This is a genomic window from Photobacterium satsumensis (genome assembly GCF_050336935.1).
Lineage (GTDB): Bacteria > Pseudomonadota > Gammaproteobacteria > Enterobacterales > Vibrionaceae > Photobacterium > Photobacterium satsumensis.
This window is the reverse complement of sequence record NZ_JAKJSK010000022.1, coordinates 1-81,492: the sequence shown is the minus strand read 5'-3', so window position 1 is coordinate 81,492 and position 81,492 is coordinate 1. Positions and strand designations below refer to the sequence as shown.

79 protein-coding genes, 1 rRNA gene and 1 riboswitch are annotated in these 81,492 nt (G+C 51.8%); of the genes, 46 read left to right on the top strand and 34 right to left on the bottom strand.

What is annotated here, in order from left to right; translation table 11 throughout:
* The 6 genes from L4D79_RS28635 to L4D79_RS28610 form a co-directional block, all read right to left on the bottom strand.
* Positions 1 to 158: ribosomal RNA gene (locus L4D79_RS28635) — 16S ribosomal RNA — on the bottom strand; the annotation flags it as partial.
* A 344-nt stretch (positions 159 to 502) separates the two neighbouring features.
* Positions 503 to 1,027 carry a menaquinone-dependent protoporphyrinogen IX dehydrogenase gene (gene hemG / locus L4D79_RS28630; protein WP_428657048.1) on the bottom strand — a complete coding sequence of 175 codons (525 nt, stop codon included), beginning with the start codon at positions 1,025 to 1,027 and terminating at the stop codon, positions 503 to 505.
* An 11-nt stretch (positions 1,028 to 1,038) separates the two neighbouring features.
* Entirely contained in the window at positions 1,039 to 2,496 is a 1,458-nt protein-coding gene (locus tag L4D79_RS28625; protein WP_428657046.1) for a TrkH family potassium uptake protein, read from the bottom strand.
* A 42-nt stretch (positions 2,497 to 2,538) separates the two neighbouring features.
* The gene (locus tag L4D79_RS28620; RefSeq protein WP_428657044.1) at positions 2,539 to 3,162 is read right to left on the bottom strand and encodes a YigZ family protein; all 624 of its coding nucleotides are present in this window, start codon (positions 3,160 to 3,162) and stop codon (positions 2,539 to 2,541) included.
* Between the two features lie 139 nt (positions 3,163 to 3,301).
* The gene (locus L4D79_RS28615) at positions 3,302 to 3,802 is read right to left on the bottom strand and encodes a hypothetical protein (RefSeq protein ID WP_428657042.1); all 501 of its coding nucleotides are present in this window, start codon (positions 3,800 to 3,802) and stop codon (positions 3,302 to 3,304) included.
* Positions 3,803 to 3,805: 3 nt separating this feature from the next.
* The gene (locus tag L4D79_RS28610; RefSeq protein ID WP_428657039.1) at positions 3,806 to 5,689 is read right to left on the bottom strand and encodes a S8 family serine peptidase; all 1,884 of its coding nucleotides are present in this window, start codon (positions 5,687 to 5,689) and stop codon (positions 3,806 to 3,808) included.
* Between the two features lie 340 nt (positions 5,690 to 6,029).
* Here L4D79_RS28610 and fadB point away from each other — a divergent pair, with 340 nt between their 5' ends.
* The 3 genes from fadB (at position 6,030) to acuI (ending at position 10,530) form a co-directional block, all read left to right on the top strand.
* Positions 6,030 to 8,192: a fatty acid oxidation complex subunit alpha FadB gene (gene fadB, locus L4D79_RS28605; RefSeq protein ID WP_428657037.1), complete on the top strand. Its 2,163-nt coding sequence runs from the start codon at positions 6,030 to 6,032 to the stop codon at positions 8,190 to 8,192.
* 27 nt (positions 8,193 to 8,219) lie between these two features.
* Positions 8,220 to 9,386: an acetyl-CoA C-acyltransferase FadA gene (fadA, locus tag L4D79_RS28600; RefSeq protein WP_428657034.1), complete on the top strand. Its 1,167-nt coding sequence runs from the start codon at positions 8,220 to 8,222 to the stop codon at positions 9,384 to 9,386.
* Between the two features lie 163 nt (positions 9,387 to 9,549).
* Positions 9,550 to 10,530, top strand: coding sequence for an acrylyl-CoA reductase (NADPH) (gene acuI, locus L4D79_RS28595; RefSeq protein ID WP_428657031.1), 981 nt, complete (start codon positions 9,550 to 9,552; stop codon positions 10,528 to 10,530).
* An 82-nt stretch (positions 10,531 to 10,612) separates the two neighbouring features.
* Here the strand turns inward: acuI and L4D79_RS28590 are convergent, their stop codons facing one another.
* Together L4D79_RS28590 and L4D79_RS28585 are read right to left on the bottom strand one after the other, a co-directional pair.
* Complete coding sequence (locus tag L4D79_RS28590) at positions 10,613 to 11,554, bottom strand: LysR family transcriptional regulator (RefSeq protein ID WP_428657029.1); 942 nt, start codon at positions 11,552 to 11,554, stop codon at positions 10,613 to 10,615.
* 116 nt (positions 11,555 to 11,670) lie between these two features.
* Positions 11,671 to 11,853, bottom strand: a complete 183-nt coding sequence (locus L4D79_RS28585; protein ID WP_428657026.1) for a hypothetical protein — start codon at positions 11,851 to 11,853, stop codon at positions 11,671 to 11,673.
* Between the two features lie 139 nt (positions 11,854 to 11,992).
* Here L4D79_RS28585 and tusA point away from each other — a divergent pair, with 139 nt between their 5' ends.
* Positions 11,993 to 12,241 (top strand): sulfurtransferase TusA, encoded by a 249-nt coding sequence (gene tusA / locus L4D79_RS28580; protein WP_107351542.1) that lies wholly within the window; start codon positions 11,993 to 11,995, stop codon positions 12,239 to 12,241.
* Between the two features lie 62 nt (positions 12,242 to 12,303).
* Here tusA and L4D79_RS28575 read toward each other — a convergent pair whose 3' ends face one another.
* The 3 genes from L4D79_RS28575 to L4D79_RS28565 form a co-directional block, all read right to left on the bottom strand.
* The gene (locus L4D79_RS28575; protein ID WP_428657022.1) at positions 12,304 to 12,564 is read right to left on the bottom strand and encodes a hypothetical protein; all 261 of its coding nucleotides are present in this window, start codon (positions 12,562 to 12,564) and stop codon (positions 12,304 to 12,306) included.
* 175 nt (positions 12,565 to 12,739) lie between these two features.
* Positions 12,740 to 13,297, bottom strand: a complete 558-nt coding sequence (locus L4D79_RS28570; RefSeq protein WP_428657019.1) for a TMEM165/GDT1 family protein — start codon at positions 13,295 to 13,297, stop codon at positions 12,740 to 12,742.
* A 93-nt stretch (positions 13,298 to 13,390) separates the two neighbouring features.
* Positions 13,391 to 13,494: riboswitch (yybP-ykoY riboswitch) on the bottom strand.
* An 89-nt stretch (positions 13,495 to 13,583) separates the two neighbouring features.
* Positions 13,584 to 14,273 (bottom strand): YiaD family glycine zipper/OmpA-like lipoprotein, encoded by a 690-nt coding sequence (locus L4D79_RS28565; protein WP_428657016.1) that lies wholly within the window; start codon positions 14,271 to 14,273, stop codon positions 13,584 to 13,586.
* Between the two features lie 285 nt (positions 14,274 to 14,558).
* Here L4D79_RS28565 and glyQ point away from each other — a divergent pair, with 285 nt between their 5' ends.
* From glyQ to L4D79_RS28550, 3 genes are all read left to right on the top strand, one after another.
* Entirely contained in the window at positions 14,559 to 15,470 is a 912-nt protein-coding gene (gene glyQ / locus L4D79_RS28560) for a glycine--tRNA ligase subunit alpha (protein WP_107351538.1), read from the top strand.
* A gap of 9 nt (positions 15,471 to 15,479) precedes the next feature.
* Positions 15,480 to 17,549, top strand: a complete 2,070-nt coding sequence (glyS, locus tag L4D79_RS28555) for a glycine--tRNA ligase subunit beta (protein ID WP_428657014.1) — start codon at positions 15,480 to 15,482, stop codon at positions 17,547 to 17,549.
* Between the two features lie 430 nt (positions 17,550 to 17,979).
* Positions 17,980 to 19,230: a valine--pyruvate transaminase gene (locus L4D79_RS28550; protein WP_428657011.1), complete on the top strand. Its 1,251-nt coding sequence runs from the start codon at positions 17,980 to 17,982 to the stop codon at positions 19,228 to 19,230.
* 439 nt (positions 19,231 to 19,669) lie between these two features.
* Here the strand turns inward: L4D79_RS28550 and ibpA are convergent, their stop codons facing one another.
* The 5 genes from ibpA to dnaA form a co-directional block, all read right to left on the bottom strand.
* Positions 19,670 to 20,110, bottom strand: coding sequence for a small heat shock chaperone IbpA (gene ibpA / locus L4D79_RS28545; protein WP_428657009.1), 441 nt, complete (start codon positions 20,108 to 20,110; stop codon positions 19,670 to 19,672).
* A gap of 391 nt (positions 20,111 to 20,501) precedes the next feature.
* Complete coding sequence (gene gyrB, locus L4D79_RS28540; RefSeq protein WP_428657006.1) at positions 20,502 to 22,916, bottom strand: DNA topoisomerase (ATP-hydrolyzing) subunit B; 2,415 nt, start codon at positions 22,914 to 22,916, stop codon at positions 20,502 to 20,504.
* A 19-nt stretch (positions 22,917 to 22,935) separates the two neighbouring features.
* The gene (gene recF, locus L4D79_RS28535) at positions 22,936 to 24,015 is read right to left on the bottom strand and encodes a DNA replication/repair protein RecF (RefSeq protein ID WP_428657003.1); all 1,080 of its coding nucleotides are present in this window, start codon (positions 24,013 to 24,015) and stop codon (positions 22,936 to 22,938) included.
* Positions 24,016 to 24,019: 4 nt separating this feature from the next.
* Positions 24,020 to 25,120, bottom strand: a complete 1,101-nt coding sequence (gene dnaN, locus L4D79_RS28530) for a DNA polymerase III subunit beta (RefSeq protein ID WP_428657000.1) — start codon at positions 25,118 to 25,120, stop codon at positions 24,020 to 24,022.
* Position 25,121: 1 nt separating this feature from the next.
* On the bottom strand, positions 25,122 to 26,549 hold the full coding sequence (dnaA, locus tag L4D79_RS28525) for a chromosomal replication initiator protein DnaA (protein ID WP_428656997.1): 1,428 nt from the start codon (positions 26,547 to 26,549) through the stop codon (positions 25,122 to 25,124).
* Between the two features lie 307 nt (positions 26,550 to 26,856).
* Here dnaA and L4D79_RS28520 point away from each other — a divergent pair, with 307 nt between their 5' ends.
* The 27 genes from L4D79_RS28520 (at position 26,857) to L4D79_RS28390 (ending at position 51,223) form a co-directional block, all read left to right on the top strand.
* A complete protein-coding gene (locus tag L4D79_RS28520) occupies positions 26,857 to 27,612 on the top strand; it encodes an amino acid ABC transporter substrate-binding protein (protein WP_428656995.1) in 756 nt (251 codons plus the stop codon).
* A gap of 86 nt (positions 27,613 to 27,698) precedes the next feature.
* Positions 27,699 to 28,370: an amino acid ABC transporter permease gene (locus tag L4D79_RS28515; RefSeq protein WP_428656993.1), complete on the top strand. Its 672-nt coding sequence runs from the start codon at positions 27,699 to 27,701 to the stop codon at positions 28,368 to 28,370.
* Entirely contained in the window at positions 28,367 to 29,104 is a 738-nt protein-coding gene (locus L4D79_RS28510) for an amino acid ABC transporter ATP-binding protein (RefSeq protein ID WP_428656991.1), read from the top strand. The genes L4D79_RS28515 and L4D79_RS28510 overlap by 4 nt, the downstream gene beginning before the upstream one ends.
* A 185-nt stretch (positions 29,105 to 29,289) precedes the next feature.
* Positions 29,290 to 29,424, top strand: a complete 135-nt coding sequence (gene rpmH / locus L4D79_RS28505) for a 50S ribosomal protein L34 (protein ID WP_006233350.1) — start codon at positions 29,290 to 29,292, stop codon at positions 29,422 to 29,424.
* A 13-nt stretch (positions 29,425 to 29,437) separates the two neighbouring features.
* Entirely contained in the window at positions 29,438 to 29,794 is a 357-nt protein-coding gene (rnpA, locus tag L4D79_RS28500; RefSeq protein ID WP_428656988.1) for a ribonuclease P protein component, read from the top strand.
* Entirely contained in the window at positions 29,761 to 30,018 is a 258-nt protein-coding gene (yidD, locus tag L4D79_RS28495; RefSeq protein WP_107351526.1) for a membrane protein insertion efficiency factor YidD, read from the top strand. The genes rnpA and yidD overlap by 34 nt, the downstream gene beginning before the upstream one ends.
* A 2-nt stretch (positions 30,019 to 30,020) precedes the next feature.
* Positions 30,021 to 31,628 carry a membrane protein insertase YidC gene (gene yidC / locus L4D79_RS28490; RefSeq protein WP_428656985.1) on the top strand — a complete coding sequence of 536 codons (1,608 nt, stop codon included), beginning with the start codon at positions 30,021 to 30,023 and terminating at the stop codon, positions 31,626 to 31,628.
* A 136-nt stretch (positions 31,629 to 31,764) separates the two neighbouring features.
* Positions 31,765 to 33,132: a tRNA uridine-5-carboxymethylaminomethyl(34) synthesis GTPase MnmE gene (gene mnmE, locus L4D79_RS28485; protein WP_428656982.1), complete on the top strand. Its 1,368-nt coding sequence runs from the start codon at positions 31,765 to 31,767 to the stop codon at positions 33,130 to 33,132.
* 173 nt (positions 33,133 to 33,305) lie between these two features.
* Positions 33,306 to 33,749, top strand: a complete 444-nt coding sequence (mioC, locus tag L4D79_RS28480; RefSeq protein WP_428656979.1) for an FMN-binding protein MioC — start codon at positions 33,306 to 33,308, stop codon at positions 33,747 to 33,749.
* Between the two features lie 433 nt (positions 33,750 to 34,182).
* Complete coding sequence (mnmG, locus tag L4D79_RS28475; protein WP_428656977.1) at positions 34,183 to 36,072, top strand: tRNA uridine-5-carboxymethylaminomethyl(34) synthesis enzyme MnmG; 1,890 nt, start codon at positions 34,183 to 34,185, stop codon at positions 36,070 to 36,072.
* A gap of 9 nt (positions 36,073 to 36,081) precedes the next feature.
* Positions 36,082 to 36,702 carry a 16S rRNA (guanine(527)-N(7))-methyltransferase RsmG gene (gene rsmG / locus L4D79_RS28470; protein WP_428656974.1) on the top strand — a complete coding sequence of 207 codons (621 nt, stop codon included), beginning with the start codon at positions 36,082 to 36,084 and terminating at the stop codon, positions 36,700 to 36,702.
* A gap of 16 nt (positions 36,703 to 36,718) precedes the next feature.
* Positions 36,719 to 37,513 (top strand): ParA family protein, encoded by a 795-nt coding sequence (locus L4D79_RS28465; RefSeq protein ID WP_428656971.1) that lies wholly within the window; start codon positions 36,719 to 36,721, stop codon positions 37,511 to 37,513.
* 15 nt (positions 37,514 to 37,528) lie between these two features.
* The gene (locus L4D79_RS28460) at positions 37,529 to 38,416 is read left to right on the top strand and encodes a ParB/RepB/Spo0J family partition protein (RefSeq protein ID WP_428656968.1); all 888 of its coding nucleotides are present in this window, start codon (positions 37,529 to 37,531) and stop codon (positions 38,414 to 38,416) included.
* Between the two features lie 178 nt (positions 38,417 to 38,594).
* Positions 38,595 to 38,984 carry a F0F1 ATP synthase subunit I gene (locus L4D79_RS28455; RefSeq protein WP_428656965.1) on the top strand — a complete coding sequence of 130 codons (390 nt, stop codon included), beginning with the start codon at positions 38,595 to 38,597 and terminating at the stop codon, positions 38,982 to 38,984.
* Between the two features lie 8 nt (positions 38,985 to 38,992).
* A complete protein-coding gene (gene atpB / locus L4D79_RS28450) occupies positions 38,993 to 39,778 on the top strand; it encodes a F0F1 ATP synthase subunit A (protein ID WP_039468196.1) in 786 nt (261 codons plus the stop codon).
* Between the two features lie 67 nt (positions 39,779 to 39,845).
* A complete protein-coding gene (atpE, locus tag L4D79_RS28445) occupies positions 39,846 to 40,103 on the top strand; it encodes a F0F1 ATP synthase subunit C (protein WP_005302247.1) in 258 nt (85 codons plus the stop codon).
* Positions 40,104 to 40,152: 49 nt separating this feature from the next.
* Positions 40,153 to 40,623, top strand: coding sequence for a F0F1 ATP synthase subunit B (atpF, locus tag L4D79_RS28440; protein WP_428656961.1), 471 nt, complete (start codon positions 40,153 to 40,155; stop codon positions 40,621 to 40,623).
* A 16-nt stretch (positions 40,624 to 40,639) separates the two neighbouring features.
* Complete coding sequence (atpH, locus tag L4D79_RS28435) at positions 40,640 to 41,173, top strand: F0F1 ATP synthase subunit delta (protein WP_428656959.1); 534 nt, start codon at positions 40,640 to 40,642, stop codon at positions 41,171 to 41,173.
* A 16-nt stretch (positions 41,174 to 41,189) separates the two neighbouring features.
* Complete coding sequence (atpA, locus tag L4D79_RS28430) at positions 41,190 to 42,731, top strand: F0F1 ATP synthase subunit alpha (protein ID WP_428656956.1); 1,542 nt, start codon at positions 41,190 to 41,192, stop codon at positions 42,729 to 42,731.
* Between the two features lie 44 nt (positions 42,732 to 42,775).
* A complete protein-coding gene (atpG, locus tag L4D79_RS28425; RefSeq protein ID WP_428656954.1) occupies positions 42,776 to 43,642 on the top strand; it encodes a F0F1 ATP synthase subunit gamma in 867 nt (288 codons plus the stop codon).
* Between the two features lie 32 nt (positions 43,643 to 43,674).
* On the top strand, positions 43,675 to 45,081 hold the full coding sequence (atpD, locus tag L4D79_RS28420; protein ID WP_428656951.1) for a F0F1 ATP synthase subunit beta: 1,407 nt from the start codon (positions 43,675 to 43,677) through the stop codon (positions 45,079 to 45,081).
* 17 nt (positions 45,082 to 45,098) lie between these two features.
* Complete coding sequence (locus L4D79_RS28415) at positions 45,099 to 45,521, top strand: F0F1 ATP synthase subunit epsilon (protein WP_428656949.1); 423 nt, start codon at positions 45,099 to 45,101, stop codon at positions 45,519 to 45,521.
* 203 nt (positions 45,522 to 45,724) lie between these two features.
* Positions 45,725 to 47,083 (top strand): bifunctional UDP-N-acetylglucosamine diphosphorylase/glucosamine-1-phosphate N-acetyltransferase GlmU, encoded by a 1,359-nt coding sequence (glmU, locus tag L4D79_RS28410; protein WP_428656946.1) that lies wholly within the window; start codon positions 45,725 to 45,727, stop codon positions 47,081 to 47,083.
* Positions 47,084 to 47,278: 195 nt separating this feature from the next.
* Positions 47,279 to 48,046 (top strand): DeoR/GlpR family DNA-binding transcription regulator, encoded by a 768-nt coding sequence (locus tag L4D79_RS28405; protein WP_428656943.1) that lies wholly within the window; start codon positions 47,279 to 47,281, stop codon positions 48,044 to 48,046.
* Positions 48,047 to 48,064: 18 nt separating this feature from the next.
* On the top strand, positions 48,065 to 49,897 hold the full coding sequence (gene glmS / locus L4D79_RS28400; protein ID WP_428656940.1) for a glutamine--fructose-6-phosphate transaminase (isomerizing): 1,833 nt from the start codon (positions 48,065 to 48,067) through the stop codon (positions 49,895 to 49,897).
* A 311-nt stretch (positions 49,898 to 50,208) separates the two neighbouring features.
* Positions 50,209 to 50,589, top strand: coding sequence for a helix-turn-helix transcriptional regulator (locus L4D79_RS28395; protein ID WP_255042829.1), 381 nt, complete (start codon positions 50,209 to 50,211; stop codon positions 50,587 to 50,589).
* A 229-nt stretch (positions 50,590 to 50,818) separates the two neighbouring features.
* Entirely contained in the window at positions 50,819 to 51,223 is a 405-nt protein-coding gene (locus L4D79_RS28390) for a helix-turn-helix transcriptional regulator (protein ID WP_428656937.1), read from the top strand.
* A gap of 27 nt (positions 51,224 to 51,250) precedes the next feature.
* On the opposite strand, the gene ilvA is transcribed toward L4D79_RS28390, so the two are convergent.
* The 5 genes from ilvA to ilvG form a co-directional block, all read right to left on the bottom strand.
* Complete coding sequence (ilvA, locus tag L4D79_RS28385) at positions 51,251 to 52,804, bottom strand: threonine ammonia-lyase, biosynthetic (RefSeq protein ID WP_428657050.1); 1,554 nt, start codon at positions 52,802 to 52,804, stop codon at positions 51,251 to 51,253.
* Between the two features lie 6 nt (positions 52,805 to 52,810).
* On the bottom strand, positions 52,811 to 54,652 hold the full coding sequence (gene ilvD, locus L4D79_RS28380) for a dihydroxy-acid dehydratase (protein WP_428656935.1): 1,842 nt from the start codon (positions 54,650 to 54,652) through the stop codon (positions 52,811 to 52,813).
* A gap of 66 nt (positions 54,653 to 54,718) precedes the next feature.
* On the bottom strand, positions 54,719 to 55,654 hold the full coding sequence (ilvE, locus tag L4D79_RS28375) for a branched-chain-amino-acid transaminase (RefSeq protein ID WP_428656932.1): 936 nt from the start codon (positions 55,652 to 55,654) through the stop codon (positions 54,719 to 54,721).
* A 20-nt stretch (positions 55,655 to 55,674) separates the two neighbouring features.
* Positions 55,675 to 55,923: an acetolactate synthase 2 small subunit gene (gene ilvM / locus L4D79_RS28370; RefSeq protein ID WP_428656930.1), complete on the bottom strand. Its 249-nt coding sequence runs from the start codon at positions 55,921 to 55,923 to the stop codon at positions 55,675 to 55,677.
* Positions 55,923 to 57,569, bottom strand: a complete 1,647-nt coding sequence (gene ilvG / locus L4D79_RS28365) for an acetolactate synthase 2 catalytic subunit (RefSeq protein WP_428656927.1) — start codon at positions 57,567 to 57,569, stop codon at positions 55,923 to 55,925. The genes ilvM and ilvG overlap by 1 nt, the downstream gene beginning before the upstream one ends.
* A gap of 415 nt (positions 57,570 to 57,984) precedes the next feature.
* On the opposite strand from ilvG, the gene L4D79_RS28360 reads away from it, so the two are divergent.
* On the top strand, positions 57,985 to 59,514 hold the full coding sequence (locus L4D79_RS28360) for a YifB family Mg chelatase-like AAA ATPase (protein WP_428656924.1): 1,530 nt from the start codon (positions 57,985 to 57,987) through the stop codon (positions 59,512 to 59,514).
* 85 nt (positions 59,515 to 59,599) lie between these two features.
* Here the strand turns inward: L4D79_RS28360 and L4D79_RS28355 are convergent, their stop codons facing one another.
* The 5 genes from L4D79_RS28355 to L4D79_RS28335 all read right to left on the bottom strand — a co-directional run bounded on the left by L4D79_RS28355 (position 59,600) and on the right by L4D79_RS28335 (position 63,665).
* Entirely contained in the window at positions 59,600 to 60,202 is a 603-nt protein-coding gene (locus L4D79_RS28355) for a DsbA family protein (protein ID WP_428656921.1), read from the bottom strand.
* 72 nt (positions 60,203 to 60,274) lie between these two features.
* On the bottom strand, positions 60,275 to 61,267 hold the full coding sequence (locus L4D79_RS28350; protein WP_428656919.1) for a serine/threonine protein kinase: 993 nt from the start codon (positions 61,265 to 61,267) through the stop codon (positions 60,275 to 60,277).
* A 109-nt stretch (positions 61,268 to 61,376) separates the two neighbouring features.
* On the bottom strand, positions 61,377 to 62,801 hold the full coding sequence (ccoG, locus tag L4D79_RS28345) for a cytochrome c oxidase accessory protein CcoG (RefSeq protein WP_428656917.1): 1,425 nt from the start codon (positions 62,799 to 62,801) through the stop codon (positions 61,377 to 61,379).
* 275 nt (positions 62,802 to 63,076) lie between these two features.
* Positions 63,077 to 63,343, bottom strand: coding sequence for a YihD family protein (locus tag L4D79_RS28340; protein ID WP_428656914.1), 267 nt, complete (start codon positions 63,341 to 63,343; stop codon positions 63,077 to 63,079).
* Positions 63,344 to 63,485: 142 nt separating this feature from the next.
* Positions 63,486 to 63,665: a hypothetical protein gene (locus L4D79_RS28335; protein ID WP_428656911.1), complete on the bottom strand. Its 180-nt coding sequence runs from the start codon at positions 63,663 to 63,665 to the stop codon at positions 63,486 to 63,488.
* A 345-nt stretch (positions 63,666 to 64,010) separates the two neighbouring features.
* Between L4D79_RS28335 and L4D79_RS28330 the strand changes: the two genes are divergently transcribed.
* From L4D79_RS28330 to trhA, 3 genes are all read left to right on the top strand, one after another.
* Complete coding sequence (locus L4D79_RS28330; protein WP_428656908.1) at positions 64,011 to 64,688, top strand: FadR/GntR family transcriptional regulator; 678 nt, start codon at positions 64,011 to 64,013, stop codon at positions 64,686 to 64,688.
* A gap of 163 nt (positions 64,689 to 64,851) precedes the next feature.
* The gene (locus L4D79_RS28325) at positions 64,852 to 65,640 is read left to right on the top strand and encodes a sporulation protein (protein ID WP_428656905.1); all 789 of its coding nucleotides are present in this window, start codon (positions 64,852 to 64,854) and stop codon (positions 65,638 to 65,640) included.
* Between the two features lie 135 nt (positions 65,641 to 65,775).
* A complete protein-coding gene (gene trhA, locus L4D79_RS28320) occupies positions 65,776 to 66,435 on the top strand; it encodes a PAQR family membrane homeostasis protein TrhA (protein ID WP_428656903.1) in 660 nt (219 codons plus the stop codon).
* 85 nt (positions 66,436 to 66,520) lie between these two features.
* Here trhA and L4D79_RS28315 read toward each other — a convergent pair whose 3' ends face one another.
* The 5 genes from L4D79_RS28315 to def form a co-directional block, all read right to left on the bottom strand.
* A complete protein-coding gene (locus tag L4D79_RS28315) occupies positions 66,521 to 67,966 on the bottom strand; it encodes a TrkH family potassium uptake protein (protein WP_428656900.1) in 1,446 nt (481 codons plus the stop codon).
* 8 nt (positions 67,967 to 67,974) lie between these two features.
* Positions 67,975 to 69,351 carry a Trk system potassium transporter TrkA gene (gene trkA / locus L4D79_RS28310; RefSeq protein ID WP_428656897.1) on the bottom strand — a complete coding sequence of 459 codons (1,377 nt, stop codon included), beginning with the start codon at positions 69,349 to 69,351 and terminating at the stop codon, positions 67,975 to 67,977.
* Between the two features lie 188 nt (positions 69,352 to 69,539).
* Positions 69,540 to 70,820, bottom strand: a complete 1,281-nt coding sequence (gene rsmB / locus L4D79_RS28305; RefSeq protein ID WP_428656895.1) for a 16S rRNA (cytosine(967)-C(5))-methyltransferase RsmB — start codon at positions 70,818 to 70,820, stop codon at positions 69,540 to 69,542.
* A gap of 97 nt (positions 70,821 to 70,917) precedes the next feature.
* Complete coding sequence (gene fmt, locus L4D79_RS28300; RefSeq protein ID WP_428656892.1) at positions 70,918 to 71,862, bottom strand: methionyl-tRNA formyltransferase; 945 nt, start codon at positions 71,860 to 71,862, stop codon at positions 70,918 to 70,920.
* A 29-nt stretch (positions 71,863 to 71,891) separates the two neighbouring features.
* On the bottom strand, positions 71,892 to 72,413 hold the full coding sequence (gene def / locus L4D79_RS28295; protein WP_428656890.1) for a peptide deformylase: 522 nt from the start codon (positions 72,411 to 72,413) through the stop codon (positions 71,892 to 71,894).
* A gap of 262 nt (positions 72,414 to 72,675) precedes the next feature.
* On the opposite strand from def, the gene L4D79_RS28290 reads away from it, so the two are divergent.
* The 4 genes from L4D79_RS28290 to L4D79_RS28275 are packed head-to-tail and all read left to right on the top strand — an operon-like array spanning position 72,676 to position 75,959.
* Positions 72,676 to 73,782, top strand: a complete 1,107-nt coding sequence (locus L4D79_RS28290) for a LysM peptidoglycan-binding domain-containing protein (protein ID WP_428656887.1) — start codon at positions 72,676 to 72,678, stop codon at positions 73,780 to 73,782.
* An 8-nt stretch (positions 73,783 to 73,790) separates the two neighbouring features.
* Positions 73,791 to 74,885 carry a DNA-processing protein DprA gene (gene dprA, locus L4D79_RS28285; protein ID WP_428656885.1) on the top strand — a complete coding sequence of 365 codons (1,095 nt, stop codon included), beginning with the start codon at positions 73,791 to 73,793 and terminating at the stop codon, positions 74,883 to 74,885.
* A gap of 2 nt (positions 74,886 to 74,887) precedes the next feature.
* Positions 74,888 to 75,361: a DUF494 family protein gene (locus L4D79_RS28280; protein ID WP_428656882.1), complete on the top strand. Its 474-nt coding sequence runs from the start codon at positions 74,888 to 74,890 to the stop codon at positions 75,359 to 75,361.
* A 40-nt stretch (positions 75,362 to 75,401) separates the two neighbouring features.
* A complete protein-coding gene (locus L4D79_RS28275; protein WP_428656879.1) occupies positions 75,402 to 75,959 on the top strand; it encodes a DNA topoisomerase family protein in 558 nt (185 codons plus the stop codon).
* A gap of 77 nt (positions 75,960 to 76,036) precedes the next feature.
* On the opposite strand, the gene L4D79_RS28270 is transcribed toward L4D79_RS28275, so the two are convergent.
* Both L4D79_RS28270 and purE read right to left on the bottom strand, forming a co-directional pair.
* Positions 76,037 to 77,152: a 5-(carboxyamino)imidazole ribonucleotide synthase gene (locus L4D79_RS28270; protein ID WP_428656876.1), complete on the bottom strand. Its 1,116-nt coding sequence runs from the start codon at positions 77,150 to 77,152 to the stop codon at positions 76,037 to 76,039.
* The gene (gene purE, locus L4D79_RS28265; protein WP_428656874.1) at positions 77,152 to 77,640 is read right to left on the bottom strand and encodes a 5-(carboxyamino)imidazole ribonucleotide mutase; all 489 of its coding nucleotides are present in this window, start codon (positions 77,638 to 77,640) and stop codon (positions 77,152 to 77,154) included. Before purE ends, L4D79_RS28270 begins: the two co-directional genes overlap by 1 nt.
* A 199-nt stretch (positions 77,641 to 77,839) precedes the next feature.
* Between purE and tsaC the strand changes: the two genes are divergently transcribed.
* From tsaC to L4D79_RS28245, 4 genes are all read left to right on the top strand, one after another.
* A complete protein-coding gene (gene tsaC / locus L4D79_RS28260) occupies positions 77,840 to 78,397 on the top strand; it encodes an L-threonylcarbamoyladenylate synthase type 1 TsaC (RefSeq protein WP_428656871.1) in 558 nt (185 codons plus the stop codon).
* A gap of 10 nt (positions 78,398 to 78,407) precedes the next feature.
* Positions 78,408 to 79,313, top strand: coding sequence for an oxygen-dependent coproporphyrinogen oxidase (hemF, locus tag L4D79_RS28255; RefSeq protein ID WP_428656868.1), 906 nt, complete (start codon positions 78,408 to 78,410; stop codon positions 79,311 to 79,313).
* A gap of 96 nt (positions 79,314 to 79,409) precedes the next feature.
* Positions 79,410 to 80,231: a shikimate dehydrogenase gene (gene aroE / locus L4D79_RS28250; protein WP_428656865.1), complete on the top strand. Its 822-nt coding sequence runs from the start codon at positions 79,410 to 79,412 to the stop codon at positions 80,229 to 80,231.
* Between the two features lie 8 nt (positions 80,232 to 80,239).
* Positions 80,240 to 80,503: a DUF1488 family protein gene (locus L4D79_RS28245; protein ID WP_428656862.1), complete on the top strand. Its 264-nt coding sequence runs from the start codon at positions 80,240 to 80,242 to the stop codon at positions 80,501 to 80,503.
* Positions 80,504 to 80,505: 2 nt separating this feature from the next.
* Here L4D79_RS28245 and L4D79_RS28240 read toward each other — a convergent pair whose 3' ends face one another.
* Entirely contained in the window at positions 80,506 to 81,045 is a 540-nt protein-coding gene (locus L4D79_RS28240) for a gamma carbonic anhydrase family protein (protein WP_428656859.1), read from the bottom strand.
* Between the last annotated feature and the right edge of the window lie 447 nt (positions 81,046 to 81,492).

The window sequence follows — 81,492 nt, the reverse complement described above, 5'->3', positions numbered from 1 at the left end:
CCCCCACATCAGGGCATATTCCCAGGCATTACTCACCCGTCCGCCGCTCGCCGCCCAACAAATCCCCCGAAGGGTCAATGTTGTCGCTGCCGCTCGACTTGCATGTGTTAGGCCTGCCGCCAGCGTTCAATCTGAGCCATGATCAAACTCTTCAATTAAAGTTTTGGCTCAATGAAATACTGTTAAATCATTACCGAAGTAATGATTGAATTGACTGTGCCAACTTACTTTTACTACCGAAGCAGTAAACTTAAATTGTATTGGTCACTCAGTTTCATTGATAATTCTTTTGTTGACTATCATTTCACGAGTGCCCACACAGATTGCATGGTCAAATTGTTAAAGAACAATACTGATTGGTTAGCGGCTTAAGTTGCCGTGCTCCGTGTCAGTGAGGTCGCATTATAGAGAGTTCGATCACATTGGCAAGGGGCTTTTTTAAAAAAAACAACCAAACCAGACAGTTCGAACAAAAAACAGGCAAAGCCGTCAAAAAGACAGCTTAAAACGTCTTAAAACGGTCTGCAAACGCCTCTACTTTTTGCCAATCGGTATATTCGACCTCTTTACTGGTATCGGTTTCCCCACCGGTAATACGCATAATGAGCTGAATCATTACCCGATCAAACCAGGAATAACGTGGATAACGCAGTGCACCAGCGAAAACAGCTTGTAATTCAGGTTGCCAAGGCGAGCGCTTTAGGAACGTCTTCATATATACACTTGTCTCTGGTGTATTCTTTCCTTCTTTGCGTGCCGTAAGGTTCACACAGAAAAAACCTACTTTTGCTTGCTTTAAAGCAAGAAGGTTTTTTTCTATAAATTGATATAACTTTTTATTCAAATGCCCATAGCGAATCGAGGCGCCAATCAGCACCCGACTATAATCAGAAAAGTTGACCGATGTTGCGTTATTGAGGTCAATCAAATCACAAACACAGTCTTCACCGAGTGTATCTTCTATATGTCGTAATATTTTGACGGTCTGCCCATCACTGCTGGAGTGAAGCAATAATACCTTTTCCATACATACCTCTATTAATTACGCCAAAACGTTGGAGTAAATAAAACCAATAACGTAAAGACTTCTAAACGACCAAAAAGCATCGAGATTACGAGTACCCATTTGGCAGGATCATTAATCTCACCAAAATGCACGGCGACTTCCCCAAGACCAGGGCCAAGGTTATTCAACGTAGCGGCCACCGCGGAGAAGGCGGTAAGCTCATCGAGACCGGTAGCAATCAATGCCAGCATACAGATCACAAACACTAGAGCATACGCTGAGAAGAACCCCCATACCGCATCGACCACACGTTGCGGCAAGGCTTTATTGCCCACTTTAATAGTATAAATAGCCCGCGGGTGAACCAAGCGCTTGAGCTCCCTGACACCTTGCAGTAACAACAAGAACATCCGGATCACTTTAATTCCTCCCCCAGTTGAACCGGCACAGCCGCCAACAAAAGAGGAAAATAGCAATAAGACAGGCAGAAACAGTGGCCATTCCGAAAACCCAGTGGTGGTAAAGCCAGCCGTGGTTGATATTGAGACAGTTTGGAACAGTGCCTGATCAAACGCATCATGATACGAGGTATAGGAGTGATGCTTGAGCAACATACCAAAGCAGATCAGAAACAAGATCAATTGTGATGCGAAAAAGGCCCGAAATTCTGGGTCTCGCCAATAAGTGCGTAGATGAATGCCGCCATTAGCAAATGCGGCAAAGTGCAATGAGAAATTACAGGCCGATATCAGCAGGAATACCACAGTAATCATGTTTATCGTTGGGCTATTGAAATACCCCATGCTGGCATCATGAGTTGAAAAGCCCCCTATCGCCACCGTCGAGAAGCTATGGGCTATTGCATCAAACGCCGTCATACCCGCCAACCAAAAGGCCAGCGCGCAACTGATGGTCAAGGCCAGATAAATGTACCAAAGCGCCTTGGCGGTCTCGGCAATACGCGGGGTCATCTTGCTGTCTTTGACCGGACCTGGGATTTCAGCCCGGTACAGCTGCATCCCACCGATACCCAGAACAGGCAAAATGGCAACGGCCAAGACGATGATCCCCATGCCACCGAACCATTGCAGCATCTGGCGGTAAAACAAAATGGCCTTGGGGAGATAATCAAGCCCGACAATCACCGTAGCACCGGTCGTCGTCAGTGCCGAAAAAGATTCAAAAAAGGAATCAGTAACAGATAAGTCAGGCGTTTTGGCCAAAATGAAGGGAACTGCACCGGCACTGCCGATAACGGTCCAGAACAGCACCACAATAAGGAAGCCATCCCTCGCTTTGAGTTCCCTACGGTAATGTCGGTTAGGCACCCACAACAATGCACCACCGGCAAAAAGAAGAAAGAAAGTCACGACAAACGGCAGACCCGCACCGTCGCGATAGATAAATGCCACCAACGCTGGCGCCAGCATGGTGACACTGAACAAAGCGAGCAGTAGCCCGACAATCCTGATAATGGAACGAAATTGCATTGCCTATTAGGCTCTCATCTATATATGGAAAAAGTTACAGAGCTACTCTGAACGGTCGACCGCACTCACCTGCCCGCCACTGCGGCTGAAGAGTGTCGTACTGAATGCCTCGACCTGACGGCGATCCAATTCAATCACCAGCGTGATCCGCTGACTATAGTCAGCCTCGACCTGACGGCCCGCAAATTCCGAGACCAATGACTCCACCAGCGATACCTGATTATACTCGCAGCTGATCAGCAGTTCCGAAGTTATTAACTTTTCTTTGGTTTGCAGCACAGTTAAGGCTTGTTGGACACCACCACCATAGGCTTTGACCAAGCCACCCGTGCCCAGCTTGATACCACCGGAGTAGCGGGTAACCACAGCAGTGATCTCACCTACGCCCGATCCTGCCAGTTGAGCGAGGATAGGTTTACCGGCTGTTCCCGATGGCTCACCATCATCACTGAATCCCCACTTCATCGAGTCTTCAGGCCGCCCTGCGACAAAAGCCCAGCAATTATGTCTAGCATCATGGTGCTTGTCTTTGATGTGTTGGACGAATGCCTTGGCTGCCTCCACATTTGGGGTATGTGCCAAATAGGTAATAAAACGGCTTTTTTTAATTTCTTCTTCGAAGGTCGCACTGCTTGCCGGGATCAGGTAAGGCTCACTGACGGTCATATCCTGCCGTATTTCTCTGTTATAGGTGGAATAGATCAGGATACCACAACCCCAGTAGTTGCTGTAATTTGTCCGCCGAATGGTATACAGAAAAAAGGGAGGCGACGGCCTCCCCCTTTAACAACTACGACCACCGCGGCTACTGGGGAATATTCAGTCCGTTCACCAGCTCCAAAGACACTTTGTCGACTTGGCTATCGTTTTCCAGTGATTCAAGCAGTAGCAACAACTCCCGTTGCTGCTGAGACTTAAATAAAGCAACATTTTGCCCAACGAAGACAACCTCCAGCTGATGGGCGTTGGCAACTTGCTGAGCGGTGACTCCCGGTGCAAGCTGTGCCAAGAATCCACCACTGACAGATACCGGCCCAACCTTTGAATCTGAAGACAGCAGCTGGTCACCAGCAAACACACCAGTGGTAATCGACATCATCGGAAGCGGAACGGCTTTTGCGGTTTTGGCTGTTGGAGCCTGCGACAGCTTAGTATAGGACTGGCCAGAGATGGTCACCTCACCGGCAGATAGCCACTGCGCTTGAGCCGATAATAGCGGTAACGGTTCACCAGCATTTACAGATAAAGCACTCATACCCAGTACCAGCGACGCAGCGTAAGGGGCAAAGGTAAATAATGATTTCATGGCTTATCCTCCCTGATGACCAAAGAATCGGATATCCCAAGACTTGATCACACCGTCCTGGGTGTTATTGGGCATATCGATCGGGAAAATATTCTGCGAATCGAAATACGCAAGCCAGCGGCTGGTCTCTTGGTTAGTATCCCTCACAACCAGCTGCCACTGGCCTTGGGCATTTTCACCATAGAACTGGTGTGATAACAGCAATTGCTGGTTAAAACCGATAACGGTGCTATCCAGAGATTGGCCGACAAGCCCGCTTCGTGGTGACAGAACCACACTTCGGGTTCCAGCAGGCGAGATCAGCTCCACCGCCAGATCATTCATCCGCTGGTGATCAAGGTCGAGGGTAATTTGTACGCTTTCCACGACCAGAGATGCAGGGTAAGCCATCTCACTTGATGCCCCTTCGAGACTGGCATCAGGTATCGATGTATTCGCGTCAGTGGTCCTCCACTCGGTCACTTGAAGCGGAGGAAGCGGTTGTTGATATTGCAACGCCATCATCACAGCATCATCAATATTAACCCGGCCAAAGCCATAGAAGTTATGGAAATCATGCCCCGCAGCATTGGTCTGCCAGCCAGGAATCGCTTGGTAATTCGCAATATCCCCCGACGACTGGGTAAAGGCTAGCGGTACCCCTACATGGTCAGGATCGGTTTTTGTCGCCGTCGAGGCCAAAATATGTCTGACATCACGCCAGTTAAGCGCCGGGTTAGCCGACATCAGCAAGGCCACCGCCCCAGATGTATTGGGCGCTGCAGCCGAGGTCCCATTCATAGTGCCCCGAAAATCACAGTTAGGATCCAACTCAGTCCCACCATGGAGCGCATTCTGGGTATAGGCCACAGAATTACGGCCAGCATCACAGCCCGTTAGATCCGTGGTCACCATGGCTGGCGATGCTGTGCCGTATTCCCCACCCGGTGCCGAGACAAACACACTGGCCCCGACAGTACTGTAGGACGACAGACCACCGTCAGCATTAAGGGCTGACACAACCGTATTCCAGTAACTGGACTTGGTTGGTGTCAGGTTACTGTCTTGCATTGGCAAGCCTTCATTGGCCGGCCCTTGTCGGTCTGCATCAAAAAAGTCACCGGGCAGTACATAGGCTGCGCCGATGTCCGTCCCCAACCAGCCGTAGAAATATTGGTAACTGTTACCCGCAGACTTAACGAAAATACTGCCTCGCTTTTGATTCGAGTTACGGGTTACATGCTCGTACACCTGCTCTTCCAACGCCAGCTTGGTGTCGTTCGCCAAATCATAGGGGATAGGGAATACCGGCGAGTAACCATAGCTCTGGTTGAATACCCGAACATCTTCAGTATTTGGCGCTGCCCCATGCGACATCAACCACCCTTCAACCGTCTGGCTCTTCAACCAATTGAAGCCTTTGAGCCCGGCGCGGGGAGCAACGCCCCGTCCCCCCAACCCGTTCCAGCCAACAGCCGCCGTCAACCCCGCGACAGAGGTACCATGGGTATCAGTCTGGTTCTCCGGTGTCGGATCGCTATCATTGTTCACCAAATCCCAGGAGCCTGGCCGGATATTGGCCGCCAGATCAGGGTGGGCAATCTCTAACCCATCATCAATGATGGAGACATTGACACCTACACCGTGGATCCCCAACAAATGCGTAAGCCAAAGGTTCATGTCTTGGCCCGGGGTTCCAGCCGTTTGCGAAAAGCCAGTCTGGCCGGTATTGCGCATATGCCACTGGTGGACAAACAAGGGATCACCGGGCGGTAAATCCGGAACCCAGCTCCAGTCCACTCCGGGTGTGGCCACAGGCTCTGGCTTTATCATCATAACCGCGTGCCCACTGGCCGGCAGCAATGCCGCTGCCAACGCCGCAGACACGAGAGTGAGTTTATTCTTCATATCTATCGATCCTTCGATGGAATAATGTCCGCAGCACTGTGCTGCGGATACCCCATATACGATCGGTAAACTGCTCAACACCACAAATTAATAACAAAATGAAAAAAGGTTTAGATGCATTTCCCAAAACCATCATCCATTTGAAATTCAGAATAAAAAACCTTTATCCACCCACACATTCCTGATCTATGGATCCTATCCCGAACCACAAAAGTTAAACAAATGTTTAAAGTAGGTATTGTAATAGTTGCACAACAGGTTCAGACTATTATTTAACCTACTGACAGGTCAAACCAGTTAAATCAAATTCGGCACAGACCGGAACTCATGGAGATAGAAGATGATTTACCAAGGTGAAACCCTATCCGCTCGCTATCTGGAAGATGGCATCGCCGAGCTCAACCTCAATGCTCCCGGCGCAATTAACAAGTTCGATCTCAAAACCCTTGAAAGCTTCAATGAAGCCCTTAATGCGCTCTACCACCAGAGCGATCTCAAGGGCCTCTTGATCACCTCAAGCAAAGAGGCATTTGTCGTTGGGGCTGACATCACTGAATTTCTTGGCTTATTTACCAAGCCTGCCGAGGAATTGTCACAGTGGGTCGCCCATGCCAACGACATCTTCAATAAATTGGAAGACTTACCGGTTCCGACCCTGTCAGCCGTCAATGGCCACGCCTTAGGCGGAGGGTGTGAATGTATTCTGGCCACCGATCTGCGTTTGGCCGATAGCAAGGCCCGCATCGGTCTGCCGGAAACCAAACTGGGAATCATGCCAGGCTTTGGTGGTACCGTCCGCCTGCCCCGCCTGATCGGTGCTGACTCCGCCATGGAAATCATCACAGCCGGCAAAGACAAGAAAGCCCTCGATGCCCTCAAGCTCGGCCTTGTCGATGGTGTTGTTGAACCAGATCTATTGCATTCAGCCGCACTGGCGATGCTAAAAGACGCGATTGCCGGCAAACTGGATTGGCAATCGCGCCGGACACAGAAAAAAGCGCCACTGGCCCTTAACAAAATCGAATCGACCATGAGCTTTACCATGGCCAAAGGAATGGTTGCCCAAATAGCCGGCCCCCATTACCCGGCGCCAATGGCAGCAGTAAAAACCATCGAGGAAGCAGCAAGGTGCCAGCGAGACGAGGCGTTGGTCATTGAGAACAAGCATTTTGTCACTTTGGCGAAGACCGATGTCGCCAAATCACTGGTTGGGATCTTCCTCAACGACCAGTACATCAAAGGGCAGGCGAAACAGGCGGCCAAAGCCGGAGAGCCCACCAGCAAGGCCATGGTGCTCGGTGCTGGGATCATGGGCGGTGGCATTGCCTATCAGTCGGCGCTTAAGGGCGTACCGGTACTGATGAAAGACATCAACGATGCGTCCCTCGATCTTGGTATGGGGGAAGCCGCCAAGTTGCTGAACAAGCAGCTCGAACGTGGGCGACTTGATGGCCTTGGCATGGCAAAGGTCCTTAGCGCGATCACCCCAAGCCTTCACTACGCTGGCGCCGAAGAGACCGATGTGGTGGTTGAAGCCGTGGTCGAGAATCCAAAAATCAAAGCGGCAGTACTCAGCGAAGTGGAAAGCTTGGTCGGTAAAAATACCGTGATCACGTCTAACACCTCGACTATCCCTATCAACCTGCTGGCCAAGTCGCTCAAGCACCCAGAAAAATTCTGCGGTATGCACTTCTTCAACCCGGTCCATCGCATGCCACTGGTTGAGATCATCCGTGGCGAGCATACCTCTGATGAAACCATCAATCGGGTCGTCGCCTATGCCGCCAAGATGGGTAAATCCCCAATTGTAGTCAACGACTGCCCGGGGTTCTTCGTCAACCGTGTGCTGTTCCCTTATTTTGCTGGCTTTAGCTTGCTGCTACGTGACGGAGCCGACTTCCAGCAAATCGACAAGGTGATGGAAAAACAATTTGGCTGGCCAATGGGCCCAGCCTACCTATTGGATGTGGTCGGTATTGATACTGCGCACCATGCCCAGGCCGTGATGGCGGAAGGCTTCCCAGAACGAATGGGCAAAGACTACAAAGATGGCGTCGATGTGATGTTTGAAAATGGCCGCTATGGTCAGAAGAGCGGCCAAGGCTTCTATGCCTACACCACTGATCGCAAAGGTAAGCCAAAGAAAACTGCCGATCCGGATGTGGCCCAGTTGCTTGCGCCAGTCTCGAGTAATGCCAGCCAATATGATGCCGAGTCAATCATTGCCCGGATGATGATACCAATGATCAACGAGGTAGTCCGTTGCCTAGAGGAAGGGATCATTGCCAGCCCAGCCGAAGCCGATATGGCCTTGGTGTACGGCTTAGGCTTCCCTCCATTCCGTGGCGGTGTATTCCGTTACCTCGACACCCTTGGCCTGGACAGCTACGTCCAGCTGGCAGATAGCTATGCTCACCTTGGCGCTGTTTACGAAGTACCGGCAGGGCTGCGTGAGAAAGCTGCCCAAGGTGGCCGCTACTACCCTGTACCGAGCAACGCGTGATCATGGCTTAAGGATGAGGAATTGAAAATGAATAACGTTGTAATCGTTGATTGTATCCGTACCCCAATGGGGCGCTCAAAAGGCGGTGCCTACCGCCATGTCCGCGCAGAAGACCTGTCAGCCCACCTTATGAAAGGCCTGCTGGCCCGCAACCCGCAAGTAGACCCAAGCAGCATTGAAGATATCTACTGGGGCTGTGTCCAGCAGACATTGGAGCAAGGTTTCAATATTGGCCGTAATGCCGCCCTGCTGGCCGGGATCCCCCACACCGTGGGTGCTACAACCGTCAACCGCCTGTGTGGCTCCTCCATGCAGGCACTGCATGATGCGACCCGCGCGATCATGGTTGGCGATGCTGATACCTGTATCATCGGTGGCGTCGAACATATGGGTCACGTCCCAATGAACCACGGGGTCGACTTCCATCCCGGTTTGTCAAAATCTGTCGCCAAGGCCGCAGGAATGATGGGGCTTACAGCAGAAATGCTGGGGCGAATGCACGGTATCAACAGGGAAATGCAGGATGCCTTTGCAGCCCGCTCCCACCAGCGGGCCCATGCTGCCACCATAGAAGGCCGGTTTGCCAGTGAAATCCTCCCGACCGAAGGTCATGATGCCGATGGTCGCCTGACACTATTGAGCCAGGACGAGGTGATCCGCCCGGATACTACAGCCGAGTCCCTTGCCACACTGCGCCCAGTATTCGATCCAGCCAACGGCACCGTTACCGCCGGCTCCTCTTCGGCGTTATCCGATGGGGCGTCAGCCATGCTGGTGATGAGCGAAGACAAAGCCAAGGCGCTAGGACTTACCATCCGCGCCCGGGTCAAAGCCATGGCGATTGCCGGCTGCGATCCTTCAATCATGGGATATGGACCGGTTCCGGCCAGCCAAAAAGCACTCAAGCGCGCAGGATTAACAATTGGTGATATTGGCATGGTCGAGCTCAATGAGGCCTTTGCCGCCCAGTCTTTGCCATGTGCCAAAGACCTCGGGCTGTTGGATGTTGTTGAAGAGAAGGTCAACCTCAATGGTGGCGCCATCGCTCTCGGCCACCCGCTTGGTTGTTCCGGTGCTCGTATCTCAACGACCCTCATCAACCTGATGGAGCATCAAGATGTCCAGTTTGGTCTCGCGACCATGTGTATCGGCTTAGGCCAGGGGATCGCTACCGTCTTCGAACGGGTTGAGTAAGTTCCTGTTATCATTAACAAGCCCGCACTTGCGGGCTTTTTTTGATCTAGACCTATTATGCGTAATAAACATAGATTAAATGATTAACTTTCATTTTATTCATAATTATTTCAGGTCTACACTCATAGCCAATTAAGACGCTTGTATAATTTGGAGCATCCCAATGTTTAAGGCACTAGTTCTAAACCAAGAAGAGAAAAAAACCATCGCAGCGATCGAGCAGCTGGACGACAGCCATCTTCCTGAAGGCGATGTTCTTATTGATGTCGATTACTCTTCCCTGAACTACAAAGACGGCTTGGCCATCACAGGTAAAGGAAAGATCATCCGTAACTTCCCTATGGTACCGGGTATCGACCTTGCCGGTACTGTCGTCAGCTCTGAAGATGCACGCTACCAAACCGGTGACAAAGTGGTGCTGACCGGCTGGGGTGTGGGTGAAAACCATTGGGGCGGTATGGCTCAACGCGCTCGCCTGAAAGCAGATTGGCTGGTTCCCCTGCCAACTGGTCTTGATAGCAAGAAAGCAATGATGGTGGGTACGGCTGGCTTCACCGCCATGCTATGTGTACAGGCGTTACTTGATGCGGATGTCAAACCAGACGCCGGCGAAATTGTGGTAACCGGTGCCAGCGGTGGTGTTGGCTCTGTCGCAGTTACCCTTCTTTCGCAACTGGGCTACAAAGTGGCGGCAGTGACTGGCCGCGTTGAGCAAAATGGTCCGCTACTAGAGAAACTCGGTGCGAGCCGCATCATTGACCGTACGGAATTCGAAGAGCCTGCACGTCCACTTGAAAAACAAGTTTGGGCTGGTGCTGTTGATACAGTCGGTAGTAAGGTATTGGCGAAAGTGCTGGCACAGATGGATTACAACAGCGCCGTTGCTGCTTGTGGCCTGGCAGGCGGTTTTGATTTGCCAACCACGGTTATGCCGTTCATCCTGCGTAATGTCCGCCTACAGGGTGTTGACTCGGTAATGTGCCCGACGGAGAAGCGTATCGCAGCATGGGAAAAACTGGTTGAGTTACTACCTGAGAGCTTCTACCAGCAAGCCTGTACCGAAGTAGAACTCGACGAGGCGCCTAGGTATGCAGATGATATTACCAACGGTCAAGTAACCGGCCGTGTTGTAATCAAGCTGTAAGTTCAGCGGCCACGATATCGCAAGCAAAAGCCGGGATCACTCCCGGCTTTTTTGTGTCTGTTTTTTGTCTGTATTTATTATCTCAGCCCAACCCCATGTCATCAATTCGCTTGGCGATCAGGCGGCTACACTCTTCTTTGACGATCGCCCGCAACCACTCCTGGGCTGGCGAATGCTCGCAGCGGGGATGCCAGATCATCGAATAATCAAACGGCGTAAAGGCAAATGGCAAAGGTTTCACCGCCAAGTCATAGCGCTCAGCAACCAGATAGGCCAAGTCGGCCGGTACGGTAATGATCAGCGGCATGGTATCGACAATCGCCAGCGCTGCCTCAAGGTGATACGCCCTCAATACCATTTTGCGCTTGGGCTGGCCCACCAAGGCTTGCTCTATCAAGGCCTTCACCCCATCACTTATTGCAATCATTGCATGGGGGTGAGCGAGGTAATCCGTTAAGCTCATGTCCTTATCGGCCAATGGATGATGTTTCGAGAGCAGACACAATACGCCGACCCGGCCAAGTATTTCGCTACGCAGCGGTTCAACGGGTCCGGTCGGCCGGCAAATAGCCAAGTCCGCGCCTTCATAAGTCAGCTGATCTGCTAACCTGTCATGTTGCAGCGGCAGGAATTCGAACGACACTTCCGGCGCTTCCTGGTAAATCCGCGGCAAGGCAAACGGCAAAATAGTCTGCATTGCGTAGTCCGTTGTCGCGATCGTAAACGTTTGATCGCAACAACGCGGATCAAACTCAACCGGGGAAAGTAGCTGCCGCAGTGACTCCAGCGGCTCACCCAACGCCCGATCAAACTCCAATGCCTTTTCCGTCGGGATCAAATGCTGGCCTTGGCGGGTAAATAGCGGATCACCCAGTAAATCACGCAACCGCCCCAGCACCCGGCTCATTGCCGATTGACTGAGGTTCAAACGGCTCGCGGCCTTGCTGACACTGCTTTCTTCTATCAGTACCCGCAACGCCACCAACAAATTCAAATCACGGCGATAGATGTCTTCTAATTCCACAATGCGCTACCTTGGGAGGAAAGTCTGTTAAACATTCTATCGTGCAGATAAAAAAAATCCCGCTATAAAAGCGGGGAAGCCCAAGAAAACTGGGGGAGTGTAGTAGATGTGCAATGTTAGCGTTCTTCTTCCTCGAGCTCAGGAGAATTGGTGAGTTCGAGCCAAAGTCCTAGCGCGGCGGCAATCAAACCACCCAGCGCAATAAAACTGGTGTTATTGGGCGCACGTAGCATCAGTGAGCAAAATGTAATGAAGCACAGTACGCTGTAAATAGTCAGGCGATCCATCTGAGTCAACATAGTTCCTCCTAATCCTTCAGAAGATAAACGTTAATGACTTGTTAAATAAGTTACACGTTTTATTTTGATTTGCCAACCCTTATTGATTAATTCTTGTCCATAAGTATGATCACAGTCTTCAACAGAAGATGTAGATGCTATGACCGCTATTTTTGACAATCCCACCCACAGTTTGGAAGCAGAAGGACTGCGCTGCCCAGAGCCTGTGATGATGGTGCGTAAAACCGTAAGGAAAATGGCCGAAGGCGATACCCTGCTCGTCACTGCCGATGACCCTTCAACAACTAGGGATATTCCCAGTTTTTGCCGATTCATGGATCACACCCTGATCGCAGCCGAAACTGACAACCTGCCTTACCGTTACTTGATCAGAAAAGGCACCAACTGACCCCCATTAAAAAAGGCAGCTCAATGAGCTGCCTTTTTGCTATTCAGAGACCTGCCCACGAGCTAGTCATCATCGCGGTAAGCATCACGCAACTGACGATTGGCCTTGTCGAGCTCATGGCGTAGATCGCGGATCTCCTTTTTCATCGGCAACACGTAGCGCAATCGCACCAAGGCATCCACCGACAGATAAGTCGTCACAATAGCCCCGACCACCATAGGTACCCACATATCGGTCAGCACCATACCAAGAATATTCAGCGCCAACGCAAAGTTGAATAACCAGAATTGACTCTGGGGTGATATTGCAAGAAAACGGTTCATAACCCCCTCCTGTACAGCGACAACCGTCCATAAGTTCTGGTTTCAACATATCACGCTAAACTTCCCGGCTCTGCTGCCACGCTCACACTTTAAACCCTTGTTATCAAAGAGTCATAACGGCTTGTGAATAAAGCTATAGAACCCGTCAGTTTCACGTGAAACACGCATTCAGCCGTTACATGCCAAACGCAGCAGCCAGTGCCAAACCGAAGAACAAGGATGCCGTAATTTTACGGATCAGACCCAACGGCATGCGCTCTGCAGACAGTTTACCGATCAACACCACCGGTACATTCGCCAGCAACATACCTATGGTCGTTCCCAGTACAACCCACACCAGGGCATCGCTGTATTTGGCCCCCAGCATGGTGGTCGCCACCTGTGTCTTGTCACCAATTTCAGCAATAAAGAACGCAATAAAGCTGGCCACGAACGGGCCACGGTTCGACACTGCTTCGTCGTCATCCAACTTATCGGGGATCAGAATCCAACCGGCCATGGCGACAAAGCTCACCACCAAGACCCACTTGAGCACTTCAGGGGTTAGATAATCCGCCACTACAACACCAAGCCAGGCGGCCAAGGCATGATTGGCAATGGTGGCAAAGAAGATCGCTAGAATGATGGGAATAGGTTTACGGTAGCGACTGGCCAGCAGCAATGACAACAATTGGGTTTTATCACCAATTTCCGCCAGGGCAACAGAAGTTATAGAGATAGCTAAAACACTCACGACATGCTCTTTGGGGCGAGGAAAATAACAAAAAACCACAGGTAAACGCGCACGCCCCACCCCGGTTCATGCTGGTTTACCGATGGTCTCGCCAAACTCACTAGTAGGATAAACGTGAGTCACAAACGCCATGAAGATTTTGCTTCAATTATGTTGACGTTTGTCTTGTCAGGACAAGAGGCTACTCCCCAAAGGTGCGGCAATTCTACACACTGCCCCCCGCGATCGCAAGGTACAAAAAAGGAGCCGCATGGGCTCCTTTTAACCAACAAGGTGTCTGGTTGAATTACCCTTGCGGCGATAGGACGATTTCGACACGGCGGTTCTGTGCACGGCCCTGCTCATTATCGTTTGACGCAATCGGGTGGGACTCACCCATCCCCTTGGTCACAATGCGGTTGTTGGCAACACCACCGCGTAATAGCTCATTACTGACTTCGCTGGCACGCACTTGCGACAGACGTAGGTTATAAGAAGCCGCACCGGTGCTATCGGTAAAACCGTACACATTCAGCATGGTTTCATCATATTCTTTGGCAACGAGCGCAACATTGGAGAGCGCCTTCTTGGCCTGACCACTGAGCGCGGTGTCATCAAAACCAAAGGTGATGGTGTTCGGCATATTGAGAATAATATTGTCGCCATCACGGGTCACACTGATCCCAGTAGATTGCAGTTGCTTCCGCAACTCAGCTTCCTGCACATCCATGTAGTAACCGATCCCTCCACCCAGTGCAGCACCAGAAGCCGCACCGATCAAGGCACCCTTTCCGCGGTCGCTCTTGCTAGAAGAGGCCACGCCGATCGCCGCGCCTGCAACAGCACCAATGAGAGAACCACTGGTCGCTTTCGCTGTTTGCTCTTCACCGGTATACGGGTTAGTCGTTGAACACCCAGTCGCCACCACAGCAGTTGCCGTGGCAAACACCAGGTTACGCATCCACTTGCTAGACTTAGCGCGATTAGTCAAATCCATATTGTTTACCTTTAGTCTTCTCGGCTATGTGCCGATGTAATTGTGTGCAACTTCTTTGTAGCTCAAAGCTATTTCATTGGCGCCAGCATTGTATCTGTCTGCCAGCAGCAGATATCAGAACAATGTCAAAAATCCGTTTGCCCTATCAAATCAGGCCTATTAATTTAAGCAAATTAAACAAAGATGACCAAAAAATATGCACTAGCCCTACTCGCTTAAGGGCTGCCGAGGTATACTGGATAGTTACTAAAAATCTCTCAATCCATTAATCACGCGAAGCTGACAATGCAGAAATACGATATTAAAACCTTTCAGGGCATGATCCTCGCGCTGCAGGATTACTGGGGCCAACAAGGTTGTACTATTGTGCAACCTCTGGACATGGAAGTAGGTGCAGGTACCTCTCACCCAATGACATGTCTTCGTGCTCTGGGTCCAGAACCAATTGCAGCGGCGTATGTACAGCCATCTCGCCGTCCTACCGACGGTCGTTACGGCGAAAACCCAAACCGCCTTCAGCACTACTACCAGTTCCAGGTGATCATCAAGCCATCGCCGGACAACATCCAGGAGCTATACCTAGGCTCGCTGGAAGCGCTGGGCATCGACACCAAAGTTCACGATATCCGCTTTGTAGAAGATAACTGGGAAAACCCAACATTGGGTGCCTGGGGTCTTGGCTGGGAAGTGTGGCTGAACGGAATGGAAGTAACTCAATTTACTTACTTCCAGCAAGTTGGTGGCCTTGAGTGTAAGCCTGTTACCGGTGAGATCACTTACGGTATCGAGCGTTTGGCGATGTACATCCAGGGCGTTGACTCTGTGTACGATTTGGTTTGGACCGACGGCCCGCTAGGTAAAGTAACCTACGGTGACATCTTCCACCAGAACGAGGTGGAACAGTCTACATACAACTTCGAACATGCTGATGTCGACTTCCTATTCACCTTCTTCGATCAATGCGAAAAAGAGTGTAAGGAGCTGCTTGAGCTTGAAACGCCACTGTCGCTTCCAGCGTACGAGCGAATCCTGAAAGCCGGCCATGCCTTCAACTTACTTGATGCGCGTAAAGCCATTTCGGTTACCGAACGCCAGCGCTACATCCTGCGAATCCGTAACCTGACTAAGCAGGTTGCAGAAGCTTACTACGCATCTCGTGAAGCCCTAGGTTTCCCTATGTGTAAAACAAACAAGTAAGGATACGGCATGAGCGATAAGAATTTCCTGATTGAACTTGGTACTGAAGAGCTACCACCAAAGGCCCTGCGTACCCTTGCCGAAGCGTTTGCTGACAATTTCGAAGCTGAGCTTTCAGCTGCAGCTCTAGCCCATCAGGGCGTAAAATGGTTTGCAGCCCCTCGCCGTCTGGCACTGAAAGTGACGGCACTTGCTGAAGGCCAGCCTGATAAAGTCGTAGAAAAGCGCGGCCCTGCTGTTGCTGCCGCTTTTGACGCCGAAGGTAATCCAACCAAAGCAGCCCAAGGCTGGGCTCGTGGTAACGGGATCAGCGTTGAACAGGCTGAACGTCTGAAAACCGACAAGGGCGAATGGCTGCTATACAAACAAGAAGTCAAAGGCAAACCTGCACAAGAACTGCTTTGTGAACTTGCAGCTTCAGCACTATCCAAGCTACCTATTCCCAAGCCAATGCGCTGGGGTGACAAAGAAACCCAGTTCATCCGTCCGGTAAAAACACTCACCATGCTATTGGGTGAAGATCTGATCCCTGGCACGATTCTGGGTGTTGAGTCTGCACGCGTAATCCGCGGTCACCGCTTTATGGGTGAAGCAGAGTTTACTATCGACAATGCTGACCAATACCCAGCTCTTCTTGAAGAGCGTGGTATGGTGATGGCTGATTACGAAGCACGTAAAGCAATCATTCTAGCTGGCGCCAAGCAAGCAGCAGCAGAAGTCGGTGGTATTGCAGATCTTGAAGACGAACTGGTTGAAGAGGTCACGTCCCTCGTTGAATGGCCTGTAGTACTGACTGCATCGTTCGAAGAAGACTTCCTAAACGTACCTTCTGAAGCGCTTGTTTACACCATGAAAGGTGACCAGAAGTACTTCCCGGTTTACGATGCTGAAGGCAACCTCGTTCCTAAGTTCATCTTCGTGTCGAACATCATCTCGAAAGATCCGAGCCAGATCATCAGCGGTAACGAAAAAGTGGTTCGTCCTCGCCTGGCGGATGCGGAGTTCTTCTTCAACACGGACCGTAAGCGTCCGTTGATCGAACGCCTGTCTGAACTTGACGGTGTATTGTTCCAGAAGCAACTTGGCTCACTGCGTGACAAGACAGACCGCATTACCGCACTGGCTGGTTACATTGCCCAGCAAATCGGCGGTGATGTCGAGCATGCCGAACGTGCAGGCCTACTGTCCAAGTGTGACTTGATGACCTCTATGGTATTCGAGTTTACCGACACCCAGGGTGTGATGGGCATGCACTATGCACGCCACGACGGTGAAGCTGAAGAAGTGGCTGTTGCACTAAATGAACAGTACATGCCTCGCTTTGCGGGTGACGACCTACCAAGCAGCGATGTATCCGCAGCCGTTGCAATGGCTGATAAGCTAGATACCCTAGTCGGTATCTTCGGAATCGGTCAGGCGCCAAAAGGTAGTGACCCGTTCGCCCTTCGTCGTGCCGCATTGGGTATCCTGCGTATCATCGTAGAGAAAGGTTACAACCTTGACCTTGTGAACCTGATTGGCAAAGCGCGTGAACTACTGGCTGACAAGCTAACCAACCACAACGTTGAAGCAGAAGTTATCGACTTCATGCTTGGCCGTTTCCGTGCTTGGTACCAAGACGAAGGCCACAGTGTTGATGTTATCCAAGCAGTACTGGCACGCCGCCCAACCCTGCCAGCTGACTTCGACAAGCGTGTTAAGGCCGTGAGCCACTTCCGCTCGCTAGATGCCGCAGAATCACTGGCAGCAGCAAACAAGCGTGTCGGTAATATCTTGGCGAAATTCGACGGTGAGCTTTCGGCAGAAATCAACCGTGACCTATTGGTTGAAGATGCAGAAAAAGCATTGGCTGAAAACGTGGAAACCATGCTGGCTTCCCTATCTCCAGTCTTCGCGAACGGCGATTACCAACAGGCACTGTCTGAACTAGCCACCCTACGTGAAGCCGTTGATGCCTTCTTCGATAACGTTATGGTTATGGCTGATGATGAGCAGTTGAAGGTGAACCGTCTAACGATGCTTAACCTGCTTCGTAACGAGTTCCTAAAAGTTGCTGATATCTCGCTACTGCAAAAGTAATAGCGTATTCGCCAGCAACGACATTGAAGCCCCAGTTTATACTGGGGTTTTTTTTGCCTGTCATTCAAGTGCCCCTCCGCCGCCCTTCACGTTATCCTCTACGCCGCGTGGGTATCACCACACCTTTCCACTGCTGCCCATTCGCTGTTTCACGTGAAACATTCACCAAAAAACATAGCGCCAAACGAAAAGTTGTCTGTTTCACGTGGAACAGTGAGGCGATCACGTATCCCTTCTAACTCCCACTACACTTTATAAGTTAATTGGAACCGCAGCGAAAATAAGGGCAACACTCTGGTAGGAAAATCAGGTAGTACAAAGGGTTTAACAAACGGCTTTGTTAAGGTATGTTGACGAACAGCACAACATAAACCATAACCATAACCATATCGAATAAGATAAACACAGCACACCGAGGTCAGACGTAAAGATGGAGTTTTCTACATTTGGTGACAAGTTCGCCCGCTACTCAGGTATCACCCAGCTAATGGATGATTTGAACGACGGATTACGCAACCCTGATGCCATCATGCTCGGCGGTGGTAACCCAGCCCAGATCCCTGAAATGGTAGAGTACTTCAACCAGCTCTGCAGCCAGATGGCCACCACAGGAGAGCTTACCCAGGCGTTGACCAATTACGACGGCCCACAAGGCAAGAATGTCTTCATCAACGCCCTTGCCAAGTTACTTAGCTCACGCTACGGCTGGGATATCAGCGCCAAAAATATTGCCCTGACTAACGGAAGCCAAAGTGCCTTCTTCAACCTGTTTAACCTACTGGCAGGTAAATTCAAAAACGGCAGGAAGAAGAAAATCCTATTGCCACTGGCACCAGAATACATCGGTTATGGTGACTCCGGCCTAAGTGACGATATGTTTATTTCGTACAAACCGGAAATCAGCCTACTTGATAACGGCCTGTTCAAGTACCATGTTGACTTCAACCATTTGGTGGTCGATGACAGCATTGGGGCTATCTGTGCCTCACGCCCAACAAATCCGACCGGCAACGTCCTGACCGATGAAGAAATCCAGCACCTTGATCAGCTCGCTCGCGAGCATGCTATCCCACTGATCATCGATAACGCCTATGGCATGCCATTTCCAGATATCATTTTTGAAGATGTTACCCCTCTTTGGAATGACAACACGATCTTGTGCATGAGCCTGTCCAAACTCGGGTTGCCCGGTGTGCGTTGTGGCATCGTGGTCGCCAAGGAAGAAATTGCCACGGCCATTGCTAATATGAACGGGGTGCTAAGCCTGGCGCCAGGCAGCGTTGGCCCTGCCCTTGGCTACAAGATGATTGAACAAAACGATTTGATGCGTTTGAGCGAAGACGTCATAAAGCCGTTCTACCTGCGTAAATCAAAGCATGCCGTGGAAATGCTACAACAGGCCATTACTGATCCAAGATTCAGGATCCACAAACCCGAAGGCGCTATGTTCCTGTGGCTGTGGTTCAAGGATTTGCCGATCAGTACCCTGGAGTTATACCGTCGCCTAAAAGCACGCGGTGTGCTCATTGTTCCCGGCGAGTACTTCTTCATCGGTCTGGATGAAGACTGGCAGCACGGCCACGAATGTCTGCGCATGAACTACGTCCAGGAAGATGACGTAATGCGAAGGGGTATCGAGATCATTGCCGAGGAAGTGGAAAAGGCTTACCAACACCAATAATTGGCTTAGCCTCACCCTACACCCTATTAGTAACGCTCACACAAAACAGGCTACTGAAGGTAGCCTGTTTCGTTTATCCAACCGTCATCAACAGGCGAGATCTCAGCTCAGCTATCAACCCTTACCCCGTTCGAACAGGTCCTCGCTCGCATTACAGCACGCCAACTAAAATCCACCAGCTTAAAAAATACGGCAGCTGGAGCTTAGGGCCAGCACCGATGCAGTAACCTTGGTTACTATGGCGATATATAATAGTGAGATAACAGCCCGACATCCCAAACGAGGTTTCACGTGAAACAGGCAACCAGGCGGGCTGGCTTTACTGGAAAACGTAGACGCCTCAATGCTAAGGCAACTGAACATAGGCAAAAGATACAAAAAAGGCCAGCACTCTGGCTGACCTTTCACACCTCTATCGGTTAATCAGGAGCAATCCTAATCACTCGCCTTCTAGCAGGCGACTACCGTTAATCGCAATCTTACGTGGCTTCTGCTCTTCAGGGATCTCACGCTCGAGATCAATATGAAGCAGACCATTTTCCATTTCGGCTCCCACCACTTTTACGTAGTCGGCCAATTGGAATTTACGCTCGAAGTCACGCTCAGCAATACCTTGGTATAGGTATTGGCGTTCAGTCTCGCCACTGGTTTCGCGAGTACCACGGACAATCAGTTTGTTTTGCTGCTGGGTGATATCCAGGTGCTCATCGGCGAAGCCGGCCACTGCCATAGTAATGCGGTAATGGTTCTCGTCTTGTTGCTCTATGTTATACGGAGGGTAGCCAGCATTGGCATTAGAAGCTGATTTTTCCATCTGGTTGAACAGACGATCAAAGCCGATAGCAGAACGGTATAGAGGAGTGAAATCTAGGTTTCGCATAGTGTTTATCCTTCTTTAGAAGCAATAGAATTAACGAATAATTGTTGAAGTGACTTTCCTACTGCGGACAAGCCGGTTGCAGGCCCAACCTGTGGCACCTTGCGCTTCACTAATAGATATAGGGGCGACAAAATGTCATTCCAACCCCTTTAACAAAAAAAATTTCCTTCCCTATGCCACTTCCCATATCTTGGCCCGCTCTCCTACTCCGCTCTCCTACTCCGCTCTCCTACTCCGCTCTCCTACTCCGCTCGCCTTATCCTCCCCGCTTACCTTAGGTTCACGAGGAGTCGCAGCCATGACGCAATAACATCACGATCAAGGATCCAAAAAAAACGCCGCACGAATGTGCGGCGTTTTCAGTCTTGACTGAGCACGTGGATATTAAAAATTAGATATCCAGGTTTGCATTCAGCGCGTTAGCTTCAATGAAGTTACGACGCGGTTCAACGTGATCACCCATCAAGGTGGTAAACAATTCATCGGCTGCAACAGCATCGTTGATATTTACCTGCATCATGCGACGGGTTTCTGGATCCATCGTTGTTTCCCACAACTGCTCTGGGTTCATCTCACCCAAACCTTTGTATCGCTGTAGAGAAAGGCCACGGCGTGACTCTTTGATCAACCAATCCAGTGCTTCTTTGAAGCTGGTAACCGGCTGCTTGCGTTCTCCGCGCTGCACATAGGCAGAATCTTCCAACAGCTCAAACAACGCTTCAGATAGATCCGCTAGCTTGCCGTACTCTTTCGAGTTAAGCAGATCTGCACTTAGCAGGTATTCATGTTCAACACCGTGGGTACGGACAATGACTTTCGGTAGCCATAGACCGTTTTCCTCATCATGCACAACCTCGAAGCTGTACTGGCTCTCACCAGACTGCTTAGCATTCAGTGCCACAACCAGCGCGTTCACCCAACCTTCCACATCACTTTCAGTGCTTAGTTTGTCGGCAGACAAACGTGGCTGGTAGATAAATTCATTCAGCAATAGTGTCGGGTAACGGCGGCTCATGCGCTCCACCAGCTTGGTCGCGCCATTGAACTGCTTAACCAGCGTTTCCAGTGCTTCACCCGAAATTGCAGGCGCACCTTCAGAGGTAAACAATGCAGCATTATCCAGTGCCAAGGCAACCTGGTACTGACCCATGTCCTCGTCATCCTGGATGTACTGCTCTTGTTTGCCCTTCTTCACTTTGTACAGTGGTGGCTGAGCAATATAGATATGACCACGCTCGATAAGCTCTGGCATTTGACGGTAGAAGAATGTCAGCAGTAGCGTACGGATGTGGGAACCATCGACATCGGCATCGGTCATGATGATGATGTTGTGGTAACGCAGTTTGTCCGGGTTGTATTCGTCACGGCCGATACCACAGCCCATTGCCGTGATAAGCGTTGCCACTTCCTGAGAAGACAGCATCTTGTCAAAGCGTGCTTTCTCAACGTTCAGGATCTTACCCTTCAACGGCAAGATAGCCTGGTTCTTACGGTTACGACCCTGCTTGGCACTACCGCCTGCAGAGTCACCCTCCACTATGTAAAGTTCAGAGAGGGCTGGATCTTTTTCCTGACAATCGGCTAGCTTACCCGGTAGGCCGGCAAGATCTAACGCGCCTTTACGGCGAGTCATTTCACGCGCTTTACGCGCCGCTTCACGGGCACGAGAAGCATCGATAATCTTAGAACAAACGGTCTTGGCATCCGATGGGTTTTCCAGAAGGAATTCACTCAGCTTCTCACCCATGGTTGATTCAACCGCTGGCTTAACTTCACTCGATACCAGCTTATCTTTAGTCTGGCTCGAGAATTTAGGATCCGGCACTTTCACCGATACAACCGCCGTCAGACCTTCACGAGCATCATCACCCGACGTCGCTGTCTTGGCCTTCTTCGAATAGCCTTCTTTATCCATGAAGTTATTCAGAGTACGGGTCAACGCACCACGGAAACCAGCCAGGTGGGTACCACCATCACGCTGCGGGATGTTGTTGGTGAAACAGTAAATATTTTCCTGGAAGCCATCGTTCCACTGCATTGCCACTTCTACCCCGATACCGTCTTCACGGGTAAAATCGAAGTGGAAGACTTTCGGGTGGATAGGCGTTTTGTTGCGGTTCAAGTGCTCAACGAAAGCACGAATACCACCTTCATACATGAAGTGATCTTGCTTGTCTTCTTCACGCTCGTCGATCAATCGGATAGACACACCGGAGTTCAGGAACGACAGCTCACGTAGACGCTTGGCCAGAATTTCATAGTGGAATTCGATGTTAGTGAAAGTTTCAGCACTCGGCCAGAAACGGATGCGGGTACCGGTTTTATCGGTATCAGCAATCACACCCAGAGGCGCTTCAGGCTCGCCATGACGGTAAATCTGCTGGTGTACAGAGCCACCGCGGTTAATCGTCAGTTCCACTTTTTCAGACAGGGCGTTCACCACTGACACACCTACCCCGTGCAGACCACCGGATACCTTGTAGGAGTTGTCATCGAACTTACCGCCAGCGTGAAGTACCGTCATGATAACTTCCGCTGCCGACACGCCTTCTTCAGGGTGCAATTCAGTCGGGATACCACGACCATCATCACTCACAGACACAGAGCCATCTTCATGGATAGTGACAATGATATCTTCACAGTGGCCAGCAAGAGCTTCATCGATAGAGTTATCGACTACCTCAAATACCATGTGGTGCAAGCCTGTACCGTCATCGGTATCGCCAATATACATCCCTGGGCGCTTACGTACCGCATCAAGGCCCTTAAGTACCTTGATACTTGATGAATCGTAGTTGTTGGACATTGAGTTACTCTCGCTTAAATTATCCTGCGGTTATTTTACCGTGTTCCACATGAAACATCTTACCATTTTCATCATGCATTTCCGATATTTGGTCAATGCTGATAGCACTGATAAAGACTTGCGCCCCGGTCTCTTTCAACCGCTGCGCCAACAGTGCCCGACGATGGCTATCCAGCTCGGAAGCAAAATCATCAATTAAATATATACATTGCTTACCCGTAGCTTCGGTCAGGTGCAATCCTTGCGCTAGGCGCAAAGCACACATCATCAGCTTTAGCTGACCACGGGAAAGTACATCTTCTACTGGGGTGCCGGCCACCTTTACCCGCAAATCCGCTTTGTGCGGTCCGCTGGCAGTGTAGCCCAGCTGGCTATCCCGTTCGAAATTACGCTGAAGTAGCTCAGCATAGGGGGTGTCTTTTTCCCAACCCCGGTAGTACCCGAGTTGGATATCAAATTCCGGCAAAAAGATTTCGCAGATCTCTTTGGCTTTTCGCTTTACGGCCTCGAGATAGTCGTGGCGCCATTGCGAAATCTGTTCAGCCAACACACTGAGCTCCTGATCCCAGTAGCTCAATTCACGATAATGCCGAGCGGTTTTGAGCAAGGCATTACGTTGTTTGGTTAACCGTTTTACCCGCATCCAAGCATGGTAGAACTGCGGTTCCACGTGAAACACGCCCCAATCAATAAAGGCGCGGCGGAACTTCGGTCCCCCAATCAATAAGTCAAAGCCTTCAGGCGTGATCAATTGCAAAGGCAGCAGTTGGGCCAATTGGGCTAACTTTTGGCTCCCTTCACCACCAATTTTTAGCTCGGTGGTGCCATCACGCTTCTTGTTGATACCAACAGGTAGTTCGATAGCTGAAGAGGATTGCAACCGGCCATGGACAAACAGCTGTTGCTGCTCATGGCGGATCACCCTGCCCGTCAGGTGGCTGCGGAACGAACGGCCATGGCCAAGGTAATGGATCGCTTCCAAAACACTGGTCTTGCCGCTGCCATTGGCCCCGACAAGAAAATTGAAGCCTGGCGACAACAATAAGTCACAGGCTTCAATGTTTCGAAAATCTTTAACGATCAGGCGTGTTAGCGACATGACCCTACAGCCTAATTGGCATCACCACGTACATGGCTTCGCCGTTGGCACTGTCTTCCAGCAAGGCACTGGCATTGGCGTCGGTCAGCGACCAGCGTACTTGTTCGCACTTAAGAGTGTTAAGCACATCAAGCACATAGCTGACGTTGAAACCAATTTCGAGTGCTTCACCTTGGTAGTCAACATCCAAAAACTCTTCGGCTTCTTCCTGTTCAGGGTTATTGGCAGTAATGCGCATCTCACCCGGAGAAAGGTTCACTCTCACGCCACGGAACTTTTCATTTGACAAGATAGCGGCACGGGAGAAAGCCTTGCGCAATTCGTCACAGCTCGCTTCGACTACCTTGTTGCTGTTCTGTGGCATCACGCGGCGGTAATCAGGGAAGCGACCATCAACCAGCTTGGACGTGAAGATATAATTATTCACTTCGGCACGGATATTGGAATGACCAATTTGCAGGCGGATCTCTTCGTCAGGGCTATCGAGCAGGCGCATCAGTTCCATCACCCCTTTACGCGGGACAATGATCTGCTTGGCTGGAAGCTCATCATGGGTCGCGACCGCACAGACCGCCATCCGGTGGCCGTCGGTGGCAACCGAACGCAGTTGCTGGCCATCGGTTTCAAACAGCATACCGTTCAGATAGTAGCGGACATCCTGATGGGCCATCGAAAACTGGGTGCTGTCGATAAGTTGGCGCATCTGCCCCTGGGGCAGCGTAATTTCGACTTCACTCTGCCAATCTTCGATGTTAGGAAAATCTGCCGCAGGCAGTACTGATAGCGTATAGCGGCTACGACCAGAGCGAATGATGGCACGATCACCTTCAAGGGAGACCGCAATATTGGCACTGTCTGGCAGGCCACGGCAAATATCAAGGAACTTGCGCGATGGGACCGTGACAGCCCCTTCTTCAACGTCACCTTCCAGCGCCAACTTGGCAATCATCTCTACTTCAAGGTCAGTACCTGTCATCGACAGGCAACCCTGCTCTACGACCAACAGAATATTGCCGAGGATCGGCAATGAAGGGCGGCTACCCAATGCACCAGAGACCTGCTGCAGGGGTTTTAATAGCTGTTCGCGTGCAACTGTAAATTTCATATTAAGATGACAATGTTCTTATGAGGTTAGAATAATCTTCTTTGATGTCATGGCTTTCCTCACGCAACTGCTCAATCTTGCGGCAGGCGTGCAGCACCGTTGTATGATCCCGGCCACCAAAAGCATCACCGATCTCCGGCAAGCTGTGGTTGGTCAACTCTTTGGCCAGAGCCATCGCCATCTGGCGCGGACGGGCCACCGAGCGGGAGCGGCGCTTGGATAGCATATCAGCCATCTTAATCTTATAGTACTCAGCCACGGTCTTTTGAATATTATCGATCGTGACCAGTTTTTCCTGCAAGGCCAGCAAATCTCGCAGCGCCTCACGGACAAAATCAATCGTGATGGCACGGCCGGTAAAGTTGGCATTGGCGATCACCCGGTTCAGGGCCCCTTCCAACTCACGGACATTGGAGCGCAGACGTTTGGCAATGAAGAACGCTACTTCATCAGCCAAACGGATATTGTGATCCTCAGCCTTCTTCATCAGGATTGCGACGCGGGTTTCCAGCTCCGGCGGCTCGATAGCCACCGTCAGGCCCCAGCCAAATCGCGATTTGAGGCGATCCTCCACCCCATTGATCTCACGCGGGTAACGGTCAGACGTCAGGATGATCTGCTGGTTGCCTTCTAGTAGCGCATTAAAGGTGTGGAAGAATTCTTCCTGCGAGCGCTCCTTGTTGGCAAAGAACTGGATATCATCGATCAGCAGTGCGTCGACGCTGCGGTAGTAGCGCTTGAACTCTTCGATGGCATTGTTCTGCAACGCCTTGACCATATCCTGGACAAAACGCTCGGAGTGCATGTACACCACTTTGGCATTGGGCTTGCGATCGGCAATGGCATTGCCAACGGCATGCAGCAAGTGGGTTTTACCCAAACCGGTTCCACCATAGAGAAACAGCGGGTTGTACGCTGCCCCCGGGTTATCGGCCACCTGACGACAAGCTGCCAGGCCTAGCTGGTTCGATTTACCCTCAACAAAGTTGTTGAAATTGTGCTTAGGGTTCACGTTGGAGCGGTAGCCTGACTGCGACTCGGGCTGCACTGGCGACGGCGCAGGCTCCCAGGTACGCGAAGGTGTATCGTCGACAACAGGCGGTGCTGGCGTCGCGACAACCGTGGCCGGAACCGGTGTCAGGGTCGGTGGAGGTGAAACGCGCTGTGGCGACGGCGCGACAACGCGCCGGCTACCCACCTCAAATCGCAGGATCGGCACGTCGTTACCGCAGAACTCATTGAGCAGGCGGTTGATGTTGTTGAGGTACTTATCGCGGACCCAATCCAGCACAAAGCGGTTGGGCGCAAACAAGGTCAACGTATTGTCGCTCAACTCGGCTTGAAGCGGTCGAACCCACATACTGAATTCTGTTGCAGGGAGTTCCTCTTGAAGGCGTTGAAGGCACTGCAACCAAAGCGAAGATGACAAGCTCGACTCCACACTGAATAACTAAACACTAAAAGGGATGCAATTTTATACCCGCTGGCTCAGGATCGCCAGCAAAGAGATCGCAGATCAAGTGAATAAGATCTGACTTATTCACATGGATCGCACAATTATACTCGCGATCACCACAATTTTACCCCTGCTTACCCACAAATCCATAAACAACGCCCATTTATCTCTCTTACGAAAAGTTATTTAAAATAACTCCAAGTTATTTAAAGAAACCTATTATTAACAGATAGGATAATTCCTACAGAACATCATCACAGCAACCTGAGGAGTAAACAGGATGAAAAGCTGGGTAACAACTTCATTGACTGCCATCGCCCTAACGTTATCGGTTAGCCACACAGCGATGGCTGCCACCGATGTAAAAGTAGGAATGTCAGGACGCTATTTCCCTTTTACCTTTGTTAAGCAAGATCAGCTACAAGGCTTTGAGGTCGATCTGTGGAACGAGATCGGCAAACGCAATGACTACAGCGTCGAATTTGTTACCGCTAACTTCTCCGGTTTGTTCGGTTTGCTGGAAACAGGTCGAATCGACACGATCTCCAACCAGATCACCATGACCGATGAGCGCAAGGCCAAGTACCTGTTCTCGCACCCTTACGTGGTCGATGGAGCACAATTGGTCGTGCGCAAGGGCAATGACACCATCGCTGGCACGGCCGATCTGTCCGGCAAGACTGTCGGGGTTAACCTGGGCTCAAACTACGAGCAACTCTTGCGCAAACTGGATACCGAGGGCACCATCAACATCAAGACCTACGATACCGGTATCGAGCACGATGTGGCCCTTGGCCGTACCGATGCCTTCGTAATGGACCGCCTGTCGTCGCTTGAGCTGATCAAAAAAGCCAACCTGCCACTGGAATTGGCCGGTGAACCGTTCGAAATCATCGAGAATGCCTGGCCGTTCGTGCAAGGCGACAAAGGCGAAAAGCTGCGTGACGAGGTCAATATTGCCCTCGAAGCGATGCGCAAAGACGGCACCCTGGCCGAGATTTCCATCAAGTGGTTTGATGCCGACATCACCCACTAAAAACACCTGCTATTCTTCATAACAAAAGGCTCACCCTCGGGTGGGTCTTTGTCGCTGAAAAACCACAGTAAAAAAGAAGACACCATATGGGTTTTGATTTTGACTACATGCTCTCCCTCATGCCGACCTTGTTCAAATACCTCGGCACAACAATGGGAATGGCACTCTGGGGCTTAGTGTTCGCCCTGATCATCGCATTGGTACTGGCATTGCTACGCACTTACCGCATTCCAGTACTCGATCAGCTCAGCCAGCTCTATATCAGCTTTTTCCGCGGTACACCGTTGCTGGTACAGCTCTTCCTGCTCTACTACGGTCTGCCGCAAGTGATGCCAGTCTTTGTGGGTCTCGATGCCTTTACCGCCGCCGTCATCGGCCTGAGCCTGCATTTTGCCGCTTACATGGCCGAGAGTATCCGTGCAGCCATCCTAGGTATCGACCGCAGCCAACGCGAAGCCAGCCTGTCAATTGGCATGACCGAACTACAGGCCATGCGCCGGATCATCCTGCCACAGGCCACGCGTGTCGCCCTGCCATCGCTAATGAACTATTTCATCGACATGATCAAATCAACTTCGCTGGCTTTCACCCTTGGGGTGGCTGAAATCATGGCTATGGCCCAAATGGAGGCCTCTTCCAGCTTCAAGTTCTTCGAGGCATTCCTTGCCGTTGCCCTTATCTACTGGGGTATCGTTCTAGTCTTGACCCGGATACAAAACTGGGCAGAAGCCAAACTCAACAGGGCTTATACACGATGATTAAGATTGAAAACCTGACCAAGCGCTTTGGCGATGCGACAATTTTTTCTGGGCTCGATTTAACCATCAGCAAAGGTGAAATCGTGGTGGTGATCGGCCCATCGGGCACCGGAAAATCAACCCTGCTGCGCTGTGTCAATTTCCTTGAAACCGCCGATGAAGGACATCTGACCTTGGGCGATGTCTCGGTCGACAGCCAACAGGCCGGCCAAAAAGAGGTACTGGCACTGCGTCGCAAGACCGGTTTTGTCTTCCAGAATTACGCCCTATTTGCTCACCTGACAGCACGACAAAATATCGCAGAAGGCCTTATCACCGTTAAGGGCTGGAACAAAGAGGAAGCCCACCAGAAGGCCCAGCAGATCCTTGACGACATCGGCCTTGGCGACAAGGGCGATCATTACCCTGCCGCCCTGTCTGGCGGCCAGCAGCAACGGGTCGGTATCGGTCGTGCAATGGCGCTCGAAGCCGAGCTGCTGCTGTTTGACGAGCCGACATCGGCACTGGATCCCGAGTGGGTCGGTGAGGTATTGAGCCTGATGCAGAAACTGGCCACCCGGCACCAGACCATGCTGGTGGTCACTCACGAAATGCAATTTGCCCGCGAAGTGGCCGATCGGGTGATCTTTATGGCCGATGGCGGCTTTGTCGAACAAGGCACTCCGGATCAGATCTTCGGGAACCCGCAAGATCCGAGGCTGAAGAAGTTCCTGAGCCAAGTTGGGATCCGTTAAGGATCCTTGCACTCTGGCAAATAGGAAGTATAATTCAGCGCCCGTAGTTCTCTGCGGGCATAATTATTGACTATTTAAGAGTCAGTGATTACAATTCCGCCTCTTTGATTAGAGGCAACGACTGAAAACAGTCGCTAAACTCTAACCAAACTTAAAAACTGATCAGTTAATTTAAGGTAAAACCCATGAAACGCACTTTTCAACCATCAGTTCTAAAGCGCAAGCGTAGCCACGGTTTCCGTGCACGCATGGCTACTAAGAACGGTCGCGCAACAATCAACGCTCGTCGCGCTAAAGGCCGTAAGCGTCTTTCTAAGTAATCATCAGATTATTTTGAGTAAGAACGCTTTCTCTCGGGAGTTACGTCTGTTAACTCCCGAACATTACAAAAAAGTCTTCCAGCAAGCTCATCGTGCTGGCTCTCCCCACTTAACTATTCTTGCCCGCAATAACAACCTTGACCATCCGCGTCTTGGCTTGGCTGTCCCGAAGAAACAGATCAAAACTGCCGTTGGCCGTAACAAATTCAAACGTATTGTGCGCGAGAGTTTCCGCCTGAAGCAACACGATCTGCCAGCTAAGGATTTTGTCGTTATCGCCAAGAAGAGTGCCAGTGAGCTGAGCAACGAAGAACTTTTCAAGCTTCTAGAGAAATTATGGCATCGCCTGTCTCGCCCTTCGCGTGGCTAGTCATCAGACTAGTCCGCTTTTACCAACTAGCAATAAGTCCGCTTATTGGCCCCCGCTGTCGCTTTACCCCTACATGTTCCCAATACGCTATAGAGGCGATAAAAACGCATGGAGCGATAAAAGGTGGTTGGTTCGCGGCGAAACGTCTATTAAGATGTCATCCTTTAACCGACGGTGGTTATGACCCCGTTCCGCCAACCAAGCATAACGACAGAGATAATTAACGATGGATTCCCAACGCAATATTCTGTTAATTGCCCTACTGTTTGTCTCTTTCCTACTGTTCCAACAGTGGAATACTGACAGCAACCCGCAACCGCAGGGTGTAGCGCAACAAGTCAACAACAGTGGTGATGTGCCTTCGCATTCCGCTGACGGCCAGACTATCACTGACCAAAGCACGTCAAACAACCTAATCACCATTAATACAGATGTACTGGCGCTTACTGTCGATACGCTTGGTGGTGACATCATCGAAGCCAAACTACTGGCTTACGACAACGAATTGGAATCTGAAGACCCATTCGTTCTCCTGAAAGACGAACAGGGCCACAGCTACACGGCTCAATCAGGCTTGATCGGTGCCCAGGGTATCGATACAGCAGCCGGTCGTGCCCAGCTACAAGTATCCGCTGACAGCTTCACGCTAGAAGATGGCCAGGACGAACTGCGTGTTCCGATGACCTACGAGCAAGACGGCATCAGCTACACCAAAACCTTCATCCTGAAGCGTGACAGCTATGCTGTTGATGTGGAATACAGCATCAACAACCAATCAGCGCAGCCAGCCAGCGTGCAAATGTATGCCCAGCTGAAGCAGAACCTGATGGATGATGGTGGTAGCCTGACCATGCCAACCTACCGCGGTGGTGCATACTCGGCTGACAACGTGAAGTACAAGAAGTACAGCTTCGATGATATGCAGGACAAGAACTTGAACCTGGATATGAATCAAGGCTGGGCGGCAATGATGCAGCACTACTTTGTAACTGCATGGATCCCACGCGCGGAAGAAGCGAGCAACCTGTACACCCGCACCGGCAATGGTCAGGGCTACATCGGTGTGCGTATGCCAACAACCACTGTTGCACCTGGTAGTGAGGAATCACTAACAGCAACATTATGGGTTGGTCCTAAGCTGCAAGACCAGATGGCTGCGACGGCAGCAAACCTGAACCTGACAGTCGACTACGGCTGGCTATGGTTTATTGCAAGCCCGCTTCACAGCCTGCTGTCGTTCATCCAAGGCATCGTGGTTAACTGGGGTCTGGCAATCATTATCCTGACTTTCATTGTTCGTGGTGCGATGTACCCGCTGACTAAAGCGCAGTACACCTCCATGGCGAAAATGCGTATGCTGCAGCCAAAACTGCAAGCAATGCGTGAGCGTCTGGGCGACGACCGCCAGCGCATGAGCCAGGAAATGATGGAACTGTACAAGAAAGAGAAAGTGAACCCGCTGGGTGGCTGTCTACCAATCTTGCTACAGATGCCTATCTTCATCGCGCTTTACTGGTCACTGATGGAATCGGTTGAGCTTCGTCATACGCCATTCTTTGGCTGGATTCACGACCTATCAGCACAGGACCCGTACTACATCCTGCCGATCCTGATGGGTGCGACCATGTTCATGATCCAGAAGATGAGCCCGACGACGGTTACTGACCCGATGCAGCAGAAGATCATGACCTTCATGCCGGTGATGTTCACCTTCTTCTTCCTGTTCTTCCCGTCAGGTCTAGTCCTATACTGGCTAGTATCTAACGTCGTAACGCTTATCCAGCAGACGTTGATTTACCGTTCACTGGAAAAGAAAGGCCTGCATAGCAAATAATGCAGTCCTGAGTTAAGAAAAAGGCGGCCTGCAGGCCGCCTTTTTTATTATCCCAATCCCAAGCGCTTGCCATTGCTGGGCAATCGCCACTACTCTGTTTACAATTGCAACGTATTTATCAAGCTAAGCCAAAATTATGACTGAACATACAGATACCATTGTTGCCCAAGCCACCCCTCCGGGCCGTGGCGGCGTCGGGATCATCCGCGTCTCGGGCCCGAAAGCCAAAGAGGTCACCCTTGCCGTTGCCGGCCGTGAGCTCAAACCGCGCTATGCCGAATACCTATCGTTCAAAAATGAAGATGGTACGGCATTGGATCAGGGTATTGCTTTGTTCTTCAAGGGCCCTAACTCATTTACCGGTGAAGATGTCCTTGAGCTTCAAGGCCATGGCGGACCGGTACTGATGGATATGATGATCCGCCGCATCTTGGAAGTCGATGGCATCCGTGCCGCGCGCCCGGGTGAATTCTCCGAACGTGCGTTCATGAATGACAAACTCGACCTGGCGCAAGCTGAGGCGATTGCCGACCTGATTGATGCCAGCTCTGAGGAAGCAGCAAAAAGTGCCTTCAAATCGCTGCAGGGAGCCTTCTCGGCCCGCGTCAATGAATTAGTTGAGGCCCTAATCCACCTTCGCATCTACGTCGAAGCCGCGATTGACTTCCCGGAAGAAGAAATCGACTTCCTGTCCGACGGCAAGGTCTCCGGCGATCTCAATGGCATTATCGGCCGTTTAGAGGCTGTGCGCCGTGAAGCCAACCAGGGCGCTATCATGCGTGAAGGGATGAAGGTGGTGATTGCCGGCCGTCCGAACGCTGGTAAATCAAGCCTGCTCAATGCCCTCTCCGGCAAGGACAGCGCGATTGTCACCGATATTGCCGGCACGACCCGTGACGTACTGCGCGAGCATATTCACATTGATGGCATGCCTTTGCATATCATCGATACCGCCGGCTTGCGTGAAGCCTCTGACGAGGTAGAGCGCATTGGTATCGAGCGGGCCTGGGAAGAAATCCAGCAAGCCGACCGCGTGCTGTTTATGGTCGACAGTACCACCACCGACGCCACCGACCCGGCAGAGATTTGGCCGGAATTTGTCGAGCGTTTACCGCAAGGCTTAGGCATAACAGTGATCCGTAACAAAGTGGAGCTGACCGGAGAGAGTACAGGGATTTGCCACGTCAACAACCCGACCCTTATCCGCCTCTCGGCCCGTACCGGTGAAGGCGTTGAGCCGCTGCGTGAACACCTCAAGGAGTGCATGGGCTTTGCCGGCACCACCGAAGGTGGCTTTATGGCCCGCCGCCGCCACCTTGACGCTCTGGAGCGCGCTGCCAACAACTTGGACACCGGCAAAGAGCAGCTGGAAGGCTTCATGGCCGGAGAAATCCTTGCCGAGGAACTCCGCCTTGCTCAGCAGCACCTGAGTGAAATTACCGGCGAGTTTACCTCCGATGATCTGCTCGGCCGGATCTTTACCTCGTTCTGTATCGGAAAATAGCCGATCCCCGATCGCGATCAGTTCAACAGCCTGTTTCGGATCCTCGTGACAGGCTGTGTATAAACTGCCGATAAAAGATCCCCTCCCCAGCAAGATCGCGCTTCCCTCCTACATCCAACCCAGTACAATACTGTGTATAAACCCTTTGTGAATATCTACACGGATTTGAGTACATGAGCCACATCACCTTCATTACCGGCAGCACCCTTGGCGGCGCCGAATACGTTGCCGACCACTTGAGCGAACTGCTGGAACAAGCAGGCCATAGTACGGATATCACCAATCAGGCCGATCTCGGACAGCTGTCTCCCGATAATATCTGGCTGGTGGTCTGCTCTACCCACGGCGCAGGTGAATATCCCGACAATTTCCAGCCTTTCGCCGAACAACTGCTCAACCAAAAACCGGATCTCACCGCTTTGCGCTATGCCGTGATCGGTTTGGGTGACTCCAATTACGATACCTTCTGTGCAGCCGCCAGGAAGATTGATCAACAGCTGGCAACCCTGGGGGCGATCCGCCTCGGAGAAAGGCTCGAAATTGATGTCTCACAGGATCCAGTACCGGAGGATCCGGCAGAAACATGGCTGGAAAACTGGAAAAACAACCTGCTTTGAATAAAAAATAGACAGTTTTTTACCCAGAATTTGCCGATCTTTAAACTTTTTTCTGTGGATAACTATAGATCTAAACGGTGATCAACCCATAGTTATCCATTTAATAACTTCTCGCCTTCAATTCCGCTGTTGATAACTGCCGTTTTTGATCCCAGCTAATCCCAGCAATGATCCATGCTGCTCCACAACAAATGATCCTCGATAACATCATGATCATTAGGATCATTTATCACTTATCCACACGATCGGCGGATCTATATAATAGATCTAACAGAAGATCTATTTAAAAGATCTTATCTATATTCAAAAGCGGTATCCTCCTAGGATCAAATGATCTTCAGGAAAGATTCTCTCCACGACTGAAACAGGATAGAATATTGCTCCTTCGCTCAAAGATAACTCACTGCCAATTTTGAATATCCGAGGTAGTTTCATGTTTTACCAGGAAAATTTTGATGTCATCGTCGTAGGTGGCGGCCATGCAGGGACTGAAGCTGCACTGGCGGCAGCCCGTATGGGACAAAAAACCCTACTGCTGACACACAACATCGATACGTTGGGACAGATGTCATGCAACCCAGCAATCGGCGGGATCGGGAAAGGACACCTGGTTAAAGAAGTTGACGCCCTTGGTGGTTTAATGGCCCGGGCGATCGACAAAGGCGGGATCCAGTTCCGCACTTTGAACTCGTCAAAAGGCCCTGCGGTGAGGGCAACACGCGCCCAGGCAGACCGCGCCTTGTACAAGGCAGCTGTGCGTGAAGAGCTGGAAAACCAGCCGAATCTGAAGCTATTCCAACAGGCGGTTGATGATCTGATCATCGAAAATGATCGTGTCGTCGGCGCCGTGACCGAAATGGGACTGAAGTTCCGTGCCAAGGCGGTCGTTTTAACCGTAGGGACATTCCTCGGTGGCAAGATCCACATCGGTCTGGAAAACTACAACGGCGGTCGCGCCGGGGATCCACCGTCGATCACCTTAGCATCACGTTTGCGTGAAATGCCATTCCGTGTTGATCGTCTCAAAACCGGAACACCTCCGCGTATTGATGCGCGCAGTGTCGATTTTAGCCAGTTGCAGGCCCAGCATGGTGACAACCCAACACCGCTGTTCTCGTTTATGGGCAAAGCCTCGGATCATCCACGCCAGATCCCATGTTTTATTACCCACACCAATGAGAAAACCCACGATGTGATCCGTAATAACCTGGATCGTAGCCCGATGTATTCCGGGGTGATCGAGGGGATCGGCCCGCGTTACTGTCCGTCGATCGAAGACAAGGTGATGCGTTTTGCCGACAAGGACAGCCACCAGATCTTTATCGAGCCTGAAGGCCTGACCACCCATGAGCTGTACCCGAACGGTATTTCCACCAGTTTGCCGTTTGATGTCCAGATGCAGATTGTCCGTTCGATGAAAGGCTTCGAGAATGCCGATATCGTCCGTCCGGGTTATGCCATTGAGTATGATTTCTTCGATCCGCGTGATTTGAAGCAGACGTTCGAGACCAAGTTTATCAATGGCTTGTTCTTTGCCGGTCAGATCAACGGAACCACAGGTTACGAAGAGGCCGCGGCTCAAGGCTTGTTAGCCGGGATGAACGCCGCCCTGCTGGCTCAGGACCGTGAAGGGTGGAGCCCGCGTCGCGATCAGGCCTACATGGGCGTACTGATAGACGATTTGTCGACCATGGGTACCAAAGAGCCGTACCGCATGTTCACGTCCCGTGCTGAATACCGCTTGCTGTTGCGTGAAGACAACGCTGATTTGCGTTTGACCGAAATCGGCCGCGAGTTTGGTTTGGTTGATGACGAGCGCTGGGCGCGCTTCAATCAGAAGTTGGAAAACATTGAGCAGGAGCGCCAGCGCCTGAAAAATATTTGGGTGACGCCAACTTCAGAGCAGGTTGAGGCGGTAAACCAAATTCTCAAGACACCGATCACCCGTGAGGCGAGCGGTGAAGATTTGCTGCGTCGTCCGGAAGTGACTTACAACCAGCTTACCGATATTGCGTTATTCGGTCCGGCTCATGAAGATAGCCAGGCCAGCGATCAGGTGGAAACCCAAGTTAAGTACCAAGGCTATATTGATCGCCAGAAAGACGAAGTAGAAAAATCCTTGCGCCATGAGAAGACCAAGCTGCCGCTGGATCTTGATTACAGCGTGGTCAAAGGCTTGTCGAACGAAGTGATTGCCAAGCTCAATGATGCTAAGCCGGAAACCATCGGTATGGCGTCACGTATTTCAGGCATCACTCCGGCAGCGATTTCCCTGCTGTTGGTGTATCTCAAGAAGCAAGGCCTGCTGAAAAAAGGCGAATAGGAGTAATTTGTGAAACAACGTCTGTTGCAACTGGTAGCGCAAACTGATCTCACAGTCACAGATCAGCAAATTGACCAGCTCGTCGGCTATGTAGCCATGCTGGATAAATGGAATAAGGCGTATAATCTGACATCGGTACGAGATCCGTATGAGATGTTGGTGAAACATATTATGGATAGTATTGTAGTAAGCCCTCACCTTGACGGTGAGCGGTTTATCGATGTAGGTACCGGTCCGGGCCTGCCAGGGATCCCTCTGGCGATCATGAACCCGGACAAGCAGTTCACATTATTGGACAGCCTGGGCAAGCGGATCCGTTTTATCCGCCAGGTGATCCATGAACTGAAGATCGACAATGTCACCCCGGTTCAGAGCCGGGTTGAGGAATTCCAGCCTGAAATCGGTTTTGATGCCGTGCTCAGCCGTGCCTTTGCCTCAATGAATGATATGGTATCTTGGTGCCACCACCTCCCTACCAGCAACGGGTGTTTCCTGGCGCTGAAGGGGCAATTCAATCAGCTGGAAGTGACAGAACTGCCTGAATGGTGTTCTGTGACGGAAGTCAAATCTTTGCACGTTCCTGAGCTAGAAGGCGAGCGCCATCTAGTAGTCTTGACGGCAAAGGATTAAAGGATGAGGTTTTTTTGTGGGAAGAGTCATAGCGGTAGCCAACCAGAAGGGAGGCGTGGGTAAAACCACAACATGTGTCAACTTGGCAGCGTCATTGGCGGCCACGCAGCGCAAGGTCTTGGTCATTGATCTGGATCCCCAGGGCAACGCCACCATGGCCAGCGGTGTGGATAAATACCAAGTCGATGCAACGGCTTATGAGCTTCTTGTCGAAGAAACCCCGTTCGACGATGTCGTGATCACCGACACCACTGGCGGCTATCATCTGATAGCCGCCAACGGTGATGTCACGGCGGCAGAAATCAAGCTGATGGAAGTCTTTGCCCGCGAAGTTCGGCTGCGTACAGCCCTTGAAAATGTTCGTGGTAACTATGATTTCATCTTTATTGATTGTCCTCCTGCCTTAAACCTTCTTACAATCAATGCAATGACAGCATCAGACTCTGTTCTGGTTCCGATGCAGTGCGAATATTTCGCGCTCGAGGGGCTGACGGCATTGATGGATACCATCAGCAAACTTACCGCTGTCGTCAACAGCGAACTGAAAATTGAGGGATTGCTGCGGACCATGTATGACCCGCGCAACCGGCTGGCGAACGAAGTGTCCCAGCAGCTCAAGAAGCATTTTGGCGACAAGGTCTATCGTACCGTTATCCCGCGCAATGTCCGTCTTGCCGAAGCGCCGAGCCATGGTCGACCGGCCATGTACTACGACAAGTATTCGAGCGGTGCCAAAGCCTACTTGGCCTTGGCCGGTGAAATTATCCGCCGTGACGAGCTGGCAGCGAATGCCGGCGCGGTCGATGCATAAAGGTTAACCATGAACATGAATAAACGAGGCCTGGGAAAAGGTCTTGATGCCCTGCTGGCCACCAGCTCTGTTGCGGCCACCAAGTTGCAGCAGGCTGATAAAGCACAAACACTGTCGGCTGACGGTAGCCTCAAAGAGTTGGCGATCAGCCAGTTGGCTCCGGGCCGCTACCAGCCACGCAAAGATATGTCGGAAGAGGCATTGGCCGAGCTGGCGGAGTCGATCCGTGCCCAAGGCGTGATCCAGCCAATAGTGGTGCGGGAAATGGCGCCGCAGCAGTACGAGATCATTGCCGGAGAGCGGCGCTGGCGTGCTTCGCGTCAAGCGGGCCTTCAGAAAGTCCCTTGTATTATTAAGGATGTTAACGACAGGGCTACTGTGGCCATTGCTTTGATTGAGAATATCCAACGTGAAGATCTCAACGCGATAGAAGAAGCGCAGGCACTGGAACGGCTGCAGAGTGAGTTTTCACTTACTCACCAGCAGGTCGCTGAAGCTGTGGGCAAGTCACGTGCGGCGGTATCGAACCTGTTGCGTTTGAACCAGCTGGAAGCGCCTGTTAAGCGCATGGTAGAGCAAAAGCAGCTGGAAATGGGCCATGCCCGCGCCATGCTGGCTCTGCCGAATGAGCGCCAGCTGGAAGCGGCACAAATTGTTGTAGCCAAGATGTTAACGGTTCGTGGTGCCGAACGCTTGGTGAAGAAGATGCTGACGCCGGAACCTGAGCCCAAAGTGGCGGTTGCCAACCCAAAAATCGAAGCGGTAGAAAATCAGCTAAGTGAGCAGTTTGGCACCCAGGTGGCGATTAATCAGCAGAAAAACGGTAAAGGAAAGATCGTTATCAGTTTTGAACAGGCTGACAAGCTCCAGCAAATTATTGCAATGTTAGGTCACGAAATGTGATATAAAACGTGCATATTTTGTTGCAAAAATTACAACGACGTGATCAAGTTATTGTGTTGTAAAATCTAACATCTTTTTTTGCTGCGATTAGATTGCATTCAATCTAATGAGCCGTATAATTTTCGCTGTTTTCCCAGCACGTCGTAAGTGCAGTGGAACGTACTCGAGGAACGAATACATGGTATCGGCGCTAGTTCGACCGGGACGCCATTTGGCGAAACGGTTGCTGTTACTACAATCTGGCGTCGTTTTGATAACGGCAATCATGGCAGTTTTTGCTGTCAGTGTTGACTGGGGAATCTCTGCATTAATCGGCGGCGGCATCTTTGTGATCGCTAATGCTGTCTTTGCGACCTGTGCGTTTTTGTTCAGCGGTGCCCGTAAGGCCCGGCTGGTCATGGCGTCATTTTTTGGTGGTGAAGTGTTGAAAATCCTCATCACGGTCATCTTGTTTGCCATTGTTTACCTGTATGTCGAGGTGGAACTTGTTCCCCTCAAACTGACCTATTTGCTGGCTCTCGGAGTTAATATCTTTGGGCCGGTTTTATTCATTAACAACAACAAATAGGATGAGTTATGGCTGCGCCAGGTGAAGCGCTAACGCCGTCAGGTTACATCACTCACCACCTGACAAATTTGTCGGTCGGTGAAGGATTCTGGGCGGTACATATAGATAGCCTGTTTTTCTCAGCCCTGACCGGTCTACTCTTTCTTTGGGTATTCCGTAAGGCTGCGAAAACAGCGACATCAGGAGTTCCAGGGAAACTACAGTGTTTTGTGGAAATGGTAGTAGAGTTCGTTGACGACAACGTCAAAGAAACCTTCCATGGCCGCAACCCGCTGATAGCTCCTTTGGCTCTTACCATTTTCTGCTGGATTTTGCTGATGAACATCATGGACTTAGTGCCAATTGATTTTCTTCCGTATCCTGCTGAACATTGGTTGGGTATTCCTTACCTTAAGGTGGTACCGAGTGCTGATGTCAACATCACCATGTCAATGGCGCTGGGTGTTTTTGCCTTGATGATCTACTACAGCATCAAAGTAAAAGGTCTCGGTGGCTTTGCGAAAGAACTGGCTCTTCACCCGTTCAATCACCCGGTCATGATCCCGTTCAACCTGCTTCTTGAAATTGTTTCGCTACTGGCGAAGCCGCTTTCATTGGGTATGCGTCTGTTCGGTAACATGTTCGCTGGTGAGGTGGTGTTTATCCTAATCGCGGCACTTATGCCGTGGTGGGCACAATGGCTGGGCTCGGTACCGTGGGCAATATTCCACGTTCTAGTCATTACAATTCAAGCATTCGTGTTTATGATGTTGACTATTGTGTACCTGTCTCAGGCACATGAAGACAATCATTAACGATTATTTGTAAATTATTCAATTTTTTACTGGCACTTTAGCCGACAACTATAAACTGGAGATAGTGATGGAAACTTTACTAAGCTTTTCTGCAATTGCCGTGGGCATCATTGTAGGTCTTGCTGCACTGGGTACAGCGATCGGCTTCGCCCTTCTTGGTGGTAAATTCCTTGAAGGTGCAGCACGCCAGCCTGAAATGGCTCCAATGCTACAGGTTAAGATGTTCATCATTGCTGGTCTGCTTGATGCGGTTCCAATGATCGGTATCGTAATCGCTCTACTATTCACATTCGCAAACCCATTCGTTGGCCAGCTAGCTGGTTAATAACACAAAACGAACGGACCCATAGCAACCCTTTTTAAGGAGATGCGTTGTGAATATGAATGCAACTTTGCTGGGTCAGGCTATCGCCTTCTTTATGTTTGTGGTGTTCTGCATGAAATATGTATGGCCACCAATCATGGAAGCGATTGAAGAGCGTCAGAAAAAAATTGCTGACGGTTTGGCAGCGGCTGATCGCGCTGCCAAAGACCTGAACCTAGCGCAGTCAAATGCTTCTGACCAACTGAAAGAAGCAAAACGCACTGCAACTGAAATTGTAGAGCAAGCTAACAAGCGCAAAGCTCAGATTGTCGACGAAGCGAAGGCTGAAGCCCTCGTTGAGCGTGAAAAAATTCTGTCTCAAGGTCTTGCTGAGATCGAGGCAGAACGTAACCGCGCACGCGATGAACTAAGAAAACAAGTTGCAACTCTGGCTGTGATTGGTGCTGAGAAAATCATTGAGCGTACTATCGATAAAGATGCGCACGCTGATCTTCTTAACAAAGTCACTGCAGAACTGTAATTAAAGGGGCAAGCACATGTCGGATATGACTACTATCGCACGCCCCTACGCTAAAGCAGCCTTTGACCTTGCGGTTGAGAAAGGTGAGCTGGCCCAATGGGCGGAAATGCTCTCCTTTGCTGCCGAAGTCACCCGTAACGAAACTATCCAGGATATCTTGGATAGCGGTTACGCGGCGAACAAGCTGACGGAAATTTTCCTGTCGGTATGCGGCGAGCAACTCAACGAAGCCGGCCAGAACCTGATTAAGGTTATGGCCGAGAACGGACGCCTGAAAGCACTTCCTGCTGTATGCAGCGAGTTCCTGCTCCTTAAGAGTGAGCTGGAAAAAACTATCGATGCCACTGTGACCTCTGCGGTTGCCTTGGATGATAGTCAACTTGCTGCCATCAGTAAGAAGCTGGAACAGCGTTTGAGCCGTAAGGTTAAGCTGAATTGCAGTGTAGACGAGACCCTGATTGCCGGGGTCGTGATTAGAGCTGGAGACTTGGTCATCGATAACTCAGTACGCGGCAAGTTAGACCGCCTGAGCGATACTTTGCAGTCTTGATTTGGGGAATTGGAGCATGCAACTTAATTCCACGGAAATTAGCGAACTGATCAAGCAACGTATTGAAAATTTCAACGTTGTAAGTGAAGCGCGTAACGAAGGTACTATCGTGTCGGTAAGCGACGGTATCATTCGTATCCATGGCCTTGCTGATGTGATGCAAGGTGAAATGATTGAATTACCTGGTGGCCGTTATGCACTAGCACTTAACCTTGAGCGTGACTCGGTTGGTGCGGTTGTAATGGGCCCATATGCTGACCTTCAGGAAGGCATGAAAGTAACGGGTACTGGTCGTATTCTTGAAGTACCAGTAGGCCCTGCACTTCTAGGCCGCGTAGTGAATACACTGGGTGAGCCTATTGATGGTAAAGGTCCAATCGAGGCAGAAGTTTACTCTCCTGTTGAAGTGATTGCTCCGGGTGTTATCGACCGTAAATCTGTTGATCAGCCAGTTCAGACTGGTTACAAGGCAGTTGACTCGATGATCCCTATCGGCCGTGGCCAGCGTGAGCTGATCATCGGTGACCGCCAGACGGGTAAAACCGCGATGGCGATCGATGCCATCATCAACCAGAAAAACTCTGGTATTTATTCTGTATATGTCGCTATCGGCCAGAAAGCTTCTACTATCGCAAACGTGGTACGTAAGCTGGAAGAGCACGGTGCACTGGAAAACACCATCATTGTTGTTGCGTCAGCTTCTGAATCAGCAGCACTGCAATACCTAGCGCCTTACGCGGGTTGTGCAATGGGTGAATACTTCCGTGACCGTGGTGAAGATGCACTGATCGTATACGATGACCTGTCTAAGCAGGCTGTTGCTTACCGTCAAATTTCACTATTGCTTAAGCGTCCACCGGGCCGTGAAGCATTCCCTGGTGATGTTTTCTACTTACACTCTCGTCTTCTAGAGCGTGCGTCTCGCGTCAGTGAGCACTACGTAGAAAAATTCACAAACGGTGAAGTGAAAGGTAAAACAGGTTCACTGACTGCGCTTCCAATTATCGAAACGCAAGCAGGTGACGTATCGGCATTCGTACCGACCAACGTTATCTCTATCACCGATGGTCAGATCTTCCTGCAAACAGAGCTGTTCAATGCTGGTATTCGTCCAGCGGTTGATCCAGGTATCTCTGTATCGCGTGTAGGTGGTTCTGCTCAAACTAAAATCATCAAGAAACTGTCTGGTGGTATTCGTACCGCACTGGCACAGTACCGTGAACTTGCAGCATTTGCACAGTTCTCGTCTGACCTTGATGAAGCAACTAAGAAACAGCTTGATCACGGTCAGAAAGTAACTGAGCTGATGAAGCAGAAGCAGTACTCACCGATGTCTGTGTTTGAACAGGCTGTGGTTATCTTTGCTGCGGAAAAAGGCTATTTGAACGATGTTGAGCTGACTAAGCTTGCTGACTTTGAAGCTGCGTTGCTTTCATATGCCAAAGGTCAATTCGCTGAGCTTGTGTCTCAGGTTGATGAAACGGGTGCGTGGAACGGTGAAATCGAAGCTCAGTTTGTAAAACTGGTTGAAGATTTCAAAGCGACCCAGACTTGGTAATTGGTTGGTGGTCGCTTGCGATCACCTACTAACGGAGAGTAACGATGGCCGGCGCAAAAGAGATTCGTAACAAGATCGGTAGTGTTAAAAACACTCAGAAGATCACTAAAGCGATGGAGATGGTTGCTGCTTCTAAGATGCGTAAAACGCAAGAAGCAATGGAATCATCACGTCCATACGCACAAACTATGCGCAAAGTGATCGGTCATATCGCCCTTGGTAGTCTTGAGTATAAGCACCCTTATCTTGAGGAGCGTGAAGCCAAGCGCGTGGGTTACATCATTGTTTCTACTGACCGTGGTCTGTGTGGCGGTTTGAACATTAACCTGTTCAAGCAAGTGATGACAGATATTCAAGGTTGGAATGAAAAAGGCGCAGATATTGACCTTGCACTGGTTGGTGCAAAGGCAACTGGCTTTTTCAATAGCTACGGCGGTAACGTACTGGCTCAGGTATCCGGTTTGGGTGACAACCCATCGGTTGATGAGCTGATCGGTACTGTTGGTGTGATGCTGAAGAAATATGATGAAGGCCAACTGGATCGCCTATACCTGGTTTACAACAAGTTTGTAAATACCATGGTTCAGGAGCCAGTGATCGATCAATTGCTGCCTTTGCCTAAGTCAGAAGACGAAGAAATGCAGCGTAACCATTCTTGGGATTACATTTATGAGCCCGAGCCGAAAGCCCTGCTGGATACCCTATTGGTTCGCTATGTCGAATCACAGGTATACCAGGGTGTTGTCGAGAACCTTGCCAGTGAGCAAGCGGCACGAATGGTGGCGATGAAAGCAGCAACAGATAATGCAGGAAATCTGATTGATGAATTGCAGCTTGTGTATAACAAAGCCCGTCAGGCGGCGATTACACAAGAACTGTCAGAAATCGTTTCTGGTGCATCTGCTGTTTAAGGCAAAGAATTAATAAGTTTAGAGGATTAACGATGGCTACAGGTAAGATCGTACAGATCATCGGTGCGGTAGTCGACGTAGAGTTTCCACAGGACTCTGTACCACAGGTATACGACGCCCTACACGTTGATGCGAAAGAAAACGGTACGCTAGTACTGGAAGTTCAGCAGCAGCTTGGCGGTGGTGTTGTCCGTGGTATCGCTATGGGTACTTCTGATGGCTTACGTCGTGGTTTGTCTGTTGAAAATACAGGCCGCCCAATTGAAGTTCCAGTTGGTACTGCAACACTAGGACGTATCATGAACGTTCTGGGTCAGCCAATTGATGAGTGTGGTGAGATCGGTGAGAAAGAGCGTTACTCTATCCACCGCGAAGCACCAAGCTACGAAGACCAATCAAACGAAACCGCACTTCTAGAAACCGGTGTTAAAGTAATCGACTTGATTTGCCCATTCGCTAAGGGTGGTAAAATCGGTCTATTCGGTGGTGCGGGTGTTGGTAAGACCGTTAACATGATGGAGCTTATCAACAACATCGCCCTACAGCACTCTGGCCTATCTGTATTTGCCGGTGTTGGTGAGCGTACGCGTGAAGGTAACGATTTCTACTTTGAGATGCAGGAAGCGGGCGTTGTTAACGTTGAGAACCCTGAAGAATCAAAAGTAGCGATGGTTTACGGTCAGATGAACGAGCCACCGGGTAACCGTCTACGTGTTGCTTTGACTGGTCTAACAATGGCAGAGCGCTTCCGTGACGAAGGCCGTGATGTTCTATTGTTTATCGATAACATCTACCGTTATACCCTTGCGGGTACCGAGGTATCGGCACTACTGGGTCGTATGCCATCAGCGGTAGGTTACCAGCCAACGCTTGCAGAAGAGATGGGTGTTCTTCAGGAACGTATCACCTCGACCAAGTCAGGCTCTATCACGTCTGTTCAGGCCGTTTACGTACCTGCGGATGACTTGACGGATCCATCACCAGCAACGACGTTTGCTCACTTGGATGCAACCGTTGTACTTTCGCGCCAAATCGCATCGCTTGGTCTATACCCTGCGATCGACCCACTAGATTCAACATCTCGTATGCTTGATCCTCTAGTGGTTGGCCAAGAGCACTACGACATTGCTCGTGGCGTTCAGAGCTTGCTACAGCGTTATAAAGAGCTGAAAGACATCATTGCAATCCTAGGTATGGACGAGCTATCTGAAGAAGATAAGCAAGCTGTATCTCGTGCACGTAAGATTGAACGTTTCCTAACTCAGCCTTACCACGTTGCAGAAGTCTTTACTGGTGACCCTGGCATCTACGTATCTCTGAAAGAGACACTACGTAGTTTCAAAGGCATTCTAGCGGGCGAATACGACGATATCCCAGAGCAGGCATTTATGTACTGTGGTGCGATTGAAGACGTGTTGGAAAACGCGAAGAAGCTTTAAGCTGACTAGGAGGCGACATGGCAGCGATAACCTTCCATCTGGACGTAGTAAGCGCAGAGAAACGTTTGTTCTCTGGCCGCGCTGAAGACATTCAGGTGACCGGTAGCGAAGGTGAACTGGGTATTCACGCAGGACACACTCCGTTGCTGACCGCTATAACGCCAGGTATGGTCCGTATTACCAAACAGCATGGTGACGAAGAGGTGATCTATCTCTCTGGCGGCATGCTGGAGGTTCAGCCTGGCACGGTGACCGTGCTGGCTGACACCGCTATCCGCGGTGAAGATCTGGATGCAGCGAAAGCGGCAGAAGCGAAACGCCAGGCTGAGGAGCGTATCCATAACCAGCATGGTGATATCGACTTCGCTCAGGCAGCCAGCGATTTGGCGAAAGCGATTGCTCAGCTTCGAGTCATCGAGCTGACCAAAAAAGCCCGCTAACTATCAGCAAGGCCAAAAAAGCGACCCTCGGGTCGCTTTTTTTATGCTTGTTGACTGGTCGGTGCTATCGACCTTTGTCATTCCTCGTGGCAAGCGTAAGTTATTACTCGTAAAAAAATATCTATTTTTCCTGCCGCCTTTGCCGTTGCCATTATACAATGCCCCAAGGTAACTTATTTAATATGCACCAAGAGGACTAATTCATGAGCTTCAGTGCTGTGATTCTCGCCGCGGGAAAGGGAACCCGCATGTACTCCAATCTGCCTAAAGTGCTGCACACACTGGCGGGCAAGCCCATGGCCAAGCACGTTATTGATACCTGTGCCGGCCTTGGCGCCAACAATATTCACCTGGTCTACGGCCACGGTGGCGACCAGATGCAGGCTGCCCTGAGTGCAGAGCCGGTTAACTGGGTGCTACAGGCTGAGCAGTTGGGTACGGGCCACGCGGTTAACCAGGCCTGCCCAGGTTTGGCGGACGACGAGAAGGTGCTTATTCTTTATGGTGATGTACCGCTGATCAGCAATGAAACGCTGGAAAACTTGCTTGATGCCCAGCCTGATGGCGGTATTGCCCTGTTGACCGTGGTGCTTGATGATCCAACTGGTTACGGCCGTATCGTGCGTCGCAATGGCCCTGTGGTCGCGATTGTCGAGCAGAAAGATGCCTCGGAAGAGCAGAAGTTGATCAAGGAAATCAATACCGGTGTGATGGTCGCCAATGGCGGTGATCTCAAGCGTTGGTTGTCAGCTCTGAAGAATGATAACGCCCAGGGCGAATACTACCTGACCGATATTATCGAGATTGCCCACAACGAAGGTCGTGCGGTCGAAGCCGTGCACCCGGTGCGCGCCATTGAAGTCGAAGGCGTCAACAACCGTGTTCAGCTGGCTAGGCTGGAGCGTGCTTTCCAAGGCATGCAGGCAGAACGCTTGCTGGAGCAAGGCGTGATGCTGCGCGATCCGGCCCGTTTTGATTTGCGCGGTGAACTCCAGTGCGGCACCGATATTGAAATTGATGTTAATGTCATTATCGAAGGCAGTGTCTCTCTGGGTAACAACGTGGTGATTGGTGCCGGCTCAATCCTTAAAGACTGTGAGATTGATGACAACACCCTTATCCGCCCTTACAGCGTGATTGAAGGCGCGACGGTAGGTGAAGACTGTACTGTCGGTCCGTTTACCCGCCTACGACCTGGTGCTGAGCTGGTGGGTGACTCGCACGTTGGTAACTTCGTTGAAATGAAGAAGTCGCGTTTGGGCAAGGGCTCGAAAGCAAACCACCTGACTTACCTTGGCGATGCCGAGATTGGCGATCGTGTGAACATCGGTGCCGGTACTATTACCTGCAACTATGACGGTGCCAACAAATTCAAGACCGAAATTGCCGATGACGTCTTCGTGGGCTCCGATACCCAGCTGATTGCCCCGGTTAAAGTCGGCAAAGGTGCCACGATTGGTGCCGGTGCGACAATCAACCGCAATGTCGGTGAAGGCGAGTTGGTGATCACCCGTGCGCCTGCCCGTACCGTGAAGGGCTGGAAGCGTCCAGAGAAGAAGTAATCATCTCCACTCTCAGCGTCAAATGATCAAAGGCAAGGCTCTGACCTTGCCTTTTTCATACCTGTGACAAATATAATCAAAGTCTCTCCCCTCTTCTTTCGAATAAAAAATTAATTGCACATGGTTGATCAAAAAAGTTTTGATCTGCTAGTATTCCTTTCAAATCGAAACTTATAGCTATCAGTTCGTAACTTAATGTCCAAGCGAAATACCCAACAGCGCCGTCATGCCATTCTCTCTATGGTTAATGAACAGGGCGAAATCAGTGTTGATTCACTGGCTAAGCACTTCAGCACTTCCGAAGTCACAGTCCGCAAAGACTTGGCTGAGTTGGAAAAGAACGGCCTGCTATTACGGCGGTACGGTGGTGCTGTGTCTATCCCGACCGAAATGGTCAGCGAGCCGGAAGAACAAGTTTCGGTTCGTAAGTTAGCCATCGCCAAGGCGGCGGCAGCCCGTATCCGTGACCACAACCGGATCATTATTGACAGCGGCAGCACTACAGCCAGCCTGATCAGCCTGCTCAATGACAAGCATGGCCTGATTGTGATGACCAATTCGCTCAATGTGGCCAATGCCCTTAACGCATTGGAAAACGAGCCAACCCTGCTGATGACCGGGGGCACCTGGGACCCGCATTCCGAAGCGTTCCAAGGCCAGGTCGCTGAATCCGTTCTGCGTTCGTATGATTTTGATCAGCTCTTTATCGGTGCTGATGGCATAGATACTGCACGGGGTACAACTACGTTTAATGAGCTCGTGGGGTTGAGCCGGGTGATGGCCGAGGTATCGCGCGAAGTGGTAGTGATGGTGGAGTCGAGCAAGGTCGGCCGCAAGATCCCCAACCTTGAGTTGCCGTGGGACAACATCAGTACATTGATCACTGATGACGGCTTGGACAAAGAAGCCAAACAACAGATTGAACAGCATGGCGTGCAGGTTATCTGCGCCGCAGCAGAATAAATTTAGGAGCAAGAAACTATGTGTGGGATTGTTGGTGCAGTAGCACAGCGAGATGTGGCGGAAATTCTGGTTGAAGGGCTACGCCGCCTTGAGTACCGCGGTTATGATTCAGCTGGTGTCGCGATTGTCGATGGCGAGTCGAACCTGACCCGAATCCGCCGTCTGGGTAAAGTTCAGGAGCTGGCCGATGCGGTAGATGAGACCCATGTTGTTGGCGGTACCGGTATTGCTCACACGCGCTGGGCTACTCACGGTGAGCCTTCTGAAGCCAACGCGCACCCACATATGTCCGGTGACATTGCCGTGGTGCACAATGGCATCATCGAAAACCATGAGGAGCTGCGCGAGCTGCTGCAATCACGTGGTTATGTGTTCGAGTCTCAAACTGACACCGAAGTGATCGCCCACATGGTTGAGTGGGAGCTGCGCAGTTCCGAAACCCTGCTTGAAGCCCTGCAGAAAACGGCGAAGCAGCTGGACGGTGCCTACGGTACGGTGGCGTTGGATCGCAGAGACCCTTCTCGCATCGTTGTAGCACGCTCTGGCAGCCCAATCGTTATTGGTTTTGGTGTGGGTGAAAACTTCCTGGCTTCCGATCAGTTGGCCCTGCTGAACGTGACTCGTCGCTTCATGTACCTGGAAGAAGGTGATGTGGCTGAGATCACCCGCCGTGATGTCACGGTATATGATGCTGCCGGTGAGCAAGTAGAGCGTGAGATCACCGAATCCAACGCCGAGCACGATGCGGGTGACAAGGGGCAGTACCGCCACTTCATGCAAAAAGAGATCTACGAGCAGCCTACGGCGCTGATCAATACCATGGAAGGCCGTATCACGGCTGATTCTGTGGTCACTGAAGCGATCGGTGTCAACGCGGCTGATATCCTCAGCAAGGTTGATCATGTGCAGATTGTTGCCTGTGGGACCTCTTACAATGCCGGTATGACCGCGCGTTACTGGTTCGAAGACATTGCTGGTGTCAGCTGTGATGTCGAGATCGCCTCTGAATTCCGTTACCGCAAGTTTGTTACCCGCCCGAACAGCCTGCTTATCACTTTGTCCCAGTCTGGTGAAACGGCAGATACGCTTGCTGCGCTGCGCTTGGCTAAAGAGAAAGGCTACATGGCGGCAATGACTATCTGTAACGTGGCGGGTTCTTCGCTGGTGCGTGAATCAGATTTTGCCTTCATGACCCGTGCTGGTGTTGAGATCGGTGTCGCGTCAACCAAAGCTTTCACCACCCAGCTTTCAGCCCTGCTGATGCTGGTAACGGCACTGGGTAAGCAGCAAAACCGTATCAGCAAAGAGAAAGAAAAAGAGATCGTTGAAGCCCTGCATGCCTTGCCACAGCAGATCAATGCGGCGCTTTCTTTCGAAAAAGAGATAGAAGCACTGGCAACGGACTTTGCCGATAAGCATCATACCCTATTCCTCGGCCGTGGGGAGTTCTACCCCATTGCGATGGAAGCGTCGCTGAAACTCAAAGAGATCTCGTACATCCACGCCGAAGCATACGCTGCTGGAGAGCTGAAGCATGGGCCGTTGGCGCTGATTGATGCTGATATGCCCGTGGTCGTGGTCGCACCGAGCAATGAGTTGCTGGAGAAACTGAAGTCAAACGTCGAAGAAGTCCGTGCCCGTGGTGGCCTACTCTATGTCTTTGCTGATGCCGATGCTGGCTTTGAGGGTGATGAAACCATGAAGATCATCACCATGCCGCACGTCAGCGAAATTACCGCGGCGATTTACTACACCATCCCGATGCAGCTATTGTCTTACTATGTGGCACTGATCAAAGGGACTGATGTCGACCAGCCACGTAACCTAGCCAAGGCGGTAACAGTCGAATAAAAATCAGTCTGTTAGATGACAGCTTCGTAGTTTGTCTCAAAAGTGAGAAAAGGCACCCAAGTGGGTGCCTTTTTTATTGGGTCAAGATGGGAGGGTCTACTATCTAGACAGGGTTGAATGATTTCTTTGCGAATTAAAAAATTCAGACAGCCTGGTTACTATTTGCAAACCAAATTACAACAATGCAAATAGCGCTTGAGCTTAACTCGTTGTTATTTATCTAGTTATTAAAATAACTCCAAGTTGGCTTATGTTGTGCAATCCAGTAATGAAAGCTAGGCATTATTCATTGTGTGTATTGGAGGTGTGACATGACAGATCCGAAAGCTCAAATAGCAGCCCGTATTAAAGAAGCCAGGGAATGGAAAGGCTTGACCCAGGTCCACATGGCTCAGCAACTCAAGGTCGCACGGCAGACCTATCTGGATTTGGAGACGGGTAAAACCGAGCCCAAGGTGAGGATGCTGTCGGAAATTTCGGCGATAACCGAGCGGCCATTGACCTGGTTCGTTTACGGTGATGAAGGCATTGAAATACTGGAAAGTGAGTACAAGGAAGAGATTGATCGTCTGCTGCAGTATTTTAGTCGTTTACCCCACTCTGCGAGGAACGTTATTTTGCAGCAAAGCATTAATTTGGCGGGATTTATGGCGGAGTATACCCGAGCGTTAACCCAGCGAGATAAGTCATAAAGTGGTCAGAGTTGTGTCGGTGTATGCCGACATAAAGGTTTGCGTTGTGTCTTAATAGCTGGTCAACGAAGGGAGGGAGTCACAGTTTATAAACTTGCCTGTTATGTAAACCATTGTCCTTAATGAATAATCATCATATGAATGACATTATACTCATTAAGGAAGTGAGATATTCCTCCCTGTTGCCCAGTGTATGGTCTGTGGGTGGGAGGGTATACGTGGGGAAGCTATGGAACAGGTAAAATCGTGGGTTGCACAAAAAATCAAGGATGCGCGGGAATGGAAAGGGATCTCGCAGGTTGCGATGGCCAAGCATCTGGATGTTGCCAGACAAACGTATCTGGATCTCGAGTCGGGAAAAACGGAGCCGAGGATTTCCACCTTGGTGAGGATTGCAGAACTGACCGATCAACCGCTCGGGTGGTTTGTGTTTGATATCCAGCGTCCGGAGATGCAGCATGAACAGCTAAAATCAGAGTTGATCCAGCTTTCTGTGCTTTACGAGAAACTCTCCGAGCCATTACGCAGTAAACTGTTGGCTTGCCATATCAACCAGCTCAAAGTGGTTATCGAACATCTTGATATGGAAGGTGACGGAGAAGAAAACAAAGCAGCCACAGGGGCTGCCTTGTAATCGTATTGGATGGTGCGGGGCCTGTCCCTACTGGGCCAGAAAGAACTGGTAAGCGGGGTTGTCTGTTTCGTCTTTCCAGCTGTAGCCGAGCTCTCGCAGGTGGCTGGTAAAGGACAGCAAATCTTGCTCTTCCAACTCAAACCCACACAACACCCGGCCATAATCAGCACCATGGTTGCGGTAGTTGAACAGGCTGATATTCCAGTGGGTGCCCAAGGTATTGAGGAACTTGAGCAGGGCACCGGGATACTCCGGAAACTCAAAACTGTACAGCCGCTCTTTCAATGGCTTGGAAGGCCGGCCACCAATCATATACCGGACATGGACCTTGGCCATTTCGTCATCGGATAAATCGACCACCGGGTAGCCGCCCTTGCGCAAGTCGGCAATGATGTTATCAAGCTCTTCCTGTCCCTGGATCAACCTTACCCCGACAAAGACATTGGCCAAGCTGTCGTTGTTGTAACGGTAGTTGAATTCGGTAACCGCACGGCCGCCAAGGATGTGGCAGAAATCGAGAAACGCCCCCGGACGCTCGGGAATCGTGACGGCCAGCAAGCCCTCCCGCTTCTCACCCAACTCGCAGCGCTCCGAGACATAGCGCAAGCCGTGGAAGTTGAGATTCGCCCCCGATAGTACTGCGGCAAGTTGTTTGTCTTTGAGCTGGTGGCGTTCGGCAAACTTCTTCAGCCCGGCCAGAGACAGGGCACCTGAAGGTTCGGCGATCGCTCGGGTGTCTTCGAAGATATCTTTGACCGCCGAGCAGATTTCATCGCTGCTGACGGTGATGGAATCATCGAGGTATTGCTGGCACAGGCGGAAAGTCTCTTCGCCGATGCGTTTTACTGCAACACCATCGGCAAACATACCGACTTGCTCTAGGGTGACCGGCTCCCCGGCATCCAGAGCTGCGCGTAGGCAGGCCGAATCCTCGGCCTCGACCCCGATAATTTTGATTTGCGGCATCAGCTGCTTGATAAGCACGGCAACCCCGGCCGCAATGCCCCCGCCACCGACTGGGACAAAGATATAGTCTAGATGACCATTTTGTTGCACCAGCTCAACCCCAATCGTGCCTTGCCCGGCAATCACGGCTGGGTGATCGAAAGGCGGGATGAAGGTATAACCGTGCTGGCCGGCGAGCATTTCGGCGTGGGCCTTGGCTTCATCGAAGTTGCCGCCGTGTAAGACGACCTTGCCGCCGAAACCGCGGACCGCATCCACTTTGATATCCGGGGTCGTACGTGGCATGACAATCGTCGCCGATACACCAAGGTGCTTGCCTGACATCGCCAGACCCTGGGCATGGTTACCTGCTGAAGCGGCAATCACCCCAGCCTGGCGCTGGGCCTCGGTAAGTTGGGACATCATGTTATAGGCACCGCGTAGCTTGAACGAGTGGACCGGTTGGCGGTCTTCTCGCTTAAGTTGTACGTGGTTGCCGATCCGTGCTGCCAGACGATCCATCGTTTGTAACGGGGTGACTTGCGCCACCTCATACACCGGGGCACGGAGAATATCGCGAAGGTAATCGGCTCCGCTTAACAGCTCTACATCCTTGGCCTGGGTTACTTCGCTCATCATGTTTTATCCTTCTAGTTTCGATTTATCACGCACAGCCCCTTGGTCGGCGCTGGTGGCGAGGTTGGCGTAGGCACGTAGGGCAAAAGAGACTTCGCGCTGGCGGTCTAGTGGCTTCCAGCCTCGTAGCTCTGTTTGTGCTCGGCGACTGGCCAGTGTGGCGTCATCAACCTGTAGGTCGATACTGCGGTTCGGGATATCGATGGCAATGGTGTCGCCATTTTCAATCAAACCAATGGTACCGCCGCTGGCTGCTTCCGGCGAGACGTGACCGATCGACAAGCCACTGGTTCCGCCGGAGAAACGTCCGTCGGTGATCAGGGCACACTCTTTGCCCAGCCCCATCGATTTGAGGTAAGTGGTTGGGTAGAGCATTTCTTGCATGCCCGGGCCGCCTTTCGGTCCTTCGTAGCGAATAACGACGACATCGCCGGCTTTCACTTTGCCGGCTAAGATACCTTCCACTGCGGTTTCCTGGCTTTCGAATACCACAGCCGGGCCGGTAAAGGTCAGGCAGCTCTCATCAACACCGGCGGTTTTCACGATACAACCGTCGAGTGCCATATTGCCGGAAAGTACGGCCAGGCCACCGTCTTGGCTGAAGGCATGTTCTTTGTTGCGGATACAGCCATTTTCGCGGTCGTCATCCAGGCTGTCCCAGCGGCAGTCTTGCGAGAAGGCTTGGGTAGTACGGATCCCTGCAGGCCCGGCGCGGAAGAAGGATTTCACTTCCTCGGACTGGGTCTGAACGATATCGTAGTGCTTGAAGCTTTCCGAGAACTGCTCACCCAGGATGTTGTAGCAATCATTGTGGAATAAATCGGCGCGATCGAGCTCGGCAAGAATGCTGTATACCCCACCCGCACGGTGGACATCTTCCATGTGGTATTTCTGGGTTGATGGTGCCACTTTACATAGGTGCGGTACGCGGCGTGACATGCGATCGATGTCTTCCATGGTGAAGTCAATTTCACCTTCCTGCGCGGCTGCCAAGAGGTGGAGTACGGTATTGGTCGAGCCGCCCATGGCAATATCGAGGGCCATGGCGTTTTCGAAGGCTTGCTTGGTCGCAATGTTGCGAGGCAATGCGCTTTCATCATCTTGTTCGTAGTAGCGTTTGGTGAGTTCAACCACCCGCTTACCAGCGTTAATGAACAGCTGCTCACGATCGGCATGGGTAGCCAGCATCGAACCATTACCCGGTTGGCTCAGACCCAGGGCTTCGGTCAGGCAGTTCATCGAGTTGGCAGTGAACATCCCCGAGCATGACCCGCAGGTCGGACAGGCGGAGCGTTCGATCTGCTCGCTCTGCTCGTCGGACACATTAGGATCGGCACCCTGGATCATGGCATCGACCAGATCGAGCTTGAGGATCTGATCCGACAGTTTGGTCTTGCCGGCTTCCATTGGGCCGCCGGACACAAAAATCACCGGAATATTGAGGCGCAGTGAAGCCATCAACATCCCCGGGGTGATTTTGTCGCAGTTCGAGATACACACCATGGCATCGGCACAGTGGGCGTTGACCATGTACTCGACCGAGTCGGCGATCAGCTCGCGCGATGGCAGCGAGTAAAGCATCCCGCCGTGGCCCATAGCGATACCATCATCAACGGCAATGGTGTTAAATTCTTTGGCGATACCGCCCGCCGCTTCAATTTCCTTCGCGACTAACTGGCCCAGATCCTTAAGGTGGACGTGGCCCGGAACAAATTGGGTGAACGAATTCACCACCGCAATAATTGGCTTGCCGAAATCTTCATCTTTTACGCCGGTGGCGCGCCATAGGGCACGGGCACCAGCCATATTGCGGCCGTGGGTGGTGGTGGCGGAACGGTACTTGGGCATAACGATAAATCCTTTTGCTGTATTGCATGGCCGGTGCGGTTTGGTCACCGGCCGCTGAGTCAGTGTTTACTTGTCGGCAGGGTAAACGTAGTCAAGCCAACCCCACTTGTCTTCGGTGGTACCATTGAACAGGCCGAAGTAGGCCTCCTGTAGCACCTTGGTCACCGGACCGCGCTTGCCTTCACCGACGGTGATCTGATCGACGCTGCGGACCGGGACGATTTCAGCCGCGGTACCGGTCATGAATATTTCGTCGGCAAGGTAAAGGGCTTCGCGGGCAATGTTCTCTTCGCGGACTTCATAACCACGCTCTTTGGCTAGGATCATGATGGTATCGCGAGTGATACCCGGCAAGATGGCGCTGGTCGCAGGTGGAGTCGACAGGATACCGTTGCGAATGACAAACAGGTTTTCTCCGGCACCTTCAGATAGGTAGCCGTCAACGCTCAGGGCGATCCCCTCGGCATAGCCATGGCGACGGGCTTCACCGCCAACCAATAGTGATGACAGGTAGTTACCACCGGCTTTGGCCGCGGTTGGGATAGTATTCGGCGCAGCACGGTTCCAGCTGGAGATCATGGCATCGACCCCACTTTCCAGCGCTTCTTCACCAAGGTATGACCCCCAAGGGAAGGCGGCAACCATGACATCCATTTCGGTGTCCACCGGTGGGCAGACACCCAGGCCAACATTACCGACATAGGCAAGTGGGCGGATATAGGCAGAGTCGAGCTTATTCACCCGTAATGTTTCACGGCATACTTCCATCAGTTCGTCAGCGCTATACGGGATCGGGAAGCGGTATATTTTGGCTGAGTTCTTCAGGCGATCCATATGTTCTTTGTGACGGAAGATCGCCGGACCTTTCGGGGTGTTGTAGCAGCGGATACCTTCGAAGACCGAGGTGCCGTAGTGCATAGCATGCGTTAGCACGTGCACCTTGGCGTCGCCCCAAGGCATCATTTCACCGTTGAACCAAATAAAATCCGCTGTGTTGGCCATGTTTGTTCCTTCCTTAAAATCTAATCTCGGTTAGCTACGAGTGTGGTTTCTACGGTACGAATATCCCAGAGTTTTTCGATTTGGTTGATCAGCGTCGTTATCGGACGGTCGCTGTCGACAAGGATTTCGATACTGGCGATTTTGCTTGCGTGGTTTTGGGTTGCATTCACTTGTTTTATCACAAAACCACGGTGACGGATCACACGCAAGATACGTTCTAGTAATACTGGCTTATCGTCTGCTTTGATGTCGAGTAAATATCTGTCCATTAAGTATTCTCCAGCATATCTTGATTTGCCGCGCCAGGTGGTACGAGGGGCCATACATTGTCTTCTTCAGAAATCAATACATGGAGTAAGTAAGCCGTCTTGCTTGCCATCATCTCCTTCAGTGCCGGCTCCACCTCTTCTTTTCGGGTGATGGTTTTGCCCGGGATATCGAAGGCTTTGGCCAGCATCACAAAGTCAGGATTATCATCGAGGATGGTTTCGCTGTGGCGGCCATCGAAGAACAGGGACTGCCATTGACGCACCATACCCAGACGTTGGTTGTTGATCAGGACCATCTTGACCGGGATCTGGCGTCGCTTGAGGGTACCCAGCTCCTGGATATTCATCATGAACGAGCCGTCGCCGGTGATCAGGATAGATTCGTCATCCGGACGGGCTACCTTGGCGCCCATTGCGGCTGGCAGGCCGAACCCCATGGTACCGAGGCCGGCTGAAGTGATGTAATTCTGTGGCTCGCGGGGCTGCATATGCTGGGCCGCCCACATTTGGTGCTGACCGACATCGGTCGAGATCATGGCACTGTCAGGCATCATGTCTGACAGCTGTTTCATTAGTCGCGGGGCATAGATCAAATCGCCCGGATGGTCGTAGCGCCATTTGTTTTGCTGGCGCAAACTGGCGGTATAGTCAACCCAGTCATTGATGTTTTGGCTCAGCTCTAGCTGCGGCAGGATGGTATTGATATCACCGCGTAACGGGGCATGGGCATGGCGTAATTTGTTGAACTCGGCAGCATCGATATCGATATGGATCACCTTGGCGTGAGGCGCGAAGGTATCCAGTTTACCGGTCACCCGGTCATCGAAACGGGCACCAACGACAATCAGCAGGTCACACTCCTGAACCACCAAGTTGGCGGTTTTGGTGCCGTGCATGCCCAGCATGCCCAAGTAGTGCGGATCGTGGCGTTCAATAGTGCCCAGCCCTTTGAGGGTGCTGACGGATGGCATCGGGTTCATGGCAAGGAAAGTGCGCACGGTATGGGTGGCTTTGGCTAACTGGACACCCCCGCCGACGTAAAGGACCGGATGCTGGCTGGCAGATAATAGCTGCTGGGCGGTGGCGATTTGATCGGCTGAAGCCATAGGCAGTGCTGGTGGGGTGATCGGTGTCAAATCGCCATCTGGTGCCTGGGCGAGCTGGACATCTTTGGCGATGTCGACGACGACTGGACCCGGTCGACCGGCTTTGGCAACTTCAAATGCCTCGGCTAGGGTCGGGATCAGATCGTCGATATCGGTCACCAGATAGCTGTGCTTAGCACAGGCCAGCGACATGCCGATCACATCCATTTCCTGAAAGGCATCGGTGCCTATGTGTGAACTGGCAACTTGCCCTGTGATGGCGACAATCGGCACTGAATCGAGGAAGGCATCGGCCAGTCCTGTCATCAGGTTGGTGGCTCCGGGACCTGATGTGGCCATGCATACTGCCACGTCCTGTGTTGCCCTGGCCATACCGATAGCGGCCATGGCAGCGCCTTGTTCGTGGCGGCACAGAATGTGCTCGACGCCACCGTCATAGAGGGCATCATAGATGGGCATGATGGCACCACCTGGATAGCCAAATATTGTTTTGATCCCCTGCTTCTGCAGCGCCGCTACGACTAACTCTGCTCCCGTCATCGCTGCTCTCCCCTGTTTCCTTGCCTGCGACATGCTGATTGATGTGTTGGTTTAATCAGCAAGTTTCATTAAATAGTCCAAAAAAAAGCCCCCTGGCCTGTTGGCTTAGGGGGCTTCTCTGCGTTTGTATGCTTGTCAGCTAATTTACGCCTGCCCGACCCCCTCGTAGTGAAATAAGCACCACGATGACGTTGATAATGAGTAGGAGGGCGTTGGCCATAAATTGCATTGACTGTCTGTCCGATTTTTATGTTTAGACGTTGTGTTAACCTAGTGGTAACACAGACATCGCTCGCATGACAAGAAAAAATTCAAAATTAATTTGCAATTCGACTGCATAAATAGGCTATTGATGAAACGTATTTGGTGAAAGTTTTTAACTTTTTTGTTTGAAATAACAGCAGGATGACGACAGATGAACCTTGCCATAATTCATAGCCGTGCCAGCGTCGGGGTGGAGGCCCCTGCCGTCACCGTTGAGGTGCATATCAGCAATGGAATGCCGGCCTTCCAGCTAGTTGGCCTGCCGGAAACCAGTGTTAAGGAAGCCAAGGACAGGGTGCGAAGTGCCATCGTCAATGCCGGGTTCGAGTTTCCGTCCCGGCGTATTACGGTCAACTTGGCACCTGCAGATTTACCCAAGGAAGGAGGCCGATTCGATTTGCCCATCGCACTAGGCATCCTTGCCGCCTCGGAGCAGATACCAGCAAATAAGCTACAAGGTTTTGAATTTTTAGGGGAGTTGGCGCTGTCCGGTGAGTTGCGTCCGGTCAAGGGAGCCCTGCCCGCGGCCTTAGCTGCCGGGCAGGCCAGGCGCTGCTTGGTGGTGCCCGATGGCAATGGTGATCAAGTCGCGTTGGTCGGCAAGGAGTGTCATAAATCGGCACCGAGCTTATTGGTCGTCTGTGCCCACTTGCACGGCCAAGGGGGGCTCGCTCTGGCACAATCACAAAATCTCGATGTGGAAGATAGCCGATCACCAGAGCGGGATATGCAGGATATTATCGGCCAGCAACAGGGCAAGCGAGCATTGGAGATAGCTGCGGCGGGTGGCCATAACCTGCTATTTCTTGGGCCGCCCGGGACCGGAAAAACCATGCTGGCCTCGCGGTTGTGTGACTTGTTACCTGCGATGTCTATCGAGGAGGCGATGGAAACGGCAGCGGTGGCTTCGTTAACCCAACAGCAAATTCATGAGGGCAACTGGCGCCGGCGCCCCTTTCGTACCCCCCATCATTCCAGTTCGATGGCTGCCTTGGTCGGTGGCGGCTCGGTGCCCCGCCCCGGTGAGATCTCTCTTGCCCATAACGGTATCCTGTTCCTTGATGAGATGCCGGAGTTTGAGCGCAAGGTGCTGGACTCGCTGCGTGAGCCATTGGAATCCGGCGAGATAGTCATTTCCCGCGCCACCAGCAAAACCACGTTTCCAGCCAGGTTCCAGATAATTGGCGCACTGAATCCCAGTCCCACCGGTTTTTATGAGGGCAACCAGTCGCGGACCAACCCCCAGGCTATATTGCGCTACCTCAGCCGGTTGTCGGGCCCGCTGCTGGACCGCTTTGATATGTCGATTGAGATCCCGGCTTTGCCGAGGGGGACCTTGGCTGATGGCGGTGATAGGGGCGAGCCCAGTACGGTGATCCGTGAGCGGGTGCTGGAGGCGCGCGAGATCATGTTGCAGCGCAACGGCCGGGTCAATGCCCTGCTGGGCACCCGCGAGCTGGATAGGTTCTGCAAGCTTGATAGGCAAGACGCCGAATTTCTCGAAACGGCCCTGCATCAGCTCGGGTTGTCCATTCGTGCCTACCACCGGATCATCAAGGTGGCGAGAACCATCGCCGATCTATCGGGGTGTGAGGCCATTGAGCGTCGGCACCTTGCCGAGGCCTTGGGTTACCGGGCGATGGACAGGTTATTGCGTCAGTTGACGGCACAGGCGGTGTAGCGAGAGAAGTGTGTCGCTGAAAGGAGACATAGAAAAATAAAAAAGGCCCGTAGGCCTTTTTTATCTTTTATTGGTATGTGCTGGCTTATTTGGTCAGCAGGTAGTTCACCAATTCGAAGTACTCGTCGATGGATTTGACCTTGCCGGCCTCAACCAGATACTTATTGTTGACGATGATGGCTGGAACACCGGTTAGGCCGCTGTCCTGGAAGGCTTTGTTGAAACGGTTTACCATCGAGTTCACGGCAAAGCTGTTGAAAGCGCCGTCGAAGTCTTCTGCACTGACACCTTCATCCAAGAAGATCTGGCGCAGTTCGTTGTCGTTGCGTGGAGGCTTTTGCATGTCATGGACACGGGCAAACAGTACCGGTGTGATTTTGTTTTCGACACCAAGCACCACAGAAGTCGCGTAGGCCTTGCTCATCGATTTGCCCATATTGCCGCCCATGAACGATACGTGGTTCTTCTGCAGCTTGGCATTGTCCGGCAGGTTTTTCTTCAGCTGCTGGATGATCGGTTCGAAGCTATTGCAGTGTGGGCAGTAGAACGAGAAAAACTCGGTCACGATAGGGCTGCTGGATTTTGGCAGATCCAAGACCTTGTAATATTCCCCTTCGGTAAATTTCGCCGCCTGTACTGATAGTGACAGCAGTGCCACGCTGGCAAAAGCTAGGATCTTCTTAAACATGAATCAAATTACTCCCTTAAATCAAAGTTCTGAAATAACGAGGTTATTTCTCCGGTGTGGTGATTAGTATTATTACCATTGCGGCATCAGTTGCAATGGCGGCTCATTGAGGGCTGCCAGCTGCTCCTTGAATGCCAAAACTTGGCCTTCCCAGTACTTGGCATCGGCAAACCACGGGAATGCGTGTGGGAAAGCGGGATCTTCCCAGCGTCGTGCCAACCATGCCATGTAATGTACCATTCTAAGACCGCGCAAAGGCTCGATCAGTTGCAACTGTTTTTGATCGAAATCGGCAAATTCACAATAGGCTTCCAGAATGGTATCCAGCTGGGCTAGTTGGTCGTGGCGATCGCCGTTGAGCAGCATCCACAAATCCTGGACGGCTGGGCCATTACGGGCATCGTCCAAATCGACGAATAGCGGGCCGTCACGCCAGAGGATATTGCCGGGGTGACAGTCGCCATGCAGGCGGATTGACTGCCAATCAGTTTGCCACTGCTGCTCGAGCTCGCGGATCAGGGTATCGAGATCAGAAAAAAATGCATGCTTGAGGTGATCGGGGATCATTGCAGATTGTTCGAGTACCTGACGAGGCTGATAAAGGTACTCATCAAGCCCAATGGTCGGGCGGTGTTGGAATGTCGTACGTTGACCGACTTGGTGGATCCGGCCAAGGAAACGACCGACCCATTCCAGCTGGTCAAAGTTGTCGACCTCGAACTGGCGCCCTCCCACGCTTGGAAATAAGGCCAAGCGGTGGTTCTGATGAAATGGATGCAGCGTGCGGCCATCAATCTTGATCGGGGCGGCAACGGGGATTTCCTGTTCGACCAGCTCCAGTGTGAACTGGTGTTCTTCATCGATTTGCTCGTTGGTCCAGCGCTGGGGGCGATAGAATTTTGTGACATAGCGGGCACCGTCTTCGGCGACAAACTGGTAAACCCGGTTCTCATAGCTGTTGAGCGGAAGCAGGCCGGATTCAGCTCGAATGCCGATGCTGTCGAGGGCATCAAGCAATAAGTCTGGGTTCAGGTCGGCAAAGTTGAAGCCGTGTTGTTGTGTCATCGTGACTTTCCACTAGGTACAGAGTGTACGCAATTATAACATCATAATAAGAAAGGGCCTTTTATGGCCCTTTCTTTACACTATTTTTCACTCTTTGTTGGTGGTCTCGCTAGCGCAGCTCGCCAATAAAGCGGCTTTCGGTCTGGATTTGGTGACCGTCGCCCTCCCGTGTCAGGGTAAAGGTGATATCGGCAATATTGCCTTGCAGCAGATAGGGATCAACCCCGAGGCTTACCGGCAAGGTATAGATCTCTCCGGCGGTGACATTGATTTGCTGCGGACCGTACCACTCAACCTCTTCGAGACCACTGACCGCGAGGGTATAGCGGGTATCTTGCTGGGTTTTATTGAGGATCTTGAGGGTATAGGTATTTTCCACCAAGCCTTCGTTGTTGATCCGGAACAGCTGACTGCGGTCGCGGATCACATCCAGCCCCATGGGTTGTACTGATGCGAGCAGATAGAAAAACAGGCCGATCATCGCCAGCATCACACCGCCATAGCCGAGCAGCTTGGGCCGCATGACATGGGTGTTGTGCCCCTCCAGTTTGTGCTCGGTGGTGTAGCTGATCAGGCGTTTGTCATAGCCCATACGTGTCATGGTTTCATCGCAAGCATCGACACAGGCACCACAGTTGATGCATTCATATTGCAGGCCGTCACGGATATCGATCCCCGTCGGGCAGACCTGCACGCAGAGGTTGCAGTCGATACAGTCACCGAGGCCGAGCGTTTTGGGATCTTTCTTGCGCGGTCTTGGGCCTCGGGTTTCACCACGCGCAATATCGTAGCCAACGATATAGGTGTCCTTGTCAAACATCGCTGATTGGAAACGGGCATAAGGGCACATATGGATACAGACAATCGAGCGCATCCAGCCGGCGTTGGCATAGGTACAGCCGGTAAAGAACAGCACCCAGAAGCCAGCCCAGAAGCTGGTACCGAAGGTAAAGAAATCAACAACCAAGGATTTGACGGGCAGGAAGTAGCCGACAAACGTCAGGCCGGTAATGAGGGCGACGGCCAGCCAGGCAATGTGCTTGAGGATTTTACGGCCAATGAGCTTGGCGGTGGGTTTCATGCTGTCTTGTTTACGGCGCTTGTTGGCGGGGCCCTCGAGTTTTTCTTCGCACCAGATATAGATGAATGTCCAGACTGTCTGGGGGCAGAAGTAGCCGCACCATACCCGTCCAAGGAAGGTGGTGACAAAAAACAGGGCAAAAGCGGCAATCATAAACAGGGTGGCCAGCAGGGTCAGATCCTGGGGCCAAAGGGTGGTGCCGAAAAAATGGAATTGTTGCTGGCCGATATCGAGCAAGATCGCCTGGCGGTCGCCGTAGGGGATCCACGGTAGTCCCATAAATAGCAGCATCAGTAGCCAGCCCATACGGCGGCGCAGTTGCTGGTAAATCCCTTTGGCGGCCCGGACATAAATCCGGTTTCCGGGATTGAAGCGGTCAGCCTTCCCTTTGTGGGTCTTGGGGTTGACCGTCGGCGGGGTGACATCCTTAATCTTTATTTTCTCTTGGGTCATGACATTACTTTCCTTGGATGCTGCTTCACAGGCAGCGCTCGGCCAGTACGTTGCCGGCCAGTACGTTGTAATCGTAAAGTTGGAATTGGTAAATAAATGTTACCGGCAGAGTATATCCCAGGCGGGAGCATGAATACTCTAGCAAGGTCATAAATTAGACAACGGATGCCGGAGAGTGTGAGGTGACGGGGATGGAGAGGCTGGTATAAAGGAGAGAAAGTCTGAGCAGCAAAGAAAGCCGGAACATGCTGGGCCTGAGTGGCCCAGCACTGGGATCACTTGATGACGCCGCGAGCGCGCAAGATAGCGGTCTTGAAGTCGTCTTCACAATCCTTGGCAATACCCGGGATCATTTCCTGCTTCTCGCTGTTACGCATCTTCAGGTGGTAGATAAGGATATCGTCAGTCAGATCTTCCAGCTTGCCTTCGTACTTGGCTTCTTGTGCTAGTTTCAGCAAGAACTCCACTAGGTTCATGTCTGGTTCTTTGAGCCATTCAGGGTGGATGAGCTCGATCATTTCATTGACGCGATGGGTCTTCATAACAACTCCGCTTAGTAAAGGCTGGTTAACTGTATGGTTATTATTTTTAGTGGGATAACGGTATAACAAAGCAAGGACGGATACAAACCGGTAGATGCAAATAAAAGGGCAGCCCGGAGGCTGCCCTGAACACGAAGTGTTACTACGCTGCTTGTTCGCTATCGCTGCTGATGATGTCGGCCTGTTGAGAGGCTGGGATCACAGACAGCGGCTGAATGGCGGCTTTGGTTGTTTTGCTTTTTAGCGTTGGGGCGTGAGAGGTACTACGCAGGCGGGATGGGCTGCGAGGTGTGCTGTACCTGACAAACGAGGCTGGGCGCATGATTTACCTATTGGTCAGGCGCTTCCGTGGCCAGGGTGAATATAATATTTCTGCATCTTTATTGTTGGCAGGGCCGTTCCTGTGCGGAAATAAAATGGTGTTTAATTTTCGCGGCGAGAATAGCAACAACCTATCATTAAGTCGAGTGTTATTTGACCGCCGTTTAAGGGGCTTAACTCTCGTTTTTTACTGGGCCTTGCAAGCGAAATGTTACCCGTCTCGTCATCTGTGAAGATAAGCTGTTTATCTGGTTTCACTTTGTGGTCTAATGCAGCCATTACTGGCAATAAGGGCCTGTCTGGTAAGTAACGGCAGGACAATAACTACAGCCTCTGGAGGGAGTTAATGGATCACGATCAGCAGCGACGAGTTACCAGCCGTAACTTGTCCTATAAACTGGCAGAGTCAATCGGGCAACAGATCTTGCGTGGGGAGACCGCACCGGGAGATATTCTACCGGGTGAAGTGGAGCTGGGCGAAATGTACGGTGTCAGCCGGACCGCTATCCGCGAAGCAATCAAAATGCTGGCGGCTAAAGGAATGGTATTGCCCCGCCCGCGTATCGGTACCCGGGTATTGCCAAAGCGAAACTGGAATTATCTGGATCAAGATCTGCTGGCTTGGCTCAACTTCGAGCAGCATGGTGAACTGGTTTCTGAATTCCAGCGGGTAAGGATATCGCTTGAGCCTGAGGCTGCCGCCCTGACCGCCATCAATGCCAATGAGGCTGATCGCCAAGAATTATGTAACCTGATGGCCGAGATGCATGCCTTGGGTGAAAAGTTTGACCAAGATCGTTGGGTCGAAGTCGATACCCGCTACCACCAGCTGATTTACTTTGCCTCGGGTAATCATTTTATCAGTCCGTTCGGCAACTTGTTCAAAGCCGTGTTTGAGAGCTATTTCAGGGTGATCACCCGCGAGAAGTTGCTCAAGCTGGAGCTGCACCAGCAAGTCGTTGATGGCATTATGGCCCGCGATCCGGAAGCCGCCAGACAGGCCACTATCGAACTGCTGCGCTAATCCGACAAAACGAAGCTAAGGCTTCGTTTTTTTGTTTGTGCACCAGATCGCTAAGTCTGCCCTTGCGGCAACAGGGTGTTCACTGCAATATAAGTATCATTTCATATTGATAGTGCACATTCGACCGTAGAGGTCATGTGTATGCAGCAAAGGAGATGCTCTGATGTCATTATTCCGCAAAAGCTTGGCCAGCCTTGGCATTGGTTCAGCTCGGGTCGATACCGTGCTACCACAGGACGTATTGATCCCGGGTGACCCCTTGACGGTCGATGTGCAGGTGCATGGCGGAAAGGTAGAGCAGAAAATCGACAATATCCTCTTGTTCTTGTGTTGCCGCTACGAAGAAGAAGTGGAGACCAGTCGGGGGGATAGCCAGCACCGCAAGGAAAAGATCACCCAAACTTGTCGCTTGGCCGAGTGGTCACTGCCCTACTCGTTTGTTATTGGTGCCAATGAAGAACGTCATTTCGATGTGAGTTTGCCGCTGCCTTTCAATACGCCTATCACCATTGGTGATTCCCATGTCTGGCTCGAAACACACCTTGATATGCCATTGGCCTTTGATGCCAAGGATAAAGATCTGCTGACTGTCAGACCCGATCCCCTGTTGGACGGCGTCTTTTCTGCCCTAGAGCTGGCAGGGCTTCGGATCCGTCAAGTGGAATGCGAAGCGGCCAAGGGATTTGCCCTGCCGTTTGTCCAGGAGTTTGAGTTCGTGCCGGTATCCGGCCCCTACCATGGCCGCTGGCGTGAACTGGAGGTCGTGGCCTTCCGTGATGAATCGGGCCTGCAGATGTGGTTTGAAATCGACCGGCGCCAGCGTGGCTTCAGCGGCATGTTATCGGGCATGCTTGGCCGTGGTGAGCTCAAGCGGTACTGTGAAATCCCAGCCAGTTTGCACCCACAGCAAGCGGGCGAGCGGGTGTTGGCCTTTTTAGATCAGGCAACCTAGTTTGGCCTGGGCTGTGGCCTCGATCTCGAACTAAGCGCGATAGATGAAAAACACCCATTTCAGCTTACACCTGTAAGCCAAATATGCCATACTGCTGATCAATTGAGCATAAACTCTATATTGAGGACAACAGCAATGGCAAAGCCGTTGGCGACTGAGTCGGGATATTCGGTCACGGAGGAAGTAGCAAACAGTATCAGCCATGGCCTTGGCATGGTGTTTGGGATCATCGGCTTGGTTTTGTTGCTGATGCAGGCAGTCAGTGCCGGTGCCGATGCGTTGAGCATTACCAGCCTGAGTATCTATGGCGCCAGTATGATTTTGCTCTACCTGGCGTCCACCCTTTATCATGCCATCCCTTACGAACGGGCCAAGCGGGCACTGAAGACCTTTGATCATTGTGCTATTTATCTGTTGATTGCCGGGACTTATACCCCGTTTCTCCTGATCACTCTGCGCACCCCGCTGGCGATCACCTTGATGGCGGTGATCTGGGGGATCGCCCTGATCGGTATTGTGCTGAAAATCGCCTTTGTTTATCGCTTCAAGCGACTGTCACTGGCAACCTATCTGACCATGGGGTGGCTGTCACTGATCGCGGTGTACCCACTGGCGACGTCTTTGGCGACTGGTGGCTTGGTTTTGCTGGCGGCGGGCGGGATCGTGTATTCGGTGGGGGTGGTGTTTTATGTCAACAAGCGTATCCCCTATAACCATGCAATCTGGCACGTGTTTGTGCTGGGTGGAACGGTCTGCCACTTCCTGGCGATTTATTACTACGTTAAGCCGGTGTAAGCACACCGATTAATCGGATTATCTCGCATGTAAAAAGAGAGCCAAGCGGCTCTCTTTTTTGTTTCTGGCTGTTTCGTCGCTGCCGCTAGTCGCGCCAGAACGCCGGGAAGAACACCACCAGCACGGTCAGGATTTCCAGTCTTCCCATCAGCATACCCAAGCTCAATGTCCACTTGGCCAAGTCGGGCAAGGTCGCAAAGTTGCCGGTCGGACCGATCACACTGCCCATGCCTGGGCCAACATTGGCCACTGCTGTGACGGCGCCGGTGATACTGGTAATCGCATCGAGCCCCTGCATACCGAGAACGGCGGCAACCACGACGATGGTCAGGACAAAGGTCAGGGCAAAGGCCACCACGGAACGAACGATACCGTCGGTAACCGGGCGGCCGTTGTAACGCTGGATGAATACCCCTGACGGGTGGATCAGCTGCATCATCTGTTTGCGCAGCAGGGCAAAAGCGACCTGGAAGCGGAAGATTTTGATCCCCCCTGACGTTGACCCCGAGCACCCACCCACCAACATAATGAAGGCAAACACGATCGTTGGGAACGGCCCCCAGGCGGTAAAGTCATCCAAACCGAAGCCGGTGGTCGTGACCACCGAAATGATGTTGAACAGCGAGACCCTGAACGCATCAATGAAGCGGTAATCTAATTGCCAGGTCAGCCACAGCGCCACGGCAAGACCAGCGGCGAAAACCAAGAGGGTGAACCCTCTTACCTGGGCATCGCTTAATAAGCTGCGGGCTTCCCGTTTGCGCAGCGCCTGGACAAACAGCAGGAACGGTAAACCACCGGCAAACATAAACACAATCGCTACCCAGTGGGCACTGTTCGAGAAGTGATTCATCGATCCGTCCGAGGTCGAATAGCCTCCGGTCGACAAGGTAGTAAACGCATGGTTAATCGCATCGAAGGTATTCATCCCCGTCAGCAGGTAACCGAGGAAGCACAGGCCGGTCAGGCTGAGGTAGACATTGACGATATTCTTGGCCACGCTCTTGGTCCGTGGTGAGCTTTTATCGGACCAGTCGGAGGATTCAGTCTGGAACAGGCGCATACCACCGACATTGAGCATCGGCAAGATAGCGACCCCCATGACGATAAAGCCGATCCCGCCGAGCCACTGCAAGGTGGAACGCCAGAGCAAGATACTCGGCGCCATATCATCCAGTCCGCTGAGCACGGTCGAGCCGGTGGTGGTGATCCCCGACATGGTCTCGAAGTAGGCATCGGTGAAGCTGATGTGGTTAATAAAGACAAACGGCAAGGCCGCAAAGGCACTGGCAATGGTCCAGACCAGCGTGGTGATCAGGAACATATCCCGCACCCCGAGCTTGAACTCGCTGGTCCGGCCGAATGTCAGGCACAGGAAAGCCACCACATGGGTGATTATTACCGCGGTGGCGAAGTCGATAAATCCTTCGGTTCCGGTGGCGAAGGCCACCAGAGTCGGGACATACATGAACAGGGCGATCTTGGATAAGACCAGCCCGATCACGAACATAATGGGACGAAAGTTGACCATGTTGGCTACTACAGGAAGAACGGACTAGGTTGGAACAGGCGTTCGACGTCTGGGATATATTTCTTATCGACCAGGAACATCACCACGTGATCATTTTGTTCGATCACTGTGCGGTCATGGGCAATAAGCACTTCCTCACCGCGGACAACTGCACCGATGGTGGTACCCGGCGGGAGTTTGATCTCACCAACGGCCTTGCCAACCACCTTGGAGGTGCTCGAGTCACCGTGGGCAATCGCCTCGATAGCTTCGGCAGCCCCGCGGCGTAGCGAGGAAACGTTAACGATATCGGCTTTGCGGACATGGGTCAGCAAGGCTGAAATAGTCGCTTGCTGTGGCGAAATCGCAATATCAATGGTGCCGCCCTGAACGAGGTCGACATAGGCCCCGCGTTGGATCAGCACCATGACTTTCTTGGCACCCATCCGCTTGGCCAGCATAGCTGACATAATGTTGGCTTCATCATCGTTGGTGACGGCAATGAATACGTCGATTTGTTCTATGTGCTCTTCGCTCAGTAATTCCTGATCGGACGCATCGCCACAGAAGACAATGGTATTTTCCAGCATCTCGGACAGGTTTTCGGCCCGTTCGGGGTTACGTTCGATCAGTTTGACACTGTAGCTCTGTTCCAAACGACGAGCCAGACCGGCACCGATGTTACCCCCGCCGACAATCATCAGGCGTTTGTATGGCTTCTCGAGGCGCTGGAGTTCACTCATCACGGAGCGGATGTGATTGCTGGCGGCGACAAAGAAGACTTCGTCATCGGCTTCGATAATCGTCGTGCCGCGTGGGCGGATTGGCCGGCCTTGGCGGAAAATGGCTGCAACCCGGGTGTCGACGTGCGGCATATGCTCACGCAGTGCTGACAGGGCGTTGCCGACCAGTGGACCACCGTAATAGGCCTTGACGGCAACCAGGCCAACTTTGTCCTCGGCAAACCCGACTACCTGCAAGGCTCCCGGGTATTCGATCAGGCGTTCGATATAGCCGGTCACCAGCTCTTCCGGAGCGATCAGATGATCGACCGGTACGGCATCAGACTGGAACAGTTGGTCTTTTTCCTTGAGGTATTCCGGCGAGCGGATACGGGCCACCCGGTTCGGGGTGTTGAACAAGGTAAAGGCGATCTGGCAGGCGATCATATTGGTTTCATCGGAGTTGGTTACCGAAACCAGCATGTCGGCATCCTGTGCCCCGGCTTCGCGCAGGGTGCGGGGATGGCTGGCAAAGCCCTGTACGACACGCAGATCATATTTGTCTTGCAGCTCGCGCAGGCGCTCAGGGTCCTTATCGACGATAGTAATATCGTTGTTCTCGCCAACCAAGTTTTCGGCTAGGGTACCACCGACCTGTCCGGCGCCGAGAATGATAATTTTCATAGCATATGCCTGATTAATAGAATCGTTGTAGGTTACTACGCTTCGGGATAAGGGTCATGCAGAACTCTGCTCATTTAGAATAACTTAGTTTTCAGCGATAGAAAGACTGACCGCTGAATTATCGGCATAACGTCCCGAAATGTTAACAAAAAAACGGAACTTGAAGGTCAAGTTCCGTTGTCGGTTATTTAGCTCGCTTTGCGCATAACGGCGTAGTAGAAGCCGTCCATATCCTGTTCGCCAGGTAATATCTGGCGGCCGGGTTGCTGGCGGTCGCTGCCGATCAGCTCAGCATCAGCGGTGCGGTCAAGGAACGCTTTGACCTGTTCGCTGTTTTCCTGCGGGGTGATCGAGCAGGTGGCGTATACCAAGGTACCGCCCGGCTTGAGCTGCTGCCACATCGCATCGACGATTTCCGACTGGAGCTGGGCCAGAGCGGCAATGTCATCGGCACGGCGCAGCCACTTGATATCCGGGTGGCGGCGGATCACACCGGTGGCCGAACACGGGGCATCCAGCAAGATACGGTCGAACTGCTCGCCCTGCCACCATTTATCCGGGTAGCGGGCATCGGCACACAATACCTGAGCGGTAAGGTTCAGGCGTTGAAGGTTGTCATGGACTCGCTTTAGACGGTTGTCATCACAATCGATAGCCACCACTTGGGTATCCGGTTGGCGCTCCATGATATGGGCGGTCTTACCGCCAGGTGCTGCGCAGCAATCAAGGATCAGTTCACCCGCTTGTGGTTGGAGGTATTCAACCGACAGCTGGGCGGCTGCATCTTGCACCGATACCCACCCATCGGCAAAGCCCGGCAATTTGCTCACATCGCACGGCGCGTGGAGCTTAAGGGCATCCGGCGCTTCGCTGTGGATATCAGTCTCGATACCGGCTTCGTCAAGCAATGCGCGGTAGGCATCGCGGCTATGGTGCTGGCGGTTGACCCGCAGCCACATCGGTGCCTTGGTGTTGTTGGCCGTGGTGATGCTGTCGATCTGCTCAGGGTAACTTGCCTTGAGAAGCTTAAGCAACCAACCCGGGTGGCCGTAACGGCCGGCATCATGGCTGATGGCTTGTTGGTCTAGGCTTTCTTGCTGGCGCTGGTAGTTCCGCAAAATGGCATTGATCAGGCCGCGAAGCTGGGGTTTTTTCAGGTTCTTGGTGGCATTGACCGTTTCGGCAACCGCCGCATGGGCCGGAATGCGCATGTAACCCAGCTGGTATAGCCCGACAAGAATAAGGTGGTGGAAGACGCGCTGTTTGCCCTTGAGCGGTTTGTCCATCAGTTGTTGGGTTACCGATTCAAGGCGTGGAAGCCAGCGCAGTACGCCATAGCAGATCTCTTGGAGCAGCGCATGGTCGCGCTCTTTGATATCTTGTTGGGCAGCCGGCAGTGCGGTAGAAAGAGACTGGCCCTGATCAACCACTTGATAGATAACCTTGGCTGCTGCAGCTCTTACATTCATGCAGATTTCCTGATGTATTGACCTAACGTCCGTCGCTTATTGCGGTGGAGGCAGGTTGAAAAAAGTAAGGCCAGTGCAAGCACTGGCCCTTGGAAGGTTACAGTACCGTGCCGGGTTCGAACCATTCGCGGCGCGAGTTCAGCAGGTCTTGTGCCTTCATCGCTTTTTTGCCCGGCGGCTGGAGCTCGGTCAGGCGCAGTGCCCCTTGTCCGGTCGCCACCAAAATCCCCTGCTTGTCCGCAGCGAGAACCGTGCCCGGTGCCTTGCCTTGGTTATCGGCTTCGACACTGCCTTGCCAAACCTTCACATTCTGCTCGGCGACGGTGAAGTAGCTCATCGGCCATGGGTTGAAGGCTCGAATGCAGCGTTCGATGTGGGCGGCATCATCCGTCCAGTTGATGCAGGCTTCCTCTTTGCTCAGCTTCTTGGCGTAGTTGGCTAGCGCATCATCTTGTTTTTCCGCCACGGCTTTGCCGTCGGCAATATCGGCCAGGCAATCAACCAACGCAACTGGGCCCATTTCGGCCAGCTTCTCGTACATCGAAGCGCTGGTATCGATCGGCTCGATCGGCAAGGTGGCAATTTTTAGCATGTCACCGGTATCTAGGCCAATATCCATCTGCATGATGGTTACGCCGGTTTCGGCATCACCCGCCCAGATCGAACGTTGGATCGGGGCTGCACCACGCCAGCGTGGCAGGATAGAGCCGTGGACATTGATACAACCCAGTTTCGGGGTATCCAGCACCGCTTGTGGCAACAACAGACCATAAGCCACTACCACCATGATGTCGGCATCGAGTGCTGCCAATTCTTGCTTGGCTTCGTCTGACTTGAAGTTCTCCGGCTGGTAGACCGGGATATCGTGCTCAAGGGCGATGTGCTTCACCGGGCTGGCAGTCAGCTTTTTACCGCGTCCTGCAGGGCGGTCAGGCTGGGTGTAAACCGCAATGACATCGTGCTCCGAAGACAATAACGCCGCCAAGTGACGGGCGGCGAAATCCGGAGTACCTGCAAAAACAATTTTCAAAGGTTTGCTCAAGGTAGCGTCCTTAAAATCAGGTGGGCGAATTAGGCGTTATCCGCGTGTTTTTCGTTGTAGCGCTTGATCTTCGCTAGCTTGTCTTGAATGCGCTTACGCTTTAGTGGCGACAGGTAATCGACAAACAGCTTACCTTCTAGGTGGTCAAGCTCATGCTGGACACAGATAGCCAATAAGTCGTCGGCGTCAAATGTGAACTCTTCGCCGTCACGGTTCAGGGCTTTTACCGTGACTTCCGCTGCACGTGGCACAAGGGCACGGGCACCGGGAACAGACAGGCAACCTTCTTCGATGCCGTCTTCACCGCGCTTTTCGATGATTTCCGGGTTGATCAGTACCATTGGCTCATTGCGCTCTTCCGACAGGTCGATCACCACGATGCGCTGGTGGAAGTCCACCTGAGTGGCTGCCAGGCCGATCCCTTCTTCGTCGTACATGGTTTCCAGCATGTCATCGACAAATTTCTGGATCTCTGGAGTCACGGCTTCGACAGGTTTGGCAACGGTGCGCAGGCGCTCGTCAGGGAATGTTAATACTTGCAATAAAGACATAGATACTCTTTTTAAAAGACAGTACTGATAACAGGGATCGTTTAATTGTTCTAATTCTAGTCATTTTAAAAGGCAAATAATAGTACCCCGTTGCATGGGCCTTATCTGTCAGCTGTCGGCTACCGCTTGGTAAATTGCAACCGCGCTGCCGGAAAAAGTGAAGCCTGCCGAAAACTGTGGGCGAACTGACACAGTGTTCTGGACACTGCGCAAGGTCAGTGACAGCCTGACAATTTAAGCCTAGCAGCCGTGTGGGGGGATGATGAAGCAGTGGAAAAAGGTGTCTTGGTGGGGGATGTGGCTGGCCGTCGCCAGTATGGGCGTTGCCGTGTACGCTCAACCTCCTGCGCTTAGCGTTAAAGCAGAAGCGCCAGCTGTTTATACCGTTAAGAAGGGAGATACCCTCTGGGATATTTCGGCGTACTATCTGGCCAGTCCCTGGCGCTGGCCAGAGCTATGGCAGAGCAACCGTAATACGGTGGCTGATCCCCACTGGATTTACCCCGGTGACCAGCTTCACTTGCATTTTGTTGACGGCCAGCCCCGTTTGCTACGTAAACCGCTGCGCTATTTGTCGCCCAAGATAAAAGTGACACCCAAACCGGTGACCACTTTGCCTGCTGAATTGCTCTTGCCTTATTTAGCTGAGGATAAGCTACTGGTGGAGCAGGAGCGGGATAATCTGCCCCATGTGATTGGTGACAGCCTGGCGCAGGGCTATATTGCCAGAGGGGAGACGGTCTGGGTCGATATGCCATTGGTTATCGGTGACCGCTGGGGAGTTTACCGGCCTTCATCCCCCCTGGAACGCACGTTGCCATCAGGGGAAAAAACAATAATATCGAGCCTGAAAGAAGTCGCCCGTGGCGAAGTGGTGCGTGCCACCAACACAACCAGTGCCGTCGTGTTGACCGATGCCTACCGGGAAGTTAAGCCCAATGATGTACTGCTTCCTACCCCGTTGCCTAGACATGAAGGGGCAATGAGCTTCTCTCCCTCTCCTTCCCCGGCGTCAAGCGAAGCCGAGGTCGTCGCCAGCATGGGGGGAATGGCATATATCGCGACCCATGAGGTCGTTGTGCTCAACCAGGGCCACCTTGATGGCCTCGAAGCTGGGCATGTGCTTAGCGTCATTCGGCCTGGCGCGGGTTATACCGGTGACAAAGGCCGTTATGAGTACAGTGACCCGGATAGTCCACTGTTATCGTCTTCGCTTTTTCCTTCTTCGGAATCAGGGCGTTTGCAAGATATCTTGATTGGTGAGGTGATAGTGATCCGTCCTTATGAGTATTTCAGCCTCGCCGTGGTGACTCGGGCAACCGAGCCTTTCAGGGTGGGGTCGCGCGTCGTGTCACCCCTGAGAGGTTAAGCGGTACAATGTCATCGCTTAGCGATTGGCTTGCCTTGGCCTCCACGCCACAGCTTGGCGGTGTTCGTATTGGCCGCCTGTTGGAGCATACCTCGCCTGCTGAGCTATGTGCGATGTCCGAGCGGGAGCGGACTTTACTCGGACTGAACAAGCGTCAATGTCAGCACTTGGCATTCCCGCCACAGCAGCGTATCGACCGCTGTCTCGCTTGGCACCAGCAGCCCAACCAGCAGATCATCCCCCTCGACTCCCCGCTTTATCCGGCTTTGCTCAAAGAAATCCCGTCTCCCCCTCCTTTACTGTTTGTCCGCGGTGAGATGCGTTGGCTGCACGAACCACAGCTGGCAATTGTCGGCAGCCGGGCGGCCAGTATTGATGGTTTGGAGGCGGCCGGAGAGTTTGCCGCTGCCATGGTGGCGGCGGACTACGTCGTGACCAGTGGCTTGGCGTTGGGTATTGATGGGCGAGCCCATTACGGTGCGCTGAAAAATGGTGGTGCCACGGTGGCGGTATTAGGCTCTGGGCTTGACCGTATTTATCCCGCTAAACACCGAGAGCTGGCCGGTACGATTGCCGAACAAGGCGCACTGGTATCGGAGTTCTGGCCCGATGAATCACCGCGCCCTCAGCACTTTCCTCGGCGTAACCGGGTGATCAGTGGGTTGTCAGTCGGCGTATTAGTGGTTGAGGCGGAGGAAAAAAGCGGATCTTTGATCACCGCCCGTTATGCATTGGAGCAAGGACGCGATGTTTTTGCGGTGCCCGGTTCGATCCATAGTCCAATGAGTAGAGGGTGCCATGCGCTGATAAAAAGCGGTGCTAAATTAGTAGAATCGCCGGTCGATATCTTTGAGGATGTCGGAGTACTGACAGAGTGCGCAAAAAGTAGCCAGTCAGTTCATTGTGTCCCACAACCTGAAAATGAAAAATTGCCATTTCCAGCGCTGTTGGCTAACGTAGGCAATGAGGCAACACCCGTAGATGTAGTTGCTGAACGCAGCGGGCTACCCGTTCATGAAGTCATGATGCAGTTACTTGAATTGGAATTGCAGGGAATGGTCGCTGCTGTACCAGGTGGCTATGTCAGAACGAGGAGGGGCTAGTTATGATGGATATCCTAATGTACCTGTTTGAAACCTATATCCACAGCGATGCGGAGCTCATGGTTGATCAGGATGAACTTTCTGAAGAGTTGCTTCGTGCTGGTTTCCACCAGGAAGATATTTACAAGGCGCTAGAGTGGCTTGAAAAGCTAGCGGCCCTGCAAGAAACCGAAGAAACCCCATATATGAACACCAGTTCAGTGACCGCTATGCGTATCTATACGGCGCAAGAAATGTCACGGCTGGATATCACTTGTCGGGGGTTTTTAACCTACCTAGAGCAAATTCATGTGCTGGGCGCCGATACCCGTGAAATGGTCATTGACCGGATAATGGAGTTGGAAACCTCAGACTTTAACCTTGATGATCTGAAATGGATCATTTTGATGGTTCTATTCAATGCACCGGGCAATGAAAGCGCCTACAGCCAGATGGAAGAGCTGCTGTACGGCATGGAAGATGGCTACATACACTAAAACCGTGTAGGTGGGTTGTTACTGAAGATGATTGAGTCGTATGTCTGGAAAAATTAACCCCCAGCTGTTTAGTGCCCATGAGCACGCGCTAGAACATGATAAATTATGCCCTGAATGCGGTTCGCCGTTGGCCATGCGTCATGGTAAGCGCGGTCCTTTTCTGGGCTGTACCAATTACCCGGCGTGCGAATATATCAAGTCCTTAGCCCACAATGACGGTCATATCGTCAAGCATTTGGGTCAGCCTTGCCCTGACTGTGGCGAGGAGTTGGTGTTGCGCCAAGGTCGTTACGGTATGTTCATTGGCTGTAGTGGTTATCCACAATGCCACCATATTGAATCGCCAGAGAAAAAAGCCGAGTCGACTCAAGTGCCCTGCCCGCAGTGCCAGAAGGGAAGTCTTATCGAGAGAAAGTCACGCTACGGCAAGGCGTTTTATGCCTGTGATCAGTATCCGGGCTGTCGCTTTGCGGTTAATGCCAAACCGGTGGAAGGCCAGTGCCAGACATGTGGCTTTGGTCTGTTGATAGAGAAGAAACTGGCCAGCGGCACCAAGCTGCAATGTGCCGACCGACGTTGCCATGCATACCAGGAGTAAGCACGGTTAGGGTAAGCCGCGAACTTTAAAACAAAGCCAGCATCATGCTGGCTTTGTTGTATCAGGCGCTTGCTTAACTAGCGGGTTAAGGCTGGGAACGCTGTCGGGTCGAGGTGGGCGGCGATCGTACTTAGTGACTCAGCCAGTTTCTCTTGGGTATCAGCACAGACATTGATATGCCCCATCTTGCGGCCTGGGCGTTTTTCTTTACCATACCAGTGAATATGGCACTGGGGATGGCTTAGCAAAGCGCTTGGCAAGCGGTTTTCACCAAGGATGTTGATCATTGCTGTCGGACGCAGCAGTGCAGTGCTACCCAATGGTAAACCGGTCACGGCACGTAAATGGTTTTCGAACTGGCAGGTCTCGGCACCTTGTTGGGTCCAGTGACCAGAATTGTGTACCCGTGGTGCGATTTCGTTGACCAGCAGTTTGCCGCCGACATCAAAGAACTCAATCGCCAATACACCGACATAATCCATTGAGTCAGCCAGTGAGCGGAACATCGCTTCGGCTTGGCTTTGCAGGGCTTCGTTACCGGTCAGGGCAACTGACAGGCTCAGCACTCCCTCAGTGTGGGTGTTTTCTGCCAGTGGATATACCGAGATCTCCCCGTTTTTACCGCGGGCACCGACCAAGGAAACTTCACGATCAAACGGGACGAATTCTTCGGCAACGATCGCTTGGTTGTCGGTCTGGGCCATGCATTCCGCCATCTCAGGCCAGATTTTATCGGCATCTTCACGCTGTTTCAGGCGCCACTGTCCTTTGCCATCATAGCCACCCAAGGCACTTTTCAATACCATCGGCAGACCAACGGTGTCCATCGCGGTATCTAAATCCTCACGGCTGTTGATCTGGTGGTATGTGGCGTTCGCCACCCCGGCACTATCGAGCAATGCTTTTTCAAGGCGGCGGTCACCGCCAGCCTTGATAGCGTCAGTGGTCGGCAGAAACTTACCGCTCTGCTGGCAGATATCCAACACTTCGTGGGGGATATGTTCGAATTCTGCGGTGATCACATCGGAATACGTGATAGCCGTGTTGAGTCCTTTCAGCATGACCTGCTGGGTCAACGGATGCACGACATTGCCAGTACCGACATCATAAGCAAAGACTTCGATGTTCAGTGGTGCGCCAGCAAGTGACATCATTCGGGCGAGCTGCCCGGCACCCAGTACCAGTACTTTCATTATGCTTCCTCGGCCGGGTTCGGGTTGGCCAGAATGCTATCGGTCTGCTCTTTGCGGAATGCATCGATAGCGGCCATGACCGTGTTGTCTTGGGTGCCGATGATTTGCGCTGCCAGTAGGCCGGCATTGGCAGCACCAGCATCACCGATAGCCAAGGTGCCGACAGCGACGCCTTTTGGCATCTGGACAATCGACAGCAGTGAGTCCATCCCTTTCAGGGCGCGGGACTGAACCGGTACCCCAAGGACAGGTAGGCTGGTAAAGGCGGCTGTCATACCTGGTAAGTGGGCTGCGCCACCGGCACCAGCAATGATCACTTTGATACCGCGTTGTTGCGCTTGCTCTGCGTACTCAGCCAAGAGGTGCGGAGTACGGTGAGCTGAAACGACCTTGGTTTCATAAGCAATGTTGAAGCGGTCCAGCATTTCAGCTGTATGCTGCATGGTCGGCCAATCTGACTTTGAGCCCATGATGATCCCAACTTTCATCCCGATCTCCTTTGGGGTAACTAAACGGTGAGGTATTAATGCATGTGCCGCGCATTATACGAGTATTTTTTGCGAAGGAAAACGTTTGCGTCGGGTAAATTGCAACAATGATTAACGAGCATGGAGTTGTTAGTAAGGAGTCGGTAAGATAGGTAAACAGAACGTTACAACTGACGTCAGTCATTTCAAAGAGGTACCTGTGGAGAACCTTAGCCAAGTGGTTGCTGCCCTCCGGCAGCAGGATGTTATTGCTTACCCAACCGAAGCTGTCTTTGGTGTGGGCTGCGATCCTGATAGTGAAACAGCCGTCAACAAGCTGTTGGCGCTCAAGCAGCGCCCGATTGAAAAAGGCCTGATCCTTATTGCAGCTAATTACGAACAGCTGGCTCCCTATATCGATGACAGTGCCTTGAGCGAAGAGCAGAAAGCCCGAATTTTTGCCTCCTGGCCGGGACCGGTAACCTGGGTTATGCCAACGAAGTCAGGTGTCCCGCGTTACTTGACCGGGCAGTTCGACACGATTGCGGTGCGAGTAACCGATCATCCTCAGGTGCAACAGCTCTGCCTTGCCTTTGGTAAGCCTCTGACCTCAACCAGTGCCAACCTGACAGGCCAAGAGCCCGGACGTACGGTTGCCGATGTTGAAGCCCAGCTTGGTAATCAATTATCAGCGATTTTGCAGGGTGAAACCGGAGGGCGAAACAACCCTTCTGAAATCCGTGATGCCATTACCGGCAATATTTTCCGCCAAGGATAGGATTGAAATCATGCAACAAGTAAATAAAGAAGCCGTCAAAGCCTTTTTACTGGATCTGCAAGATAGGATCTGTAACGCCGTTGCCGAGCAGGACGGGCAAGCGGGTTTCGAGCAAGATGAGTGGCAGCGTGAGCTAGGCGGTGGGGGCCGCAGCCGGGTATTACGCGAAGGCCGTATCTTTGAGCAGGCCGGTGTAAATTTCTCTCATGTGTTCGGTACAAAGATGCCAGCATCTGCGACGGCGCACCGGCCTGAACTTGCTGGACGTAGCTTTGAAGCGATGGGTGTATCACTGGTGATCCACCCGCGTAACCCGTATGTGCCGACCTCTCATGCCAATGTACGGTTCTTCATTGCTGAGAAGGAAGGTGAAGAGCCGGCCTGGTGGTTTGGTGGGGGCTTTGATTTGACGCCGTTCTACCCGTTTGAAGAAGATTGCCAGCATTGGCATGATACCGCCAAAGCGCTGTGTCAGCCTTTCGGCGAGTCAGTCTATGATGAGCACAAGGCATGGTGTGATAAATACTTCTTCTTGCCGCACCGCAATGAGACCCGCGGAGTGGGTGGCCTGTTCTTCGATGATCTCAATGCTTGGGGCTTTGAAAAGAGCTTTGCTTACATGCAGGCTGTGGGTAATGGTTATTTAGATGCGTATTTGCCGATTGTCGAGAAGCGCTTCCCTATCCCTTATGGCGAGCGTGAGCGTCAGTTCCAACTCTACCGCCGCGGCCGCTATGTTGAATTCAACCTGGTATACGACCGTGGTACCTTGTTTGGCTTGCAAAGTGGTGGCCGTACCGAATCAATCCTGATGTCCATGCCTCCCCTCGCCCGCTGGGAATACAGCTACACCCCTGAGGCGGGAACCCAGGAAGCTGATCTTTATGACAACTACCTCAAGCCCCGAAACTGGTAAGGTGGCTGAAAGGGTTTGAGTCCTTGAATCTGCAGTGATAGGGTCAGTAGAAATACTGGCCCTTTTTATTGGTTTGAAAACACGGAACCCCGGCAGATGGATAAGTATGTTGTTTTTGGCAACCCGATTGCCCAGAGTAAATCCCCTTTTATTCACACTCTCTTTGCTCGTCAGACTGGGCAGGACATGCGCTATGAAGCGCAACTGGCGCCGGTTGACGGCTTTAAAGAAGCGGCAGATACATTTTTTACTGCTGGTGGCCGTGGTTGCAATATCACGATGCCCTTTAAAGAAGACGCATTTGCCTATGCCAACCAGTTGACTGAACGGGCTCGTCTGGCGGGTGCTGTTAATACCCTGAAGAAACTCGATGACGGCGTTATTCTTGGTGACAATACCGACGGTGAAGGCCTGGTTCAGGATCTGATTCAGCACAGTACTTTACTTGAGGGGCAAAGGGTTTTGCTTATCGGTGCGGGGGGCGCGGCTCGTGGGGTGGTATTGCCTCTGTTGGCACAGCGTGTCGCATCGTTGACTATTGCCAACCGGACAGTAGCCAAGGCAGACGCCTTGGTTGAATTGTTTTCATCCCATGGCAAGGTACAAGCAATGGCTTTGTCCGAGCTTGAGGGGGAACAGTTTGACGTTATCATTAATTCTACCTCGGCAAGCCTCAGTGGTGAGTTGCCTGGGATCCCCGCCTGTTTGATCCGTCCAGAAGTGACATGCTACGACATGGTTTACGGTGCAGAGCCGACGACTTTCAATGTCTGGGCCAGAGAGCACGGCGCTCGGGTAACGTTGGATGGCTTGGGGATGCTAGTCGGCCAAGCGGCAGAGAGTTTTATGTTATGGCGTGGTATTCGGCCTGGGGCGAAACAGGTGCAGAATGAACTGCGCCGAACACTTCAACAATAAAGAGCATTATGAACCAAGATATTTTATTTGCTGATATCCAAATGTGGGACAGTGAGCGCCAAGCGGTAAACTTCCCCGCACAACAAGGTGGCGCACTGATACATTGCTGGGTGAGCCTAACTTGGCTAGAGAAAGAGTGCGGCCAAACACTGGCTGATGAGGCCGCTGTTCTTACGGCGTTTGTTCAATGCCGTTTTGATTTGGAAGACATCGCAGAAACCTTGATTGAAAATGAAGAGTTTAATGCCGATGGCGGTATCGACATCGCCTAACTCTATTCTTCTGCTAGGTATTCGTTTTTCAGCCTGACGTAGTTGTCTGCCGAGCCAGGAAGGAAGGCGCGTTCTTTATCGGTTAAAGGGCGCGCTTGCTTCACCGGACTGCCTATATAGAGAAAGCCACTTTTGAGCACCTTGCCCGGAGGTATCAAACTACCGGCGCCAATAATCACATCATCCTCGATAATAGCGCCATCCAGAATAATCGCGCCCATACCGACTAAAACACGATGGCCGATTTGGCATCCGTGTAGCATGGCCTTATGGCCAATTGTCACCTCATCGCCGATGAGCAAAGGGTAACCTTGCGGGTTCTCATCACTAGTGCGTGTGACATGCAGGACCGTGCCATCCTGAATATTGGTCCTTGCCCCTATCTTTATGTGATTAACATCCCCTCGGGCGGCAACCAAAGGCCAGATGCTGGCATCTTCTCCTAGCGTAATATCACCGACAAGGACGGCTGACGGATCGACATAGGCGCTGGGAGCGATGATGGGATAAGTACTTTTATAGGGACGAATAGGTGTAACCATAAAACAGAACCTTAAAAAATTAAGTTTATACCGCCAGATTAGCCTTGATGTGGTGTAAATAATATCTAAAAACGTCGCCTTTGTTTGATTACTGCGCAGTTGGGTTCGAAAGATGAATTTATTTTGAAATTAGCCTTGCCAATGTGATCGAACTCTCTATAATGCCACCTCACTGACACGGAGCACGGCAACTTAAGCCGCTAACCAATCAGTATTGTTCTTTAACAATTTGACCATGCAATCTGTGTGGGCACTCGTGAAATGATAGTCAACAAAAGAATTATCAATGAAACTGAGTGACCAATACAAATATTAAGTTTACTTATTATTTGGCACAGTCAATTCAATCATTACTTCGGTAATGGTTTAACAGTATTTCATTGAGCCAAAACTTTAATTGAAGAGTTTGATCATGGCTCAGATTGAACGCTGGCGGCAGGCCTAACA

What these genes read in the sequence shown, in the direction of transcription:
- hemG (WP_428657048.1), bottom strand. Translation starts at nt 1,027, where the DNA reads ATGGAAAAGGTATTATTGCTTCACTCCAGCAGTGATGGGCAGACCGTC.
- L4D79_RS28625 (WP_428657046.1), bottom strand. Translation starts at nt 2,496, where the DNA reads ATGCAATTTCGTTCCATTATCAGGATTGTCGGGCTACTGCTCGCTTTG.
- L4D79_RS28620 (WP_428657044.1), bottom strand. Translation starts at nt 3,162, where the DNA reads ATGACCGTCAGTGAGCCTTACCTGATCCCGGCAAGCAGTGCGACCTTC.
- L4D79_RS28615 (WP_428657042.1), bottom strand. Translation starts at nt 3,802, where the DNA reads ATGAAATCATTATTTACCTTTGCCCCTTACGCTGCGTCGCTGGTACTG.
- L4D79_RS28610 (WP_428657039.1), bottom strand. Translation starts at nt 5,689, where the DNA reads ATGAAGAATAAACTCACTCTCGTGTCTGCGGCGTTGGCAGCGGCATTG.
- fadB (WP_428657037.1), top strand. Translation starts at nt 6,030, where the DNA reads ATGATTTACCAAGGTGAAACCCTATCCGCTCGCTATCTGGAAGATGGC.
- fadA (WP_428657034.1), top strand. Translation starts at nt 8,220, where the DNA reads ATGAATAACGTTGTAATCGTTGATTGTATCCGTACCCCAATGGGGCGC.
- acuI (WP_428657031.1), top strand. Translation starts at nt 9,550, where the DNA reads ATGTTTAAGGCACTAGTTCTAAACCAAGAAGAGAAAAAAACCATCGCA.
- L4D79_RS28585 (WP_428657026.1), bottom strand. Translation starts at nt 11,853, where the DNA reads ATGTTGACTCAGATGGATCGCCTGACTATTTACAGCGTACTGTGCTTC.
- tusA (WP_107351542.1), top strand. Translation starts at nt 11,993, where the DNA reads ATGACCGCTATTTTTGACAATCCCACCCACAGTTTGGAAGCAGAAGGA.
- L4D79_RS28575 (WP_428657022.1), bottom strand. Translation starts at nt 12,564, where the DNA reads ATGAACCGTTTTCTTGCAATATCACCCCAGAGTCAATTCTGGTTATTC.
- L4D79_RS28565 (WP_428657016.1), bottom strand. Translation starts at nt 14,273, where the DNA reads ATGGATTTGACTAATCGCGCTAAGTCTAGCAAGTGGATGCGTAACCTG.
- glyQ (WP_107351538.1), top strand. Translation starts at nt 14,559, where the DNA reads ATGCAGAAATACGATATTAAAACCTTTCAGGGCATGATCCTCGCGCTG.
- glyS (WP_428657014.1), top strand. Translation starts at nt 15,480, where the DNA reads ATGAGCGATAAGAATTTCCTGATTGAACTTGGTACTGAAGAGCTACCA.
- L4D79_RS28550 (WP_428657011.1), top strand. Translation starts at nt 17,980, where the DNA reads ATGGAGTTTTCTACATTTGGTGACAAGTTCGCCCGCTACTCAGGTATC.
- ibpA (WP_428657009.1), bottom strand. Translation starts at nt 20,110, where the DNA reads ATGCGAAACCTAGATTTCACTCCTCTATACCGTTCTGCTATCGGCTTT.
- gyrB (WP_428657006.1), bottom strand. Translation starts at nt 22,916, where the DNA reads ATGTCCAACAACTACGATTCATCAAGTATCAAGGTACTTAAGGGCCTT.
- recF (WP_428657003.1), bottom strand. Translation starts at nt 24,015, where the DNA reads ATGTCGCTAACACGCCTGATCGTTAAAGATTTTCGAAACATTGAAGCC.
- dnaN (WP_428657000.1), bottom strand. Translation starts at nt 25,120, where the DNA reads ATGAAATTTACAGTTGCACGCGAACAGCTATTAAAACCCCTGCAGCAG.
- L4D79_RS28520 (WP_428656995.1), top strand. Translation starts at nt 26,857, where the DNA reads ATGAAAAGCTGGGTAACAACTTCATTGACTGCCATCGCCCTAACGTTA.
- L4D79_RS28515 (WP_428656993.1), top strand. Translation starts at nt 27,699, where the DNA reads ATGGGTTTTGATTTTGACTACATGCTCTCCCTCATGCCGACCTTGTTC.
- L4D79_RS28510 (WP_428656991.1), top strand. Translation starts at nt 28,367, where the DNA reads ATGATTAAGATTGAAAACCTGACCAAGCGCTTTGGCGATGCGACAATT.
- rpmH (WP_006233350.1), top strand. Translation starts at nt 29,290, where the DNA reads ATGAAACGCACTTTTCAACCATCAGTTCTAAAGCGCAAGCGTAGCCAC.
- yidD (WP_107351526.1), top strand. Translation starts at nt 29,761, where the DNA reads ATGGCATCGCCTGTCTCGCCCTTCGCGTGGCTAGTCATCAGACTAGTC.
- yidC (WP_428656985.1), top strand. Translation starts at nt 30,021, where the DNA reads ATGGATTCCCAACGCAATATTCTGTTAATTGCCCTACTGTTTGTCTCT.
- mnmE (WP_428656982.1), top strand. Translation starts at nt 31,765, where the DNA reads ATGACTGAACATACAGATACCATTGTTGCCCAAGCCACCCCTCCGGGC.
- mioC (WP_428656979.1), top strand. Translation starts at nt 33,306, where the DNA reads ATGAGCCACATCACCTTCATTACCGGCAGCACCCTTGGCGGCGCCGAA.
- mnmG (WP_428656977.1), top strand. Translation starts at nt 34,183, where the DNA reads ATGTTTTACCAGGAAAATTTTGATGTCATCGTCGTAGGTGGCGGCCAT.
- L4D79_RS28460 (WP_428656968.1), top strand. Translation starts at nt 37,529, where the DNA reads ATGAATAAACGAGGCCTGGGAAAAGGTCTTGATGCCCTGCTGGCCACC.
- L4D79_RS28455 (WP_428656965.1), top strand. Translation starts at nt 38,595, where the DNA reads ATGGTATCGGCGCTAGTTCGACCGGGACGCCATTTGGCGAAACGGTTG.
- atpB (WP_039468196.1), top strand. Translation starts at nt 38,993, where the DNA reads ATGGCTGCGCCAGGTGAAGCGCTAACGCCGTCAGGTTACATCACTCAC.
- atpE (WP_005302247.1), top strand. Translation starts at nt 39,846, where the DNA reads ATGGAAACTTTACTAAGCTTTTCTGCAATTGCCGTGGGCATCATTGTA.
- atpH (WP_428656959.1), top strand. Translation starts at nt 40,640, where the DNA reads ATGTCGGATATGACTACTATCGCACGCCCCTACGCTAAAGCAGCCTTT.
- atpA (WP_428656956.1), top strand. Translation starts at nt 41,190, where the DNA reads ATGCAACTTAATTCCACGGAAATTAGCGAACTGATCAAGCAACGTATT.
- atpG (WP_428656954.1), top strand. Translation starts at nt 42,776, where the DNA reads ATGGCCGGCGCAAAAGAGATTCGTAACAAGATCGGTAGTGTTAAAAAC.
- atpD (WP_428656951.1), top strand. Translation starts at nt 43,675, where the DNA reads ATGGCTACAGGTAAGATCGTACAGATCATCGGTGCGGTAGTCGACGTA.
- L4D79_RS28415 (WP_428656949.1), top strand. Translation starts at nt 45,099, where the DNA reads ATGGCAGCGATAACCTTCCATCTGGACGTAGTAAGCGCAGAGAAACGT.
- glmU (WP_428656946.1), top strand. Translation starts at nt 45,725, where the DNA reads ATGAGCTTCAGTGCTGTGATTCTCGCCGCGGGAAAGGGAACCCGCATG.
- L4D79_RS28405 (WP_428656943.1), top strand. Translation starts at nt 47,279, where the DNA reads ATGTCCAAGCGAAATACCCAACAGCGCCGTCATGCCATTCTCTCTATG.
- glmS (WP_428656940.1), top strand. Translation starts at nt 48,065, where the DNA reads ATGTGTGGGATTGTTGGTGCAGTAGCACAGCGAGATGTGGCGGAAATT.
- L4D79_RS28395 (WP_255042829.1), top strand. Translation starts at nt 50,209, where the DNA reads ATGACAGATCCGAAAGCTCAAATAGCAGCCCGTATTAAAGAAGCCAGG.
- L4D79_RS28390 (WP_428656937.1), top strand. Translation starts at nt 50,819, where the DNA reads ATGGAACAGGTAAAATCGTGGGTTGCACAAAAAATCAAGGATGCGCGG.
- ilvA (WP_428657050.1), bottom strand. Translation starts at nt 52,804, where the DNA reads ATGAGCGAAGTAACCCAGGCCAAGGATGTAGAGCTGTTAAGCGGAGCC.
- ilvD (WP_428656935.1), bottom strand. Translation starts at nt 54,652, where the DNA reads ATGCCCAAGTACCGTTCCGCCACCACCACCCACGGCCGCAATATGGCT.
- ilvE (WP_428656932.1), bottom strand. Translation starts at nt 55,654, where the DNA reads ATGGCCAACACAGCGGATTTTATTTGGTTCAACGGTGAAATGATGCCT.
- ilvM (WP_428656930.1), bottom strand. Translation starts at nt 55,923, where the DNA reads ATGGACAGATATTTACTCGACATCAAAGCAGACGATAAGCCAGTATTA.
- ilvG (WP_428656927.1), bottom strand. Translation starts at nt 57,569, where the DNA reads ATGACGGGAGCAGAGTTAGTCGTAGCGGCGCTGCAGAAGCAGGGGATC.
- L4D79_RS28360 (WP_428656924.1), top strand. Translation starts at nt 57,985, where the DNA reads ATGAACCTTGCCATAATTCATAGCCGTGCCAGCGTCGGGGTGGAGGCC.
- L4D79_RS28355 (WP_428656921.1), bottom strand. Translation starts at nt 60,202, where the DNA reads ATGTTTAAGAAGATCCTAGCTTTTGCCAGCGTGGCACTGCTGTCACTA.
- L4D79_RS28350 (WP_428656919.1), bottom strand. Translation starts at nt 61,267, where the DNA reads ATGACACAACAACACGGCTTCAACTTTGCCGACCTGAACCCAGACTTA.
- ccoG (WP_428656917.1), bottom strand. Translation starts at nt 62,801, where the DNA reads ATGACCCAAGAGAAAATAAAGATTAAGGATGTCACCCCGCCGACGGTC.
- L4D79_RS28340 (WP_428656914.1), bottom strand. Translation starts at nt 63,343, where the DNA reads ATGAAGACCCATCGCGTCAATGAAATGATCGAGCTCATCCACCCTGAA.
- L4D79_RS28335 (WP_428656911.1), bottom strand. Translation starts at nt 63,665, where the DNA reads ATGCGCCCAGCCTCGTTTGTCAGGTACAGCACACCTCGCAGCCCATCC.
- L4D79_RS28330 (WP_428656908.1), top strand. Translation starts at nt 64,011, where the DNA reads ATGGATCACGATCAGCAGCGACGAGTTACCAGCCGTAACTTGTCCTAT.
- L4D79_RS28325 (WP_428656905.1), top strand. Translation starts at nt 64,852, where the DNA reads ATGTCATTATTCCGCAAAAGCTTGGCCAGCCTTGGCATTGGTTCAGCT.
- trhA (WP_428656903.1), top strand. Translation starts at nt 65,776, where the DNA reads ATGGCAAAGCCGTTGGCGACTGAGTCGGGATATTCGGTCACGGAGGAA.
- L4D79_RS28315 (WP_428656900.1), bottom strand. Translation starts at nt 67,966, where the DNA reads ATGGTCAACTTTCGTCCCATTATGTTCGTGATCGGGCTGGTCTTATCC.
- trkA (WP_428656897.1), bottom strand. Translation starts at nt 69,351, where the DNA reads ATGAAAATTATCATTCTCGGCGCCGGACAGGTCGGTGGTACCCTAGCC.
- rsmB (WP_428656895.1), bottom strand. Translation starts at nt 70,820, where the DNA reads ATGAATGTAAGAGCTGCAGCAGCCAAGGTTATCTATCAAGTGGTTGAT.
- def (WP_428656890.1), bottom strand. Translation starts at nt 72,413, where the DNA reads ATGTCTTTATTGCAAGTATTAACATTCCCTGACGAGCGCCTGCGCACC.
- L4D79_RS28290 (WP_428656887.1), top strand. Translation starts at nt 72,676, where the DNA reads ATGAAGCAGTGGAAAAAGGTGTCTTGGTGGGGGATGTGGCTGGCCGTC.
- dprA (WP_428656885.1), top strand. Translation starts at nt 73,791, where the DNA reads ATGTCATCGCTTAGCGATTGGCTTGCCTTGGCCTCCACGCCACAGCTT.
- L4D79_RS28280 (WP_428656882.1), top strand. Translation starts at nt 74,888, where the DNA reads ATGATGGATATCCTAATGTACCTGTTTGAAACCTATATCCACAGCGAT.
- L4D79_RS28275 (WP_428656879.1), top strand. Translation starts at nt 75,402, where the DNA reads ATGTCTGGAAAAATTAACCCCCAGCTGTTTAGTGCCCATGAGCACGCG.
- L4D79_RS28270 (WP_428656876.1), bottom strand. Translation starts at nt 77,152, where the DNA reads ATGAAAGTACTGGTACTGGGTGCCGGGCAGCTCGCCCGAATGATGTCA.
- purE (WP_428656874.1), bottom strand. Translation starts at nt 77,640, where the DNA reads ATGAAAGTTGGGATCATCATGGGCTCAAAGTCAGATTGGCCGACCATG.
- hemF (WP_428656868.1), top strand. Translation starts at nt 78,408, where the DNA reads ATGCAACAAGTAAATAAAGAAGCCGTCAAAGCCTTTTTACTGGATCTG.
- aroE (WP_428656865.1), top strand. Translation starts at nt 79,410, where the DNA reads ATGGATAAGTATGTTGTTTTTGGCAACCCGATTGCCCAGAGTAAATCC.
- L4D79_RS28245 (WP_428656862.1), top strand. Translation starts at nt 80,240, where the DNA reads ATGAACCAAGATATTTTATTTGCTGATATCCAAATGTGGGACAGTGAG.
- L4D79_RS28240 (WP_428656859.1), bottom strand. Translation starts at nt 81,045, where the DNA reads ATGGTTACACCTATTCGTCCCTATAAAAGTACTTATCCCATCATCGCT.